This window comes from Haliea sp. (assembly GCF_041395985.1).
GTDB lineage: Bacteria > Pseudomonadota > Gammaproteobacteria > Pseudomonadales > Halieaceae > Haliea.
Genome location: NZ_JAWKZJ010000001.1, coordinates 510,963 through 626,041, shown reverse-complemented (window position 1 = coordinate 626,041; position 115,079 = coordinate 510,963). Strand labels below are relative to the sequence as shown.

Genomic DNA, 115,079 nt, shown 5'->3' with positions numbered 1-115,079 from the left:
GCCATCATCTGTTTCCTGTGCCCGCAAAAAACCGGCTACTGGTATAGCACCGGCGTGTGCAGACGCGGTAAAAGCGCCGAGTGTAGCACTTGTCTCGTTGAAAACCGTGAGTATATTACCGGTTTTGCGACCCGGTTAACGCATGCGGAGAACCGCCCGGGCTGCTACACTCGCACACGCTACTGCAGAAGCACGACAGAGGATTCAGGATGAGAAAGACAGGAGCCGCATTGCTGGCGCTGGCGCTCTTTGCGAGTACCGCTCCCGCCGGGGCGGAGTCCCTGCGCGATATTTACGAGCTGGCGCTGGCCAACGACGCGCAACTGAAGGCTGAAGAAGCACAGTACAAAGCCAATCTGGAAACGGAGAAGCTCGGCCTGTCGCGGCTCTTGCCGCAAGTGAATGCCAACTACAATTATACCGACGTCGACCGCAGCTCGACCGACGAGAGCTTCGCCGTGGACGGCGGGCTCGGCGGTGGCCTGGAAACGATACAGACCGTTACGGATATCGATACCACCCGCGACGGCTACGAAGTCAGCCTCAACCAGCCCCTGTTCGACCTGCCGGCCTGGTTCACCTTCCAGTCGGGCCGGGAGTTCACCAAGCAGGCGGAGGCCACCTTTGCCGCCAACCAGCAGAACTTGATTGTACGGGTGGCCGAGGCCTACCTGCTGGTACTGCGCGCCCAGGACAACCTCGCCGCATCGCGCGCCGCGGAGAAAGCCTTCGAGCGGCAGCTGGAGCAGACCCAGCAGCGCTTCGAAGTGGGCCTGATCGCCATCACCGATGTCTATGAGGCGCAGGCCGCACGCGACCTCGCCCAAGTGAACCGGATTGTCGATGAGAACAATGTCTCCGTAGCGCTGGAGCGTTTGTCGGTATTGACCGGCCGCGCACACGGCGAGCTCAACGTGCTCAAGGATGATTTCGCCGTGAAACCGCCCGAGCCCGCAGACCGCGCTGCCTGGGTGGAGTTCGCGCTGGAAAACAACTTCAGCCTGCAGGCGTCCCGCTATGCTGAAGAAGCCGCGCGCCAGCTGGCCAAGGCCAACCAGATGGAGCACGCACCCCGCATCAGCGGCAGTTACAGCTACTCCGACTACGACACCGAGGGCAACCTGACGCGGACACCCGCCACGGGCTTTGAAACCTCGCCGGACAGCGAACTGGACGAGAGCCTGTGGCAGATCCGCCTGGATGTCCCGCTCTACAGCGGCGGCGCCGTGAGTTCCAACCGGCGCAAGGCGGCCCAGGAGTTCAACGCGGCACGGGAAAACCGTATCAATCTGGCCCGTACGACGGTCACAGATGCCCGCTCCCTGCACATGACCGTGATCAGTGACGTATCCCGTGTTGCTGCTCGCGCGCAGGCCATCGTTTCGTCGAAAAGCGCCCTGGATGCCACCCAGGCTGGCTACGAAGTCGGCACGCGCAACGTGGTTGACGTGCTGAACGCCCAGAACACCCTCTTTGCCGCCGAGCGCGACTACGCGAACAGCCGCTACGACTATATCCTCAACACCATGCGTCTCAAGGCACAGGCCGGCCTGCTGAGCCCGGAGGATGTCTACCGCCTGGACGAGTCGCTGGAGCCGCCGCCCGCCCCGACCGCCAGCAGCACCCCCTGAGGATCTGGCGTCGCGGCCTCGCCGTGACGCCGCGCCAGCCATGCCAGCGCAACTGCCCGCCGACATCGACCAGATCAAAGGCTTCCTGCACCCGGACGAGGCGCAGGCGCTGTACCGCTGGGCGCAGTCCAGCAGTAGCGCCGGGCCACTCCTTGAGATCGGCAGTTATTGCGGCAAATCGACCCTGTACCTGGGGCTGGCGGCACAGGAAAACGGCAGCACCGTCTTTGCCCTGGACCACCATCGCGGGTCCGAGGAACACCAGCGTGGGGAAATGTTCCACGACCCGGCGCTGTACGACGCCGATATCGCACGGGTGGATACCTTCCGGGAATTCCGCCGCAACATCGAGCGCGCCGGCCTGGACGACACCGTAGTGCCGGTGGTTGCGGGGTCTGCCGCCGCCGCCCGCCACTGGCAAACACCGCTCGCCATGGTGTTCATTGACGGTGGGCACAGCCTCGATGCGGCACTCACCGACTACCGCTGCTGGGCAGGCCACATCCGGCGCGGCGGTATCCTGGCGATTCACGATGTGTACGCCGACGCAGCCAAAGGCGGCCAGGCCCCGCGGGCCGTCTACCGACTGGCCCTGCAATCCGGTTTATTTGTGCTGTGTGAACAGGTCGAGAGCCTGGCGGTACTGCGCCGCCTGTAAACCGCAACTACTGGTCGCGACGCGCCCGGGTCGCCACACCCTCCGCATCTGGCAGCAACTGCACGGATGTGAACAGCCTGGCGGCGGCGGTATGCCCGGTGAGGGCGTCCGCCGCCAGCAGAACCGCGGCGGCAGTCCAGGTCGGCTGTTCTTCAGGCCAGAGCAGGTCCTCCACGAACTGATAGCCTGTCCAGTAGGCACCGTCATCGGAGCGCCACTGGTGCAGCCAGCTATACAGCTCGACGGCGCGCGCATGATCGCCCGCCGCCAGCAGCGCCATCACCAGTTCACAGGACTCGGCCACGGTCACCCAGGGCTGATCCGACACGCAGCGGCAGCCCAGGCCCGGGTGCACAAACTCCTCCCAGCGCGCCGCCAGCCGCGCGCGCGCGGCGGACCCGCTGATGGCGCCGGACAACACGGGATAGAACCAGTCCATGGAAAAGCGGGCCTTGCTCTCCCAGCTGCGGTCGAAGCGTTCCGGCCGCTGGCGCAGCGCCGTGCCCAGCGCGGCGCGGGCGGCAACCCAGGCCGGTCGCGGCTCGCCCAGTGTCACGGCAATGTTGATTGCGCACTCCAGGCTTTTGTAGATTGAACTGCAGCCGGTGACCAGGGCATCGCGCAGCGGTTCCCCGGCGCTGTTGACCGCCCAGTCAATCTCGCCCTGGGGGCCCTGCAGTGCCAGCACAAAGCGCACGGCGCGCTCCACCGTGGGCCACATCTCCTGCAGGAAATCCCGATCTTCGGTAATCAGAAAATGATGCCAGACACCGGTCGCCACATACGCGACGAAATTGGTTTCCCGCCGGTGGTCATTGTCCACGACATCGCCGCGGTAAGACGCCCACCAGCTGCCATCCGCCAGCTGGCGCGCGGCGAGCCAGCGATAGGCGCTCACGGCCGCCCCGTATTCACCCCCAATCGACAGCCCCATGGCCGCTTCAACGTGATCCCAGGGATCCGTGTAGCCGCCATCGAACCAGGGGATTTCGCCGCTGGGCCGCTGGCTGTTCAGCAGGTACTCGACCGTGGGGCGTAGGAACTCCTGCGGAAACAGGCCTCGACTGAGGTACAGGCCGCTCATTGGCCGGCCTCTGCGCGGAAATACAACACGACACTCTTGCCCAGTAGCGGGTTCAACCAGCGCTCCAGTGTGCGGGTCAACCGCGGCGCCTGCAGCAGGTCCCAGACCAGCAGGCGGTGGTACTGGCGCACCAGCCACTGCTGTTCGCCCTCGCGCCAGAACAGGCAACGCAGCCACCAGTAGGGTGCGTGCAGCGCGTGGGCACCGTGGCGATGAAACCCGATGAAACCGCCACGCTCGATCTCCGCCCGCAGGGTGTCGGCGCGAAATATACGCAGGTGTCCGCCCGGGGTCTGGTGATAGCGCTTGCTCAGCAGCCAGCAGAGCCGCTCCGGCCAGCGCCGGGGCACACTCACGCACAGCAGCCCACCGGGCTTCAGCACCCGGCGGATTTCCACCAGAGCGGCACGGTAATCCGGGATATGCTCCAGCACCTCAGAGCAGATGACTTTATCGAAACTGGCATCGGGGAAGGGCAGGCAGAGCGCAGAGGCCTGAGCGAGGTCCAGCTGCTTACCAGACTCACCAGGCTGCAGGAATTCCGCGGCCCGGGCCTGTGCCGTACACAGGTCGCGATGGGACAGATCGACACCCACCGCCTGCACCGGCGCAGCCGCATACGCGGCAATCACGTGCCGACCCTCACCACAGCCCAGGTCGAGTACGCGATCGCCAGGCTGCAGGGGAAAATAGCGAAAATCAACGGTCTGCATCGGCGATCACTTTGCGGTAGTAGGCGTCCATGTCGCGGGCGCACACCTCCCAGCTGAACGCTTCGAGGATGCGCTGGCGCCCGGCGGCACCCAGCCTGGCCCGACGCTGCGGGTCCTGCAGCAGGCTGTCGATGGCCTCGGCGAGAGCCTCGGCATCCCGCACCGGTACCAGCACACCGGCATCGCCCACCACTTCCGGCAGTGCGCCACCGTTGGTGGAGATCACCGGCACGCCACAGGCCATGGCCTCGCCAGCGGGCAGGCCGAACCCCTCGTAGATAGAGGGCGCGACCGCGATGCTCGCCTCGGCGTAGTAGCGCACCATGTCGCTGGTACTGATACCGTTGACGAAGCGGATATGTGGACCGATTCCCAGGCGCTCGATCAGTCGCTCGGTGCGCCCACCGGGTTCGGGCTTGCTCACCAGCAGCAGTTCCAACTCGGGGTAGCGCGGCAGCAGGCGCGCACAGGCCAGCAGCAGGTAGCGCAGCCCCTTGAGGGGCGCATCAGCGGACGACGTCGCCATCAGCCGCAGCGGTCGGCGCTCGACCTCCGGCAGGGGGCGGAACTCCGCCGTGTCTATGCCGTTGTGCACCAGCGCAATGCCCGCGGGCTGCAAACCAAAATCCCGGGCAATGTCCTGCCGCGAGCAGTCCGACACCGTCACCACATGGTGCAGACGCGTGATGACTTTCTGCTGCATGCGCAGGAACGAGTGCCAGCGACGAATCAGCAGGCGCTGGTAGAGGCGCGGCGCGGCGGCCAGGGCAATGCGCAGGTCGCTGGTGATGGGGTGGTGCACCGTGGTCACCAGCGGCAGGCCCATGTCCTGCAGCTGCAGCATGCCGTAGCTGAGGCTCTGGTTGTCGTGAATCAGGTCGTAATCGCCACGATGCCGGCGCAGGTACTTCACGGCGCGGCGACCGAAGGTGTAGGGCTCGGCAAAGCCCCCCGTCAATTTGCTCAGCCACTCGATGATGTTGCTCAGCGAGCGCAGGTGTCGCGGGCGCAGCGACCCCAGCCCGTTCTCGAACAGGTCCAGGCTGGGCAGCTGAATCAGGCGGACGCGCGGGTCGAGCTCAGGGTAGGGTGGACCGGAAATCACATCGACCGTGTGGCCCATGTCGACCAGTGCCTTGCTCAGGTACTTGATGTAGACCCCCTGCCCACCGGCATGGGGCTTGCTGCGATAGCCGAGCAGCGCGATGCGCAGCGGACGCAGGGCTTTCCCCACGGGTGCTGGCGGGCAGGCGGTGTCGACGCTTGCGGCTGCAGCGGAATCGCTCACTACTGTATCAAGCTGCCTGATGACGGCGCCTCTTCCTGTACCGTTGGAGGTCGGGCCAGGGGCCCATCGCTGTCGCCGCAGACGTGGCTGGCGACGACCCGATTCTAGCAGTCTCGCGGGGCAGGAGGCCAGTCCCGGCGTTCGCGAACGGCTCTGATCGCCGCGCCTTATCGTCAATTGGCCGCCTTTTCCCGTATAATCGCGGCTTTTCAAAAGACCGGATCAGGTATGGCCGCTACTCAGTACAAGGGCATCATTCTTGCCGGCGGTTCGGGCACCCGCCTGCACCCCCTCACCAGCACGGTGAGCAAGCAATTGATGCCGGTGTATGACAAACCCATGATCTACTACCCGCTGGCAACACTGATGCTCGCCGGTATCCGGGATATCCTGGTGATCACCACACCCCGCGACCAGGCGGCATTCAGCGACCTGCTGGCGGACGGTCGGCAGTGGGGCATCAATATCCAGTACACCGTGCAGCCCAGTCCGGACGGGCTGGCCCAGGCCTTCCTGCTGGGTGCTGAATTCATCGGCGACAGCCCCTGTGCCCTGGTGCTGGGCGACAACATTTTCTACGGCGGCGGCTTCACCCAGAGCCTGCGCAACGCGGCCCAGAGCCAGTCCGGCGCCTCGGTGTTTGCCTACTACGTGCAGGACCCGGAACGGTACGGGGTGGTGAGCTTCAACGCCCAGGGCGTTGCCGTGGACATTGAGGAGAAGCCGGCGCGGCCCCGCTCCCACTACGCCGTGACCGGCCTCTACTTTTACGACAATGATGTCGTGGATATTGCCCGGGGGATCCGCCCGTCCGCCCGCGGCGAGCTCGAGATCACCGATGTCAACAAGGCGTATCTGGCGCGCGGCGACCTGCGGGTGGAGGTGATGAGCCGCGGTACTGCGTGGCTGGACACCGGCACACACAATTCGCTGCTGGACGCGGCCAACTTCATTCGCGTGGTCGAAGAGCGCCAGGGCCTGAAAATCGCCTGTCCCGAGGAAGTGGCCTACCGTATGGGCTACATCGATGCGGAGAAATTGCTCGCGCTGGCCGCGCCGCTGGAAAAAAGTGGCTACGGCCTGTATCTGCGACAGCTGCTGGACCAGGACGGGGTGCTGAGCAATGACCTTTGAGCCTACGCCGCTGGCCGGCCTGTGTGTGCTGCAACCGCGCGTGTTCGGCGATGAGCGTGGCTTCTTCCTCGAAAGCTGGAACGCGGCAACGTTTCGCGACGCCGGGCTCGACGTCAACTTCGTACAGGACAACCACAGTCGCTCTGCCAGGGGCATCCTGCGTGGCCTGCACTACCAGACCACTCAGCCGCAGGGAAAACTGGTCCGGGTGACCTCCGGCGCGGTGTTTGATGTGGCGGTAGACCTGCGCCGCAGCTCGCCGACGCTGGGCCAGTGGTTCGGCCTGGAGCTGAGTGCCAGCAACCACCGCATGCTGTGGGTACCCCCGGGCTTTGCACACGGTTTTTACGTGCTCTCCGAGTTCGCCGACTTCCAGTACAAATGCAGCGACTACTACCATCCCGCCAGCGAGGTTGCACTGGCCTGGGATGACCCACAACTCAACATTCAATGGCCGCTTGCCCCGGGCGAGCAGCCCACGCTGTCCGCCAAGGATGCCGCAGGCCAGCCCTGGGGCAGCGTCCCCTTGTTCGATTAGGCGCGGGAGAGGAGCGGGAGGCGATATGGCACAGGATTATTTTCAGCTGCAGGGCCAGACTGCCCTGGTTACCGGGGCGTCCAGCGGCCTGGGAGCGCATTTTGCGCGGGTATTGAGCGCGGCAGGCGCACGCGTGGTGCTGGCCGCCCGACGCCGCGACAAGCTGGCCGAGCAGGTCGACGCCCTGCGCGCGGCGGGTGCCGAGGCCGGCGCCATCACCCTCGACGTCACCAGCCCGGACAGCGTTGCGGCCGCCTTTGCCGAGCTCGAGCGGGACTGGGGGCAACTGGACATCCTGATCAACAACGCCGGGGTCGCCAGCGACCCGATCAAATTCCTCGATACCACCGAACCGGACTGGTATCACATCATCGAAACCAACCTGAACGGCGCCTGGCGCGTGGCACAGGCCGGAGCGAAGCACATGACGCGCAGCGGCAACGGGGGCAGCATCGTGAATATCGGCTCCATCTACGGGCTGCACACCGGCGTGCTGAAAGCCGCCTACAACGTCTCCAAGACCGGTGTTGTACAGCTGACAAAGTCGATGGCCATGGAGCTGTGCCGCCAGAACATCCGGGTCAATGCCCTGTGCCCCGGCTGGTTTCTCACCGACATCAACAGCGACTATTTCCGCACCGAAAGCGGCGAGCGCTACATCAGGACCATCCCGGCACGGCGTATGGGCGAACTCGAGGAACTCAGCGTTCCGCTGTTACTGCTGGCCAGCCGGGCGGCGGGGGGCTACATGAATGGTTCAGTGCTCACCGTGGACGGCGGCATGGTGGAAAGCCCGGTGTAAACGCCTCAGGCGGAGAGCAGCGGGCGCCACCAGGGCTCGTTGCCCAGATACCAGTCGATCGTGCGCGCAATACCGGTCTCAAAGGTCTCCTGCGGCACATAACCCAGCTCGGCGGTGATACGGCTGGCATCAATGGCATAGCGCCAGTCGTGGCCGGCGCGATCTGCGACAAAGTGGATCAGGCTGCGCGCGCTGGCGCCACGCGCTGCGGGCGCATCCGGAAAGCGCACAGCCAGCGTGGGATCGGCGGCAAAGCGCTGGTCGAGCTGGTCGCAGAGCAATTCCACAATGGCCAGGTTGTGCCATTCATTGTTGCCGCCGATGTTGTAGCTCTCACCCACCGCGCCCCCCCGCAGCACCAGCTCGATGCCACGGCAATGGTCTTCCACGTACAGCCAGTCGCGGATATTGCTGCCGTCACCGTACACCGGTAGCGGGCGACCGCGCAGCACATTGGTAAGACATAGCGGGATCAGCTTTTCCGGGAAATGCCAGGGACCGTAATTGTTCGAGCAGTTGCTGGTGGTCACCTGCAGGCCATAGGTGTGGTGGTAGGCGCGCACCAGATGATCGGACGCGGCCTTGCTCGCCGAATAGGGCGAATTCGGCTGGTACTGCTGCGCCTCGTGAAACCCCGGAGCGTCCGGGGCAAGCGATCCATACACTTCGTCGGTCGAGACGTGATGAAAACGGTGTTCCGCGACACCCGGGCCGCCCAGCCATACGGCGCGCGCGGCCTTCAGCAGGCTGTGGGTGCCAAGGACATTGGTTTCGATAAACGCGTCCGGGCCACTGATGGATCGGTCCACGTGGCTCTCGGCGGCGAAATGCACCAGCGTGTCCACCCGGTGCTCGCGCAGCAGCTTCTCCACCAACGGCTGGTCACAAATATTGCCGTGCACAAAATGAAACCGGGCCTGCCCCTCCAGTGCAGCGAGATTGGCCCGGTTGCCGGCGTAGGTCAGGGCGTCCAGCGCCAGCAGCGCGTCCTCGGGGTACTGGCGGCGCCAGTAGTGCAGGAAATTGGCACCGATAAAGCCGGCACCGCCGGTGACCAGCAGCGATCTAGGCATCGGCGGACTCCTTCAAAGCCTGCAGCATGCTGCGCAGCTGCACCCGCCAGTGCGGCGGTACACGCTGCAGCGCGGCCCAGCTGGACTGCTTGTCGAGCACGCTGCAGGCCGGGCGCTGCGCCGGCGTCGGGTAGTCGCTGGCTGGAATAGGCCGTACCTCCGGCAGGCGCTGTAACAACCCCAGGGATTGCGCTTCCTCAGCGATCGCGACGGCGAAGTCATACCAGCTGCAGACCCCCGCGTCACTCCAGTGGTAGATACCCTGCAGCAGCGGCTGCTCGACCGCTGCCCAGAGGGCTTCGGCCAGGCCTCGGGCCCAGGTCGGCGTGCCCACCTGGTCGCAGACCACCGACAGGGTGTCGCGCTCACGCATCAGGCGCAGCATGGTCTTCACGAAATTGCCGCCGAAACAGGAGTAGACCCAGCCCGTGCGCACAATCAGGGCGCGCGGATGAGCGCGTTGCACCGACCGCTCGCCGGCCAGCTTGCTGCGCCCGTAGGCGCCCAGCGGCCCCGTCGGGGCATCCGGCAGGTAGGGATGGCCGGAATCGCCGGCAAACACAAAGTCGGTGGACACGTGAATCAGCGCCGTGCCGGTACTGGCGCAGGCCGCGGCAAGGTGGCCAGGCCCGTCAGCGTTGACAGCCAGGGCCAGCGCCTCTTCTTCCTCGGCGCGATCCACCGCAGTATAGGCAGCCGCATTCAGCACCACATCGGGACGCTGCTCGGCAAACACGCGGCGCACTGCCTCGGGGTCGGTGATGTCCAGCCTGCCGCGGTCCAGCGCCACGATGCGCAGGCCCGGCGGTGCCGTCGCCTGCAGCTCGCGGCCCAGCTGACCCGCAGCGCCGGTGATCAGGGCCGTTGCTGTCACGCCCGGGCTTGCATCCAGGCGGCCAGCTCGGCAAATACCTGCTCCTGCTCCGGCTCGTTGAAGATTTCATGGTACAGGCCGGGATACAGGCGCAGCGTGACATCGCTGGACCCCACCCGGGCGCTGAAATCGCTGGAGCCGGCGGGCGCTGTCATAACGTCGGCCTCGCCGTGCATGATCAACAGCGGCAGGGTGATTTCAGCCGCGCGGGCATTGACCACCGCCATAGTCGCAAACAGTTCCCGCACCAGGCGAGCACTCACTTTGCCGTGGTGCACCAGAGGGTCTGCCTCGTAGGCCGCCACCACCTGCGGATCCCGGCTCACCTGGCTGGCATCGAGCTTGAGCATGCCCAGGCTGGGCCAGAGCCAGGCCAACAGACGGTTCAGCAGCAACAGTGGACCGGGCGGGGGCTCAGCCACGGCCAGTGCAGGCCCGGAGAGCGCCGCGCCGGCAAAGCGCGACTGTGCGTCAAGCAACAGTCGCGAGGCGATCAGGCCACCCAGGCTGTGCCCGAGCAGGAAACAGGGAAGACCCGTATACCAGTCATCAATGCGGCTGCGCAGGGTCAGGAGCGGCTGCAGGTAATCGGCGAATTGCTGCACATGCGCCCGGCGGCCCGGAGAGCGCCCATGGCCCACATGGTCCGGGGCGACCACCGCATAGCCGCTGCGGGTGAAGAAGGCCGCAAAGTGCTCGTAGCGCCCGCTGTGCTCGCCGAGGCCATGGGCCAGCAGAATAACGCCCCTTGCGGGACCGCTGGCGGGCCAGTGACGATAGAAAATGCCATCGTCCAGCTGGCCCTCGGTCACGGCGGGAGGCTGTGGCGTATGCTCCGGCACGGGTTCGCAGCCAGTCGCCTAGGCGACCGGCGTCAACCATTCGGGATGTTGCGGGCGGTTGCCGCGCACCGAGTCAAAATACATGGCCTGCAGCTTTTCGGTCACCGGGCCACGCACGCCGCTGCCGATCTTGCGCCCGTCGAGCATGCGGATAGGAACAACTTCCGCCGCCGTGCCCGTAAAAAAGGCCTCGTCCGCGATGTACACCTCATCGCGCGTGATGCGTCGCTCACGAATCTGGTAACCGAGCTCAGCGGCAAGGGCAAACACGGTGTTGCGCGTGATACCGTCGAGGCAGGAGGTGAGGTCCGGGGTAAAGATCTGGTTGTCGCGGACAACGAATACGTTCTCGCCGCTGCCTTCCGCCACGTAGCCTTCATTGTCGAGCATCAAGGCTTCTTCGGCGCCACTGTCCAGTGCTTCACGCAGCGCCAGCATCGAATTGATGTAGTTGCCGTTGGCCTTGGCCTTGCACATGGTGATATTGACGTGATGGCGTGTGAACGAGGAGGTCCGCACCTTGATGCCGCGATCACGGGCTTCCGGATCCATGTAGGAGGGCCACTCCCAGGCGGCCACCATGACATGCGTGCGCAGCTTGTCGGCGCGCAGACCCATGCCCTCCGAGCCCAGGAAGCACATGGGCCGCAGGTAGCCTTCGGTGAGCTTGTTTTCCCGCACCACGGTGCGCTGGGCTTCGTTCAGCGTAGCCTTGTCGTAGGGCATGTCCATGCCCAGGATGTGCGCCGAGCGGAACAGCCGGTTGGTGTGTTCTTCAAGCCGGAAGATGCAGGTGCCGCGGTCGGGGGTGTGGTAGGCACGCACACCCTCGAACACGCCAAGGCCGTAGTGAAAGGTATGGGTCAGCACGTGGACCTTGGCTTCACGCCACGGCACCAGTTCGCCGTCCATCCAGATGACCCCGTCGCGGTCTGCAAAATTGGGTACTGCGCTCATGTTCAGTCCTGCTGCTCGGTTGATCCTGACTGCGCCGGAAAAAGGCGCTGCCACACGGCTTCCACGCTGGCCCGCTGTTCGCGGTACTGCGCGCCATCGACCCGGCCGGGCAATTGTTGCAGGGCCAGCTGGTGGGCGGCAGACCGGAACGCCAGATACGCCTGCACCAGGGTGCTGCTCTCTTCCTCGCTGAGCAGGCCGGCACGTGCCAGGGTTTCCAGAATGCGAATGTTGTCCGACCAGCGCACCAGTTCAGGCACGCGGTGAGACCACGCCAGAACCGCATATTGCACCATAAATTCAATATCAACGATACCTCCGGCGCTCTGTTTCAGGTCGAAATCCTCGCCCTCGGGGAGCTGCGCGGGCAAAAGTTCGCGGCGCATGCGCGTGCGCATCGCCACCACTTCCGCCGCCAGCGCATGGGTGTCGCGCTCCCGCTCCAGGATCGCCCGGCGCACGGCATCCACCCCGGCGGCCACCGCCGGATCGCCCGCAACATGCCGTGCGCGCACCAGCGCCTGGTGTTCCCAGGTCCAGGCGCTGTCTTCCTGGTAGCTGCGGAAGCCTTTCAGGGACGTCGCCAGCAGGCCCGAAGCACCGGAGGGGCGCAGGCGCATATCCACTTCATAGAGTTGGCCCATGGCCATGCGTGTTTCCAGAATATGAATGACGCGCTGACCGAGACGGGTGTAGAAACGCACGTTATCAATGCTGCGCTCGCCGTTGGTGACGCCCTGCGAGTCGGCATCGAAGATGAAGACCAGATCGAGGTCGGAGCTGTAACTGAGTTCGATGCCACCCAGCTTGCCGTAGCCAAACACCGCGAAACCGGTGCCCGTGCTGTTGCGTGACGGCTCGCCAAACCGCGCAGTAAGGTCGCTCCAGGCTACCGCCAGCACCTGCTCCAGAATCACTTCCGCGATCCACGTCAGTTTGTCGCTCACCTGCATCAGCGGCAGGCGCCCAACCACCTCACTGGCCGCCACACGCAACACATGTGCGGCCTTGAAATAGCGCAGTGCGTCCATCTGCCCTTCGAGGTCATCCGGCTGCAGACGCGCAACCTGCTGGCGCAGGGCGTCCGCAAGGCGTGACTTGTCGGGTGCGGTATACAGGCTGGCCCTGTCCAGCAGTTCATCCAGCAATACCGGGTGCCGCTGCAACTGCTCGGCAATCCAGGGGCTGGCATCGCAGAGCAACACCAGGTCGGCAAGCGCAGGGGGATTCTCCAGCAGCAGCGCCAGATAGGCGCTGCGGCGCAGCACCGCATTGACCAGCGGCAAAATTCGCTGCAGGGCGCGATCCGGGTCTGCGGCCTCCGCACAGGCCAGCAAAAGGCGTGGCATGAACTGTTGCAGGCGCTCACGCCCCTCGGCCTGCAGCGTCGCGACGCGGCTGCTGGCGTGCAGTGCCTGCAGCTGTGCCAGACTGTCGGTCGCCGCGCGATACCCCAGCTCCGCCAGCATCTCAGCGGTCAGGTCCTCGCCCCAGGCTGGAAGGTCGTCGGCAGCGGCACCGGCCTCGTCCTCGGGGTCGGCAATCAGGTCGCGGAAGTGTTCCGCGACGCGGCTGCGGTGCGCCGCCAGCGCCGCGAGATAGGCCCCCCAGTCCGTGCAGCCCATTACCGTTGCCATGGCCTGCTGCTGCAGTGCGTCGGTCGGCAGGGCCTGCGTCTGCTGGTCCAGATACCCCTGGATAGCATGCTCGCTATCGCGCAGGAACAGGTAGGCAGCGCGCAGCTCGAACACCGCCTCAGCCGGCAGGCAACCCAGCGTACACAGTTCTTCCAGAATCAACAGCAGCTCGCGCTGCTGCAGCGCCAGGTCGCGGCCACCGCGAATCAGCTGGAAACACTGGGCGATGAACTCCACCTCACGAATGCCGCCGTGGCCCAGCTTGACGTCGTCCTGCAGGCCGCGGCGACGTACCTCGCTGTTGATCATCTGCTTCATGCCGCGCAGGCTTTCGATCACGCCGAAATCCACGTAGCGGCGGAACACGAAGGGTCGCAGCATATCCATCAGCTCCGCACCGCGCTGCGGGTCGCCGCTGATGGGGCGCGCCTTGATCAGGGCGTAGCGCTCCCAGTCGCGCCCCTGATCCTGGTAATACTCTTCCAGCGCCGCAAAATTCACTGCCAGGGAGCCGCTCTCACCGTAGGGCCGCAGGCGCATGTCGACACGGAACACGAAACCCTCTGCGGTGACCTGGTCAAGAGCGTTGATCAGGCCCTGGCCGAGTTTGGTAAAGAACTCCGCATTGCTGATGGATCGACGTTCGCCATCGGTCTCGCCCGCCTCCGGAAAAGCGAAAATGAGATCGATATCCGATGAAACGTTGAGCTCGCGGGCCCCCAGTTTGCCCATCGCAATCACAATAAGCTCCTGCGGCTCGCCATCGCGGGCGCTTCTGGGCGTGCCAAAGCGCGCCTGCAGCTGCGCCGCCAGGTGCTCCTGCGCCAGCACAATGCAGGACTCCGCCAGCGACGAGGTGTCACCGACGGTTTCCAGGGTGTCGGCGCTGCGACAGAAATCGCGCCAGACGATGCGCAGCATATGCCGCTGCCGGAAGCGCCGCAGTACGGGATTCAATTCCGCCCCGGGAGCCGCCAGCCACTGACGCAGCTCCGCCCGCAACTCGCCCGGGTGCAGGGTGCGCTGCAAGAGCCCGGACTCAATGAGCTCCGTCAGCACCGCTGGCCGGCGGCGCACGGTCTCCGCAACGAAGGGGCTGCAGGCCAGCACCCGGGCGAGGGGCGCCGCGAGCTCTGCCTGCCGCTCGGCAACCGCGGCCTGCAGGCGTGCCGCAGCCTCTTTGTCGGGGTGGTCCTGTATGCGCTGCCAGGCGGTTGTTGCCGCTGCTGCCAGTCCCGGGGTCAAGGCATGGGTATCGATCATCCGTAACAAGCTTCCGTTGGCGGTTCAGGCGTCGAACAGCGGGGCGACGCGCATCACTTCCTCAATCGTGGTCTGGCCCGAGGCCACCCGCGCGGCACCGGCCAGCCGCAGCGTACGCATGCCTTCGGACATGGCCACTTCACGCACCTTGCGGGCTTCCATGTCGGGGACAATACAGGCGGCCAGCGCGGGACTGTTGACCAGTAATTCGTAAATACCCTGGCGGCCGCTGTAGCCCGTCTCCCGGCAGGCGCGGCACCCTACGGGGCGCGCCACCTGCGCAGGCGGGGTCAGCGGGAACGGGTGCACCAACTGCTCCCAGGCGTCTTTATCCACCGGTTCGAGCACCTTGCACTCCGTGCAGAGCACGCGTACCAGACGCTGCGACATGATGCCGCGCAGCGTGGCTTTGATGAGATAGGCCGGCAACCCCAGCTCCATGAGGCGCGCTACAGAACCGGGGGAGTCGTTGGTATGCAGGGTGGACAGCACCAGGTGCCCGGTGAGCGCCGCCTGTACCGCCATGTGGGCGGTTTCCAGGTCGCGAATCTCGCCAACCATGATGATGTCCGGGTCCTGGCGCATGAGCGCGCGTACCCCGGTGGAAAAATCCAGTTTGATGCCGTGGTTCACCTGCATCTGGTTGAAGCTGTCCTCCACCATTTCGATGGGATCCTCAATGGTGCAGACGTTGACCTCCGAGGTGGCGAGGCGGCGCAGCGTGGAGTACAGCGTGGTGGTCTTGCCCGAACCGGTCGGCCCGGTGACCAGCACGATGCCATTTCCGTGTGAGGTCATCAGCTGCCAGCGCTGCAGATCCTCATCCTCCAGACCCAGCTGGGCAAAGCTCTTCTGCAGCAGCTCCGGATCGAATATCCGCATGACCAGCTTTTCGCCAAACGCGGTGGGCAAGGTCGACAGGCGCAGCTCCACCTCGCCGCCCGTCTGCGGCGAGCGGGTTTTCAGACGACCGTCCTGGGGACGGCGTTTCTCTGCCACATCCATGCGACCAAGAATCTTGATACGGCTGGTGACCGCTGCGCACACCTGCGCCGGCAACTCGTACACGTTGTGCAGCACACCGTCGATACGGAAGCGCACATGACCCACCTCGCGCCGGGGCTCGATGTGAATATCGGACGCCCGCTGTTCAAAAGCGTACTGCAGCAGCCAGTCGACAATGGTGACGACGTGCTGGTCGTTGGCGTCGAGCTCGTGCATGGCGCCCAGTTCCAGCATCTGCTCCAGATTGGTCACCCCCGGCGCGGCGCCGTGGGTCGCCCCGCTGTGCCGAGCGCCGCGCACCGAGCGCGCCATGCTATAGAACTCGGCGGTGTGCCGGGTAATGTCGCGGGGGTCTGCCAGCACGCGCCGAATGGGTTTGCGCAGGACGTGCTCGAGGTTGCGTTCCCAGCCACGGATCCAGGGCTCTGCGCTGGCAATCACCACATCGTCGGCGTTCACCTCCACCGCCAGAATCCGGTGGCGGCGCGCAAACTCACGGGACATCACCTCCGCCACGGCGCTGACATTGATTTTCAGGGGGTCGATGTCGTACACGGCCTGGCCGGTGCGCTGGCTCAGCCAGGACAGCAGCGCCGCCATATCCAGAATCTCTCCGGGGGACGCGGCGTCAACCAGTTTCTGCTCAGCGAGGTAGACCAGCGGGTGAATGCTGCCCACGTTGACCTTGAGCAGCCGGTCGCGATCCGCTGCCGAGACGCGGCCCGCAGTGAACAGTTCTCCGGCCAGAACATGCAGCTCGAGTGATCTTTCTGCGTATTCAGGGCTGACGTTGGCGGTCATGGTGCGGCAACTCTCTGCTGACGGTAGGCATCCTGCATGCATGCTAGCACAGGCGGTGAGCGCTGCGCGCCGGCCGGTGTGACAGGAGAGGCAGCCTCACCTATACTTCGCGCCTTCCACACAGGAGAGCACCCGATGCCCAGCTCGAACCCGCTCAGCAGCCTCTTTGGCCGGTCTCCGATCGGGCCGATCCAGGAGCATATGCAGGTAGCGAACGATGCCGCCCAGCTTCTCCCGGCATTTGTCGAAGCCGCACAGAATGACGACTGGAAACTGGCGGAGGATATTTTCAAGCGCATCGGGGAGGCCGAGGAGGCCGCCGACAAGCTCAAACGCTCCGTGCGCCGGCACCTGCCCAACAGCCTGTTCCTGCCGGTTCCGCGCACTGACCTGCTGGAACTGGTCACCATTCAGGACCACGTGGCAAATACGGCAAAAGACGTTGCCGGCCTGATGCTGGGGCGCGAAATGCGCTTTCCCGACAAACTGGAAAAACACCTGCTGGAATTCGTCCGCGCCTGCACGGCAACCTGCGAGCAGGCCCTGGTGGCGATTCGCGAGCTGGACGAACTGCTGGAAGTGGGCTTCACCGGCCGCGAAGTCGTGCGGGTAGAGGGCCTGATCAAGGAGCTGGACAAGCTTGAGGGGCGCACCGACAAGCAGTCCAAAGCGCTGCGCGGCAAGCTGTTCAAGCTGGAGAGAAAGCTCTACGCGGTGGATGTGATGTTCTATTACAAGGTGATCGAATTGCTCGCAGGTCTGGCCGACTCCGCCGAGCGGGTGGGTCACAGGCTGCAGATACTGATGGCGAAATAGGACAAGCGCATGGAAATCATCACGGAACACGGCACGCTGCTTCTGATACTGGCCTGCATGTTCGGGTTCTTCATGGCCTGGGGGGTCGGCGCCAACGACGTGGCCAACGCCATGGGCACCTCGGTGGGGTCAAAGGCCCTGACCATCAAGCAGGCCATTCTCGTCGCCATGGTGTTCGAATTTCTGGGCGCCTATCTGGCCGGAGGTGAGGTCACCGCCACCATTCGCCAGGGCATTATTGATGCCGAGTCGATGTCCGGCAGGCCGGAGTTGATGGTGTACGGCATGCTGTCAGCACTGCTTGCGGCCGGCACCTGGCTGATGATCGCCAGCATCAAGGGCTGGCCGGTCTCCACGACCCACTCGATTGTCGGCGCCATTGTCGGCTTCGCCGCGGTGGGTATCGGCATGGACGCCGTGCACTGGGAAAAGGTGGGCACCATCGCCGCCAGCTGGCTGGTGTCGCCGCTGCTCGCCGGCACGATATCCTTTGCCCTGTTCATGAGCGTGAAAATCCTCATTCTCGACACCGAAGATCCCTTTCAGCGCGCCAAGCGCTTCATCCCCATTTATATGTGGATGGTCGGCTTCATGATCTCCATGGTCACCCTGCTCAAGGGCCTGAAGCATATCGGCGTGGAAATGGACCTCGGGCTGGGCTCCAAGTTCGCCAACGCCGTCCCCCTGTCATTCCTGATCGGCCTGCTGGTCGCGGCGTTGGGCGGCTTCCTGGTCAGCCGGGTGAAGTACGTGCCCAACGAGCAGCATCGCTTCGCCAGCGTGGAGCGGGTATTCGGTATCCTGATGATCTTCACCGCCTGCGCGATGGCCTTCGCCCACGGCTCCAACGATGTCGCCAATGCCGTAGGGCCGCTGGCCGCCGTGGCGAATACCGTGCTGTCGGGCGGCATGATCGCCTCCCAGGCGCCGCTGCCCTGGTGGATCCTGCTGGTCGGCGCGCTGGGTATCGTGGTGGGCCTCGCAACCTACGGCTGGAAAGTGATCATGACCGTAGGGCGCAAAATCACCGAGCTCACGCCGAGTCGCGGGTTTGCCGCGGAACTGGGCGCGGCCTCCACCGTGGTACTGGCTTCCGGCACCGGGCTGCCGATCTCCACCACACACACCCTGGTGGGCGCCATCCTCGGGGTAGGCTTCGCGCGCGGCATTGCTGCGCTGAACCTGCGCACCATCGGCACCATCTTCATGTCCTGGATCATCACGCTGCCCGCGGGTGCCGGGTTATCCATCATCTTCTTCTTCACCTTCAAGGGCATCTTCGGCTGAGTCCTTTCCCCGGGCACTGATTGACTCCGTCAGTGCCCGCCGCTACCGTCAGCCGACCCTCTCCGGGCAACAGCAGGCAGCCGCGCCATGTCACAGCCAGACAAACAGATCATCAGCCAGCTGCGCGCGCTTGTCGGCACGCCCTCCGTCAGCTCAACCGATCCGTCCTGGGACCAGGGCAATCGGGCGGTCATCGAGTTGCTGGCCGGGTGGCTCGAAGCGCTGGGGTTTCGCACGGAAATCATGGATGTATCAGCCGATGGGCGTAAAGCCAACCTGATTGCCACACTTGGCAGCGGCCCGGGCGGCCTGGTCCTGGCCGGCCACACCGACACCGTACCCTTTGATGAGGGGCGCTGGCGCTCAGACCCGCTGCAGCTCACCGAACGCGACCAGCGTCTGTACGGCCTGGGCAGTACCGACATGAAAGGTTTTTTCCCCATCGCCATCGCCGCTGCCAGCGCGTTTGCGGGCAAGACACTGCAGCAGCCGCTGATCATACTCGCCACCGCCGACGAGGAAAGCTCGATGGACGGCGCCCGGGCCCTCGCCGCTGCAGGACGGCCGCGGGCCCGCGCCGCCATTATCGGCGAGCCCACCTCGCTGCAGCCGGTACGTTTGCACAAGGGCATCATGATGGAGGCCATCGAGATCACCGGTCTCGCGGGCCACTCCTCCAACCCCGCGCTGGGTCTCAACGCCATTGATGTGATGCATGAAATGGTGGGTGAACTCATGCAGTTCCGGCGGGAGCTGGCTGCGGAGCACGCCAACAGCGCCTTCGACGTGGCCTTTCCCACCCTCAATCTGGGCTGCATACACGGCGGCGACAGCCCGAACCGCATCTGCAGACGCTGTGAACTGCACTTCGACCTGCGCCTGACCCCCTCCGCGGCTGCCGCAGGGGTTCGCGAACAGCTACAGCAGCGCCTGCAGACCCTGGCACAGGCGCGCGGGGCCGGCATTGCGCTGCGCTCGCTGGTGGAGCCCGTACCGCCCTTTGAACAGGCCGCACACAGCGACCTCGTGAGGTTGGCGGAGAAGCTCACCGGCCACAGTGCGACCGCCGTGGGTTTCGCCACCGAGGCCCCCTTTTTGCAGTCCATGGGCATGGAGACCATCATCATGGGCCCGGGATCCATCGACCGGGCCCACCAGCCCGATGAATATCTGGAACTGAGCCAGATACGACCCTGCGTGGACCTGCTGCAGTCCTGCATCGCGCACTACTGCCTGTAACGGGCGGGGCGGCCCCACCGTGAAAATTTGCATTAGTCGCCACCGCCCGCATTGGGTACTCTTGACGCACGAACATTACTGATAAAACGGAAGCCGCCACGTGACCACCCCAGGCCGCAGCCATATTCGCTGGTTCAGGAATACGGCGCCCTACATCAACACCCACCGGAACCGGACCTTTGTCCTGATGCTGGGGGGTGATGCTGCACAGGACTCCAACTTTCCCACCATCCTCCACGACCTGGCGTTGCTGCACAGTCTCGGTGTGCGGCTGGTTCTGGTGCATGGCAATCGTCCGCAGATTGACAGCCGACTGGCCGCGGCGGGGATCGAGAGCCGCTTCCACGATGATATGCGCATCACCGACAGTGCCAGTATGCACCATGTGACAGATGCCGCGGCATCACTGCGGGCACAGATCGAGGCACTGCTCTCCATGGGCCTGCCCAATTCACCGATGCAGGGTGCGCGCATGCGCGTCTGTTCCGGCAATTTCGTCACCGCCCGGCCACTGGGTGTGGTGGATGGGGTCGACTACCAGCACACCGGACGGGTGCGGCGCATCGACAGCGCCGGCATCCAGCAGCAACTCGCCGCCGGCTCCATTGTGCTGCTGTCGCCCCTCGGCTATTCGCCGACCGGAGAAATTTTCAACCTCATGCTGGAGGACATTGCCGTGCACTGCGCCGCGGGGATCGGTGCCGACAAGCTGGTATTGTTCGGCAGTGCCGCCGGCATTGCCGGCAGCGACGGTGCCCTGCTGCGCCAGCTTACGGTCGCCAGCATAGCGGGTATCCAGGGGCAGGATGCCGAACAGGCAAAATTGCTGGCCACCGCTCGACGTGCCTGCATGGCCGGCGTGTCGCGCTGCCATATCATCAGTTACCGGGATGACTGTGCGCTACTGGAGGAGCTGTTCACCCACGACGGCAATGGCACGCTGGTCGCCAAGGACGATTACGAGCAGACACGCAGTGCCAGTATCGATGATGTCGGCGGCATCCTTGAGCTGATCGAACCGCTGGAACGCGAGGGCGTCCTGGTCAAGCGCTCGCGTGAACTGCTCGAAAACGAGATCCGCCAGTTCCGCATTATTGAACGCGACGGGCGCATTATTGCCTGCGCGGCGCTCTACCCGTTTCCCGAGGAAAACTGCGGAGAAGTGGCCTGCATCGTCTCCCATCCCGACTACCGGGGTGGACAACGTGGCCAGCGCCTGCTGCAGGAAATAGAACGCGAGGCGCGGTTGCTTGGGCTGGACCGGGTGTTTGTGCTCACAACACAGACCGCCCACTGGTTTCTGGAACAGGGGTTTGAAGAGCGTTCGCGGGATGCACTGCCGGCGCAGAAACAGGCGCTTTACAACCTGCAGCGCAATTCCAAGGTATTCTTCAAGTCACTCTAGCGCCGGCTTTGCGGCATCGCTGCCAATGTAGCCGCACTCCAGTACCGGCTGTACCCAGTAGCGCAGCCGGTCGCGACCTGCAACCGGGGCCAGCGCGGTCAGTAGCGACGGGCGCTGGGTCGGCGCGTGCAGGACTTCAAAGCGACTGATACGGCGCGAGCCCTCCACCTGTTCAGCCAGGCTCAGGCGACTGTGCTCGCGGCTGAAACCGCTCACCGCAGCGACCGTAAACCCGCTCACGTCCGGCAGCGACATCAAGACATCCACCATCTCATCGTGCAGCTCCCGCGGCACCATGATGACCAGCAGTTCATCCATGGACAAGCTTCTCCCTGTACTGATACAACACCGGCACAAGGAACAGCGTTGTCACGGTGGATGTGAGCAGGCCACCGACCACCACAATGGCCAGAGGGCGCTGCACCTCGGCGCCCGGGCCGGTGGCGAACACCAGCGGCAGGAGTCCGAAAATCGCTGTGGTTGCGGTCATCAATACCGGGCGCAGACGCTGGCTGGCACCCGCGCAGATGCGTGCCGGCAGGGCGCCCGGCAAATGCGCCTGCTGCTGGAAATGACTGACCATCACCACACCATTCAGCACCGCGACACCCAGCAGGGCAATGAGTCCCACCGAGGCAGGCACCGAGAGATACTCACCGCTGATGTACAACGAGATCACGCCGCCCATCAGGGCAAACGGAATATTACCGAGAATGATGCCGGCCAGCGCCATCGAACCGAAGGTGGCAAACAGGATCAACAGAATCAGTACCAGGGCCACCGGCACCACCAGCAACAGGTTGTGCGTGGCGCGCTGCTGGTTCTCGAACTCACCACCGTACTCCAGGCGGTAACCGGCAGGCAGGGAGACGTCGCTGGCCAACACCTCGCGCAGCTCCTCCACAAAACCCACCACATCGCGGCCTTCCACGTTGACCGTCACCACCCCAAAGCGGCTCCCGCGCTCCCGCTCTATCAACAGGGGGCCTTCGGCATAGCTGAGGCTGGCCACATCGCCCAGCGTGGCCAGACTGCCATCGGGCAGGGCCACGCTGCGCGCAGCCAGGTCCGCCACCGTGGCCGGCACCGCCACCGACTGTGAACCGGCCGCCAGCGTCACGGGAATACGCCGGTTACCCTGGCGTACTTCCGAGATCACGGCGCCCTCAATCTGGCTGCGCAGATAGCCGGACAGACCCTCCACGGTAAGCCCGTGGGCTGACGCCAGTTCCGGCTTCACCTCCAAATTCAGGAACTTGCCGCCTTCCGTCACCGAGGCCTGCACGTCAACCGCGCCCTGCACGCGGGGAATCACCCGGGCAATGTCGTGCATCAGGGCCGCAATGCGTACGAGGTCTTCACCGTAAACCTTGACGGTCACGTCACCGGTGCTGCCAGTCAACATTTCCGACACCCGCATCTGAATGGGCTGCGTGAAGCCGACGTTCATGCCGGGGAACCCCTCGAGCACCTCACGCACAGCGGCTTCCAGCACCGTTTTACTGGCAAAGCGCCACTCATCCGTCGGTGCCAGTTCCATGAACACGTCTGTTTCATTCAGGCCCATGGGATCCAGCCCCAGTTCATCGGAGCCGGTACGGGTCACAATCTGGCGAATTTCGGGCACACCTGCGAGTAACGCCGCACCCACCTGGCGGTCGAGCTCCACCGAGGCCTGCAGCGAAATGCTCGGGGATTTTTCCAGCTGCACAATCAAATCACCCTCATCGAGCACAGGCATGAAGGTCTTGCCCATCAGCAACAGGAACACCACGCTCACCGCCAGCAGGGCGCCAATGCCGAGCAGCAGGCCGCGCGGCCGCCGCAGAACCCGCTCCAGCGCCACGACGTAGGCCGCCTGCAAGCGCAGCATAAAGCGCGGCATTCCCGCCTTGTGCGTGCCGAGCATCAACGACGCCACGACCGGGATCAGTGTCAGCGACAGCACCAGCGCGGCCAGCATGGCGTACACAATGGTCAACGCCACCGGGGTGAACAGCTTCCCCTCGAGTCCACTCAGGGTCAGCAGCGGCGAAAACACAATGATCACGATGAGCGTGCCTGCGACCACCGGCAGCGCGACCTCCTGCGCCGCGCGGTACACCACATGCAGGCGCGGCAGGCCGGGGTTGTTGTCGAGGCGACTCAGGGTGTTCTCCACCACCACCACAGAGGAGTCCACCAGCATGCCGATGGCGATCACCAGTCCGCCCAGGCTCATGAGGTTGGCCGTCAGGCCGGTGCCAGACATCAGCAGGAACGTCGCCAGAGCCGCCAACGGCAGCGAGATCGATACCACCAGCGCGGCGCGCAGGTTGCCCAGAAATACGGTGAGCACCGCGACCACCAGCAGGATGGCCTGGAACAGGGCACTGGAAATGGTGCCAATAGCGGTGCTGATCAGTCGCGCGCGGTCATAGAACACGTTGATCTCGGTGCCGGCGGGCAGAGTCTTTTCCAGATCGGCCAAGCGCGCCTTGACGCCGTCCACGACCGCTCCGGTATTGCTGTCGCGCAGTGCAATCACCAGGCCCTGCACCGCTTCCTCGCCATTGCGCGTCACGGCGCCGTAACGCGCCAGATGACCGATTTCAACATCGGCCACGTCGCGCAGGCGGTACACACCGGCGGGCCCCGAATACACCACAATGTCCTGCAGCGCTTCCAGGGAGTGCACCTGTCCCTCAACCCGCACCACCAGCACATCATTGCCGAGCAGGATCCGGCCCACCCCGGCATTCAGGTTCTGCTCGACAATAGAGGCCTCCAGTGCGTCGATCCCCAGACCCAGCTCGGAGAGCACCACCGGGTGCGGGGTGACCTGGTAGGTCCTGGCGTAGCCGCCGAGCACGTTCACATCGGCCACGCCCGCCACCGTGCGCAGCGCCGGACGGATCTCCCACTCCAGCAGCTGGCGCTTGTCCTGCAGCGAGAGTCGGGGATTCTCGATGGTAAACATGAACATCTCGCTGAGCGGCGTGCTCATGGGTGCCAGGCCGCCCTCCACCGGGAAAGGCAGGCCATCAAGAATGCCCGCCAGGCGCTCATTCACCTGTTGCCGCGCCCAGTAGATATCCGTGCCATCGACGAAATCCAGCGTGATGTCGGTAATGGCATATTTGGTCGTGGAACGCAGCATCGACTGCCGGGGAATGCCCAGCAGCTCGGTTTCCAGTGGGTAGGTGACCCGCTGTTCAATTTCCTCCGCCGTCATGCCCGGCACCTTGAGGATAACCTTGACCTGCGTCGGCGCGATGTCGGGATAGGCATCAATGGGCAGCGCGAGCCAGGCTCGCAGGCCGAGGCCCGCCAGCGCAAGGGCTGCCACGCACACAAACAGGCGCTGGGTCAGGGAAAATCGCACCAACTGCTTCAGCATGTCACTCGCCACCCAGGCCCAGGAGAACACCCTGAACAGCGGACACCGAGCTGCTCAACACGGCGCGACCCGCCAGATCGATTTCGGAGGTCACCGCGTAATCCTCGCCGACCGGCTGCAGCAACACCACCGGCACCAGCTGCAAAGCCCCGTCGCCGCGCAGCAGGACGTGGGCCTGTTCTGCCCAGGTAAACACTGCTGAGCGCGGCACCCGATAAGCCTCGTGACGGTACAGCGGTGTTGCGCTCAGCACGCTGTTGAGCTGCAACCGACAGGCGCCCGTCACGGCCTCACTCCAGGCGACCAGCGAGAAGCCTCGGGCAACTCCCTCCAACTCCTCGACATCCAGCCGGCAACCCTCGAGCTGCACGCCGGTCAACCTGTCGGCATCCTGCACCGGAACCAGCAGCTGCGCGCGCAATTCCCCTGGCGCCAGGAAGGATGCCACTTCATCTCCTTCGATCAGCGCCATCTGACGGCTCTCGAATTCAATGTAGCCGGTAATGGGAGCGTGCAGCGTAATGGACTCAACGTCGTCCTGCGGGGGGTCAACCAGCTCCATGAAATGCCGCATATGCTCATACTCCAGCTGCAGCGCCAGATAGTTGTCAACGATGGCAACCCACTGCTCCTCGGCGAGCGCTTTCTGTTCGTAGGAAGCGCGGCTGCGCCTGTAGCGCGCCTCGGCGCTGCGGTAGCGCCTCTCCATGGCATCGAATTCAAGCAGAAAATGATGAATCTCCGGCCCTTCCAACACAACGAAAGGCTGCCCGGCGACCACTTGTCCGCCATTGCGTACCAGATAATGCGCCCGCCGCACATCACGCGGCAGCTGGATGCTGTACTGGCTGCCAGTGCGGTGGGTGACCTGCGCACGCACAGCGGGGCCCGGGACCTCCGCAATCTCCTGTACCGCCGTATAGTCAAGCTGCAAGTCACCCAGTGCCGCGAGGGGCACATCCGCCCCGAAGCTCACTGCCGGCAAACACCACGCCAGCAGCATCCACTGAAGTTGTTTCATAAGGGTAATCCCGCTGTCTGCCGCAGTCGTGCGGCGTTATACTCGATTTGTGCATCGATCAGCGACGCTTCGCTGCGCCGCTCAAGCACCTCCAGCAGGCGCCTGATCACCAGCTCCACCTCCACCTCACTGCCTGAGCGCAGCGCCAGCAGCTGCGCCTCGATGCGCTCGCCGACCCGCGCCGACTGCAGCAGCAGTTCGCGCCGCTCCCGCAAACGCTGTGCTTCGGTGGACAGCGCAATCCACTCCTGCCGGATGCCCGTGCGCAGCGTGTCACGCTGCCGCGTGAAATCGCGGCCCAGCGCCGCACGCTGCGCCTGGCCGGCGCGGTTATCCACCTCAAAGAACGCCAATGGCAACTCAACGGCAAGACCGTATTGATGTTCTGCAGGACCGGGCCCATCCAGGCTGCGCGCGGTCAGGGCAAGGTTCCAGTCCGCCGCTGCCGGGTCATTCAGCGCGATCAGGGCCCGCTGTTGCTCGCGATCCAACGCCAGCAGGGCCAGCTGCGGGTGCTGACTGTAATCGGGCTCCCGGGGGTGAGGCGTGGCTTCGATGATCCGGGCCGGCAATGCCGGCAGACCTGTAAGTGCCACAAAGCCGGCTTGGGCGGTGCGCTGCCGGGCCAGGCCGTCGGCCACGGCGAGCTCGGCATCGAGCCGCTCCTGGGTCAGCAACAAGGCTGCGTAGCCCGGTATGGTGCCAGCATCAGCCTGCAGCGCCGCGCGCTGCTCCAGTTCCAGGAGCAGTTCCGCACGCGCGCGCGACTGCTCAAGCTCCAGGGTGGCAAGGCGGTGTTCCCACACAGCATCGCGAATCAGGCCGGAAAAAAACCAGGCACGGTAGCGCTGCTGTGTTTCCTGCAGGCTGCCCTGCAGGGTGGCCAGATCCTCATCGAGGTCGCGACGCTGCAGCGACTTGAAGGGCAGGTTAAGGGACAGCTCGGTTTCGTCGGTGCCCGCGCGCTGGTCGCTCTGCAGCCGGCTGGCGGACAACGAGGGGACGGCAGCCAGCAGGCCGCCGCCCTCGCCGGACTCTGCTGCAGCCTCCGGTGTGTAGCCGTGATGCACGAGCGTCGCGGTCAAGACCTCATGCAGCGCCAGGTCGCTGGCGAGCTGCGCCTGAACCGGCGCCGCGCAACACAGCGCCGAGAAAACGATTGCGCAGAAATACTGCTGGCGCATACCTCCCTGCCTCACAAATTGATTACCCATGCTTTCATTACACCATGTCCCTTCTGCCCTGTCTTTGCGATACATCAGGGAAACGCCCGCCCACGGGCGTCTGACACGTTGTGTGGCCACGAATACGCGCCGCGGACGCAATCGTCAATGCCCATCACAGCGGATTTTTTGCTATTCTTACGCGCTTGCCATCGCTGCTTCGGCGGCACGTCATCTGACTGAATCCACCGAGGCCCACATGCCTGATTACCGCTCGAAGACTTCCACCCACGGCCGCAATATGGCGGGCGCTCGCGCATTGTGGCGCGCCACCGGCATGCAGGATGGCGACTTCGGCAAACCGATCATAGCCGTAGTGAACTCCTTCACCCAGTTCGTACCCGGTCACGTTCACCTGAAGGACCTGGGGCAGCTGGTCGCGCGCGAAATCGAGGCGGCCGGCGGTGTCGCCAAGGAGTTCAATACCATCGCCGTGGACGACGGTATCGCGATGGGACATGACGGCATGCTGTACAGCCTGCCCAGCCGCGACATCATCTCCGACTCGGTCGAGTACATGGTCAACGCACACTGCGCGGATGCCATGGTGTGCATCTCCAACTGCGACAAGATTACCCCCGGCATGCTGAACGCCGCCATGCGACTCAACATTCCAGTGGTGTTCGTCTCCGGCGGCCCGATGGAAGCCGGCAAGACGAAACTGTCCGAGCACAAACTGGACCTCGTTGACGCCATGGTGATCGCCGCCGACAGCGACGCCAGCGATGAACAGGTGGCGGAATACGAGCGCTCGGCCTGTCCCACCTGTGGCTCCTGTTCCGGCATGTTCACGGCAAATTCCATGAACTGCCTGACCGAGGCCCTGGGGCTCAGCCTGCCCGGCAACGGCTCCACCCTGGCCACACACGCCGACCGCGAGCAGCTGTTCCGCCGCGCCGGCCGCCTGGTGGTGGAGCTGTGCCAGCGCTACTACCAGCAGGAGGACTCCAGCGTTTTGCCGCGCAACATCGCCAGCTTCAAGGCCTTCGAGAATGCGATGAGCCTCGATATCGCCATGGGCGGCTCCACCAATACCATTCTGCACCTGCTCGCAGCAGCGGAAGAGGCCGAACTCGACTTCACCCTGCAGGACATCGATCGACTGTCGCGCCGTGTGCCCCAGCTGTGCAAGGTGGCGCCGAACACCCCCCTGTACCACATGGAAGACGTACACCGCGCCGGCGGCATCATGGCGATTCTCGGCGAACTGGATCGCGCCGGACTGCTGCACCGGGACTGCCCCACCGTGCATAGTCCGACGCTGGGCGCGGCACTGGATACCTGGGATATCGTGCGTACCAACGATGCGGCAGTACACCAGTTCTACAAAGCGGGCCCTGCTGGCATACCCACCCAGGTGGCCTTCAGCCAGGACACCCGCTGGCCCAGCCTGGATCTCGACCGGGAGAACGGCTGTATTCGCAATATCGACCACGCCTTCTCCCTTGAGGGCGGCCTTGCCGTTCTGTTCGGGAACATTGCTGCAAGCGGCTGTGTGGTGAAAACCTCCGGCGTCGATGACAGCATTCTGGTGTTCTCCGGGCCCGCCTACATCTGCGAGAGCCAGGAAGGCGCCGTCGCCGACATCCTGGAGGGCAAGGTGCAGGCCGGGGATGTCGTCATCATCCGCTATGAGGGTCCGCGGGGCGGGCCGGGCATGCAGGAAATGCTCTACCCCACCAGTTATCTCAAGTCGAGGGGGCTGGGTAAGGCCTGCGCACTGTTGACGGATGGGCGCTTTTCCGGGGGCACCTCGGGCCTGTCCATCGGCCACGTGTCACCCGAGGCGGCCTCGGGTGGCGCCATCGCCCTCGTTGAGCACGGTGATATCATCGATATCAATATTCCCGAGCGCAGCATCAATGTGCGGCTGAGCGATGAACAGCTGGCCGCCCGGCGCGCGGCCATGGACGCCCGGGGCAAAGACGGCTGGAAGCCCGCAGAGAGTCGACCACGCAAGGTGAGCGCGGCGCTGAAAGTGTATGCAAGCATGGTGACCAGCGCCGACCGCGGTGCGGTGCGCGACCTGTCGCTGCTCGACTGATGCACAGCGAACGCCTGAGAGGACGTGAACAGGCATGAACCCTTTCAAGATACTCAGCGCCATCAGCTCCGGCAGCTTCAAGGGTCACTTCGGCCAGTATGGTGAAGACGTGATCGTGCGCAAGCTGGTGAAACCGAACCGTGCGCCGGGTCGCTACCTGGATCTCGGCGCGTTCCACCCCTTCCGTTTTTCCAACACGGCCTACCTCTGGATGTGTGGCTGGCAGGGCGTGAATGTGGACGCCAATGCCAACAGCATCCGTCTGTTCGATCGGGTACGGCGGGGTGACCGCAATATCTGCGCCGCCGTGGTCAGCGAGGCAGAAATCAGCGACGGCCTGACCGAGGTGAACCTGATGCTGCCGCAGGTGACCAAGACACGCGATGGTATCAGCGCACTGGGGTCGATCAGCAGTGACAGGGCGGAACTCAAGGAACTGGTGCGGGCGGTGCCGGTCCCGACACTCAGCGTAAACCGTATTCTCGCCGACAATCAGGGCGAGGGGATCCGTTACATTAATATTGATATCGAGGGCTACGACGAAAAAATCGCCTGCGATATCGATCTGCACCGCTTTCGGCCGGAAGTCATTTCCGTGGAGGAGTATGGCCCCAACCTGGCCGCACTGGCCAGCGGCACGGTATGCACCCACCTGCAGGCACACGGCTACCACCTGTTCGCGCGCGCCGGCTATACCTCCATTTACGTGCGCGAGGAGTGACGGCGCAGCCCACGTGTCAGTCACGCGGCTCCTCGGAAAAGACTTTCCGGCCAGAGAACATCGCGGAAATCAGACCGTTGCGCTCGCGCAACTCAGTGATCACCACGGCGGCGATGTGCAGGGGAATGGCCAACACCAGGCCCCAGAAACCGAGTTCGTGCAGCTCAATAAACGGCTTGCGAAAGGCGCGCATGGCCGCGTAAGCGTCGGCATCCAGCAGCGGGGTCTGCGCGGGCTTCAGGCCGACCAGCTGCTCTGCACTGGCACCCGGCACCGCCACCCAGTCCAGGAACAGGTGCCCGAAGGGCGGCAGATACAGGTCGGTACCCGCAAGCACCAGGCCCGTGACACACTGGTTCACTAGCAACAACAGCAGCAGGGCCACCATCAATCGTCCGAGGGGATTGTGTCCACGGTAGGGCGGCGGTTTGCCCGCGCGCAACCCACGCAGGTAGCCGACAAGGGCCTGCCCATAGCCGCGTCCTCCCGGCAATGCGGCTGACCAGCGCGCGTAACGGTTCCCGACAAATCCCCAGACTATGCGCCAGAGCAGGTTGATGGCGAACACGTAACCTATCCACACATGCAGCGTTTTCAGTGCCACCTTGCCTTCGCCGCTGATGCCCAGTGTGCCCGCGTTGAGGATAACGAGGCCGACACCGAGAAGGCCCAGCACACAGAGCACGTTGATCCAGTGGAACCAGCGGGTCGTGGCATCCCACACCGGGTGTGATCGCAAAGCTGACGATTGACGCATGGACATCCCTCCTGAGGATTGTGCCTGACGTTAGTGTACACGCCTTTTCTGAAGCCATGCTTAATGCAACCGGATCCCCGTATTACTCCGGCAGGAGTCGTGTTTCCGTGCGAGCGTGTGCCCTGGCCTGCTCCGGGCTGAACCACCATGGCCTGCGCTCACCCGCCGCCCAGAGATGCGCCTGGTCGTTCTGGTGGCGCTGCAGATGCCGCTCGACAACCCCGCCAGCGAGGATCGCTTCGACCTTGTCCGGGTCGGCAAAATCCACCACCAGCTTCAGCGAGGCGAAAAAACCCGCCGCAAAGGGTTTCTCGAAATCGTAGATGCCGCGGTTCAGCGTTTCGCCGCTGCCACCGCGCGGCACCGCAAAACTGCCGGCGAGGCCGCTGCCCAATCCGCTGGGGCGCAGCGGGCTGACAAAATGCAGGCTGTGTGCCTCGCCCCAGTGCCAGGCCGAGGGGTCTTTGCCCTGCAGGCCCTCAAGCAGTGTCCGGGCCCGGGGTGCCGCGGCCCGAATGACATCCGCCAGTGTCTCGCGGTGGGGTGTTGCGGTGTCGTCGAACCACGCGGCGTCGGGGGTCGCCAGCAGCGCCTCGAAACGCTGCTGCCAGAAGTACCAGGTGGACAGCATCTCGGCCGCCAGCGCCTCACCCAACTCATCGGTAAAGGTGCCCAGGGCAATTTCCCGATACAGCGCCTGGTAGATCAGCGGTGCAGGACTGTCTGCACGGTCAACGCCATCCCAGGTTGCCAGCAGGGCATGCAGGTCCCCCTGCGTGGGCTCGGTGGCCAGCGCATCGAGGATCTGCGGCAACAGCGTATCGCTCTGCAGGTTGCGGTTGTCTGCCATCAGCGCCCAGTGATCCGCCACGGTCATTGCCCTGGCCTGGTTGAGCACCTGGCCCATACGCAGATAGCGATAGTCCGGCGAGAGGTAATTGGTGTAATACCAGGGAAAACCTGCCGGCCGGGTATCGTGGTTGGCCGTGCCGACCCAGCCTCGGGACGGGTTGTACGCTGCGGGCATCTGCGCCTTGGGTATCCAGCCTGTCCAGTCATCGCTGCCATCGGCGGGCACCGGCCGCGGCACGCTGCCATCACCACCCGCGCGCAGGGGCAGGGCCCCAGAAGCGCGATGCCCGATGTTGCCCTGGTCGTCTGCGTAGACAAAATTGAACATCATCAGGTCGATATCCTGCACCCGGGCGTCAAACTCCCGGGCGTTCGCGGCGTCGAGCAGTCCTTCGATCCCCAGCTGCGGCGCATGTTTTTCCCAGGCTGTGGTGCGCAGTACCAGCACTCTGTCTCCCCTGGGGCCCGCGTGGTCGCTGATCACCGGCCCGCGCCGGGTGTAACGCACCACCAGCGGCTGCTCACGCATCCCCCCCGGCGCCTTGCTGTCCTTGATCTGTACCACCTCCTCGCGACGCGCGAAGGGCAGGCTGCGCCCGCCCTCCAGGTAGTGCTGTGGATTCGCAGGATCGAGTGTTTCGACGTACACGTCCTGGACGTCGCCGTAGGCATTGGTAACGCCGAAGGCCACGTGCTGCGTGCGTCCCACCAACAGGCCGGGCAGCCCGGGCAGGGTGGCACCCACGGCCTGGATACCCGGCGCAAACAGACCCACGGGATGAAACATACCGGGGAGAATGCGGTTGTCGAGATGCGGATCGTTGGCCAGCATGGCCCGACCGGAGGCGCTGCGCGCCGCGCTGACCGCCCAGTTATTCGAGCCGATACCGCCGTGCCGCGGCGCGCCGGGGGCAAACAGCAGCCGGGCCCCGCCGAGGCCAGCGGCGGCGCCCGCTTCAGGCGCGCTCGCGGCCGCGCTCGCGGCAAGGTCGGGCTGTGCTGCATCACGATCCAGGTTGCGCAACAGCGGCATCAGTTGCTGTGCTCGCTGCAGGCCCAGCTGATCAATGAGCTTTTGTGCCAGCAGCTCTGCCTGGTAATTGGTGGCGTGGGTGTAGTGCACGAAATGAATCAGCGCGACCAGGTCGGCCAGTTCCCAGGTGCGTGCCTCAAGGCCCACCAACCCCAGCTCCAGCGGGTGGTCTCCGGCGTGTGCAGTCACATAGGCATTGACCCCGTCGACGTAGGGCTGCAGCCAGTTCCGGCTGGCCGCACCCAACTGCGCCGCATGTCGGCGACTGTTGTGCTCGATCCCCAGCACACGCATGCGGATATCACTGGCGAGACCTGCTTCGCCGATACTGGCTGCCAGACGGCCCTGCCAGGTTGCGCGGAAAAACTCCATCTGGAACAGGCGGTGCTGTGCCGTCACAAAACCCTGGGCGCGCAGCAGGTCCGCAGTGCTCTCGGCAAATATGTAGGGAATACCCAGGTCGTCCCGCAACACCGTCACCGGCGCGCCAAGACCGGGCAAGGCCAGCGCCGTATCCTGGTCGGGTACCGCAGCAGACTTCAGCTGTACCCATACCGCGGTACCCGCCACCAGGGTGGCGAGCAACAGCGCCCATAGTATGCGTCGCAGTAACATCGCGGCCTCCTCAGGCTTCGTCGGCAGAGGTCGCGAGACGCGCGCCTTCCGGCAGCCCCTGCTCCACCAGGGCCACCAGGTCGTCCTGCAATTTGCCAAGCTCCCGGCGCAGGTGCGCATCCTGTCGTTCGGTACGGCTGTTCAGCACATCGACCACTGCGCGCTGGATCACCTCGGTGTTGGCCTCCCAGGTCACGCGGTATTCCGGAGACACGCTGTCGCGACGCTGGGCGATCGCCTGGCGCAGGCTGGCCTGCCAATCCGGCTCACGCTGCAGTATCGCATCGAGCCGGTCCAGCCAGACCGCGCGCTCGGCCAGCCAGACACTGTCCGAACGGCGCAGGCTGGCACAGCCCACCGCCAGGCGCGTTTTCTGCTCAGTCTGCAGTCGGCCAAGGTAGCGTCTCGCATTGTCCTGCAGGCGCTCGCAGGCATCGTCGCGATAATCTGCATCGTCACGTTCAAGGTATTTTTCTTCGTACTCGGCCTGCTGCTCGCGCAATTCGTCCATGAACTCATCAAGCTGATCCTGACGCAGCGCATCAGCCAGCACCAGCATCCAGTCCAGGGCCCGGTCCTGCAAACGGTCCAGGGCCTGTTCGGCATCAGCGGTGAGCGCGACCAGCTGTTCACGGGTCAGCGGTTCATCGAGACTGCGCTCCGCCCGCTGCAGCAGTTCAATGTAGCGCGGCAGCTCATCCTGCCTGTGCCAGGCGAGGAACCGCTGCAGCTCGCTCTGCAACAGCACATCCTGGCTGCGATCGAGGCTGACATAATCACCCAGATACCAGGGGACGAAGAAATCCAGCCGGTTGTAGAAGAACCGCGTGCTGCTGCACGCTGTCAGGCAGAGGAGCAGGAACCCGACCACCGCGGTGCGCGCGACGGCGCGTTGCAGCGACGCAACACTCACGGGTAATCCAGCCCGTCGCTGGCAAACAGCATGTCGATATTGCGAAAGGCCTTGAACTCAAGGTAGTTCCCCGCCGGGTCGCAGACGAAACAGGTTTTCTGCTCGCCGCGCCGCGCGGCGAAGCGTACCGTGGGCGCAATCGCAAACTCGACGCCGGATGCCGTGAGTCTGGCAATCAGCTGCTCGAGTTCATCCCAGGGCAGCACGACACCAAAATGCGAGGCCGGAATGTCCTCGCCGTCTACCGGGTTGCGGGCCAGTGACGGCATGGCCCCCGCAGGCACCAGGTGTGTGACCAGCTGGTGGCCCCAGAAATCATAGTCTATCCAGCGCTCCGAGCGCCGTCCTCGTGGGCAACACAGCAGCTCGGCATAGAATCGGTCGGCGGCCTGCAGGTCGTCGACCGGCAGTGCGAGATGAAAGGGGGGAGAGGGCATGCCGGTCACCAGGGCAGGTTGTCGAGGTCGAGGTTGCCGCCACTGATCACAGCGACCACGCGGCGCCCGCGAAACCGTTCCGGATGCGCCAGCAGGGCGGCGAAGCTGACGGCACCGGAGGGCTCCACCACGGTTTTCAGGCGGCTCCACTGCAGTCGCATGGCCTGCACAATCTCCGCATCGGATACCGTCAGGATGGTATCCGCATGGCGCTGGATAATGCCGAAGTTGATGGCTCCGAGGCCCGCCAGCAGACCATCGGCGATGGTGCGCGGGGCCACGGAAGGCTGCAGGACGCCGAGGCCGAAAGAGCGGAACGCATCATCGGCGCCCTCCGGCTCTGCAGCAACCACCTCCACATCCGGTCGCAGGTGCTTGATCGCCAGGGCGACACCGGACAGCAGGCCACCCCCACCGACCGGCAGCACGATCACCTCGAGGTCGGGCACCTGCTCCAACACCTCCAGCGCCAGCGTGCCCTGGCCGGCAATGACCCGTGGGTCGGCGTAGGGATGCACCACATGCGCGCCCGTTGCCGCCACCACCCGCTCCAGGGTTTGCTCGCGCGCCGCGAGGGTGGGCTCGCACTCAATAATCAGCCCACCGTAAGCCGCAACGGCCGCCTTCTTGACCGCCGGCGCGTTGGCGGGCATGACAATGTGCGCTGCTACGCCGCGCGCAGCCGCCGCCTGGGCCAGTGCCGCACCGTGATTCCCCGAAGAATGCGTGGCCACCCCGCCACCCGCCTCGGCGTCGGTCAAGCCGAACACCGCATTGCTGGCACCGCGGGCCTTGAAAGCGCCCACTTTCTGCAGGTTCTCGCACTTGAAATGCAGGTCGGCGCCGGTGTGTGTGTTAAGCAGGACGCTGCTCATGACGGGCGTGCGGTGCACGTGATCGCGAATGCGGGCGTGCGCCGCGGTGATTGCCGAGAAATCCGGAATGGCATCCATCATGCCACGCCCTCCGCGGCTAGCGCGGGACAACAAACTGCAGCCGCCAGCCGGCGCGTCGCCACAGCAGGTAGCCAAGCAGAAAGTTGGTTTGCAACAGCAGGCTTAACGTCCATTCAAAAGCATCCTCGACCGAGTCGTACAATACACCATCCCAGGCCTGCAGCACGACCGTCAGCAACCCCAGAGCCAGCAACAGGCAGCAGAGAGCCTGCATGGCGATGGCGAGACGCGGGGCGCCCGGCACATGGGCAGCTCGAGCGTGGAGCTGGGCGGCAAACAGTAACTGCGCGAGAAAGGTGAAGGAAAAGAACAGTACCGTGCCAGCGCGCCGCTGAAAGCGCCAGGCGTCGCCCGCCTCACCCAGTACGGTGACATACAGAATCAGCCCTACGCTCGCCAGCAGGCCCAGCCACAGCATCCAGCGCAGCGCCCGCACGGAGGCATTGCCACCGTGAAGGGACCGCAGCCACGCATAGTTGATCCACCAGTACAGGGCGAGGATCACAGCGGCGGGCAACATGGTGGCGCGAAACAGATAGCTGGCCGGAGGCTGCCGTCCGGTGGCACTGATTGAGGTGCAGCTGTCGAGGTAGGGATTGCACCAGTCAACATGGCCGTAACTGGCCGCCAGCAACCAGGTGAGATGTACCGCGGCGAAGGGCAGCACCGCAGCCAGCAGGGCGATGATACGCAGATTCATGTCCCGGAGTTTAGCACCACCCTGTGCTATTCTGCCGCCTTTTGCCAAGCGGAGGTGCAGCGCCGATGGACTCACTGCAACAGCTCGCGGCCAGCTTTGCCAACGCGGTCTGGGGCACACCACTGGTGGTGCTGCTGCTGGGCGGGGGACTGTTTTTCGCCCTGTACTCACGCTTTTTGCCCTATCGCCACTTCGGCCATGCCATCGGCATCATGCTGGGACGACACGATACCCCCGGTGAACCGGGCGAGCTGAGCCACGCGCAGGCGCTGGCGGCAGCACTGTCCGGCACCATGGGCATGGGAAACATTTCCGGCGTGGCGCTGGCCATCGCGGCCGGTGGCCCGGGCGCCGTATTCTGGATGTGGATGTCGGCGCTGGTCGGGATTTCGACCAAGTTTTTCACCTGCACGCTGGGGGTGATGTATCGCGGCAAGGACAGCGCAGGACAGCTGCAGGGCGGGCCCATGTACATCATTCGCGAAGCCCTGCCGCGCGCTTTTTTCCCGCTGGCAATTCTCTTCTCCCTCGCCGGCCTGATCGGCACCCTGCCCATTTTCCAGGCCAACCAGCTCACCGCGCTCATCCGCGACAACCTGTTTGCCGGGCACGCCCCGGGCAGTGCGAATCTGCTGATTGGTTGCGTCATGGCCGCCGTGGTGGGCGCGGTAGTCTTCGGTGGGCTGCAGCGCGTGGCCAGGGTTGCGGTCACCCTCCTGCCGCTGATGATGGTGACTTATATGGCCATGACGCTGTACCTGCTCCTGCTGCACAGTGAGCAGGTCCCCGACTTGCTGGCCAGCATCGTCACCGATGCCTTCAATCCCCAGGCGGTGGGCGGCGGCCTGGTCGGTGTGATCCTCATCGGTGTCAGCCGCGGCGTGTTTTCCAACGAGGCCGGGGTGGGCACCGAGGTCATGGCGCACGGTGCCGCACGCACCAACGAGCCGGTGAGGGAGGGGCTCGTGGCGATGCTCGGCCCGGTAGCGGACACGCTGATTGTCTGCACCTGCACCGCCCTGGTCATTCTGCTTGCGGGCACCTGGCAGGACCCGGGAGACCTGTCCGGCATCACGCTGACCGCCAACGCCTTCCGCCAGGACCTCGGCAGCCTGGGCAGCGGCCTGCTGCTTTTTGTCACGCTTATTCTTGCCAGCACCACCATGTTCACCATGTGGTACTACGGGGCCAAGTGCTTTGGCTTTCTGTTTGGCGCGCGGCTGCAGAACTACTACCGCTGGTTTTTTGTGCTGGCGGTCGTTTTCGGCGCCACGGTCAGCATTGATATCGTGTTCAACCTGATTTCCGGCTCCTACGGCCTGATGGCCATCCCCACCATGGTGTCCACCCTGTTGTTGGCGGGCAAGGTGCGGATGGCGGCGCGGGAGTATTTCCAACGACATCCCTACTGAGAGGTACGGCACATGGCGGCTGATCATCCGACGGGCAAAGTGGCGGGCATCATGGGTGGGATGGGGCCGGAGGCCACCGTGGACTTTATGGCGCGGGTACTTGCTGCGACACCGGCCAGCACGGATCAGGAGCATATCCACATGCTGGTGGACCACAACCCGCGTATACCCAACCGGCATGCCTCCATCGCCGGCAGCGGCCCCGATGCCGGACCCGCCCTTGCCGTCATGGCCCAGCGGCTGGAACGTGCCGGTGCGGACTTCCTGGTCATGGTCTGCAACACGGCTCACGCCTACACGGGGGAGATTCGCGCGGCGGTGGGCATTCCCTTTGTCAGTATCATCGATGTGGTGATGGACACAGTATCTGCGCACCCGGCTCGACGCGTAGGCGTGATGGCTGCGGACGGCTGCCTGCAGGCGGGCTTGTACCAACAGGCACTGTGCGCAGCCGGGCGCGAGCCACTGCTCTGGAACCGCAGTGAGCAGGCGCGCTTCATGGATCTGCTTTACCGCATCAAGGCCGGGGAGCGCAGCGCGGAGCTGCGCAACGGGCTGCAGTCCCTCGCCGCCAGCCTCGCGTTCGGCGGTGCTGAACTGCTGATCGCGGGGTGCACCGAAATCCCCTTGCTGTTGCAGGCCGGTGACGTGGGCGTAGAACTACTGTCCTCGACTGACCTGCTGGTCGCTAGAACCGTGGCGCTGGCCCGCGGTGACTACGCCGCCGCGGTCTGACCCTGGCGCGCCGCGCGATTGATGGCGCCGAGAATACCCTCCAGCGACGCCTGGATGATGTCGGAGCTACGACCGACGCCGCAGTAGCGCTCGCCGTCGATGTTCAGCTGGATATAGCACACCGCTTCGGCATCGGCGCTCTGGCTAAGGGCGTGCTCGCTGTACTCGACCAACACAATCTGGCGACCGGTGAAGCGCTGCATGGCATCGACAAACGACGCGACAACCCCGTTGCCGGTGCCGGTCAAGGCGCTGCGCGCCGCACCGTCGAAAATCTCCGCCTGCAGTTGATCAATGCTGTCGGCGCGACTCACCTGGTAATCGCCGAGGCGCCAGCGGCCTGCATCGCTCAGGTAGGTTTGCTGGAACAGATCGTGGATCGCCTCGGGCGTCACTTCAGATTCCTGCTTCTCGGCGAACGCCTGCACGGCAGCGCTGAAGTCTATCTGCAGCCAACGCGGCAGTTCGTAGCCGTAATTGCGCTCCAGCACATAGGCAATACCGCCCTTGCCCGACTGGCTGTTGATGCGAATCACCTCCTGGTAGGAGCGGCCGATATCTGCCGGGTCGATCGGCAGGTAGGCGACCTGCCAGGGCGCCTGCGCCTCGCGCCGGGACAGACACTTCTTGATGGCGTCCTGGTGGCTGCCGGAGAACGCCGTGAACACCAGCTCCCCGGCGTAGGGGTGGCGGGGATGCACGGGTAACTGGGTGCACTCTTTCACCGTCTGGATGATTTCGTCCATGTGTGCGAGCTGCAGCTGTGGATCGACGCCCTGGCTGTAGAGGTTCATGGCCATGGTGACGATGTCCATGTTGCCGGTGCGCTCGCCATTACCCATCAGCGTGCCCTCGACGCGGTCGGCGCCGGCCAGTACACCGAGCTCGGCGGCGGCTACCGCACAGCCCCGGTCGTTGTGCGTATGCAGCGAGATCAGCAGAGCCTCGCGGTTCCTGACGTGGTCGCAGAACCACTCGATCTGGTCTGCATAAACGTTGGGCGTGCTCATCTCCACCGTTGCCGGCAAGTTGATGATCACCGGATGCTCAGGCGTCGGCTGCCACACCGCCGTCACCGCGTCGACCACCTCCACGGCAAAATCCAGCTCGGTGCCGGTGAAGCTTTCCGGCGAGTATTCAAACACCCATTCCGTGTCCGGATAGCGGGCCGCCACATCGCGCACCAGCTCGGCACCCTTGACCGCGATATCGATGATGCCTGCGCGATCGAGGCCAAACACCTGCTCGCGCTGCACCGTTGAGGTGGAGTTGTACACGTGCACAATGGCGCGGCGGGCCCCGCGCAGTGCCTCGAAGGTCTTCTCGATCAGCTCCGGGCGCGCCTGGGTGAGTACTTGAATGGTGACGTCGTCAGGGATGCGGTTGTTCTCGATCAGCTCCCGGCAGAAGTTGTAGTCGTGGCTGGAGGCGGAGGGAAAGCCCACCTCGATTTCCTTGAAGCCGATTTTCACCAGCTGATCCCACAGGCGGGATTTCTGCCGCGCCGTCATCGGCTCGATCAGGGCCTGGTTGCCATCGCGCAGGTCGACGCTACACCAGCGCGGTGCCTGGGTAATCTGCCTGTCTGGCCAGCGGCGCGCCGTCATGCGTACGGGCGCGAACGGCGGGTATTTGCGATGATCAAATTGGCTCATGGCCCTGTCCTCTGTCAGTTCTGCCCGGACGGCGAATACATGCGGCTGTACATCTGGGGGTCGCGCAGGGTTGTGTCCTGCCTGACCAGCTCTTGTGGAGCCCCGCCACCCTGCATATCCACCCGTGTCAGACAGATGGCACAGCGGCACCAGATGCTGCATCAGCCGAATGCACAGTATAACCCCTGCGCGCCGGAGGATTACTGCAAAAACCCGCCAGTGTTGGGTCATAATTAGTTTTTATATTTATTTTTTTCTATTTTTTTAGTGATTAAGCCTATGTTAACCTCGATTCTCGCATTCTGAACCAACGCGGCAAACGAGCCCGGAGGAGGGCATAGCATGGCCTGCTGGCTTCTGAAAACCGAGCCGGATACCTTCAGCCTGGAGGATCTGGCGGCGCGGCCCACGCAGACCGAGCCCTGGGACGGCGTGCGCAACTACCAGGCGCGCAACTTCCTGCGCGATGGCATGCAACCCGGCGATGAGGTCTTCATCTACCATTCGAGTTGCGCCGTGCCGGCAATTGTCGGGCTGGCCGAAGTGGTGGGCCCGGTGCGGCCCGACCCCAGCCAGTTCGACCCGAACTCACCCTATTACGACCCGCGCAGCGACCGCGACAACCCGCGCTGGGTACTGCGTGATATCCGCTACCGCAGCCATCTGCCGCGCCCGCTGCCGCTCGCCGAACTCAAACGTCACGCCGCGCAACTTGAGGGCTTTGCGCTGCTGCAGCGCAGCCGCCTGTCCGTGATGCCGGTGGCGCCCAGGCACCGCAGTGTCATCCTGCAACTGGCAGCCGGCGCATGAAGCTGGACCGCATCGATCGCCGCATTCTGGACATCCTGCAACGGGACGGCCGCATCAGCAATCTGGACCTCGCGGACCGGGTGGGTCTCTCCGCCACGCCCTGTGCGCGCCGTGTGAAGCGGCTCGAGGACTCAGGGCTGATCCGCGGCACCGCCACGCTGCTGGATCAGGCGCGCCTCGGCCTGAAGCTCACCGCCTATATAGGCATCAGCATGGATCGGCACACCCCCGACCGCTTCGACGCCTTCGAGGAACAGGTACGGGCCTTTCCCGAGGTGATGGAATGCTCGGTGGTCACCGGCCAGAGCGCTGACTACCTGCTGAAGGCCGTCATACCGGATATGCAGCACTATGAACGCTTCCTGCTCGGCAAGCTCACACGCATTCCCGGCGTGACCGGCGTGCACTCCAGCTTCGAGCTGCGGCGGGTAGTGCAGAAAACCGCCCTGCCCCTGGATCATGTGGATAACGACACCGAGGTCTGAAACATGACGGCGGCAGGCCGGCACTGCCCACGGGGCCTGTGGCCAACATGGTGCTTGCCCGAAGTTCACCATTGGACGCATGATGGACGTACAGAACGGGAGTCATGTCATGCTTGATATGCAGAACAAAGTGGCCCTGGTTACCGGGGGCGCCAGCGGCATGGGGCGCATCATCGCGCTGCGGCTGGCCTCACGCGGCGCCAGGGTGGTGATTTTCGACGTCAACGAGGCCGGCCTCGAGGCAACCTGCGCCGAGGACGACCGCATTCGCGCGCTGCGCTGCGACATCGGCGACCTGGCCGATGTGGAGCGGCAGGTCGCGCGGGTAGAGCAGGAAACCGGCCCCATAGACCTGCTGGTACACGCCGCGGCACTGATGCCCAGCCACAAACTGGTTGACCACACCCATGACGGTATGGAGCGCCTGTTCCGCATCAACTATTTCGGCACCACCTACATGATCCGCAGCGTGCTGCCGTCGATGCTCAGCCGACGCAGCGGCCGCATCATCGCCTTTGGCTCGGTGGCGGGGTACGCACTGGTCACACATATGGGCGGCTACTGTGCCACCAAGTCCGCTGTGAATACCTATGTGGAAATACTGCAGAATGAGTTGCGGGACTCCGGGGTGCAGGTGCACCTGGTGTGCCCACCGCCCGTCAACACACCACTGATTGACCAGACGCTGGCGACAGACAGCCCCGCCAGCCTGATTGAGGCAAAAAAGTCCGGTCGTCTTTCCGACCCGGAGAAAATTGTCACCGCGATAGAGAAAGGCGTCGCCAAAAACCGGGATATCATCTATCCGGGCGAGGCTCGCCTGCTCATGCTCTGGCACGCGCTGCTGCCACGACTGTGGTGGAAAACGGTGCTGAAGTTCGAGAAACAGTGACCGGGTGGCCGAAGCGCGTGATAGCATCGGCCACCCATGAGTTCACGACACCTCAACGCTGATTCCCCCTGGCTGTTGGTCCTGCTGGCGACGCTGGTTGCGCTGGGTCCGCTCAGTGTGGATATGTACCTGCCGGCCATGCCCGCCATGCGGCTTGCACTGGACACCGACGTAGGCAGCATACAGCTGACCCTCAGTGCCTACCTCGCCGGCTTCGCCGTGTTTCACCTGTTCTGCGGGCCCCTGGCAGACCGTTACGGGCGCAAGCCGGTCATCACCGCAGGCACCTTGCTGTTCATCGCCGCCTGCGTCGGCTGCAGCCTGGCCACCACGATCGACGAACTGCTCGCCTACCGCTTTCTGCAGGGGATCGGCGCCTGTGTCGGGCCGACGCTGGCACGCACGATCACCCGCGACCTGTTCGGGCCGCGCCGGGCTGCGCGGGCCCTGTCTTTGATCGCCATGCTGATGGCGCTGGCTCCTGCTGTGGCGCCCAGTCTGGGCAGCCTGCTGACCCTGTTTTTCCCCTGGCGCAGTATCTTCGTGTTTCTCGGGCTGTACGGTGCGCTGGTCCTGATTGTACTCAACCGCCACCTGGGAGAATCGCTGCCGGTACGGCAGAGCCTTCACCCCGCCACCATCCTGCGCAATTACGCCGTGCTGGTGCGCAGCGGACGCTTCATGGCGGTCGTGGTCAGCAGCTCGGTGGTCTACGCCGGCATGATGGTCTATCTCGCGTCATCCGGCTTTGTCTACATCGAAATGCTGCAGCTGCCGGTGAAGTATTTCGGCCCGATATTCCTCACCACCGTGGCGGGCTATATCGCCGGCAGCGCAGTCAGTGCGCGGCTCGCCACGCGTCTGGACTCCACCCGCGTACTGCTCATCGGCGCTGTGGTGGTTGCCGTCGCCAGCCTGGGCATGGCGATCGCAGGAACCGTGTTCGATACCAGTGTCGCGGCACTGGCGGTTCCGATGATGCTGTATACCGCGGGTATGGGGCTGACGCTGCCGCATGCCATGGGCCTCGCACTTCAGCCCTATCCCCATATGGCCGGCACCGCGTCCGCACTGCTCGGCTTTATCCAGATGGCGGTGTCGGCGGTGGCGGGAGGCCTGATCGGTCTGTTCCTGCACGACTCACCACAACCCATGCTGGCGGGGATTCTGCTGCTCGGCCTGGCAGGGCTTGCGCTGGCACTGCTGGCCCGCAGGCTGCACAGCCGCACCACCGACGACATGCCGGCGCACTGAAGCCGCTCGGTGACGAGCAGGGAAACTGACCCGTCGCGCGGGCTGTGGCATACTGCCGCTTCGCTTCTACCGGAGAATTGCGCCGTGGCCAGCGCTGCAGACGTTACCCAGCTTATCGGCAACACGCCGCTGTTGTACCTGCGCCAGGTGTCTGAGCGCACGGGCTGTCGTATTCTGGGCAAGGCGGAATTCATGAACCCCGGCGGCTCCGTGAAGGATCGCACTGCGCTCGGCATTATCCGCGCCGCAGAGGCCAGCGGCGAGCTGCGCCCGGGTGGCAGAATCGTCGAAGGGACCGCGGGCAACACGGGCATCGGGCTGACACTACTGGCCAATGCCCTGGGCTACACCAGCACCGTCGTCATGCCGATCAGCCAGAGCCGCGAGAAGATCGACACCCTGGAGCTGCTCGGCGCCGACCTGCACCTGGTGCCGGCCACGTCTTACAGCGAGCCGGGCCACTATGTGCACACCGCGCGGAGGCTGGCAGAGAAGTTTGCCGCCACCGAGGCTGCGGGCGCCATCTGGGCGCGGCAGTTTGACAATCTCGCCAACATGAACACTCACCGCGACACCACGGGCGAGGAGATCTGGCGGCAGACCGAGGGCGAGATTGACGGGTTCATCTGTGCCGTGGGTACCGGGGGCACCCTGGCGGGCGTTTCACAGGCGCTCAAGGCACACAGGGAGAACATCGTCATTGGCCTGGCCGACCCCCAGGGCGCCTCGTTGAGCCACTATTTCAACTGCGGCGAACTCGCGCCGAGTGCGGGCAGTTCGATCATGGAAGGGATCGGCATCAACCATGTTACGGGCAATGTGGCGCAGGCCAGAGTCGACACCGCGTTTACCGTGACGGATGCAGAGGCTCTTCCGCTGCTGTTCGATCTGCTGCAGTATGAGGGCCTTTGCCTGGGCGGCTCTGCCGGAGTCAATATCGCCGGCGCCGTGAAACTTGCGGAACACCTGGGGCCCGGGCACACCATCGTCACGATCCTCTGCGACTACGGCAATCGCTACCAGAGCAAGCTGTTCAACCCCGCTTTCCTGCAGAACAAGGGCCTGCCGGTACCACCCTGGCTGGACATCTGACTTCCCCCATTTGCAACACGGAGACACCCCATGAAACTGGGCATCATCAGCGGCAGTCATCGCCCCGATTCACAGAGCGGCAAGGTTGGCCGCTATATCAGGCACACCCTGCTGGAGCGCAAGCTCTGCGACGATGTCTGGTTTCTCGACCTCGGCAAAGACCCATTGCCCCTGTGGGAGGAGGGCGTATGGGATGCAGACGACGCGCGGTGGCAGGCGATTCTCGATCCGCTGCGCACCGCATTACACAGCTGTGACGGCTTCATCCTGATTGCGCCGGAGTGGCACGGCATGGCGCCCGCCGCCCTGAAGAACTTCCTCCTGCTGTGGACCGCCGGTGGCGAGCTCGCGCACAAACCCGGGTTGATTGTTACCGTATCGGGTTCCATCGGGGGCTCCTACCCGGTGGCGGAGTTACGCATGAGCGGGTACAAGAACAACCGTCTGTGCTTCATACCGGAGCACCTGATCGTGCGCAATGTAAACGGGGTGTTCAACGAGGATGAAAGCGACAACGACCAGGACCCGCATACCTATCACCGCGATCGCCTGATCTACTGCCTGGAACTGCTCCGGGAATATGCCCTGGCATTGCGTCAGGTGCGAGCCAGCGGCAAAGGCGCGCTGGACGTGTATCCCAGCGGCATGTGAGCGCAGCGGCTGGTCAGCTCGCTGGGGCGAAGACTTCCACGCGGTCGCGGCCGGCGTCCTTGGCCCGGTACAGCGCCTCGTCGGCGCGGCTGAGCAGCAGGTCAATGGTGTCGCCCGGTCGAGCCTCGGTGATGCCGGCACTGAAGGTCACCTTCACAGGCTGCTTATCGGCGTGCAGGGCGGTATCCGCGACCGCCAACCGCGCGCGATCAAGCAACACACGCGCCTCCTGCGGCGCTGTATCCGGCAGCAGCAGCACAAACTCCTCGCCGCCGTAGCGCGCCAGCACATCGGTTTCACGCAGCTGCCGCTGCCAGACCTCGGCGACGTGCTGCAGGGCCCGGTCACCGAAACTGTGCCCGTGGTTGTCGTTAAGCCGCTTGAAATGGTCCAGGTCGATCATTGCCAGGCACAGTGAGTGCCCCTGGCGCAGGGCCCGGGCCAGATCGCGCTCGGCCACCGTGCGAAACGCGCGGCGATTGAGCAGGTTGGTGAGATCATCGCGGGTTGCTAGGTGCTCAGCCCGCAGCTGGTGCCTGCGCCCCACGGCCAGAATGCGCTGCATGGTCATCAGCGTCACGCCGACGAAGCCCATGACCAGAGCCGGGATACCGAAATTATAGGGCAGGAGGTAGCTGTAGGAATTGAGGGGCAACACGTAGGGCTCGTCCTGCAACCAGTCGGAGTAGCCATGAAAACCCCGCAACAACACCACGCCGCTGTAGATCAGCAAGCTCACGCCCACCAGCAGCTGGGCGGGACGCGTGGCGGGATCCTCGCGACTCTTGAACAGCAGCCAGATCGCCTGTACCGGCAGCAAACCCGCGATCGTGGAGTACACACCCATGAGGAAATCCGAGTTGCCGTCGTCCACCCAGTAATGGATGTTGAAGGCGACCATGACTCCGACGCTGGCGGGCACTGTCCACCAGGGCAGGGGACGCCCCATGAAGTGAAAGATGCCGATCAGAAACAGGGCTTCACCGGTCAGCTGACCCGCATTGCCCAGCACATTGAGCACCGGGCTGCCGGTGGCGATAAAGCCGAAAAACAGGACGATACCGGCAATCAGCGTCCAGCTGCCGGCCATCCAGAACACCGGGCCAGCGTAGGGACGTGAGACATACCAGAGTGCGGTGGAGGAAATGGCAACCGCCAATAGCAGGCAAACGCCCAGCAGCATTGGCGAGTAGTAAATGGCCTCCACGGCGCGCCCTGTCAGCCCTCCACGATCAGGAGGCGGCAGCGGTCTGCGCGGCAGCGCGCTCTTTTTCGATGAGGAAATCCGCCAGCTTCAGCATGTTTGCCTGGCTGCCAGCCTTACGGATGCTGATGCGGTACTTGCCGTTTACCATCATTTCCGGCGTGCCGGTAATCTTTGCAGCGCGGGCACGGCTGTTGGCCTGACGCACCTGACTGCTGACCCCAAACGAGGAAAACGCCTTGTCGAAGTCTTCACCGCTGACACCGTTGGCTGTAAACAGCTGGCGAATTTCCGCCTCCGAACCCAGCCGCTTGCCATCCACGTTCATGGCCTGAAACATCACTGTATGCAGGGCGTCCAGCACCCCAAGCACGTCGGCGGTGTAGAACATGGCGGCATGCAGCTCCATGGGCTTGTTCCACACGGCGGGCGAGCCCTTGAAGTCGACATCATCAGCCAGGGTTTCCTTCCAGCGGCTGATCAGGGGATCGAAGGTGTAACAGTGCCCACAGCCGTACCAGAAAAACTCCACCACCTCGATCTTGTCCGGGTCGGCCGTGCGCAGGGCCGGCACGATCAGGTCGTAGTGGGTGCCCTCCTCCCAGTCAGGGGTATCGGTGTCCTGAGCCACGACCGTGAGGGGAGCCAGCACCATCAGGGTAAGGGCGAGAAAACGCTTGAACATGAGATTCTCCATTGTCAGATTACCGTTATCAGACCACGATTCCGGCGTACCGTTCTACCCCGGATAAAAAAGGTGGCTCAATGGCCACCTTTTCAGATAGTGCTGGAGCGGCTTATTTCAAACCGGCGGCGTAGCTGGCAACGGCTTCGATTTCCATGTCGCTAAGGCCAAACGCGTTAGCGCGCATGATCTTGGTGTCGCCGTCATTGGTGCGACCGGTCGGGTCTTCATAGCCCTTGCGGTAGGCACGCAACTGCGCCGCAATGTACTCGGGGTGCTGGCCGTGCAGGGCGGGGTAACCCGCCAGCGCGTTGCCCCTGCCGTTGGGTGAGTGACAGCCACTGCAGGCGGCAACCTTGCGCTCCGCAACGCCGGCGCGGTAGACCTTCTCGCCCAGCGCTACGAGCTCCGGATCTGCCTGGCTCCCGGTGACCTGCTTGCTGGCGTAAAAGGCCGCAATATCCGCCAGCTGCTGGTCGGTCATGTTATCAACCTGGCCGGCCATGGTAGGGATGGGACGTGCGCCATCGCGGATATCCATGAGCTGCTTGAGCAGATAGCGCTGCCCCTGGCCCGCCAGCTTGGGGAAGTTGGGCGCCGGGCTGTTGCCGTCGGCACCGTGGCAGGCACTGCAGACCATGGTGAGTGACTCACCGGCTGCGGGATCGCCTTGCAGGAACGGCGTCGCCGCACCTGCGGTGTGTGCAAAACCCACCAGGGCTGCGCAAAGAACAAGGGCTTTCTTCATGACACTTCCAGACTGGAACCTAGAGTTACGACGCCTTACTGCGCCGGCGTGGACATGTACGTGATCAGGGCTGCGTAGTCCTCATCGGTGCAATCAAAGCACATGCCCTTGGGTGGCATGGCATTGAGGCCGCTCTTGACCGACGCGACCAGCGCGTCCATACCCTTCTCCAGTTTCGGAGCCCAGGCGGCGGCATCACCGGTTTTGGGGGCCCCTGCAACGCCTGCGTTGTGGCACACAGCACAACTCTTGTTGTACTTGTCCATGGGCGGCTCCGCCATCGCACCGGCGGCAAACACCATGGCGCCAACTGCCAACAATTTTTTCATGCTACACCTCTGCTGCTTGTTGCGGGGTAATACGGGACGCGGACTTTTCCCTCGGTCCCGGGAAAGCTGTGGCATTATATACGAGATACCCCCTGCAAAAAAGGCAAGCGCATCTCATGCAAGCACCCGCTCCGGAACGGCCCGACTACCGCAGTGCCAGTTTCCAGACCAGCGCCAGCCGGCTTTCACAGTGCCCCGGGGACACCGGCTGGGAGGTGGCCTTCGCCGGCCGGTCAAATGCGGGAAAATCCTCTGCAATCAATAGCTTGACGGGGAACCCAAAGCTCGCGCGCACCTCCCGCACACCGGGCCGGACGCAATTGATCAACTTCTTCAGCCTCAGTGAAACCCAGCGACTGGTCGACCTGCCGGGCTACGGATTTGCCAAAGTGCCCCTCGCGGTGAAGCAGGAGTGGACCAAACAGCTGGAAAATTACCTGCAAAAACGCCAGAGCCTGCGCGGCCTGATTCTGCTGATGGATATTCGCCATCCGCTGCAGCCCTTCGACCAGCAGATGCTCACCTGGGCAGTGACCGCCGGCATGCCGGTCCACATTCTGCTGACCAAGGCCGACAAGCTGAAGAACGGTCCGGCGCGGGCCACGCTGCTGCAGGTACAGCGGCAGTTGCAGGCGCACGGTGACACGGTCAGCGTGCAGCTGTTTTCCGCCCTCAAGCACAGCGGCCACAAGGAGCTGATAGCGGTGCTGAACGCCTGGCTGACCGATATCAGCGTGTACGAGGACGACACTACAGGGGAAACGGAGGCATAAAAAAACCCGGCTACCCGTAGGGGGACAGGCAGCCGGGACAGCTTGGGTCTCTGGGGAAGAGACTTGTTCCGCGAGCGGCTCATGGGGGGGAGCCGGCGGAACAGTAGCAGCATGCTACGGACTCTATGACTGGGCAGATTCCGGAAAGTTCCGCGCCTCAGTGCGCTTCATCCCAATTTTTTCCAGAGCCCGCTTCCACCAGCAGCGGCACCGCCAGTTCCGCGGCTTCGCTCATCAGGCTGCAGAGCGTGTCACACACCTGTTCGACCGCATCTTCCGCGACTTCCAGCACCAGTTCGTCGTGTACCTGCATGATGGTACGGGCGTCGACATCCGACGCCTGCAGCCAGTGGTCCACCTGCAGCATGGCGCGCTTGATGATATCGGCTGCCGTGCCCTGCATGGGCGCGTTGATGGCGGTGCGTTCGGCGGCCTGAGCGCGCATTTTGTTGCGCGCGTTGATTTCCGGCAGGTACAGGCGGCGCCCGAACAGGGTTTCCACGTAACCCTGCTCGCGAGCGCTGGCCCGGGTGCGATCCATATAATCCTGCACGCCCGGATAGCGCTCGAAGTAGCGATCGATATAGTCCTGAGCTTCGCTGCGGCCAAGGTGGAGCTGACGCGCCAGCCCGAACGCCGACATGCCGTAAATCAGGCCGAAGTTGATCGCCTTGGCCTTGCGCCGCTGCTCGGCGGATACGGCGTCCAGGGCCACCCCGAAGACCTCGGCCGCCGTGGCGCGGTGCACATCCAGCCCCTCGCGAAAGGCATGCAGGAGACCAGCATCGGAGGACAGGTGCGCCATAATCCGCAGCTCGATCTGCGAATAGTCCGCCGCCACAATGCGGTACCCCGGCGGCGCAATGAACGCCTGGCGAATGCGCCGCCCCTCCTCGGTGCGTATGGGAATATTCTGCAGGTTCGGGTCGGACGACGACAGGCGTCCGGTCGCCGTCACCGCCTGGTGGTAGGAGGTGTGGATACGCCCGGTGTGCGGATTCAGCAGATCAGGCAGTTTGTCCGTATAGGTGGATTTCAGTTTGCTAAGACCGCGGTATTCCAGCAGTACGCGCGGCAGCGGATAATCCAGGGCGAGCTCGGCCAGCACCTCCTCGGCGGTGGAGGGCGCGCCGGTCGGGGTCTTGCGCAGTACGGGCAGTTCCAGCCGCTTGAACAGGATGTCGCCCAACTGCTTGGGGGAGCCCAGGTTGAAGGCCTCGCCGGCAAGGTCGTGGGCTTCGGCCTCCAGCTGCTGCAGGCGCTCACCCAGCTCACGACTCTGCTGCTGCAACAGCTCCCGCGAGACCAGCGCTCCCGTGCGCTCGATACGTGACAGCACGGGCACCAGCGGCAACTCGATATCGGTGTAGACCGAGGCCGGCCCGGGCAGCGCCGACAGCTGCGGCCACAGCGCCTCGTGCAGGCGCAGCGTGATATCGGCATCCTCCGCCGCGTAGGGACCCGCATCCTCCACCTTGATCTGGTTGAAGGTCAGCTGCCTGGCGCCCTTGCCGGCAATATCTTCGAAGTGGATGGTCTTGTAGCCGAGGTACTTCAGCGCGAGGCTGTTCATGTCGTGTCGGGTAGCCGTGGAATCCAGCAGGTAGGACTCCAGCATGGTGTCGTGACGGATGCCGCGCAGGGTAATGCCGTGATTGGCCAGGACGCTGGCGTCGTACTTCAGGTTCTGCCCCACCTTTGCCCGCGCCGGGTCTTCCAGCAGTGGTCGCAGACGGGCGAGTACCTCGGTGCGGTCCAGCTGTGCCGGCGCACCCAGGTAGTCGTGCGCCAGTGGCACGTAGGCGGCCTCCCCGGGGCGCACCGCGAACGAGACACCGACAACCTGTGCCTCCATGTAATTGAGGCTGGTCGTTTCCGTGTCGAAGGCGAACAGCTCAGCCGTCTCCAAACGTGCCAGCCAGCGCTCCAGCGCGGGCGCCTCCGTCAGCACCTCCCAGTGGGTTTCGATAGTGTTCGCGGGGCTGTCGCCCTCCACGGCACCGGGTTCAACGCCCTGCAGCAGTTCGTCCAGCCAGCTGCGGAATTCCAGCCGTGTATACCATTCGCGCAGCGCTTCGGTATCGGGCTCTTCATTGCGCAGCTCTTCTACCGACTCCTGCAGCGGCACGTCGAGCTTGATCGTGGCCAGCTGGTAGGACAGGTAGGCGCGCTCGCGCTCGGCTTCCAGCTTTGCCGCCATGCTCTTCGCACCGCGAAAGTCCAGGCTGGCCACCCGGTCCAGCCCGGCATAGATATCATCCAGGCCCCCCAGTCCCTGCAACAGCGCCAGCGCGGTTTTTTCCCCCACACCGGGCACGCCGGGTATGTTGTCGACCTTGTCACCCATCAGTGCAAGGAAGTCGATTATCCGGGACGGCGGGATACCGAATTTGTCTTTGACACCGGCCTCATCCAGCCGCGTATCAGTCATCGTGTTGACCAGTGTGGTGTGCTCGTTCACCAACTGCGCCATATCCTTGTCGCCGGTGGAGATGACCACCGGGCGGCCGCGCTCGGTAGCCTGGCGCGCCAAGGTGCCGATCACGTCATCCGCCTCGACACCGGGCTCGCAGATCAGCGGCAGACCCATGGCGCGGACAATGGCGTGTATCGGTTCCACCTGGGCGCGCAGCTCGTCCGGCATGGGGGGACGCTGGGCCTTGTACTCGGCAAACAGGTCATCGCGGAAGGTCTTGCCCTTGGCATCAAAAACCACCGCCACCGGACTTTCCGGATAGTCCTTGAGCAGGCGGCGCAGCATGCTGATCACACCCTTCACGGCACCGGTGGGTTCGCCTTTCGAGGTGTTCAGGGGCGGCAGTGCATGGAAAGCCCGGTACAGGTACGAGGAACCGTCCACCAGGACGACAGGCGCGACGCTATCAGCCATGAGGGCCTCCCGTGATGCGGATCAATGGTCCCAGAGAACCCGGATTGACCGGTAGGTCAGCTTCATTTTTGCCAGATCCAGCGGTGCCTTGAAGAACGCGTGGTAGTCGCCGCGGGGGTTGATCAGTACCACGTTGGCGCTGTGGTCGACGAGGTAATTCTCATCCTGCCCCGGCACCTTGCGGAAGGGCGTGTTCAGGGCGGTGGCAAACCGGTGAATGTCGAGGAACTCACCGGTCACGCCGAGAAACTCGGGGTTGAAGAAGGGCACGTAGCTGGCCAATTGCTCCACGGAATCGCGCGCCGGGTCGACGGAGACCATCACCACCCGGGTGTCTTCCACTTCAGTCCCCTCCAGGGCTTGCACAAACTGGTCGAGGAACGCCATGGTCGTGGGGCAGATGTCGGGGCAATAGGTGAAACCGAAGAAAATCAGCGTCCACTGGCCCTCGAGGCTGGCCGGCACAAAAGGCTGGCCGCGGTGGTCTATCAGCTCAAAGTCACCCATGTCGCGCGGGGTTTGCAGCAGGAATGCCCCGTTCGCCTGCATGTCGGCAGCCGTCATCACGCGCGGCTGGTTGATGCGGTTCACGAAACCGGCAACGATCACCAGAATGAACACCAGAACCCCGATAACGGTCCAGCGAATGCCGCGGCTCTGGCTGGGTGTCTTGCTGTCGCTCATGGTGGCTTGGTCCTCAGGCTGCAGTCATCGGGAAAACATAGTGATCGATTAACATGATCACGAACAAGGCCATCAGGTAGATGATCGAATACTTGAACGTCTCCATCGGCGCGGCGGGATTGCGGTTGCGCATGAGCTCTATGGCCCAATAGAGAAAGCCGCCGCCCAGCACGACGGCACCCAGCAGGTATAGCGGGCCGCTCATACGGGTGACGAAGGGCAGCAGTGTGATCAGGAACATGAGCACGGTGTAGAGCAGAATATGCAGGCGCGTGAAGGCATCACCGTGGGTCACGGGGAGCATGGGAATGTCCACCGCCGCGTACTCCTCCTTGCGATGAATCGCCAGCGCCCAGAAATGGGGCGGTGTCCAGGCAAAGATGATCAACACCAGCAGTAGCGCGTGGCCGTGAATCTCGCCAGTCACGGCGGTCCAGCCCAGCAGCGGCGGTGCGGCACCGGCAAGGCCACCGATGACAATATTCTGTGGCGTGGCACGCTTCAGAAACAGGGTATAGATGAAGGCGTAGCCCACCAGGGAGGCAAAGGTCAGCCAGGCGGTGAGCGCATTGATCCAGATGAGCAGGATGGCCATGCCCGCACCTCCCAGCACCGCGGCGAAAACCGCCGCCTGCAGCGTACCGACGCGACCCTGGGCAATGGGCCGCTTGCTGGTGCGGGCCATGCGCTGGTCTACACGCTGGTCAACCAGGTGGTTTACCGCTGCCGCAGCGCCCGCACACAGCGCAATACCGAGGTTGCCGAGGATCAGGGCGTCCAGCGGCACCATGCCGGGTACGGCCATGAACATGCCGATCACCGACGTCAGGATCATCAACAGCACGACATTGGGCTTGGTCAGCTCCTTGTAGTCGCGCCACGTGGCTTTGGCTGTTGCGGCCATATCAGTCATTGGGCTTGTTCAGTCCCCGGAGTTCTTCAGCAGGAATTTGAGATCAGAGATCACGTCTTTATAACTGTCGGCGCTATCATACGTCATCATGACCCAGCCAGCAGGGTCTACCAGGTACCAGACGTCTTCCGAAGTCAGCGTTTCCGGAAACAACGCCGGCCAGGCCGCGACGTCCATGCGTGCCACCGCCACACTGCCGTGCTCCGACGCCAGCAACGCGGAAAAGTCCGCGGGGGCCGGCTTGCCGTCGGACAGCTCGGCCACCGACATGCCGGTATCTGACGGCGCACGGTCGCTGATCAGCATCCGCCGCACCCGGGGAAATTCCTTGCCCAGCGCCAGATGAATCTGCCGTGTCAGGTAGAGCTTCTGCTCACAGGGCGCGCCACAGCGGTCCCCCTGGTGGGTGACCAGCAGCGTCCACTGGTGGTCGACGTTGCTCCAGGGCAGGGCCGCACCGGTGGGTGAAAGCAGCCCTGCTTCCGCCAGCGGGCGCGGCGGGTCCAGCAAGTCACCGCGATTGGCTGTACCGAGGATTTCTACCAGGTCGAGGTCACCACGGATGACAAACCACCAGAGCCAGGTTGCGGCGAGCACCATGATGACTGGAATACCGGCGATGAGCAGGATGACCAGACGGCTGTTATTCACTCCCGGCGCGGGCTCCTGCATGAATCAATCCTCTCTTCGCGTGATAAGCCGCCACAGGTTCGAGCTGCGCAGCAGGAAAAAGATCAACAAAACGGCGGCCATGGTAAACCACTGCAGGGCATAACCCTGGTGCTTTTCCGGGCTGGCATTCACCACCGGCCAGTCGGCGACGAGGGCCGCCGGAGTATTGGGGTCGATGCGCACCATCCAAGGAAACAACCCGGCGTCGCCAAGCTCCGCCACCAGGGGTTGCAGCGCCTGCATATCGACCGCCTGTATGCGCACCGGCCAAGGCGGTGACAACTGCTGCTCCGCCAGCAGGTAGGGCGTACCGGGTGACACGTAGAGGTGCCCCGTCACGCGGGTGACGCCACGCGGTTCGGGCACTTCGGGCAGGCTCAGGCGCGCCGGATCACTGGGCACCCAGCCACGGTTGACCAATGCCAGCTGCCGGGTGTCGGCGAGGCGAAACAGGCCCAGGACCTCATTGCCGAAACGACCCCGATGCATCCGGTTGTCCAGCAGCAGATAGTGGTCGGGGAGAAACTCGCCGCGCAGCAACACCCGTCGGTAGGCCAGTGTTTCCACAGGCTCCGCGGCAAGTTGCTGGAGCTCGACCGGTGCTTCACTCTGGCGCTGCGCCCAGCGGGACTCCAGCGCGCGCTTCTCTTCAGCGCGCTCCAGCTGCCAGAAGCCCAGCATCACCAGGGCGGGAAACAGCAGCGCCGTGAACAGCGTGATGCGCCACTCGAGGTCCAGTTTCAATGCAGCCATGCCTCAACCCCGTTCAGTTAATGTAGCGCTGTATTCACCAGCTGTACCGGCCGCTGGTTTATACTGCTGCGTTTCCGGAAAGGAGCAGGACATTGTTGAAGTTGATGATCATCGGATTGATGCTGGCGCTGCTGGCCAGCCTGGGCAGCGGGTTCTACTTCCTGATGGTCGATCAGGGCGACAAAAACAGCCGCCGGACCTTCCATTCCCTGGGTGTGCGCCTGACGCTTGCACTGACCCTTGCAGGCCTCGTAATCTTTGGCGTTGCCACCGGCAAGCTGGGACACCGCAACCCCTGGGATGCCGGACCTCGTCCGGCCGCCCAGGCGGAGGAGCGCAGGGAGTAGAAACCCTACAGGATGTACACGAACAGGAACAGGAATACCCAGACCACGTCCACAAAGTGCCAGTACCAACTGGATGCCTCGAAGCCAAAGTGATCATCGGCGGTGAAATGACCGCCCCGTACTGAGCGCAGCCACTGAATCAGCAGCATGGTCATGCCCATGATGACGTGGAAACCGTGGAAGCCGGTCAGCATGAAGAACGTGGAGCCGTAAATCCCGGAATTCAGGGTCAGGCCGAAATGCGCATAGGCCTCGTAGTACTCAAGTGCCTGCAGGGCGACGAACAGCATGCCCAGGGCGACCGTGATACCCAGCCAGATATTGAACTTGCGCTTGTTGCCGTCAAGCAGCCCCATGTGCGCAATGTGCACTGTGAAGCTGGAAGACAACAGGACGATGGTGTTCCACAGCGGCAGCCAGAGATACCACGCGGCCGCTTCGCCAAACGCCATGCTCTTCTCGTAGCTTTCGAAGGTTCCCATATTGGCGATCGGCTGGTTGGCGACACCGCCCACCGCTTCCTGCGGGGTCAGCGGCATGGGCCACTGGTACTCAAAGCCTTCCCAGAGCAGGTGATTCATACGGCCGCCTTCGCCCTCACCAGCCAGCCAGGGGCCGACCAGGGTGCGCACGTAGAACAGCGCGCCGAAAAAGGCGAGGAAGAACATCACCTCGGAAAAGATGAACCAAAACATGCCCAGCACGTAGGACTTTTTCAGCTGCGCGCTGTTCAGGCCGGCCAGATTTTCCTTGATCGCCATACGGAACCAGCCGAACAGCGTTGCTGAGAAGAAGAACAGGCCAAACCAGAATATGCCCCAGGAGCCGGTCGTGGCGCCGTCGCCAAAGGTCATATCGTTCATCACACTGGCGGCCCCGAACGTGCTGAGGATCAGGCCGATCGTTGCGCACACCGCCAGTTTGCTTTTTTCCGGTACGTAATACTTCTCGTACTCTGTAGAACTCTGGGTTGTCATTGTCTTTCTCCGTTGTAATCACGCGGCCCCCCCGGACCGCGTGTCAGCGTGCAGCAATAGAGCCGCCCACCATGTCTGTGACGTCAAAAATCGTGTAGGACAGCGTGATCGTGTGGATGTCGCTGGGCAGGTCGCGGTCGATGATGAACTGCAGCGGCATTTCCGCCGAGCTGTCGCCATCCAGCGGTTGCTGGTTAAAGCAGAAGCACTCGGTTTTGTGGAAATACGCCGCGGCCCGGGACGGCGACACGCTGGGGATAGCCTGGGCCACCATGGCCTTGGGCAGCGGATTGCGCGCGTGGAACACGGTATCGTTGCTGGCGCCTGGATGCACCTTCATCATCGTGACCGACGGGCCGAAGTCCCAGGGCATGCCCTCGTTGTTGGTGGCCACAAACTGGATGGTCACCGTGCGGGACTCGTCCACGCCGGCCTGCACGGATGTGTAGGCTTCACCGCTGGTCTTGCCGTTGATGCCCAGGGCATCGCAAAGCACGTTGTACAGCGGCACCATGACCACGAATACAAAGGCAAACATGATCACAGCGGTCGACGCCAACTTGACGACGGTGTCGACAACCGGGTTACTACTCACTCTCAACATGCTCCGCTCCTCAATCCAAGCAACACACGATGGCGTTTAGCGTACCTGTGGCGGCGTTTCAAAGGTGTGGTAGGGCGCCGGTGTGGCAACCGTCCACTCCAGGCCTTCGGCACCTTCCCAGGTTTTCGCTTCACTGGTGGGTTTACCGGCCACAATCGTCGCAATCACGTTGTACAGGAACAGGATCTGCGAGGCGCCGTAAATGAAGGCACCGATGCTGGACATCATGTTGAAGTCAGCAAACTGCAGCGCATAGTCCGGAATCCGCCGCGGCATGCCCGCCAGGCCGACGAAATGCTGCGGGAAGAACGTGATGTTGAAGCCCACGAATGAAATCCAGAAGTGGGTCTTGCCCATGGTTTCGTTGTACATGCGGCCACACCACTTGGGCAGCCAGTAGTACACCGCAGCGCTCATCGAGAACACGGCACCAGCCACCATCACATAGTGGAAGTGGGCGACCACAAAGTAGCTGTCGTGATACTGGAAGTCAGCCGGTGCGATGGACAGCATCAGGCCGGTGAAACCGCCGATGGTAAACAGCACCAGGAAGCCCATGCAGAACAGCATCGGGGTCTCGAAGGTCATGGCGCCGCGCCACATGGTCGTCACCCAGTTGAACACCTTCACCCCGGTGGGCACGGCGATCAGCATGGTGGCGTACATGAAGAACAGCTCGCCGGCGACCGGCATACCCACTGTGTACATGTGGTGCGCCCACACGATGAACGACAGGAAGGCGATGGCAGCCGTGGCGTAGACCATGGAGTCGTAGCCGAACAGCGGCTTGCGCGAGAAGGTGGGGATGATCTGGGAGACCACACCGAACGCGGGCAGGATGATGATGTACACCTCCGGGTGCCCGAAGAACCAGAAAATGTGCTGGAACAGCACCGGGTCACCGCCACCGGCGGCAGAGAAGAAGCTGGTGCCGAAGTGGATGTCCATCAGCATCATGGTGACCGCGCCCGCGAGCACCGGCATTACTGCGACCAGCAGGAACGCCGTGATCAGCCAGGTCCACACGAACAGCGGCATCTTCATGTAGGTCATGCCGGGGGCGCGCATGTTCATCACGGTAGCGATAATGTTGATCGAGCCCATGATGGACGAGAGCCCAAGCACGTGAATGGAGAAAATGAAGTAGGTGACGGACGGCGGCGCGTAGGTGGTCGACAGCGGCGCGTAGAAGGTCCAGCCGAAGTTGGGCGCACCGCCTTCCATGAACAGCGTGGACGCTAGAATCAGGAACGCCGGCGGCAGGATCCAGAAACTCCAGTTGTTCATCCGCGGCAACGCCATGTCCGGCGCACCGATCATCATCGGTATCATCCAGTTGGCGAGGCCAACGAAGGACGGCATGATGGCGCCAAACACCATCACCAGACCGTGCAGCGTGGTCATCTGGTTGAAGAACGCGGGGTTGACCAGTTGCATGCCGGGCTGGAACAGCTCGGCGCGAATGACCATGGCGAATGCGCCACCCAGAATGAACATGGAAAACGAGAACCACAGGTACATGGTTCCGATGTCTTTGTGGTTGGTGGTGAACAGCCACCGGCTAAGGCCCTTGGCAGGACCGTGATGATGATCGCCCATCGTTAACTCCTCCAATTAGCCTTTTTTGTGGTTGTACACATCAATGGGCTGAACCAGGTCACCCATATTGTTGCCAAAAGCATTGCGCTGATACGTGATCACCGCCGCCATTTCCACATCGTTGATCTGGCCGCCGAAGGCCTGCATGGCAGAACCCGGCACACCGTTGATACCAATTTCCAGGTGCCCACTGACATCGCCCGTGGCGATAGCGCTGCCCGCGATGGCGGTGCCCACACCGCCCTCACCATTGGCGCCGTGGCAGGCGAGGCAATTGCGCTCGTAGACCGCCTTGCCCCGGGTCATCAACTCGTCCAGGGTGAAGGTTTGCGCCATCAGATCGCGAATTTCAGCGGCCTCGGCCTTCTTCGTCTCCAGCCAGCCGGCGTACTCGTCCTTGCTGACCACATTCACCACCACCGGCATAAAGCCGTGGTCCTTGCCACACAACTCGGCACATTGCCCGCGGTAGATGCCTTCCACGCTGGCTTTGGTCCAGGTTTCGTTGATGAAACCGGGAATGGCGTCTTTCTTCACAGCCAGCTCCGGCACCCACCAGGAGTGGATAACGTCGTTGGCAGTGACCAGGAAACGTACCTTGGTATCCACGGGGATCACCAGTGGCTCGTCCACCTCGAGGAGGTAGTGTTCGCCCTTTTCCACCGTGTTGTAGATTTCGCCCTGCGGGGTGCGCAGGTTGCTGAAGAAGGAGACATTCTCGCCGTTCTCGTCGAGGTACTCGTACTTCCACTTCCACTGGTATCCGGTGATCAGGACGTCCATCTCAGCATCGTCAAAATCGTAGATGTCCAGCAGGGTCGACGTGGCGGGCACCGCCATACCGATAAGGATGAGGAACGGAACCACTGTCCAGGCAATCTCCACCTTGGTGCTTTCATGGAAGGTGGATGGCGTCACGCCGCGCGATTTGCGGTGGTAATAGATGGAGTAGAACATTACCCCGAAAACCAACGCGCCAATAATGACGCAGATCCAGAAGATCAGCATGTGCAGGTCGTAAATGCTCTGGCCGATTTCGGTGGCGCCGGGTGCCATATTCACCTGGTTAACCTTGTCACCCGCCGCTGCAGCACCGGCACTGGCCAGGCTAAGCAGCATGAGCACAGGACCAAGCGCCAGCTCACGCAGTCTGTTCGCCTTCAACAACATTTCCCGTGTCTCCCTCATTGTCACAAACTCTCCCCCAGCCGGTGGAGCACTACACTGTTCCTGGGAGCACTCTTCAGAGCGCGCCTTTCCCGCGGCCACGGGCGCTTTGCACCGGGGGCCGCAGCCCTTCATCAGGGGAAGGGAGGAATGAGATAGATGCTTGTTCCAGCCAATTTTCAAGCCCCTGCGACCAAGTGTCGCATCACGAGCCGCGGCGATTATAGCGAAACTCTTGAGCAAAAAATACTAAGATGCTGATTTTGTGAGGGTTTGGCCGCCGTCGGTTCAGGCCGCGCTACCGGGCGTCAGAGCGCTAGATATGGTTACTGCAACATCACTGGACCACAAAATATGGCGAATCGCCTGGCCCGCGATTTTGTCCAACATTTCCATTCCACTCCTCGGCCTGGTCGACGCAGGCATACTGGGCCACCTGGAGGATACGCGCTATCTCGGCGCCGTCGCCATCGGCAGCGCCCTGCTGTCATTTCTCTACTGGGGTTTCAGCTTTCTGCGCATGGGCACAACCGGGCGCGTCGCGCGCGCGCTCGGGGCCGGCAGCGCGTCACGGGCCAGCCTGGAGCTCTACCGGGCCGGCGTGCTGGCGCTGGTGCTGGCGAGCCTGGTCTGGCTCCTGCATCCCCTGTGGTTACAGGCCGGACTGGCGCTGATGGCGCCCGACGCCGCATTGCTGACGCTGGCGGACAGTTACGCGCGCATTCGCATCATCAGCGCACCGGCGGTGCTGCTGACCTACGCCATTATCGGGTGGTTTATCGGGCACGGCGACACGCGCTGGCCGATGTGGGTACTGATCGCGACCAATCTGGCCAATATCCTGCTGGACATCGTGTTGGTGGTAGGGCTCGGCCTGGCCAGCGACGGCGCCGCAACGGCTACCGTGATCGCTGAATACCTCGGGCTCGGACTGGCCGTTGCCGGCGTGGCTCGGCGCGCCGCGCCGCGCCCCGCCAACCTGGCTGAGCTGCTGCAACCTCGGGCCTACCTCACGCTGATGCGCAGCAACAGCCACCTGTTCGTGCGCACGATTACGCTGCTCGCAGCCTTCGCCTTTTTCACCAGCATGGGAGAGAAACTGGGTGCGGCAACCCTGGCCGCCAACGCCCTGCTGATGCAATTGCTGCTGCTGACGGCCTACGCGCTGGATGGCTTTGCCTACGCCGTCGAAAGCCTCGCAGGGAACCGGGCTGGCGCCGGAGACGCCCCCGGCTTCTACCGCGTGGTGCGCCGCTGCGGCCTGTGGTGCGCGGCCTCTGCGGTGCTGCTCAGCGCCGCCTTCCTGCTCCTGCAACTGCCGCTTTTCAGGATTCTGACCAGCCTGCCGGAGGTGCTGGCCGTGCTGGATCGGCACCGTTTCTGGCTGGTCCTGCTGCCGCTTGTCGCCGCGCCGACCTACCTGCTGGACGGTGTGTTCATCGGCACCGGGGAAACCCGGGACATGATGCTGACCATGCTCGCCAGTGCCTTGTTCGTCTACCTGCCGGTCTGGTACCTCAGCCAGCCCTGGGGCAACCACGGACTGTGGCTGGCCTTTACCCTGTTCAACGCGGCCAGGGGCCTGACCCTCTACCGCTGCTTTCGGCGCCTGTCCGCGCGCGGGGGCTGGTTTCGTCCGCCGGAAAAGGTCACCCGCTAGGGCGAGGGCTGCCCTGGCGTCAACCCTGTGCTAGTCTCGGGGATCCCATCCAGCCCCTGTGAGCCACCATGACTGCCCGCCCCTTCACCAGCCGCCTGCTGCACCTCGATAACTTCGTTCAGGGCACGCCACGAGAGGCGATTGAGACCCTGCGGCGCGATCACCGCGTGGTCTGGCAGGAAGACGACTATGCCGCGGGAGGCCACTGGCTGGTGCTGCACAAGGCCGACATCGACGCCGTGCTGCGCGACCCGGCCACGTTCTCCAGCAGCTTCGGGCCCCTGCTGGAGGATTTTCCCGAGGAGCTGCTGGCACTGCAGCGGCAGGCGATGACCTTCCTCGATCCGCCCGAGCACCGGTCGCGCCGGGCGCTGGTCGATTATGCCTTTCGGCCGGCAGCGCTGGAGGCGCGCCGCGACATGATGCAGGCGAAAGTGAGCGCCATCATCGACAACATCATTGATCGCGGCAGCTGCGAGTTCGTCAGCGACGTCGCCATGCACTTGCCCGTGCACGTGATGTTTACCCTGCTCGGGGTGCCGGACGACGACTACGCCTACCTGGTGCCGGCCATCAACGCGGTAACCCTGGCCAATGACCCGGATTATGCCGGCAGCCGCGAGGAAGGCTGGGCGGCATCGGCACAGATGGTCGCGTGGGCAGCGGCCTTCGCCGGCAAACGCCGCGAACAACCGGGAAACGACATGACCAGCGAGCTGCTGGCAGCGGAGATCGATGGCCGGAAGCTGAACGATCAGGAGTACGGCGTCATCTTCCAGGGCCTCATGATCGGTGGCACGGAAACCACGCGCAACACGCTCTCATGGCTGATCCACGAGCTCATCCGCCATCCACAGCAGCTCGCGCTGTTGCGGTCGAATCCGGCACTGATACCTTCGGCGGTTGAGGAAATCCTGCGTTATCGCAACACCGTGGTCTATACCCGGCGCACGGCCATGCGCGATGTCGAGCTTGCCGGACAGCGGATTGCCCGGGGGAGCAAAGTGGTCTGCCTGCTGGCCTCAGTCAACCGGGACCCGGCCCTCTTTGACAACCCCGACCGCTTCGACATCACCCGCGACCCGGCGCAGACGCGTCGCGCCATGCGCACCTTCGGCTTCGGCGTCCACGTGTGCCCCGGTCAGCATCAGGCGCGACTGAACCTTGACATGATGACCCGGGAGATACTGTCACGCATGGGCGACCTGCGCTTGCTGGAGGCACCGACGCATTTTCGCTCCAACTTCATGGACGGTTTCAAGCGCATGCCCCTCGGTTTCAGCAAGCTGGGCTGATGGCGCATCACCGATAGCTGGCGAAACCGAAAGCCGCTCGGTAACCGAACAGCGCCTGACTGCCGCCGGTGTGCAGGAATACCACGTTGTCGTCCGGGTGGTAGCGCCCCTGGCGCACCTGATCGATCAGCCCGGCCATCCCCTTGCCGGTGTACACCGGGTCCAACAGGATGCCCTCCAGCTCGGCGAGCAGCGCGATGGCCTCCAGCGTACCCTGGGTGGGAATACCGTAGCCCTCGCCCACGTAGCTGCAATTTACCTGTACATCCTGCGCAGTGGCGATTGGCCCCAACCCCATCAGTGCGGTTGTCTCGTTGGCGAGCGCCAGCACGTTGCGGTGCTGCACCGCATCCGGCGCCCGCACGCCAATGCCCAGTACCGGAATGCCACTGTGTGTGGCGACCAGTCCCGCTACCAGTCCGGCCTGGGTGCCCGCGCTGCCGGTAGCATGCACCAGCTCACGGACCAGCAAACCGCGGTCGTTGGCCTGTGCCAGCAGTTCCAGGGCGGCATTGGCGTAACCCAGGGCACCCACCGCGTTGGAGCCTCCGCCCGGTATCACGTAAGGGCGCGCTCCCTGCGCCTGCAGACGCTGCGCCTCGGCGGCCATGGCGGCATTCATGTCGGTGCCTCCCGGGTGCAGGGACAACCTCGCGCCAAACAATTCGTTCAACAGCACGTTACCGTTGTAGTTGTAGTCGGGATCTTCGCTGGCCGTGCGATCCTCGAGCAGCAGGTGGCAGGCCATGCCCAGCCGGGCAGCGATCGCCGCCGTCTGGCGCGCATGATTGGACTGGGTCGCGCCCTGTGTAATGACTGTGTCCGCGCCCTGAGCGCGGGCGTCCGCCAGCAGGAACTCCAGCTTGCGCGTCTTGTTGCCACCGCCGGCGAGCCCTGTGCAGTCATCGCGTTTGATCCACAGGCGAGGTCCTCCCAGGTGAGCACTCAGGCGCTCCAGCGGCTCCAGGGGGGTGGGGAGGTGAGCGAAATGCAGGCGCGGAAAACGGGACAGGTGCATGGGGACGATATCCTTGCGTCAAACGGGGGACGATCATAACCAACCTGTCGCGCGCCCGCCATGCCGCAGAACTATCTGTACCAATGACCATTCCTCCGGCGCACACACGGTGACAATCCGCGGCTTTCTGCTACGCTTGAACGCGAACAAAACCGCGACAGACCCTTATTTATGAATAACAGGATATTCCATATGTCAAAGCCCATACTGCAATCACGCCTGACACTTGCCGCGCTGCTCGTGCTGTCGGTCAACGCCGCCGCCCAGGGCAACGCGGGCATGCTCGAGGAGGTCGTGGTGACCGCGCAAAAGCGCACCGAGAGCCTCACCGATGTGCCCATCTCGATTGCCGTAATGGGCAGCGAGGCACTGCAGAAAACCGGGGTTCGACAGGTGCGCGAGCTGGCCGAATTCATCCCCAATATGAGCATCTCCGGCGGCAACGACAGCTCTACCGCTGTGCGCATCCGCGGCGTCGGTGCAAACACGCGCAACATCGGCTTCGACACGCGTGCCGGAGTCTATGTCGATGGCGTGTACATGGGCCAGTCTCCCGCCCAGAACATCGATATCCTCGACCTGGAGCGGGTGGAAGTGGCCCGTGGACCACAGGGCACACTGTTCGGCAAAAACACGGTGGCAGGGGCCATCAGCATGATCACCAAGAAGCCGACGCAGGAACAGGAACTGCTGGTGACCGGGGAAATGGGCAACTACGACTCCTACCGCGTGTCCGCGATCGCCAACCTGCCGCTGGGTGAGAATGCGGCGGCGCGGTTCTCGGTGGTTGACCACAACCGCGATGGCTTCATCAATAACGTTACCACGGGCACCCGCCACAACGAGCGCGACGGCACTGCCGTGCGCGGCCAGTTCGCCTTCGGCGGCGAGCACTACGACGTCAATATTGCCGGCGACTACCTGGAGTCGGAGCGCGTTTCGTTCTGGGGTACGGCCATCTCCGACTGGTCCGGCAGCGTTCCCAACACGGCATCGCCTGGCGCGTTCAATATCGACAATAATGTCGACAATCATGAGGAGCGGGAGATCTGGGGGGTCTCCGCCACCGTCAACGTCGATCTCGGCAGCGACTATCGGCTGACGTCCATTACCGCCTACCGGGACACCTGGGTCGACCGCGGGCAGGACACCGACCACTCCTTCCTCAACCTGCTGCGGGTGGAATACCCGGACGCCTATGAGCAAACCACCCAGGAGTTCCAGATCTTCTCCCCCGACAGCGGTCGCCTGAAGTACGTTGCCGGTCTGTATCTTTACGATGAACAGGCCAGCTCTTCACGCCGCGCTATTATCGGCGATGAAATCGGTATCGTTTTCCAGGGTCTGGCGCCGCCGCTGGCACCATTCGGCGCGCAGTTTGATGGCGCCGGTGTGGGCACCTTCGCCGACGTGGACACGCGCAGCTATGCGGCCTACCTGAACGGCACTTACGATCTCACGGAGCGCCTGACCCTGGGCTTCGGCCTGCGCTACACGGAAGAGACCCGGGAGGTCGACTTCGACCTGATCGGCGACATCGTGGACCTCGGCTTCCTGCAGGTTCCCGGCGCCGCCATCTTCGGCGTTGCGGTGGGTCCCGTGGTCGGCAACCAGACCGTCGCCAACTTCACCGACGAAAACGACTACGACGACCTGTCGCCGATGATCAGCCTGAGCTATGCGCTCGGTGAGGATTCCAACCTCTATGTGAAATATTCCGAAGCGTTCAAGAGCGGCGGCTACAACGTCGACTTTGTCACCACCAGCGCCCTCACCGACGGCATCGATTTTGACCAGGAAACCGTCGAAGCCTGGGAGATCGGCCTGAAGGGCACCGCGCTGGAAAACCGCCTGCGCTACAACCTGGTGGCCTTCCAGATGGACTTCGAGGACTACCAGTTGAACCAGTTCGTGCAGCTGGACAACAATACTTCGGCGATCACCATTCGCAACGCCGCGGAAGTGCGCTCACGGGGTGTGGAAGCGGAGCTCACCTACTTCCCCGGCAACAGCCTCATGTTGCAGGGTGCCCTCGGCTACAACGACGCCGAGTTCGAGTCTTTCCCGGGCGGTGCCAGCGTGCGCAACCCCGCGGGCCTGGGCACGGACCTCGCGGGCAACAAGCTGCCGGACGCGCCGGAGCTGACCGCGGCCTTCGCCATTCAGCACAACCTGCCCCTGCCTGATCTGGGCGCCGAGTTTGTGACCCGCGTTGACTGGACCTACACCGACAGTTTCTATGCTACCGAGGACAACGTGTCGTTCGCGCGCCCGGGCAGCAGCCTGGTATGGGGAGAAATCGACAGTTACTCACTGCTGAACGGCCGCATCGGTATCGAGGCGGAGACCTGGTCGGTGTTCCTGTGGAGCCGCAATATGCTGGACGAAGGGTATGAGGAAACCTGGACCTCCGATTTCCTGGGTACGGTAGGGCGCTTCCCGGGCGACCCGCGCACGGTCGGTGTTGAGGTCTCCTACCGCTTCCTGTAAGCGCCGCGGGGCGGGGTCACTCCTGCCCCTTGCCACCCCCTGAGGGGTCCAGTATCCGTACCACCGCCGCCGGTGTTTCCACCCGCCGCGCGGCGGGTCGGCTGACCCGGGTGGGCGGCTCGGCAACCAGCCCGTCTTTGGGCCGCGGGTCGCTGAATCCACAGGCAACACATTCCCGCAGATCGCTCTCACGGTCCACAACAATGGTGTCCATGGCGCTACACCGCGGGCACACGGCTCCGGCGATAAAGCGCCTGTTCTGGGCTGGTGTCGACATACACACTTCCGGGCCAGCATCGGCTGGCAGGCTGCTGAAACAGCCGCTATTGTAGCAGGATCAAACAAGGAGTCTGTTATGCGCCACTACACCGCGACCAGCCTGCGCAGCTTCGGCGGCCACACCCCTTCCCTGGGGCAGCGCGTGCTGATCGACCCCAGCGCCGTGGTTCTGGGAGACGTCGAACTGGGTGACGACGTCTCCGTCTGGCCGCAGGCGGTAATCCGTGGCGACATGCATCGCATTCGTATCGGCGCGCGCACCAGCGTGCAGGACGGCAGCGTGCTGCATATCACCCATGCCGGGCCCTACAACCCCGACGGCTGGCCGCTGTTGATCGGCAGCGACGTGACCATAGGGCACAACGCCACATTGCACGGCTGCACCGTGGGCAACCGGGTGCTGGTGGGGATGGGTGCCACTATCATGGATGGCGCCGTGGTTGAGGACGCGGTCGTCATCGGCGCCTGCGCGCTGGTTACGCCGGGCAAGACCCTGCGCAGCGGCTACCTGTACGCGGGCAGCCCGGCGCGCGAGATGCGGCCCCTGAGCGAGAAGGAGCTCGACTACTTCAGCTACAGCGCCGCCAACTACGTGCGCCTCAAGGACCAGCATCTGGCCGAGCTGGAGCGGTGATGACCGCGCTTCACGCGCTGCGAGGTCAGGCCGCTGCCAGCAGATGCCTCATCCGCGCAATCACCGGCTGCGTCGCCGGGCGCACCTGGCGCCAGCGATAAAACGATTCTGCCGCCTGCTCCACCAGCATGCCCAGCCCGTCCGCGACGGCCCAGGCGGTGTTTTGTGCCGCCCAGCGCATGAACGGTGTGGGTTCGGCGCCGTACAGCATGTCGTAGCAGCAGCTGCGCACCGTGAGCTGAATCTCCGGCAGGGCGGGCATCTCCCCGGACAGGCCCGCGCTGGTCGCATTGATCAGCACATCCACCTCCAGCCCCTCCAGCAGCTCAAGGCCGCCACCGCGCACCGGGCCGAGGGACGCAAAGGCCTCCGCCAGCTCCTCCGCCCGCGCTGCGGTGCGGTTGGCGATGAGCAGGGCGGCGGGACGTTCACTCAACAGCGGCTCCAGCACACCGCGCACCGCGCCGCCGGCACCGATGATGGCCACGCGGCGCCCCTGCAGTTGCCAGCCCAGATTCGCCACCATGTCACGCACCAGGCCAATGCCATCGGTGGTGTCACCGGCAATGGTGCCATCCGCGCCAAGGCTCAGCGTGTTTACTGCACCCGCTCGCCGCGCCCGTGCGGTGAGGGTATCTGCAAACGCGCAGGCTTCCTGCTTGAACGGTACCGTGACATTCAGACCCTTGCCGCCGCTGGCGAAAAAACAGCGGGCGGAACGGGCAAAGTCGTCCAGCTCCACACGCACGGCACGGTAATGCAGGTGTTGCCCGCACTGCTCCGCAAACGCCGCATGGATTGCCGGCGACTTGCTGTGCTTGATGGGATTGCCAAAAACGGCGTATTTATCTGGCTGCGCAGTCATGAGAGGTCTGTCCAACGCGATGTCGGGTGAGCCGGCCGAGCGCTATACATCAAGCCAGTCCCGGTGCTGCAGGTAATAATCCGTCAGCTCCGCCTCTGCAGAGTCGGGCTCGGGCTGATAGTTGTACTCCCAGCGCACCAGCGGTGGCAGCGACATCAGAATCGCCTCGGTGCGCCCATCCGACTGCAGGCCAAACAGCGTGCCGCGGTCGAACACCAGGTTGAATTCCACGTAACGGCCACGCCGATAAAGCTGGAACTGGCGCTCACGTTCACCCCAGGGCTGGTTCTTGCGGCGCTGCACGATCGGCAGGTAAGCGGGCAGGTAGGAATCTCCCACGGCGCGCATGAAGCCAAAACAGCGCTCGAAACCTCCTTCATTGAGGTCGTCGTAGAACAGCCCCCCCACGCCTCGGGGCTCACGTCGGTGTTTCAGGTAGAAGTACTCATCACACCAGCGCTTGTAACGGGGGTAGACCTCTTCGCCAAAGGGGGCGCAGGCGTCTGCCGCGACCTGATGCCAGTGCCGGCAGTCTTCGCGATTGCCGTAATAGGGTGTCAGGTCATAGCCGCCGCCGAACCACCAGACCGGCTCCGCGCCGTCCTTCTCTGCCACGAACATGCGGACGTTGGCGTGGGACGTAGGCACATAGGGGTTTCTGGGGTGGATCACCAGGGAAACGCCCATCGCCTGGTAGCTGCGTCCGGCGAGCTCCGGCCGGGCCGCTGTCGCCGACGGCGGCAGGTGTTCACCCATCACGTGGGAAAAGTTGACACCGGCTTTTTCGAACACGTCGCCATCCGCCAGCACGCGACTGCGACCACCACCCCCTTCGGCGCGCTGCCACTCATCGACGATGAAGTCTTTGCCGCCGTCCTCCAGCGACAGCGCTTCACAAATGCGCTGCTGCAGTGCCAGCAGGTAGGTTTTGACGTCTTCGGCGTGCATGGCGGTGGAGTCCTCACATTCAGCGCCGGCCATTATACGCATGCCGCCGGCAGGCTTGCACCGGCGGGGGCCCGAATCAGGAGCGCAAGACCCTGTCGGTTTGCAGGTCGCGAATCACCGAGGGCCGCAATGCGCCACCGAGGGGACCGGGCAGAATCCCATCCAGCATACCGCGGAAATAGCGGTGCACCTGGAACAGCGACTGCGCCGGCCGACTGCCGCCCGGGTTGGCCGACGTCGACACCAGCGGCCCTCCCCAGGCGGAACACAGGGCGACCATGCCGGGATGGGCGGTAACCCTGACCGCCACCGTATCACGGCCCCCGTGCACCCAGGCTGGTACCCGTCCATGATGCGGAATCAGCCAGGTTGTGGGTCCCGGCCAGGACAGCGCCAGCTTCTGCCGCTGCGCCTCACTCAGCTCCGCCAGCAACGCGGCTATCTGCCGGGTATTTGCGGCAACCAGAATCAGCCCCTTTTCCACCGGGCGCTCCTTGATCTGCAACAGCCGGGCGACCGCCTGCGGGTCGCCGGGATCACAACTCAGGCCCCAGACTGCCTCCGTGGGACAGGCAATCACCCCGCCGTCAGCCAGGGCGCGCACGGCGGCTTTCAGTTGCAGGGCAGATGGCATGCGGTGCTACTCCTCGTGAGACTGGGCGCGGGCAGATCCGGCCGCTCGACTGCAGCGACCTGGGCGCAGCAGCGGCCGATGGCATACAGCGGAGCGGGGAATTTAACCACTCTCCCGGGGCGTGGCAAGCCCGGCCTCCGTGCACAGGTAGCGGCCCGCTTCGCGCAGCACGAGACCCCGGGCTTCCAGCAGTGACAAGGCAGACAACACCTCAGGCAGCGGGCGGCCCGAGGCCGCGACCAGGGCATCGACATCAACGGCCGTACCGCCCATCAAGGTCAGTAGCCAGTGCGCCTGCGCCGTCTCCGCGGATGGCGCTGGGGCGCGCTGCGGCCGCCGCCCGTTAAACAGAGGTCCCAGGTTGTCGAGAACATCTTCGATTGCTTCCACCAGCACCGCACCGTCCCGCAAGAGCTGCAGGCAGCCACGGCCGCCAACATGACCGGGGAACCAGGGCAGGGCGAAGACCTCCCGCCCCTGTTCCAGTGCGGTGCCGGCCGTGATGAGGGAGCCACTGGGCAGTGCCGCCTCTACCACCAGCACCCCGAGGGACAGGCCACTGATGATGCGATTGCGGGCCGGGAAGTGGCCGGGAAGCGGCGGGGTCAAGGGCGGGAACTCGGTCACCAGGCAACCTGCATCGAGCAGCTCGGTGGCCAGTGCGGCGTGGCGTCGCGGGTAAACCGACTCGACACCCGTGGCCATAACCGCAACCGATGCGCCCCCGGCGAGCAGTGCGCCGCGGTGCGCCGCGGCGTCAATGCCCAGTGCAAGGCCGCTGGTCACCACCAGACCGGCGTCGACGGCCGCAGCGGCCAACTCAGTGGCGGCACGCAAGCCGATGGCGCTGGCCTTGCGGCTGCCAACCACGGCGAGCTGGGGCGCGCACAGCGCCGCCACGTGGCCGCGGGCGTAGAGGAAGGGGGGTGGATCGCTGGTCATCGCCAGCAGTGGCGGATAATCCGGCTGACCCAGCACCAGAACCTGTGCGCCAGCGGCACGCAGCTGATCGAGCTGGGCCGTTATGTCGACGGCAGCCTGCGGGTGACGACCATGGCGCCGGGCAAGCGCAAGATCCTGCACCGCGGCCGCTGTGGCGCCCGCTGCCAGCAGATCCTCGGGTGCGGCCTGCAACAGCGCCGCAGGCGTATTGAAATGCACGAGGAGGTGCCTGAGCTGGCGATTTTTAAGCCGTGGAAGGCTGTGCAGCAGCAGGCACAGCCGTGCGTGATCGGTATCCATACATCATCCTTGACGTAATCTCCGTTAAACCGGGAACTGCCTGGCGGCGGCCATTCCGTGGCCGCCGTGCTTACTTCAGGGGTTTTTCACCTTGTCGAGGACCTTCAGCGGCCGGTTGGCGCGCAGCACCAGCGCGTAGCTCGCTTTCTCGAACACTTCGAAGACCATCAACAATCCGGCGCGGGTGTCGGGCAGGGCAACGTTCTGCCGTGCCACCTCGTCAAACACCAGGCCACCGGCCTGGTAGATCGCCAGCACGTGTCCAACCTCAAGACCCTCGCGTTCACCGCGGTTCAGCACCACGATATCGCCCTGGCCAATCTGGCTGACGCCACCATCCACCGCAATCATGAAGCCGTCATCGACCTGCACACCCGGAGCGCGCGGCTGGAACGTGGCATCGAGCACGCGCTCGCGCTGCGGCAGCAGCCGGTCGGCGATACGCACTTCTTCCGTAACGCGGGTGACCGTGAGTTCGGTCACCTCGTCGAGGTTGCTGCTGACCAGGCGGGCATTGCCGATATCCACCGCCTGGTAACCCAGCAACTCACCCGTCACCGGGTCGCTGTAGGTGTCACCGGCGCGGAAAATGCCATAGGTGCGCTCACCGTCGGGGAAGGGGCCGCGGCCGTAGACCCGGTCGCCGGGCGCCGCAATCAGGCGACCCTGGTCGCCGGCCACAACATAGGCAGAGTTGTTCAGGGCATCCGCATCGAGAATGAGGTGGCGCTTCAGGAACGCACCGATTTCATCCAGGGGAATCACAGGAATGGCCAGATCCAGGGGACTGACGCGCATGCCCGGATCCAGCTTCACATCGCGGCCACGGCGCAACTGCAGGCGCGGTTCGCCATTCACCCAGGTCAGGTAGAGTTCGTCACCGGGGTAGATCAGGTGCGGGTTGTCGATCTGCGGATTGACGTCCCACAGCTCCGGCCAGCGCCAAGGCTGGCGCAGGTACATCCCCGAGATGCCCCACAGTGTGTCACCGCGCTTGACCACATACACATCGGGCACATCCTCATTCAGCTCGACCGCAGCGCCTGCCAGGGCGCCAAAGAACAGGCTCCCGAGCAATACGAGGCACACTGTAAAAGACTTCGCTCTCATGATTTGTCCAGCCCGTCCCTGTTATCATCTGCCTGCCGTAGCCTCAGGCAGGTTCTCCCCATGTCCCCCTGCCAGCGTGCGACGCGCCCCTACACGGCACTGGGCACCGCCTTGCCAGCAGCGATATACTAGGCACAGTTTGCGGCGGGCATGGGTCCGTGGCAAGCCCAAATGTGACTAATTCACCATTGCTCGGTTGAGCTCCGAAGGCAGCTAACTCCATGGCAGTACTCGACATTCTCGAATTTCCGGACCCGCGGCTGCGCACCCGGGCGGAGCCCGTGGCGGCGGTCACCGACGCCACGCGCACACTGGTTGATGACCTTTTTGAGACCATGTACGCCGCACCGGGCATCGGTCTGGCGGCGACACAGGTGAATGTCCATCAGCGCGTGCTGGTCATTGATGTCAGCCAGGATCGCAGCGAACCCCTGGTGTTCATCAACCCGGAAGTGACCGTGCTGAATCCCGAACTGGGCGAATACGATGAGGGCTGCCTGTCGGTGCCAGGATTCTATGAGACGGTGCAGCGCCCCCGGCGCATTTCGGTGACGGCTCTGGATCGCAACGGCGACGCCTTTTCACGGGAGCTGGACGGGCTGCTTGCCGTGTGCCTGCAACACGAGATCGACCACCTCGACGGCAAACTGTTTGTTGATTACATCTCGCCGGTGAAGCGCCAGCGCATTCGCAAGAAACTGCAGAAAGAACAGCGGCGCCAGGCCTGACATGGCCAACGCACCCTTGCGGGTCCTCTTCGCCGGCACACCGGATTTCGCCGCCCACCACCTGCAGGCGCTGCTGGACAGTCCCCACCAGGTGGTCGGCGTATACACACAACCCGATCGGCCGGCAGGCCGCGGCAAGAAGCTGCAGGCCAGTCCGGTGAAGCAACTGGCACTGCAGGCCGGGCTGCCGCTGCGCCAGCCGGTCAGCCTGCGCACGCCTGAAACGCAGGCCGAGCTGGCCGCTTTTGCCGCCGACATCATGGTGGTGGTGGCCTACGGCCTGATCCTGCCGCAGGCGATACTCGATACGCCCCGCTGGGGCTGCCTCAACGTGCACGCGTCGCTGCTGCCGCGCTGGCGCGGCGCAGCACCCATCCAGCGGGCGATCCAGGCCGGCGACACCGAGAGCGGCGTCACCATCATGCAGATGGATGCCGGGCTGGATACCGGTGCCATGCTGGCGACCGCGCGCTGCCCCATCGACAGTGTCACCAGCGCTGCCGTTCTGCATGACAGGCTCGCCGAACTCGGCCCTCCTCTGCTGCTGCAGGTGCTCAACGATCTGCCGGGTTATCTGCAGGCGGGTGTCGCCCAGGACGACAGCCTCGCCACCTACGCACACAAAATTGAAAAGGCCGAGGGCGCACTCGATTGGCGGCGATCCGCAACCGAGCTGGCGCGCCAGGTCGCAGCCTTCAACCCCTTTCCCGTATGCTTCGCGGTGCTCAACGGCGAGCGGGTGCGCGTCTGGACGGCCAGTGCCGTCTCCGAGGCCACCCACGCCGCCCCCGGTACGATACTCAGTGCCGATCGTGAAGGTGTTCGGGTGGCCTGCGGCAACGGCAGCCTGCGGCTCCATACCCTGCAACTGCCCGGCGGCCGTGCGCTGCCTGCGGCTGACCTGCTGAACGCACAGAGCGCGCAGTTTGCACCCGGGGCCTGTTTCCAGCCGATAGCGGAAGCGGCGACCTCCTGATGACCACAGATACCCGGGCCGCGGCGGCGCAGGCCATCGCCGGCGTACTGCAGGGCGGGTCGCTGAATACGCTGCTCCCCGCCGCACTGGAGACGGTAAGCAGCCGCGACCGGGGACTGCTGCAACAACTCTGCTACGGCACTCTGAGACTGTACCCGCGGCTGTACCCGCAGCTGCAGGCACTGCTGGACAAGCCCCTGCGCAGCAAGGACAGCGACATCGAGGCACTGCTGCTGCTCGGGCTGTACCAACTGGAAGATACGCGAATCCCCGACCACGCTGCCGTTGCCGCCAGTGTCGGCGCAACACGGGCGCTGAAAAAGGACTGGGCGCGCGGCCTCTGCAACGCTGTGCTGCGACGCTTCCTGCGGGAACGCGCCGGCCTTGCCGAAACACTGGGTCCGGCAGCGCGCTGCGCGCACCCCCAATGGCTGTACGACGCCTTGCAGACTGACTGGCCCGAAGACGCCGAGGCCCTGTTGCAGGCCAATAACGCACAGCCGCCGATGGTGCTGCGGGTGAACGCACAGCGCGCCTCCCGCGAACAGTACCTGCAACGCCTGGCCGATGCGGGCATGCCGGCGCAGGCCGGGGCCCTGGCTCCGGAGGCCATCTACCTCGAGACCCCCACAGACGTCGGTCTCCTGCCGGGCTTCGCGGAGGGCCTGGCCAGCGTGCAGGATGAGGCCGCACAGGTGGCGGCCCTGCTGCTTGCGCCGGGTCCGGGCGCGCGCGTGCTGGATGCCTGTGCGGCACCCGGCGGCAAGGCCTGCCACCTGCTGGAGCGGCACCCTGACATCGCGCTCACCGCCATGGATGTCGACGAAACACGGTTGCAGCGCGTGCGCGAGAATCTGCAGCGGCTGCAGCTGCACGCCACGGTGGTCTGCGGCGACGCGGCCCGCCCCCCGGCCTTGCTGCCCGCAGGACATTTTCACCACATCCTGGTCGACGCGCCCTGTTCTGCCAGCGGCGTGATCCGTCGCCATCCCGATGTCAAGCTGCTGCGCCGCCCCGAGGACATTCCTGCACTGGCCGCACAGCAGGGCGCGATCCTCGATGGTCTATGGCCCCTGCTGGCACCCGGCGGCACGCTGCTCTACGTCACCTGCTCAGTGCTGGAGGCGGAGAACAGTGGCGTCATCGCCGCCTTCCTCGCACGCACAGAAGACGCCGAACCACTGCCACTGAAGGTCGGCACGCCCAGGGCGGCGGGCAACCAGATCCTGCCTCGTCCCGGCGGCCCGGACGGCCTGTTTTTCAGCCTGCTGCAGCGGCGCGCGAAAAGCCCGGCCTAGAGTGCAGTATTACAACCCCTGCACCCTTACATTTTGCGGGCCTTTTCATTAAGGTGGCGGGAATTTCAGGGGGGTCGCCCCAACCATGAAGATCATCATACTGGGTGCGGGTCAGGTAGGCGGAACACTCGCTGAGCACCTGGCAAACGAGCAGAACGATATCACCGTCGTCGACACCGACGCAGACCGCCTGCGCGAACTGCAGGACCGGCTGGACATCGGCACGGTCAGCGGCAGCGCCTCACACCCGGACACCCTGTACCAGGCGGGTGCCGATGACGCCGACATGCTGATCGCCGTGACCAACAGCGACGAAATCAACATGATGGCCTGCCAGATTGCCCACACCCTGTTCAACACGCCCACCAAGATATCCCGGGTGCGCGCACCCAACTATCTCGCACACCAGGAAAAACTGTTCACACCCGACAATATTCCGGTGGACGTCATCATCGGGCCGGAACAACTGGTTACCAAGAACATTGTCGAACTGATCGCCAACCCGGGCGCCCTGCAGGTACTCGATTTCGCCGATGGCCGCATCCAGCTGGTAGCCGTGCGCGCCTTTCACGGCGGCCCCATCGTCGGCCATGAGCTGCAGGACATTCGCACGCATATGCCCAAGGTGGATACCCGGGTCGCCGCCATATTCCGCCGCGACCGGGCCATTATCCCGGAGGGCGATACGGTGGTTGAGGTGGACGATGAAGTGTTTTTCATCGCTGCCCGCAAGGACATCCGCAAGGTCATGTCCGAGCTGCGCAAGATCGACAAGCCCTACCAGCGGGTGATGATCGCGGGCGGCGGCAACATCGGGGCAACGCTGGCGCAAAGTATCGAGCGAGACTACCAGGTGAAGGTCATCGAACAGTCGTACCCGCGCTGCCGGGTGCTCTCGGAGTCTTTGAAGCATGCCATTGTGCTGCACGGCAGCGCTTCCGAACCCGGGTTGCTGACCAGCGAAAACATCGAGTCCACCGATGTGTTCTGCGCGCTCACCAACAACGATGAATCAAATATCATGATGTCCATGCTCGCCAAGCGCATGGGGGCGAAGAAAGTCATCACGCTGATCACCAATCCCGCCTACGCCGACCTCGTCGGCGACGAGATCGATATCGCGATTTCACCGCAGCAGATCACCATTGGCAGCCTGCTGACCCACGTGCGCCGCGGCGACATTTCCAATGTGCATTCCCTGCGCCGCGGCGCGGCCGAGGCCATTGAAGTCACGGCACGTGGCGACGCCTATTCATCCCGGGTCGTCGGGCGCCGCCTGGAAGAGATCAACCTGCCGGAGGGCGTGACCATTGGCGCCATTGTGCGCGGCGACGAAGTGTTGATTGCTCACCGGCACGTGCTTGTGGAAACCGATGACCACGTCGTGCTGTTCCTCACCGATCGCAGCCGCATCTCCGCCGTGGAGAAGCTGTTCGCGGTCGGTTTCGGCTTCTTTTCCTAGGTCTGTCGCGTGCACCTGAGCGTAACGCTGCGCATTCTGGGCCTGTTGCTGATGCTGTTCAGCAGCACCCTGCTGGTCCCCATGGGCGTCGCCCTGCTGGATGACGACCACACCGTCACCAGCTTTGCCAGCGCGCTGGCGCTGACCTTTACCGCAGGCCTGCTGAGCTGGCTGCCGGTACAGCATGTGCGCCATGAGCTGCGTATTCGCGACGGTTTTCTTGTCACCTCGCTGTTCTGGACCGTGCTGGGCCTGGCCGGCTCGCTGCCCTTTATGTTGACCGCGGGGCTGGAGCTGAGCGCCATGGACGCGATTTTCGAATCGATTTCCGGGCTGACCACAACCGGTGCGACCGTGATCACCGGCCTGGATGTACTGCCACGCTCCATACTCATCTACCGCCAGCTGCTGCAGTGGCTGGGTGGGATCGGGATCATCGTGATCGCCGTGGCGGTACTGCCCATGCTCGGCATCGGCGGCATGCAGCTGTACCGCGCCGAGATTCCGGGGCCGACCAAAGACCGCAAGCTGACACCGCGCATCGCGGAAACCGCCAAGGCGCTGTTTTTCGTCTACCTGGGTCTGACCGCTGTCTGCGCGCTGGCGTTCTGGGCGGCGGGAATGACCGGTTTTGACGCCGTTGCACACGCGTTTTCAACCGTGGCCATTGGCGGTTTTTCCACGCACGATGCCAGTATGGGCTACTTCGAGAGCAACACGATTCTGCTGATCTGCAGCCTGTTCATGGTGATTTCTGCGATGAATTTCGGCCTGCACTTCCTCTCCTGGCGTCGGCGCAGCCTGGCCGGCTACCGGCAGGACTCCGAGTCCCGCTTCTTCCTCGGCGTGTTGCTGATCGGCATCGCGGTCACCTGCAGCTACCTCATCCTGACCGATACCCTGCCGCTCAGCGAAAGCCTGGTGCACGGCCTGTTCCAGACCATTTCCATCACCACCACCACAGGCTTTGCCACGCAGGACTTCGCTGGCTGGCCGACGTTCCTGCCGGTCATGCTCATCATGTTCTCCTTCATGGGTGGCTGCGTGGGCTCCACCGCCGGTGGTATCAAGGCCGTGCGCCTGATGCTGATCGCGAAACAGGGTGTGCGTGAACTGAAACAGCTGGTCCATCCGAAGGCGATCATCCCGCTGAAAATCGGCAAGCACCGGGTCGAGGCTTCCGTGGTCAGCGCGGTGTGGAGCTTCTTCGCGGTGTACATGTTTGTCTTTGTCACGATCATGCTCGCGCTGCTGGGCACCGGCATGGACTTTCTGACCGCGTTTTCTGCGGTGGCGGCAGCAATCAACAACCTCGGGCCGGGCCTGGGGGACGTCTCCGCGAACTACGCGAGCATCAGCCCGTTTGCGAAGGGGCTGCTCTGCCTCGCCATGCTCCTCGGCCGCCTGGAAATTTTCACCCTGCTGGTGCTGTTCACACCGATGTTCTGGCGCCTGTGATGCTGCGCAGGTACCGCGCCCGGGCCGCCTGGCTCAACCGAGGAAATTGAGCAGACGCCGCAACAGGGCCAGGGCCAGGTAAAAGAAACCCAGCGGCAGCAGAATCGATTTCAGCACCAGGGACATCAGCAGGTTGATGAGGCTGGCGGCGAAATCACTGACCTGGTCACCCAGCGCCGCTATCCGTTGCCGGATATCCAGCGCGGACGTGCCGCGGGCAGAGCCGTCGGCCAGCGTACTGGCCTCGTTCAGCTCACCGTGGAAACCCTGCACCGCCTGATACTGCACGGCCTCGTTGTCCTTGAGAAACACCGCATCCACCCAGCTGTTGGCCAGCACCACCAGCGCCAGGGCGAAACGCAGCACCACCATCACCAGAAACAGCCGCGCAGCAATCGCCGCCTGACGCCGCGTACCCCACACGGCGGCCAGCATGCCCAGGACGCCCAGCGCCGTGAGGAGTATGTTGAAACTGACGTGGGACACCACAACCAGCAGGATTTTCTGCAAGGCGAGAGCACCCAATGCAACCATCATCACCGCCGAGAAACGTTCTACAAGATCGTTTACCGGGTCCAGCAGTTCACCGACGGTAAAAGTGAGCAGAAACGCATTGACCTCCGTTCCCTGCAGCACCGATACCAGCGCATTGATTCCCCGGGCCGTGGCGTAGACCGCTCCGGAGCCGAGCAGTGCGGCGTCGAGATACTCGGTGGATAGACGATCGAGGACGCCGCTCCAGCCCACAGCGCAGAGGACTGGTACCGCGAGTATCAGCAACCACTGCAGGCGGGTCATGCGGTGGGCTCCCCGGGTGTCGGTACCGAGGCGGCGCTGACCTGTTGTGCTGCTGCGATCGAGCGCGCACGTGCGTGATCCTCACCTGTGGGCTTCACGCCGTCCTGGTCAGCACCGCGAACCGGCGCCAGCACCAATTCGGTAAATAACGCAAAGTGATCAGAGCCGAAGGGCGGCAGGCGACGCAAGCTGCGCAAGGTGAAATCATCACTGTGGAACAGGTGGTCCAGCGGCCAGCGCAGGAACGGGTAGCGGGCGTGGAAGGTATTGAACATGCCGCGCCCTACGCGCGGGTCCAGCAGGCCACTGATGGCCCGGAACAGGCGAGTGGTCGGGGACCAGGCCACATCGTTGAGGTCTCCGGTGACCACTACGGGCAGGGGGCTGCCGGCAACGCTGCGCGCGACGATAACCAGCTCGGCGTCGCGTTCAGCCGAGTGCGGGTTTTCCGTGGGACTGGGTGGCGCGGGGTGCAGGAAGTGCACCCGCACGCGGTCACCCGAGGGCAGCGTAAGCACCGCATGCATCGACGGCACGCCGTCCTCCACCAGGAATTCAATACTGGCCTCATCCAGCGGCAGGCGCGAATAGACGTGCATGCCGTAGAAATTGTCCAGCGGGCACTTCAGGGCGTGGGGCATGGCGGGCTGCAGTGCGTCCAGCTGATCCTGCCACCACTGGTCCGACTCCAGTGTGACCAGCACATCCGGCGCGCAGTCCTGCACCAGCTTGAGGAAGGTGTGAGCATTGCGGTTGGTGGTGAGCACATTGGCGGTGAGGATGGACAGCCGGTGTTCCTCTGGCGCATCGCTGCGTGCCGCTTTCACTTCCCGTTTCCAGAGCGGCGTGTAGGGCAGGATCCACCGCAGCTGCCACAGCAGGCAGGCGCCCGTCACCGGGAGCAGCACCCAGCTCAGCGCCTGGTCTGGCCGCAGTAGCAGGCTCTGTGCCAGAAGCAGCAACAGGGCTGCGGCAGCCAGCAGCAGACGCGGGAACTCCAGGCCGCGCACCAGCCAATGGGGGTGACGCCACAGCGGGAGCAGCGTGACCAGGAGCAGCAGCAGGGTGGCGAGGACAATCATCATGGACAGGGTGGCGATCTCTGGCCGCTCAGCGTAGCACAATGGCCTGTGCAGCGCCGCGCGCGGGCGGAAGCTGCTACTTGCGCGCCCGGGTGATCAGCTCGTAGGCCGCGGTGATTTCCTGCGACTTTTCAGTGGCGACTTTCAGCATGTCCTCCGGCACGCCCTGAGCGATCAACTTGTCCGGGTGATGCTCACTCATCAGCTTGCGGTAGGCCCGTTTCAGCTCGCGGTCGTTCACCTCGGGGCTCACACCCAGCGCGGCGTAGGCTGCCTGCAGGCGGTCCGGGCCGGTCTGCTGTGCGCCACCGTGATGGAACTGCCCCTGGGCCTGGGCCATACGCAGCAGCTGTTCCACGTGCGACGGCTGAAAGCCCAGCAGACCCGCCAGGTTGTCGAGCACACGCCGCTCGGCGGCCTCGATGCCGTGGTCCACCACGGCCAGAGACACCAGGAACATGAGCAAGGTCTGGCGCAGGGCTATCTGGCGACCGCAGACTGTCTGAAAGTCAGCGACGCAGCTGGCGACATCAAACCCGGGCGCCGCGCCGCGCTTGAACAACTCGATCGCGCGCTGCCGCTGGGCGCTGGTGAGCCCCATCTGGCGAATGATCATCTCGGTATGATCGACCTCGCCCTGGGAAATACGACCATCCGCCTTGGCGAGGTGCCCCAGCAGCAGGAAGATCGTTTCGAAGAATCGTTCCTTGATACGGGCGACGTTCTCCGGCGAATGCGCCTCCATCGTGCGCCGCAGTCCGCGGTCAAACTGATGGCCGAGAAACAGGCCAATCACCAGGCCGATGGGACCACCCAGCACGAGACCCAGCAGGCCCGCGACCACTTTGCCGTAAAACATACTGCTCCTGCTGCCGACTCGTGCGGCCGGCCGGCGTGATGAGAAGAAGGAACCCCGCATACAATGCAGGCTGAAGTGGCTGTATACTACCCAGCTTTTTTGCGAACCGCGAACAGGTGTTGCCGTGTCCCCAGCTCCATTGTCCTTTCAGGACCTGATTCTTACCCTGCAGCAATTCTGGGCTGAGCAGGGTTGTGTGATCCTGCAGCCGCTGGATATGGAGGTGGGTGCGGGGACTTTCCACCCGGCCACCTTCCTGCGCGCGATCGGCCCTGAAAGCTGGAATGCCGCCTACGTTCAGCCCAGCCGACGGCCCACGGACGGCCGCTACGGAGAGAACCCCAACCGCCTGCAACACTACTACCAGTTCCAGGTGATCATGAAGCCCTCGCCGGCCGCCTTCCAGGACCTCTACCTGCAATCGCTGCAGGCACTGGGGATCGACAGCGCAGTGCACGATATCCGCTTCGTCGAGGATAACTGGGAGTCGCCCACGCTGGGCGCCTGGGGGCTGGGCTGGGAGGTCTGGCTGAACGGCATGGAGGTCACCCAGTTCACCTATTTCCAGCAGGCCGGTGGCCTGGAGTGCTACCCGGTGAGTGGTGAAATCACCTACGGCCTGGAACGTATCGCCATGTACCTGCAGGGCGTGGACAGCCTCTACGACCTGGTGTGGACCCGGGGTCCCTCCGGCACAGTGACCTACGGCGACGTGTTCCACCAGAATGAAGTGGAAATGTCGCGCTACAACTTCGAGGAAGCCGACACCGACTGGCTGTTTGGCCAGTTCGACCACTGTGAAGGCGAAGCCCAGCGCCTGATCGAGCGCAACCTGCCCCTGCCGGCCTATGAAATGGTGATGAAGGCCTCACACACCTTCAACCTGCTCGACGCCCGTCACGCCATTTCGGTCACCGAACGCCAGCGCTACATCCTGCGCGTACGCACGCTGGCGCGGGGCGTGGCACAGGCCTACTTTGACACGCGTGCCGCACTGGGCTTCCCCCTCGCCGAGCCGGCGCTGCGCGAGGAAGTGCTCGGTACGATGCGCCAGGAGGCACAGGCATGAAGCAGACTGAAACGCTGCTCGTTGAACTGGGCACCGAAGAGCTGCCTCCCAAGGCGCTGAAGACGCTGGGTACCGCGTTCCGCGACGGCATCGTCACCGGGCTGGCGCAGCGCGGCCTGACCCATGGCGCCGTGCGCTGGTTCGCCGCACCACGCCGGCTGGCAGTACTGATTCAGGACGTCGCCCTGCAGGCGCCGGACCGGGAACAGGAGATACAGGGGCCGCCCGCCGACCGTGCGCGCGACGAACAGGGCAACTGGACGCCGGCGGCGGTGGGCTTTGCGCGCAAGCAGGGGCTTGAGCCCGAAGCGCTGACCGTGGTCGACACGCCCAAGGGTCCGCGCCTGTGCCTGCGCACCACGCTGGCCGGCGCGCAGTTGCGCAGCAGCTTCAACGACATCATTCACGAGAGCATCCGCGAGTTGCCCATTCCCAAGCGCATGCGCTGGGGCGCGAGCCGTATCGAGTTTGTGCGCCCTGTGCACTGGGTGGTGGCCATGCTCGGCGGCGAGAGCGATTTCGGCTCCGTGCTCGGCCTGCCCACGGGCAATACCACGCGCGGCCACCGCTTCCACAGCAGCGGCGAGATCCGCCTGGAGCGACCGGAAGACTACGCAGAGACCCTCGCCGGGGCGAAAGTCATCGCAGATTTCGAGGAGCGTCGCGCCATGATTCGCGAGCAGGTTGAGGTCGAGGCCAGCGCACTGAATGCGCAGGCGGTCATCGACACCGACCTGCTGGATGAGGTAACCGGGCTGGTCGAATGGCCGGTTGCGCTGACGGGCAACTTCGAACCGCGCTTCCTCAGTGTACCTGCAGAAGCCCTGGTATCCTCCATGAAGGAGCACCAGAAGTACTTCCACCTGGTGGATGCCGATGGCGCTCTGCTGCCCCACTTCATCACCCTGTGCAACATAGAGAGCAAGGACCCGGCGCAGGTGATTGCCGGCAACGAACGGGTTATCCGCCCGCGGCTCAGCGACGCCGCCTTCTTTTTCGAAACCGACAAACAGCACAGCCTGTTTTCGCGGCTTGAGGGCCTGCGCAACATTGTCTTCCAGCAGAAGCTGGGCTCGCTCTACGACAAGTCACAGCGGGTGTCCAGGCTAGCCGGGGAACTGGCGGCACAGCTCGGTGGCAACGTGGCTGACGCAGAGCGCGCCGGCCTGCTGTGCAAGGCGGATCTGGGCACGCAGATGGTGCTGGAGTTTGCCGACATGCAGGGTATTGCCGGGGCCTATTACGCACGGCACGACGGTGAGTCACCCGAGGTGGCGGCGGCGGTTGAGGAACACTACTGGCCACGCTACGCCGGCGACCGTCTGCCGCAGGGCCTGACCGCCGCCGCCATGGGGGTAGCGGACCGACTCGATACGCTGGTAGGCATCTTCGGTATCGGCCAACCCCCTACCGGCTCACGGGATCCCTTTGCCCTGCGCCGGGCGTCGCTGGCGGTACTGCGAATTCTGGTCGAGAAGGAACTGGATCTCGATTTGCGCGAGTGCCTCGCACTGGCGGTGCAGGGTTACAGCGCCGATGCCCTTGCGGAAGGCACCGCAGAGCAGGTGCTCGACTACATGCTGGAACGCTTCCGCGCCTGGTATGAGGAACTGGACATCCCGGCGGAAGTGTTCAAAGCAGTAAGCGCCAACAAACCCGGAAGGCCACTGGATGTCCAGCGCAGGGTGCTCGCGGTGCATGCGTTCAGCCAGCTGCCGGAAGCCGCCGCGCTGGCCGCGGCCAATAAGCGCGTGAGCAATATCCTGGACAAACTCGAGGACGGCTTCCGCTTTGGCGACGTGCGCAGCGACCTGCTGCAGGACCCTGCGGAACATACGCTCGCGGAGCGCCTTGCGGTGCTTGGCAGCGAAAGCGAGGGCCACCTCGCCGAAGGCGCCTACAGCGAAGCGCTGTCCTGCCTGGCGGCCCTGCAAGCGCCGGTTGACGCCTTCTTTGACGAGGTCATGGTCAACACCGAGGACCCCGTGCTGCGCGGCAACCGGTTGAGCCTGCTACACAGCCTGCGCGAGCGGTTCCTGCGGGTAGCGGATATCTCGCAGCTGGCCGTGCCGCGCAACAACTAGCGGCACGTGCCCATCAGCGTCCTGCAAAGTCCCTGGTTCCTGCCCACACTGGGGATTCTGGCCGGGCTTACCGTCGGGCTGATAGCGGCACTGATCTGGCGCCTGCGCCTGCATCAGCAACAGGCGGCGACCCAGGCGCGGGCGCTGCAACAGCTCACCGACCGCTACCAGAGTCTGCGCAGTGAGTACGATCGCCTGCTGGCCCGGCAGCGCGAGCAGGCACGCCAGCACGCTGACCAGTTGCAGCTGCTGAACGAAAACCGTGCGCAGCTGAAGCTTGAGTTTGAGCATCTTGCTCAGCGCATTTTTGAGGCCCGCGGGCGCCAGTTCACGGACAACAGCAAGGAGGCCCTCGGTCAACTGCTGCAGCCGTTTCGCGAACAGATCAGCAGCTTCCAGCAGCGCATCGATCGCGTTCACTCGGAATCCCTGCAGGGCCAGGCAGCACTGGGGGCAGAGCTGCGCAAGGTGCTGGAGATCGGCCTCGCCATGAGTGAACAGGCGAGCAATCTCGCCGCTGCCCTGAAGGGCGACAAGAAAACCACCGGGAACTGGGGTGAGGCGCAGCTCGAACGCACGCTGGAACAGGCGGGGCTGCTGCCCGGGGAGCATTATGTGACGCAGGCGGCGTTGCGGGACGAGCAGGGCCGCCGGCGCCTGCCCGACGCGCTGATCCTGCTGCCCGACAAGCGCCACCTCGTGATCGACAGTAAAGTGTCTCTGGTGGACTACGAAGCTGCGCTGTCTGCAGACAACGAGGCGCAGCGCGACGCCCGGCTCGAGGCCCACGGACGGGCGATTCGACAGCATATCGACGATCTGGCGGGCAAGGAGTACGCCAATCTGCCGGGGCTGGGCAGCCCCGACTTCGTCCTGATGTTCATGCCCATTGAGCCGGCCTGGATCGAAGCAATGCGCCAGGACCGCGATCTGTTTGCCTATGGATACCAGCGCGGTGTGGTGCTGGTATCACACAGTACACTGATGCCTGTGCTGCGTACCGTCGCCAACCTCTGGATCGTGGAGCGCAGCAACCGCGAAGCGCAGGAAATCAGCCGCAGCGCCGGCGATGTCTACAATCAGGTGTGCACCGTGGCCGAACGCCTGCAGCGGCTCGGCAATACTCTGCAGACGGCGGCCAACCAGTACAACAGTACCGTGCTTGGACTCAGCGGGCGACAAGGTCTCGCAGGCAAGGTCGATCGATTCCAGCACCTGTCGACGGCAACCAGCAAGCAGATGCCCACCCTGGACCCCCTGCATCTGGATATCGATGTCGACCGGCTCAGCGCGGTTGACCGCAGCCCCGAGCGTGCCGAGACACCCGCAGCCGACACCGGCGACGACGAGCGCGCGCCGTAATCAGGCAGCGTCGTCGGCCGGGCGTCGTTCACCATCCCGGGCCACCATGCGGATGGTCCGCTGGCAGGTTTCCAGCCACGTTGTTGCGGGTTCCGTCTTCAAAACCCGGACACAGCCCCGTTCGGTGACACAGGCAATACTGGTTTTGTTCGGTGTCCAGTCGCCCTCTGACAAACGCGGCTTGCGCTTGCTGTAGAACCAGAGCCCGCGTCGGTCCTGCATGACGTAACGTGCTTCCTCAGGCAGAAACACTTTGCGGCCGTCGATTACGGCAAAAACTTCAAGGTCATCCCGCTGGCTGGACCCCAGCGTGGCCGTGGGTGTAATGGTAAACATGGCTGCCCCCTGGTATTCACAGAAATCCTTTCCGACGCTGCAGGTTCAACCAACCGTCTCCCCGAGCCTGACTGGCCGAGCCTGTCCGACAGCGCCGCTGCACACTGGCAGCGCGCTCAGTTATAGGCAGGCAGCCGCTGTCTGACAATGCCGGGAAAAGCATTATTGGGTATCAATTGGAAAAAAGTGTCTTTTTTCGCCCATATTTTTACGTTTAAAGCGATTTTGAGGGGGCCTATTCAGCTATTATGCGCCATATTTTTACACGCGACGGTGCACCCGTCGATGCCCACCCGCGGCTGCAGGGCCCGATCAGGGCGTCAGGGAGAGGCCGGACTCAGCGGCGAGCAGGTCAGGTATCAGGCATTGCCTGCCCGCTATCCGCGCCGGGATACCGCCTGCCGCGGGCACCGCATCGTCCGCAATATCGTCTGCCGCCAGCGGGCGGTAGACCACCGGTTCCGAGGCCAGCGGCAGTGCCCAGAAAGGGACGTTGATACCCAGCAGCACAGCGAAAGTCCGGGCCGCCGGTGTGGGGTGCAGCACGGGAATCCGGGCTTCCCGCCAGGCCAACGTGCCGCTTACCGCCTCACGCACCACCACGATTTCCGCGAGGCCGTTCAGCGGCACCAGCCAGGTGGCGCCATCGGCGCAGGGAAGCAGTACAGCGGGGACGGCGTTTGCCACCTGCGTCTCCATATCAGGACAGGCGCAGGGGGTAGCCGGTCAACTCGGCAATCTGCTCAACCAGCAGCGGGAAGTTGAACGGTTTGCCCATGTAACCGCTGCAACCGGCCTGTTCGGCGAGCGCACGGTGCTTGGGCCCCGTGCGCGAGGTGACCATGATGACCGGAATAGACTGCAGGCGCGGGGATCGGCGAATCTCGCGCAGGGTCTGGATCCCGTCTTTCAGCGGCATTTCAATGTCCAGCAAAATCACATCGGGAAGACGGTGTATGCCCGCCAGAAGCTCTATAGCAGCAAGCCCGTTTTCCGCAGTGACCGTCTCTACCCCGAGACTTTGCAGCTGGCTGGTCGCCACCATGCGCTGGGTGCGCGAATCGTCCACCACCATAACCAGCAGGTTGACGTCCGCCACGGGCTCCAGTGAGAGGTCGGGGACAGGCTCAAGTGCCTGTCGGCTGACCAGCAGGTTCAGGTTGAGCGCGACAATGGCACGTCCATCCGAGCTGGTGGTCCCCCCCACGACCCAGGGCAGATTGGCGAACTGGCTGCCGAGCGAGCGGATGACCAGCTCGAGGGCCTCTTCCACGCGGTCCACGGCAATCGCCATATGGTGCTGGCCGGATCCGGCCACGATAACGGGCACGGTAGCGCCCCAGTTGTCGCGGTCGGGCAGAGGCACACCGGAACACAGGGCCGCCAGGTAGGAGGGCTGACAACGGCGGCCCAGCAAAGGCAGGTCCGTCTGGTCCTGTACCGCCTGCAGAAATTCGTCCGCCGGCACATGCTCAACGCCGATCAGACCGTCAAAGGGTATCGCGTACGCGGTATCCGCGACGGTCACGAGCAGGGCACCGTTGACGCTGATGTTGGAGGGTATGCGAATGCGGAAGGTCGTACCGCGACCGAGGTTGGACTCGATCTCGATATCACCCCCGATGCGTTGCAACTCTCCCATCACGATGTCCATACCGACCCCGCGGCCGGAAATTTCGCTGATCCGCTCGGCGGTGGAGAATCCGCGGTGGAACACCAGGCGCTGGGCCTCGCGGTCGGTGAGACTATCCACATCGACGTCCAGCCCCTTCTTGCGCGCCTGTTCCCGCATGCGCTGGGGATCAATGCCGCGGCCATCGTCACTGAGCGACACCACATAATCCGTGCCCTGTTTGCGCACATCGATGCTGATCACACCCGTGTCCGACTTGCCGGCCGCAATGCGCTCCGCGGGGGCTTCGATACCGTGATCCAGTGCGTTGCGCACCATGTGCTCAAGGATGATCTGGCAGCAGGCGTGGCTGTCGCGGTCGAGCTTGCCGGCTTCGCTGATCACCCGGAACATCACCGCCTTGCCCAGTTCCGCGCTGACCGTGCGCACGATGCGGCGCAGCCCGGGCATCAACCGTGAAACCGGAACCACACGCGCCGCGCGGATCGACGATCCGAGGGAGGCAACCATACCGGCCTGCTGCTTCAGCAGCGCTTCGGCCGCGGACGTGTGCCGTCCCGCCAGCCGCGCCAGCTCATCGAGGTCATCCACCGCTTCACGCAGAATGCTCGCCGCCTCGTGAATATCCGAGTACTGGTCCATTTCCAGAGCGTCAAGCTCCGTATCCGGACCGCTACGCCGGGTTGTCGCGCTGAGCAGTGCACGGTCGGAAATGCGCCCGATGTGCGTGCGCAGAGAGCCGATCCGGCTCAACAGCTCGCCCGTCGCGCGCTTACTCTGCAGGGTGCTCTGGGACGCGCGAACGCCGAGCTTCTGCACCTCGTTGCCCAGGTTGAGCAGGTAATCGAGGGCATCGGGGCTGATGCGGATCGTCTGCTGGGCACCCAGCGCCTGGGCACCGGCGTCGGCGATCTTGCGATCTTCCTGGCGCTGGCCCGGTGCCAGCGGTTGCAGCTGCGGCGCGCCACCCGCCGTCGTGCTGTCGTCACCGGTGGCGGGCGGAGGTGCATCCTGTTGCAGCGGAAGCTCACTGGCGACATCGTTCCGCGTCTGCTGAATATGCTCATAGCCGCGCACCGTTGCATCCAGCCAGGCATTGATGATGCGAAAATAGTGCGCTTCGCCGCCGGCCTCGCAGGGCAGGCGGTCGAGCAGGGTTTCGAAATTGTGAATAAGGGTGCCGTAACGCTGCAGGCCAACACCCTTGGCTATTCCCTTCAGGGTATGCAGCACCCGTGAGACCTGTTTCGAAGCCTCGCCACCCGACGCGGCGGCGCCCGACGCAACGGCGCCCGACGCAGCGGCGCCCGCAGCCTCTCGCTCCCAGGCACCGAGGCTGTCCTCGAGCTTCTCAAGCTCCGTACCGGCCTCCTCGATAAAGGCGTCGAGAAAATCCTGGAACAGCTCGCTGCCGCCCCGGGTACTGAAGTTAAAGGTGATATCCCGCGGCACGCACCAGGACAGCTCGTCTGCGCTCGCCTCAGCCAGCTCGGCGGCGGTGGGCGATGCGGCGGTGGCAGCTGCGGCGACGGCTGGGGCCGATGGCGGCTCCGCCGGGATCGGCGCTAGGCTGGGTGTCGGCGCCGGCGCAGGCGTGTCCGTAGTTTCCGTAGTGACCGGGATGACCGGGGTCTCGGCTGGCGACACCTCAGGTGCGACGGACACCACGGGCGCCTGCGGCGCTTCATCCACTGCTGTCTCGGGGACGTCTGGAAGCGTGGCCCCAGTTACCTCAGGCGCGGTATCGGCCGCCTGCTCCACGGGGGCAGCGGAAGCCTCCAGCGCAACGGAGAGGTCGGCCTCGTCGCGCTCGAGGGTGCTGGGCAGGGCCGGTGGCGGACCGAGATTGAGTACATCGGCGCCAGCGAGGTGCGCGAGTGCTTCACGGGTGCTGCGGTCAGCAGCGCCGCGCGCGTGGCGCACGGCGATAAACTCGTGCCGTGGCGCATCCATGCGTCCGGATCCGGCCTCCCCCGCACGCCCACCGTATATGCCGCTGGAATCGCTGACCGAGGTCAGCACGATCTCTTCCTCGATAAAGTCAGACAGGTCATCGGCGACCGCGCCACCCATCATATGACGCGCCCCAAGCCGCGCTTCCTGGTCACTAAGGTCCGCCGCGGGACGGCGCAGGCGATCGCCCGCTACGGCAAACAGTTTCTCCTCAGGCTCATCGAGACGACGACTCAACAGCCAGCGCAGCGCATGCTCTCCCCACTCCTCGAGCAGTGGCTGCGCCCAGGGTTCCCTGAGCAGCTCCTCGACGGTGAGCTCCTTCTGATTACCGTCCATCAGCGATCTCCCGGCCAAGGCTCATACAGCGGTTGCGCAGCTCCAGCACCCGGGCAGCATCAAATTCTCCGGCGCCGCCGCAGGTGGCGACCAATTCCGGCAGTGCCGCCAGCACATCCTGCAACAACAGGGGCAGGGTCGCGTCCAACGGCTGCTGGCTCTCCAGAACCCGGTCCAGCAGGTCCTGCACATCGCGACCGAGGTCGCCCAGCGAGAACAGGCCCACCGCGTTGCCGTTGCCCTTGAAGGTATGGAAGTGCCGGCGTATTTCCCGCAGACGCTCGTCGCGCGCCGGCGCTGCAACCCAGGTTGGCAGCTCGCTCTGCAGGCGGGCGATGATCTCCTGCGATTCCTCCAGGAACACCTCCCGGAACGCCGCGGGAATGGTTTCAGCCCGCTCGGTCGCCGGCGCACCTTGTGCCTGTTCCGCAGAGTCCGCGGCCGGCACACCCGCGGTCTCATCCGCAGGCGCCGGCTGCAGAAACATCGCGGCCTGTTCCGCTGCCCAGAGCACATCATCCCCGGCAGAAGCGGGGTCGAGGCTCAACCGCTCCATGTGCAGTGACAGCCAGGCCAGAGCCTGGGCAAAGTGCATGGCAACGGGTTCATCCGAGATCAACCGTTCGCGAGCCTCGCCAAGCCAGCGCCCGAGCTGCCCGGCGACCGCAGCCTCGCGCAGCAGGCCCTGCAGCGACAGCGCGCCCTCCATGGCCAGCAGGTCGGCCGCAACAGCGCGCCGCAGTTCATCGTCAGCACCTTGCTGCAATTGTTCCTGCAAGTGGTTCAAGCGTTCAACGGTGGCCAACAGCAGGGGCGCCAGCACGGCAAATGACCGCTCTGACGCAGGCTGCTCACCGCGCAGCAACACACGGTTGGCGATGGCAAGTTGCGTATCCACCAGAGTTTGCGCGAGGGACAGCACCGCCTGACGACAGCGCTCAGGTTGCTCGGCGAAACGTCCGGCAAACAGCTGCTCCAGCATGGCGTCGGCACCCCGCAGATCTTCCGCAAGGACCTCCTCCCCCGCAGCAATCAGCCGCAAGCGAATGGCCTGCAACTCGGCCATGCTGTCCTCGGGCTGCGGCGCGCGCCCGGTGGCAACCGCTTCCAGGTCAGCCTGCTCCAGGGTCTCGACCAGGCTGGAAAGGCGCGCAGATGCACCGCGCAATGCGGCCAGCAGGGCATCGTTATGTATCAGGCCGCGCTGCGCATCACGCAGGGTGTCTTCGGTGATGCCGAACACCTGCCACACGTGGGCCACGTACAGCGGCTGCACCGGGCAGGCTGCCATGTAGAACAGCAGCTGCTGCACGTACGCCGGATAGTCCATCTCAGGGTCAACAGCGTTGCCGTGCTCACGCGCGTGTTTGACCATGAAAGCGCCCGCTTTGAAGATCTGCGCAATGCACTCATCTGGCTCCGCCAGCTCCGCCGCGAGCGCTTCACAGAGCGCCATGAGCAACAACCAGAAGGGCTCCTGCACCGTCCCGACGAGAAAGCCGTGCATCTTCTGCGCAATGCGCGCCAGGGTGCGCGCGCTCTCCGCCCCGGGCCGCGAGCCCAGCACACCCTTGGCGCCCTGCAGGTAAGGCGCCAGCAACACATCAGCGCCACGTCGGATTGCCTCCTCCGCCGGGCGCTCGGCGCCCTGGGTCACTCCACAGTCGGCTGCCACGGGATAGTGGAAAAACAGCGCCGCCGGGCGCGGCACTTCACCGGCCCAGCGGCGCAGGTCATTGACACAGGGCTCAAGGCCGCGGCCGCTGTCGAGGCGCAGCTGCTCGACATGATCCAGATAGGCAGGCAGCGTCTTGATCGCCCGCATCAAGCCACCCATGACGAGATTGCGTCGCTCTGCCACTACATCACCACGCAGCAGGCGCAGGAAACCGCGCTCCATTTCCAGGGCCAGCATTTCCGCCTTGTGCAGCCGCAGGCTGCCCAGCGCGGCGGTAATGTGGTGCACCGACCAGAGACAGTGGAGCAGCGGCTCGCGGCGCTGTATGTCGCGGCTGTAGTCGATCAGTGCCGCCTCGGCGGCGTCCAGGGACCCTTGCAGCGGTGACCGCAGGCGTCTCAGGTCTATCAGATCGATGCCCTGGCGCGGGCTCGCGTGTGGCTGCAACTCAGACATTCAGCGCACTGCCTGTCTGGTCGACGCGCAGCCGGGCGAGGTTCCGGCCCAGCTTGGAGAGCGTTTGCTGTAAAGCGTTAATGCCCTGCTGGGTCGCTTCCGCACCTTCCCGCAGTGCGCGATTCTGCTCGCGCACTTCACCCAGCAGTCCATTCAGCCGACGCACGGTTTCGGCCGATTGCTGCGTGGTATTACCCAGGGAATCCACCTGGTCAAGGAGGTGTGCAGCGCCATGGTTGATATCTTCCAGCGCCGCGTCGATGCGCTCGACAAAATCCAGAATGGTGACCACAGCGCCCACCGTGTGCTCAAGGCTGTTCAGGTTTTCCGCAGACAGGTTCTGCAACATGCGTACCTCTGAGGTGATCTTGCGGCCTTCCTCCTCGGCTTCACGCAACAGATCGCCAATCGCCTCGGCGATACCGAGGAACGGGCGGCCATGCTCGCCGGCGCGCTCCGCTTCGATACGCGTATTGATTGCCACCACCGAGATGCGCGTGTTCAGCGACTGGATGTATTCCGCGGCCGTGGTCACTGACTGTATCAGTTCGCCCTGTCGCTTGGCGGATTTCGAGGTTTCCTGCATGGACTCACGCACATCCGATGAGGCGCGCGCCATGTCCGTGGCAAGGGTCTGGCCGCGGCTCACCAGCTGCCGATGGCGGCCCATGGCCTCCCGCGCCTGCTTGCTGATACTGCCCATGTCTTCCGCTGCCTGCATTTCACGCACCAGTGCGGATTTGACTTCTTCCAGCTGGCGTCCCATGCCAGCACTGGTTTCACTGTGTCCATGACTATTCCTGGCCAGCCTGTGCAGCTCTGTCGTCAGGCCTTCGAACGGCGCACGCAGGTCGGACACCAGCTCCCGCTGCCGCGCCAGGGCGGCATTCAGTTGCTCGGCGATCGCCGCAGTTGCGGGCCCGGTGCTCTCTGCACTGGCTGTGAGATCGCCGTCGGCCATGCGTCGCAGGGCCTGGAGAACGCCGCTGTCGGAATCGGTCGCTGCGCCGCCGTCACGGCGGGCCTTCCACAACAGGAAACCGGTCACACCCTGAGCGACAAGCAGGGCGAGAACAATGACAAGTAGAACGGTCTGGCTCATGGTACGGCGTCCTCAATAGGGTCAGCGGGCTGAGCGCTGGTATCGCCCAGCACGCCACTGGCCATCAACAGCCCGCTATCCAGCAGGCCCAGGAATTCTTCGCCACGCCGGAATCCACCGTCGCAGCACGCTGCCAACAGGCCCTGCAGTGGCATGTCGGCGCTGCGCTGGGACAGGGGCAACGTCACATTACCCCCCACCTGGCTCAGGGTCAGGCCCACATGCAGCCCGGGCTGGCAGATCACCAGGCAGTACTCCCGCCTGCGTCCGGGCGACAGCCGCTGGCCAAACAGCGTATCCCCACAAAACACCGGCAGCAGGTCACCCTGGTAGGCGGCCACACCCAGTACCCGGTTGCCCGTACCCGGAATACGGGTGAGCGGGGGCAGGGCGGTGATGGTTTCGACATCGCGATGCGCGATCACCAGCGGCACACCGGCGATGCCAATCGCCGCGCCCGACCAGACAGGCTCCCCTGCAGGCGGCGACGGCAACGTCGGGCCGCCGCGGGCATGGCGCTCGTGCAACGCTCGCAGGGCGGTAAAGGCCCCTCCCATGTCAGGCTGCCTCGTGGGCCCGGGTGTGTTCGTGGATCAACTGTCGCAAAACCGGGTCGGGGGGGATCTTGCTGACGTGCGCGTTGGCGCCCCGTGCCTGGCCGCGGGCAATGTCGAATATCCCGTCGGACGACGACAGCAGCACCACCGGCAGATCGCGGGTATCCTCCGCGTGCCGGATCAGGCTGCAGGTCTGGTAGCCATCCAGTTCCGGCATGGTGATATCCAGAAAGACGATATCGGGCTTGAAACGCCGCAACAGGGCAAGCCCCTGATAACCATCTTCCGCCGTCTCCACCTCACAACCCATCTGCTTCAGGGTATGAGACATCATCATACGGATGGTCTTGGCGTCATCGATGATGGCCACGCGGACCCCACTGACGTCCTGGGCCTCGTTGTGATCAGGCATAAGGTTTCTCGCTTGTGACTCTGCGTAACAGTATTTTAGTAGTGGCTCTGCGACTGCAAGCACTAATTTGCCTTTTTTCGGTAAATGGCGCAGCTCGCGGACGTTTCAGGAGGTTTCCGGGAAAAGCACGCTGCGGAACGGCTCCATGTGGCCGGCCTGGAAGTCTTCCCACTCGTAGATGTTGAACTGCTGCATCAACTTGAGGCAGCGCTGGAAGACCAGATCCGCATCATAACTGGACGGCGGGATGGCGTACTGCTCGGTGAGCAGCGCGAAGATGCGGGAGGCGATGTCACGGCGCCCGCGATCCTCGCGATAGAGCAGGTGTTCGACCGGCGATGTGATCGTGGGAGCCCCGTAGATCAGGAACGCCTCCCACCGCAGAACATCGTGCTCCAACCCCAGCTGCGCCACCAGCAAGGTCACGAGGTGGCGCAACACGTCACGGGGCGGCAGCTGGTCCTGTTGTAACCAGCGGCGCACATCGAGCTCCTTCCAGCCAGGATTGATGGCCAGCACCCCCAACACGCGACCTTCGATACGTGTTGGCACCACCGCCGTCAAGTCCAATAATAGATTGAGTCGGGCCGAGAATCCCAGAGGCGGCGGTACCGGCGTTTCCGCAAGCGCGGCGTAGCGTGCGGCCAGCGCCGCCGGTGTGGGACGGTCATTAGCCGCAGGCGGCGGTCCGCCGTCGCCGGGTAGCGCGGCGCCGCGCTGTTTCCTAGCCACTGGCAGCCGCCTCCGGCAGCGTACCCAGCGCCAGCAATCGACGGGTGTAGGTGGGGCGCGATACTCCCAGCAGCTGCGCGCGCTGGGCCACGGTGGTCTGTTCACGACGCGCCTCGAGCAGTTCGAGCAGCAGCGCTTCTGCCTGCGCAAGCGGCCCGCTGCCACTCTGGCCAAGCCCGCGCACCCAATCCGTAACCAACCGCGCAGGCTCAACCCACTCGGAGCAGGCGCCGCGTGCCGCGCGACGGTGCTCAATGCCCGGCAGCCAGCGCGCCAGATTGCGGCGCGGCACCTGCAGGAAGCGTGCAGCAGGGCGCGCATCACTTGCATAGCGCACGAGCGCGGCCAGCACCACCTCGTCCTGCAACCAGCCGCCGAGCGGCAGCAGGTGCCGGCCTTCGATGCAGTGCTGCAGGACATCGGCAAGTGCCTGCCGCAGTTCCTCCAGCGCGCTTGGCGCATAGCCCGGGGCCTCCCTGTCGCTGCGGCGCAAGGGTGACAACAGGCCGGCACTGCGCGCGCGGCTGCCGAGAGCCAGCTGCAACTCCACCGGCGTCAGCCAGGCGCCGGCGGGGCGGCGCTCCAGCGCGTTTACCACGCGCTGGCGAATCTCGCTGATATTGCCGTGCCAGGGATGTTCGCGCAGTGCCTGTTCGGCTTCGGGTGTGAACCCTTTCACCACCACGTTGCGCAAGGCGCACTCCTGATCGAGGATCTTGTGCGCCCAACGCAGAATCGCCTGTTGCCGATGGCGCATCGGCGGCACCCGAATCGGATACGCGGCGAATACGCTGGCCAGCCGTGGCTGTAGCTCGCCAGCGGCCACCAGCCTCGCCAGCGTATCGGGGAACAGCGCAACAAAGCGCATCGGTGGCAGGTAGGTAGCGGGTTCCACATCGACAAACTGGCGCGTGGCAATCTGTCGGGCAAGCCGCAGCTGGGCATCGGCGCTCATCAGCTGGGGCGATTTGAACACCAGGGTTTTGCCGGCACCCATCTCCAGGGCGTGGCGAATGCGACGGTTGGCATCGTCACGATTGCGGAATTCGCGGCAGTCGATAGCCACCAGCGTATCGGGGCCACAGCCGGCACGGCTGTGGAAAATGCGGGCGATATACATTTTGCCCGTGCCACGGGCGCCGACGATGGCTACAGGCGTGTCGGTTCGCGCGAGGAAGGCAGCCTGATCGACCGCGCCCTCCATATTGTCGAGGACGTAGCCATCAAGGTTGTCGCCCCGCGCCGGCAAATGCCGTTACCCGCACTTGGAATCGGCACAGTTCAGGCAGGTCATACAGCCATCCATAAGCACAACCGCCTTGGTGTTGCACTTGTAGCAGAGGCTTGCGCCGGGAGGAAAGCCGGTGGCTTCCGTTGATGCCGATTCATCCGTTGCCGTGTTGGCACTTTCGCCCATCAGCTCCCGGCGCTTCTCTTCGATAAACTTCTGCTGGTGCTCATCCAGTTTGCTGTCGATCAGCCCTATATGCTTCATATGGTCTTCGATGGCGTAGCCAATCTCCGCGACGATCGACGGCATGAACACGCCACCTTTCTTGAAGTAGCCCCCGCGCGGATCGAATACCGCCTTCAGCTCCTCGACCAGGAATGTGGCATCACCGCCCTTGCGAAACACCGCCGAAATCAGCCGGGTAAGGGCGACCACCCACTGGAAGTGCTCCATGTTCTTGGAGTTGATGAACACTTCGAAAGGGCGCCGCAGTTCGTGTTCGGTGCCCTCATTGAGGATGACATCGTTCACCGTGATGTACAGCGCGTGTTCCGACATCGGGGTTTTCACCTTGTAGGTTGACCCCACCAGGCGTTCCGGACGCTGGAACGACTCGTGCATGTGCACCACGTTGCTGGCCGGCACGGCATCGCGCTCGCCCGCTACCGGCTCCGGCGTCGCGCCCTTCGGTACCACTTTGTAACTGACTATTTTGCTGCCAATCTTGACCGTCATTGCTGTCTCCCGGCTCAGAACTTGCCGTAGTAACCTTCTTTCAGGGCGTCGAACAGGTTGGCAGCGGTGTGCATCTCGCCATCGTACTCCACCTGCTCGTTGCCTTTAAGTTCTATAGTAGAACCATCTTCCAGGGTGAACTGGTAGAGGGTGTTCTCCAGGTCCTGCTCTTTCACCAGAACACCCTGGAACGCCTCGGGGTTGAAGCGGAACGTGGTGCACCCCTTGAGGCCCTGGGCGTGGGCGTAGAGGTAGATGTCCTTGAAGTCCTCGAAGGGGTAGTCCGTGGGCACGTTGGCGGTTTTGGAAATGGAGGAATCCACCCACTTTTGCGCTGCGGCCTGGATGTCCACGTGCTGCTTGGGGGTCACGCTGTCGGCAACGACAAAGTAATCGGGCAGTTTTTCCTCTTCCCGCTCGCTGTAGGGCATGGCCCGTGGATTGACCAGGCTGCGATAGGCCAGCAGTTCGAAGGAAAACACATCCACCTTTTCCTTGCTCTTGCGCCCCGTACGGATCACGTTGCGCGCGTAATGGTGGGCGAAGCTCGGCTCGATCCCGTTGCTGGCGTTGTTCGCCAACGACAGGGAGATGGTGCCCGTTGGCGCAATGGACGAGTGGTGGGTAAAGCGCGCGCCGCGCTCTGCTATGCGCTCCACCAGCTCTGGCGCCGCCTCGGCAACCCGCTGCATGTAGCGGCTGTAGCGCGCGTGCAACACCCGCCCCGGCAGGCGATCACCGACGGCGATGCCATCGCGCCGCATCTCCGGGCGGGCCGCCAGCATTTCCGGCGTCACCTCGAACAGGTCATCCATGATCGGTGCCGGGCCCTTTTCTTCCGCCAGCTGTACCGCCTGCTCCCAGCCGACCAGTGCCATTTCGCGGGCAACCTCTTCGGTGAAAACGAGGGAATCCTCGTCGCCGTAAGACATACCGAGCATGGTGATGGTCGATCCCAGGCCGAGGAAACCCATGCCGTGACGCCGCTTGTAGGCAATCTCATGCCGCTGCTGCGGCAGCGGCAGGCCGTTGATCTCGACCACGTTGTCCAGCATACGCGTGAATACGGCAACCACATCGCGATACCGTTCCCAATCGAAACGCGCTTTGTCGGTGAAGGGATCCAGCACCAGACGGGTCAGGTTGATGGAGCCCAGCAGACAGCTGCCGTAGGGGGGGAGGGGTTGTTCACCGCAGGGGTTCGTCGCGCGGATATCTTCCAGCCACCAGTTGTTGTTCATCTGATTGACGCGGTCAATCAGAATGAAGCCGGGTTCGGCAAAATCGTAGGTGGAGGCCATGATCATGTCCCACAGGCGGCGCGCGGGCACCGTCTTGTAGATGCGGCAGGCGACCTCGCCCCGGTCATTGCTGACGTAACCCCCGGTCACCGGGAAATGGCGCCACACGATGCTGCTGTCATTGTCCAGGTCGAGGCCCGCTTCCTCCACTTCCTTGACCGTCATCGGGAAACTCAGCGCCCAGTCCGCCTCGGCCTTGACTGCCTCGATAAACTCGTCGGTAATCAGCAGGCTCAGGTTGAACTGGCGCAGGCGGCCGTCTTCGCGCTTGGCGCGGATAAAGTCCATCACATCGGGGTGGTGGATATCGAAAGTGCCCATCTGCGCCCCGCGCCGACCACCAGCCGACGACACGGTGAAGCACATGCGATCGTAGATATCCATAAAGGACAGCGGGCCGGAGGTGTAGGCACCCGCCCCGCTGACGTAGGCCCCGCGGGGACGCAGGGTGGAAAACTCGTAGCCGATGCCACAGCCAGCCTTCAGCGTCATGCCGGCTTCATGGTTCTTTTGCAGGATGTCGTCCATGGAGTCGGTGATGCTGCCGGACACGGTGCAGTTGATGGTCGAGGTGGCAGGTTTGTAGGCCCCGGCACCCGCATTGGAAATGATCCGCCCGGCGGGCAGTGCGCCGTTCTGCAGGGCCCACAGGAAGCGCTGGTACCAGTGTTTGCGCGCCGCGTCTGTCTCCTCGACGTCGGCGAGTGCCCGGGCTATGCGTTTCAGGGTGTCGGCAATATCCTTGTCGACCGGTTTGCCGTTGCGATCCTGCAGACGGTATTTCTTGTCCCAGATATCCAGTGAGGCGTCCTGAAGCCCGATATCCACAACCGTGTGCAATGCCTTGACCACTTCTCCCATGACCCCTTCCCCGTATCGACTGGCAGCCGCCCTAGTGTGCGCGAAGCTGGCGGGTGAGGGCAAGACAATAGCCCCATATACAGGGCACTTTTTTGGGGCGGGCACCAGATATAGTGTTGCAATCCCTCGACGCGGCGGCTGCAAGGTGCCGGTTTGCGCGGGAGAGTCCACAAGATCGCACCGCGACGCCATGCGTGAGGTCAATGAAATGGCCACCGTGCTCCGCGTTGCGATTTTCCTCGCACGCGGTTTATTTCGCCAATCCGGGCTGCGGTTTCGGCGCCGGATTCTGGCCACAACACTTGGGCGCGGAGCGGTTCTGTCCCATCATCCCCGACGCACGCAAACGGCATGAAGAGGGGTATACCCGTGAGCTTGACAGGCAAGGCAGCGATTGTGGGCTGCGCCCAGTACCGGCCGGAAAAATACGCGACGGCACCACAGATGTTCCACCTTGAGCAGATTGCCGACCTGGCGCGGCTGGCGCTGATTGACGCCGGTCTTACCCTGCGTGACATCGACGGGCTGGCCGTGAACGGGGCCCATTTCAACGAGGCGACCGCCTTTGTGCCCGCGGTAGTGGCGGAGTACCTGGGACTGCAGGTGGGCTTCGCCGAAACCGTGGACCTCGGTGGTACCAGCGCGGTGGCCATGGCGTGGCGAGCAGCCGCGGCAATACAGCTGGGATTGTGCCGCGCCGTGCTCTGCGTGCTACCCGGCCGTCTCGCACCGCCAGACCCGGACGCAGACCCGGCGGCTGTCGCAGCGGCCATGCAGCTCGGCGCACACAGCGGCTGCTTTGGCGCCCCGGAAGCCGAGTTCGACCTGCCCTACGGTCATGTCGGCCAGAATACCGGGTACGCCATGATCGCCCAGCAGTACGCGCACCGCTACGGCTACGACGCCGCTGCCATGGCGGGCATTGCCGTGGCGCAGCGGAGCAACGCACAAGCCAACCCCGAAGCGCTGTTCTATGGGCAGCCGATCAGCGTGGAAGACGTGCTGAACAGCAAGATGGTGGCGGACCCCCTGCACATCCTCGAGATTGTGATGCCGGTGGCGGGTGGCGCCGCGTTTATCGTCGCCGCCGACGACCTGGCGCGCGAATGCCGCCATCGACCGGTCCTGATACGCGGCTGCGGGGAACAGCTGGACTTCAAGTCCCCCAGCTACGCCCGCGACATGACCGTTACCCCCATTGCGCGCGCAGCACAGCGCGCCTTCCTGATGGCGGGTATGCAGCCCGCCGATATGGATATGGCGCAAATCTATGACTGCTACACCATCACCGTCCTGCTCAGCCTGGAGGATGCCGGGTTTTGCGCCAAGGGCGAGGGTATGGCCTTTGTGCGCGACCACGACCTGACCTGGCGCGGCGACTTCCCACTGAACACCCACGGCGGACAACTGTCCTTTGGCCAGGCAGGCACAGCCGGCGGCATGTCACAGCTTATCGAGGCGGTGACCCAGATACGCGGCACCGCTGGCGAACGGCAGCTGCGCCGCCACGATACCGCGTTTGTCTCCGGCACCGGAGGCGTGATGAGTGAGCAGGGCGCGCTGATCCTGACGGGAGCCTGAGCATGAACGCATTGATTCCACGACCCACCGACATCACCCGGCCCTTCTGGGAAGGTCTGCGCGAGCGTCGCATCATGATCCCGCGCTGCCAGGCCTGCGGCGGCTGGGTGTTCTATCCCCGGCGGCACTGCACCCACTGCGCCGCGCAGGATCTGGCATGGACCGAGGTCTCCGGCAGAGCAACCCTGTGCACCTTCACCATCGCCCGAGTGCCCACGCTGCCCGGGTTTGCGGGCGCCGAACCGCAGAACCTCGCTGTTGTCACCTTCAACGAGGGGTTCAACATGAACACCGCGCTCACGGGTGTCGCGCCGGATGCCATGCGCATTGGCATGTCCCTGCGGCCCGTCTTTGACGTGCTCGACGCAGCGGGGCATACACGCCTGCTGTTTACTGCGGACTGACTGACCCCGGCAACCCTTCGCCCTGTACCAGCAGCGCAGCTGACGCCAGCCACAGCAGGCGCAGGGCCAGCACCGTCAGTACGATATTGAGCAACCGGGTGAAGCGTTGGTCACTGACGGTGCCCAGCAGACGCACACCACACCAGGTACCCACAAATCCCGCGCCAATCATGGCGACAGCGAAGCCGAGCCAGTCGCGAAACACAAACCCGGCGGCGCCGAACACCAGCAGCTTGGGAGCGTGTTGCAGCACCATGGCGAAGGCGAAGGTGGCCACGGTGCGAAAACGGTCTGTCTGGGTCTGCTTGATAAAGGCAGCCACCAGCGGCCCGGTCGCACCGACGAACAGGCTGGCGAAACTGCTGAGCGTTGCCGCAATAAACAGGCCCGCACTTCCCAAAGCCGCTCGTGGCAGGGGCGGCCCCCAGCAGAGGTAAAGCACGAAAAGGCCAATGGCCAGCTGCCAGACTGCGGCGGGCAACGTGACCAGCAGCAGGGCGCCTGCGACAACGCCGAGAACGACACCGGGGGCAAAGGCGCGCATCAGCCGCCAGTCGATATGGCGCCAGGTCAGGGCCGCGCGCCCGCCGTTCGAGCCCAGCTGGATCAGGCCGTGGACGGGAATAATCACCGCTGGCGGCAAAAAGAGCGCGAGCAGCAACAGCAGCAGCACGCCGCCGCCGGCGCCCAGGCTTGCGGTGAACAGTGAAGTGAGTGCGGAGCAGGCCAACAGGCCGAGGGTCGTCGCTAGGTCCAGCCCTGGCGGTATGATCACGTCAGCTGCAGTGCGCCCTGCAGGGGCCCGGGCACAAGCAGTCCGCGCAGGCCCACTGTGAGCTCGCCATCGCTGAGCACCCGGCAACAGACGCCGCCGCGCCAGTCCGGTGCCAATGCCGCCTGCAGGCCCTGATAAGCGGCATCCATGCGCCGGCAGGGATCCGTTTCGCGGGTGACCTCCAGGGTCAGGCTGCCAAGCTGCAGATGTTGCCCTACCGAGTCCGGCCCGAATTCGACGCCGCTCACCAGCAGATTGGCGCGACGCTGGGTCCAGCACAAGTTCACCCCGAGCTCCGCGCAGGCGGCGTTCCAGCTTTCAAGGCTGAGTACCGTCACCTGGCGTTTGCCGGGACGACCGCGCGCATCACCTTCGACACCGGCCCCACGTGTCACCCTCGCGGCGGACAGCTTCTGCATGGGCGCAGCGGAGCGCTCGCGGATGGCGATGCCGCAGAGTTCGATGGGGGTCGCAGCCGCAGGGGAGGACATGGCCCGGCTACACGTCGAGGTTAGCCACCGACAGCGCGTTCTGCTCGATGAACTCGCGACGGGGTTCCACGTGATCACCCATCAGCGTGGTGAAGATCTGGTCTGCGGCGATGGCGTCCTCAATCGTCACCTGCAGCATACGCCGGGCCTCCGGATCCATGGTGGTTTCCCAGAGCTGCTCCGGGTTCATTTCGCCCAGGCCTTTGTAGCGCTGGATATTGTAGCCCTTGCGCGCCTCCGCCATCAGCCAGCTGAGGCCCTCCTCGAAGCTGCGGGTGGGGAAGGTCTTATCTCCGCGCTTGAAATAGCCGTCTTCGTCGATGAGCGTGTTCAGGGTTTCGCCCAGGGCAATCAGGCTGCGGTACTCGCCCGATGAAAAGAATTCGTGGCGGTACTCGGTTTCTGTTTCAACGCCGTGCGCCAGCAGCTTGACCACCGGGTAGTGGGTCTGCCGTTCCTGATCGCGGCGCACGCTCACGGTATACACGGCACCCTTGGGCGCCACGGTTTGTAAGCGCTCACTAAGCTGCTCCGCGAAGGCGATCACAGCGGCTTCGTCACGCATGTCCTCAGGCAACAGGCTGCTGCCGTACACCATCTGCCAGAGCACCGGTGGCGCGTACAGCCTGCCGAGGCGTTCTATGGTTGCCGCCACCTTGCGGAAGCTCTCCACCAGCTCCTCGAGACCCGCACCGGAGATCGGCGGTGCCTCGGGATTGACGATAATCGCGGCACCTTCCAGTGCGGCCTGGGTCAGATAGCGGTTCAGCGCTTCATCATCCTTCAGGTACTGCCCCTGTTTGCCGCGGGATATCTTGTACAGCGGCGGTTGCGCAATAAAGATGTGTCCGCGCTCGATCAGCTCGCGCATCTGGCGGAAAAAGAAAGTCAGCAACAGCGTGCGAATGTGCGAGCCATCGACATCCGCGTCGGTCATGATGATGATGCTGTGGTAACGCAACTTTTCCGGATTAAACTCGTCCTTGCCAATGCCGCAACCCAGCGCGGTGACGATGGTGCCCACCTCGGCCGAACCCAGCATCTTGTCAAAGCGGGCTTTCTCCACATTGAGAATCTTGCCCTTCAGGGGCAGGATCGCCTGGAACTTGCGGTTTCTGCCCTGCTTGGCAGAGCCGCCAGCAGAGTCTCCCTCAACCAGGTAAATTTCCGACAGCGCAGGATCTTTCTCCTGGCAGTCGGCCAGTTTGCCCGGCAGGCCGGCGATATCCAGAGCCCCCTTGCGCCGGGTCATTTCGCGGGCCTTGCGAGCTGCTTCGCGGGCCCGGGCGGCATCCAGCATCTTGCCGACAACGGCCTTCGCTTCACCGGGGTTTTCCAGTAGATAGTCGTTGAAGTGGGCATTCATCGCCTGTTCAACTGCGGTCTTCACTTCGGAAGAAACCAGCTTGTCTTTGGTCTGCGAAGAAAACTTCGGATCCGGCACTTTGACCGAGATAATGGCCGTCAAGCCTTCCCGCGCGTCGTCGCCGGTGGTGGACACCTTGGCCTTCTTCGCCATACCCTCGCGTTCGATATAGGTGTTCAGGCTGCGGGTCAGCGCCGCACGGAAGCCCGCGAGGTGGGTGCCGCCGTCTCTCTGGGGAATGTTGTTGGTGTAACAGAAGATGTTTTCCGAAAAGGAGTCATTCCACTGCAGTGCCACTTCAACACCGATACCGTCCTCCAGATCCACCTGGAAGTGGAAGGGCTTGTTTACCGGGGTTTTATTGTTGTTCAGGTAGTCGACAAAAGCGCGGAGGCCACCGTCGTAGCAGTAATTTTCCTCACGGCCCGAGCGCTCGTCCTTTAATCGAATGTTCACACCGGAGTTCAGGAACGCGAGTTCGCGCAGACGCTTGGCCAGCTGGTCAAAATGGAACTGGATATTGGTGAACGTATCCGGGGAGGGGTGGAAGCGCACAGAGGTGCCGGTGCCTTCGGTTTCACCGATCACCGCCAGGGGTGCCTGTGGCACCCCATGATGATAGACCTGTTCGTAGCGTTTTCCTTCTCGCCGGATGGTCAGCACCAGCTCCCGCGACAGGGCGTTGACTACGGAGACCCCAACACCGTGCAAGCCGCCGGACACCTTGTAGGTGTTGTCATCGAATTTGCCGCCAGCGTGCAGCACGGTCATGATGACTTCCGCCGCAGATACCCCTTCCTCGTGCATTTCCGTGGGAATTCCGCGCCCGTCATCACTGACTGTGACCGATTCATCGGGGTGTATCACGATATCGACCCGGCTACAGTGCCCGGCAAGCGCCTCATCAATCGAGTTATCCACGAGCTCAAACACCATATGGTGCAAGCCCGTGCCGTCGTCAGTGTCACCAATGTACATGCCGGGGCGTTTACGGACCGCATCAAGGCCCTTCAGGACCTTGATGCTCGAGGAATCGTAGCTTTGCTCGTTGTCACTCATGGATAACTCTCTTTTTCTCTCTACTACCGGCCCGCCGTTGCGGTGCCAGCTTATAGCGTCTCGATATCGGGCTCAGCCAGACATCGCTCACGTACAGCCCGATGGGGGCTGCTCCTGGGTCGGATCCGTAGCCGACCTCTCTACCACACGACCGTGTTCCACGTGGAACATCATGGGGTTCACGCCCTCTGGCCACATTCCCTCGAGATCCTTGGCGTCTACACAGGTGATAAACACCTGTGCCTGCAGCGCCGTCAACGCCTCACAGACTTGTCGGCAGTGCTGAACGTCAAGCTCCGACGGCAGGTCATCCACCAGATAGACGCAACCCCGGGGCTGAGACTCAGCCATTATCTGCCCCTGCGCCAACTTCAGGCCGCACACCACCAGTTTTTGCTGTCCTCGCGAAAGCGTCTCCGCCGCAGAGTATCCGGACACCGTCACACGAAGATCCGCACGCTGGGGGCCGACGTGGGTATAACCCTGCTCACTGTCGGCGACCTCACTGGACGCCAACGCATCCCCATAGGCCAGGGACTTGTCCCAACCCTTTCTATAGCGCAGCTCCAGCCCGGTAAGCCCTGGCGAGAGCTCCGCCATTATGGCGCGAAACCGAGGGGCCAGCACTTCAAAGTAGGCCTGACGGTAATGGTGGATCTGTTCTCCTGAAGCCGCCAGCTCCCGCGTCCATACTGACAACTCGGAATGCTCCAGTTTACCACGCCGCAGGAGCTTATTGCGCTGTTTTACGCACCGCTGGAATCGCTGCCACTCACTGAAGAAACGTTGTTCCACGTGGAACACACCCCAGTTGAGGAACTGGCGCCGCGCCGCCGGGCTGCCAGTCAATAAATCAAAAGATGCCGCATTCAGGACCTGCAGGGGCAGATGGGCTACCAGTTCGGCCACCGAGCGCAGCTTCTCGCCCGCGAGTTTGATCTGCAGCTCACCGCTGAGCTCACGCTGAACGGCCACCGAGGCCCGCTGCCCCGCGGTCGCAAACTCAGTCACACCGTATACGGTACAACGCTGTTCACCGTGGGTAACCAGGGTTCGAGGAGTCCCCGCACGGAAGCTGCGCGACATGCCCAGCATGTGTACCGACTCGAGGATGCTGGTTTTGCCGCTGCCATTGGGACCGTAGAAAATATTCACCTGTCCCAGCTCGCGCAGCGCGACCTGGGACAGATTACGGAGGTGGTGGATCTGTAATTGAGTTAGCAAAAACGGCTGTTACAACCGCATCGGCATGACAACGTAAAGGGAATCGCCATCTTCCGATTCTTCCAGCAAGGCACTGCTGTTGGGGTCAGACAGGGAGAGTTTGACCTGCTCGCCGCTCAGCACACCAAGAACATCCAGCAGATAGCTGACATTGAAGCCGATCTCGACCGGGTCGCCCTGGTAATCAACAGGTACCTGCTCTTCAGCCTGTTCCTGTTCGGGGTTGTTTGCCACGATTTCGATAACGTCGGTCGCCACCTTCAGGCGCACGCCCCGGTACTTTTCATTGGAAAGAATCGCCGTGCGAGTGAAGGCCTGACGCAGCTCCAGGCGGGAGCCCAACACAATTTTGTCAGCCGCACGGGGCAGCACACGCTCGTAATCGGGGAATTTGCCATCCACCAGCTTGGAGGTGAAGGTAAAACCCTCCGTCGTGGCGCGAAGATGGTTGCTACCCAGCACCACCACGATGTCCTCGTCTTCTTCCAGCAGCAATCGAGACAGTTCAAGTACACCTTTGCGCGGCAGAATCACCTGGGTGTCCTCATCGACAGGCAACGGCGAGGGCAGGGTACACATGGCCAGACGGTGACCATCGGTGGCGACCACCCGCAGGCGACCCGCCTTGAGTTCCAGCAACATTCCGTTCAGATAGTAACGGACATCCTGCTGTGCCATGGCAAAAGCCGTGCGATCAAACAGCCGGCGTAACTGGCCCTGCTTGACCGTAAAGCGATGCGTACCCACCCCCTCTTCAACAGCGGGAAACTCGCGAGCAGGCAGCGTCGAAAGCGTGAAACGGCTGCGCCCGGAGCGCACCGTGACTTTGCCGTCCTCCACGGTGAACTGGATATCACTGCCTTCCGGCAGCGACTTGCAGATATCCACCAGTTTGCGCGCCGGAACTGTCACCTCGCCGGGCGCAGACGCCGGGGCGGGTAGCGCCACGCGCCCGACCAACTCAACCTCCAGGTCAGTGCCAGTTAATGAGAGTTGATCGCCTTCCAGCACGAGTAACACGTTGGACAGAATGGGCAAGGTCTGCCTGCGCTCGACGACGCCGGCAACCAGATTAAGGGGCTTGAGCAACGCATCCCGTGAAATCGAGAACTTCATAAATCCAGGTTCCTTCCGAACGCGCCTACGTTGTGAGTGAGCGCAGCAAGTTTTTGTAATCTTCCCGAATATCAGAGTTGGTTTCGCGAAGTTCTTTTATTTTACGGCATGCGTGCAACACTGTCGTGTGGTCTCTGCCGCCAAAGCTGTCGCCAATTTCCGGCAGGCTGTGGTTCGTCAACTCCTTGGCCAGGGCCATCGCCACCTGGCGCGGCCTCGCAACCGAGCGACTGCGACGGCGCGACATCAGGTCGGCGATCTTGATCTTGTAGTACTCGGCGACGGTGCGCTGGATATTGTCCAGGCTGACCTGCTTGTCCTGCAGTGCGAGCAGATCCTTGAGACTCTCTTTGACCAGATCCACATCGACGGGTTTTCCAGTGAAGTTAGCGCTCGCTATCACTCTTTTCAGCGCACCCTCCAGCTCTCTCACATTGGAGCGAATGCGCTGGGCGATAAAAAACGCGGCGTCCGGTGGCAGGGTGATACGCGACTGCGCCGCCTTGTTCATCAGGATGGCCACCCGGGTTTCCAGCTCAGGAGGCTCAACCGCCACCGTCAGCCCCCAGCCAAAGCGGGATTTCAGACGCTCTTCCAGGCCATCAATTTCCTTCGGGTAGCGATCGCAGGTGAGAATCATCTGCTGCCCCCCTTCAAGCAGGGCGTTAAAGGTGTGGAAAAATTCTTCCTGCGAACGGTCTTTCTTGGCGAAAAACTGAATGTCGTCAATCAGCAGCGCATCCACCGAACGGTAATAGCGCTTGAAGTCACTGATCGCGTTGAGTTGCAGCGCCTTTACCATATCGGCCACAAACCGCTCTGAGTGCAGGTAGACCACCTTGGCTTCGGGGTTCTGCTGCTTGAGGGCGTTACCCACGGCGTGCATCAGGTGGGTTTTGCCCAGGCCGACGCCGCCATAGAGAAACAGCGGGTTGTAAGCTTCACCCGGGTTCTCGGCAACCTGGCGGGCCGCCGCGAGGGCCAGCTGGTTCGACTTGCCCTCCACAAAGTTGTCGAAGGTATAGGAATCCACAAGATTGGGTTGCTGGGCATCTTCACTGGGCGACCTGCTCCGCAGGGCGGCTGCCGCCGGCCCGAACTCCTGCTGCGGCGCTGCGACTGCCTGGATTCTGGGTGCCGCGACACTGCGCAGCGCAGCGCCACCGCCGTTGACCGCGTAACCCGATACGGCCGGTGGACTGTACTCCTCACGGCTGTGCACCACGCCCAGAAGCTCCCGAACCGGCTCAACAGGCTCAAGCTCTCGCGCCTGACCAATCTCCAGGGCCAGTTGCGGTGCCTCGGCAGGCGCGAGCTGCTGCAACAGCTCGCGTATGCGGGGCGCAAACTTGTCGCTGACGAAGTCCTTGATAAACCGGTTGGGTGCAAACAGCGTTAACTGTCGCCCTTGCTGGCGACTCTGCAGCGGACGAATCCAGGTGTTGAACTGCTGGCTTGGCAACTCGTCCTGCAGACGATTGACACACTGCTGCCATATGACGTCTGGCAAAATTCTCCCCTTTGAAGGCCCTGATCCCACCTTCACAACAACGATTACGCCCATCACGTAGTGTGAGTTCGCGCTGTAAAAACTTCCGGGCTTTTCGATCCCGGTGCGCCGATGATACCCGTGAACCCGCGAGTTATCCACACCTCGGCGGGTTTTTTTTAAAACTTATTTTTTTATACTTTTCATACACTTGGGTTTATTTTGGGTGTTTTTTGAGCGGCCCTGCATCGATCCACCTGTGAACACATGATCTGTGTATAACCTGTGTATATGTTCGGGGCAAGATGTGCGCTGATTGCCGAAAGGCGCGCCGCAACTGGCATTCCCGGCACAGGGGAGCGGAGCGCGGCGCGTGCGCTGCCAGTGCCGGCACTCGCGCAGAAAGAAAGCGCGAAGCTGTCATTGAATTCGGCGCAGGGTTTCTCTAGAATACCCAACCTTTTTGCGGCCCGGTACTCCACCGAGCGCCCCGTGCTGTACCGATCACGGGGCGGGTGAAGCGTCAGCCTTCTATTTATTACCTCCTATTTGGAACAGTGTCATGAAAAGAACATTTCAGCCCAGCGTCCTGAAGCGCAAGCGCACCCATGGCTTCCGCTCTCGTATGGCCACCAAGAACGGCCGCCTGGTCCTCAGCCGCCGTCGTGCGAAGGGTCGCAAGCGCCTGTCTGCCTGATGCGGGAGAGCCTTCGTGGGCGCAGCCGCTGAGTGCGAACCGAGTGCTGGCGCTTTCGGCAAATGCAGGCGCCTGTTGAATGCGGCCCAATATCGGGCCGTTTTCGATGGAGCCTCCCTAAAGGCCTCGCACCGTCATCTGCTGATGCTGGCGCGACCTGCCGACGGTCTGCACAGCCGGCTGGGGCTGGTTATCGCCAAGAAGAACGTACGCAAGGCGGTACAGCGCAATCGCATCAAACGCATAGTCAGGGAATCGTTCAGGCAACTGCCTGATACCGGCGCCCCGCTGGACATCGTATTTCTGGCGCGCCGCGGCCTGGACGATATGGACAACGCTTCACTGTTCGCCACGCTGGGAGAACAATGGCAAAAGCTGTCACGACACAAGGCGACACACACGGGCGCGCGAGACCGCTGATGCGCCGTCTCTTTATCGCCCTGATTGCTGTGTACCGCTACGCCATCAGCCCATTTCTGGGCAATCACTGCCGATTTTACCCGAGCTGCTCACACTACGCTCAGGAAGCCATCGATTTGCACGGCGTTATCCGAGGCTCATACCTCACTCTGCGCCGGCTTGGCAAATGCCATCCCTGGCATGAGGGTGGGCTCGACCCGGTGCCCCCCTGCAAGCACACTCACTGACAAAGCTGATACCCGCTATGGATTTCCAACGTACTCTGCTGATCGGCGCCATCGCCCTTCTCTCATTCATGCTGCTGACTGAGTGGGTCGCCTTCAAGGACGCCAAAACCACGGCGGAGCAACCCGTCGCCAGCCGCCTGATCACTGCCGAGCCGGATAGCCTGCCGGAACCGGCCGCGGCATTACCTGCTACCACCGCCGCAGACTCGGGCAACGAGGACCTGCCACAAGCACCCGAATCCATTGCCGACACGCAGACCGCATCGACGCCGGAAGTGATCAGCAACAGTGGCGACATCATCACCGTGCACACCGATGTGCTCCAGGTTGCCATTGACCTGCGCGGCGGCGACATCGTGGAGCTGGCACTGCCGGAACACCTTGAGGATATCGACAAGCCCAACCAGCCCTTCGTGCTGCTGGAGCAGAACGAGCGCCGCATCTACGTCGCACAGAGTGGCCTGATTGGGTCGAATGGTATCGACAGTGAATCCCGCGCTCACTTCAGCGCCGCACAATCACGCTATGAGCTGGCACCCAACGCGGATGAACTGACCGTCGACCTGCTGTGGCAGAACGCGGAGGGACTGAGCGTGACCAAGCGCTTTACCCTGCGCCGCGGTGACTACCTGATGACCGTGAGCTATATCGTCGACAACAAAACCAGTGAACGCTGGCAGGGCAACCTGTTCGGCCAGATCAAGCGGGACAGCAGTAAGCCCTCGACGGTTGACTCCAGCGGCATGGGCCTGCAGCCCTTTCTGGGCGCTGCCATCACCCAGCCCGACGAACGCTTCACCAAGTTCAGCTTCAAGGACATGCGGGAAGAACCTTTCCGCGCGCAGCTTCCGGGTGGCTGGATCGCCATGATTCAGCACTACTTCCTCAGCGCCTGGATTCCGGCAGCAGACCAGAGCCATACCTACAGCACACGGGTAACCTCATCCGGCTTTAATATTGCGGGCTTTACCAGCCCTGCGCTGGTGGTGGATCCCGGCCAGCAGGGCAGTGTCAGCGCCGGCTTCTACGCGGGACCCAAGGACCAGTACCGGCTTGCAGAAATTTCCCCCTACCTAGACCTCAGCGTGGATTACGGCTGGCTGTGGTGGATTGCGCAGCCGCTGTTCTGGCTGCTGATCAAAATCCACGCCTTCGTCGGCAACTGGGGTGTCGCCATCATCCTGCTGACCGTTTTGATCAAGGCCGTCTTCTTCAAGCTGTCAGCCACAAGTTATCGCTCAATGGCCAATATGCGCCGTGTAGCGCCAAAAATGCAGGACATCCGGGAGCAATACGCCGAGGACAAGGCCAAGCAAAGCCAGGCGATGATGGAGCTGTATCGCAAGGAGAAGATCAACCCGATGGGCGGCTGCCTGCCGGTGCTGGTGCAGATGCCGGTGTTCATCTCACTCTACTGGGTGCTGATGGAGAGCGTTGAACTGCGCCATTCACCTTTCTTCCTGTGGATTGAAGACCTGTCGGTCATGGACCCCTACTTTGTGCTGCCGCTGCTGATGGGTGCCAGCATGTGGTTCATGCAGAAGCTGAACCCGCCGCCACCAGACCCGATGCAGGCCAAGATCATGCAGTGGTTGCCCGTGATCTTCACCTTCTTCTTTCTCTGGTTTCCGGCGGGCCTCGTACTCTACTGGGTGGTCAACAACCTGCTCTCCATGGCCCAGCAGTACGTCATCACCCGACAGATCGAAAAGTCGGACGCCAAAGCGAAAGCCTAGTAGCGCCCCCTGCGGGGCGCTGCGCGGCTGGCGTATACTGCCGGTGTGACAACTACTCCCTACCACGCAGACACGATTGCCGCCATAGCCACTGCGCCCGGACGCGGTGGTATCGGCATTGTGCGCCTGTCCGGTCCTTCCGCTGCACCCATTGCCGAGCGTCTTACAGGCAGACAGCTCACCCCGAGACACGCGCATTTCTGCCTGTTTGCGGATGCCCGGGGAGAGACACTGGACAGCGGTATCGCCCTCTATTTTCCTGCACCCCATTCCTTTACGGGGGAAGACGTTGTCGAACTGCAGGGACATGGCGGGCCGGTCGTACTGGACCTGCTGGTCGCCGCCTGCCTTGCGCTGGGTGCGCGACAGGCACGGGCAGGGGAGTTCTCAGAGCGCGCCTACCTCAACGACAAACTTGACCTGGCGCAGGCGGAAGCCATCGCCGACCTGATCAACAGCACCACCGAGCAGGCGGCACGCAATGCACACCGCTCCCTGCAGGGCGCCTTCTCGCAGGAAATCGACCGGCTGGTCGCAGAGGTCACCCGCCTGCGTGTGTACGTGGAGGCCGCGATCGACTTCCCCGAAGAGGAAATCGACTTTCTGGCCGATGGACACGTGGCAGATTCACTACAGACCCTGGCCGCACAACTGGGCGTGGTTATGACAGCGGCACAGCAGGGAAGCCTGTTGCGCGAGGGCATGAAGGTCGTCATTGCCGGGCGCCCCAACGCCGGCAAATCCAGCCTGCTGAACGCTCTGGCAGGCCAGGAAAGTGCCATCGTCACGGACATTGCGGGAACCACACGGGACATCCTGCGAGAGCATATCCAGATTGATGGAATGCCGCTGCACATTGTGGATACCGCGGGACTTCGCGCCAGTGACGACGCCGTGGAGCAGGAAGGCATCCGCCGCGCACAACGCGAAATCGCCAGCGCAGATCGCATACTGCTGGTGGTCGACATGAATGACGACAGCCCGTTACCCGACGACCTATGGCCCGGTTATCCCGCAAGCGCTGTGCCGGTGACGCTTATCCAGAACAAATGTGACCTGGCCGGTGAGGCGCCGGGGGTGAGTCAGGAGGGCGACTCCGTCACCGTGCGGCTTTGCGCCCGTTCGGGCGCCGGGGTGCCGCTGCTGCGTGAACACCTGAAACAGTGTATCGGTTACACCGGCGCTGCCAGTGATACCTTCAGTGCACGGCGCCGGCACTTGCAGGCGCTCTCGATCGCGGCTGAACACCTGGAAAACGGGCGTCGACAGTTGGAGGAGGCGGGCGCAGGAGAGCTGCTGGCAGAGGACCTGCGTCTGTGCCACGACACCCTGGGCGAAATCACTGGAAAAATGTCCAGTGACGCGCTGCTGGGCGAGATATTCTCCAGTTTCTGCATCGGTAAATAGATCGCGTCCCTGGCCACAGTTTGTACACAGCTTGTACCGCTGTTTTGTCACCAGTGTCCGGCAACGGATAACCCTGTGGACAACCGGACGTGCAACGCGGTAGTGAACTGGGGGCAAACGGCTACCTGCCTGTAGCGCTGTAGTCACCAGCGGTTTCGATCCCCAGTGCATACACAGCCAAACCACGCCAGGAACAGCGCTTCATCGCCTGCTTATCATTGCAGCAAGTCTTTGAAATATCTGCGTAAAGACCGCTTGTTCACCGAAAGAGGCTCGCTATTCAATAACAATATCAGTTCTATTCTTTCATCTTTCAAAGCGTATTTATTTAATGCATTACTCAGCGGATGCGTCACAACAAAACATGCACCGAGGCGTGAGAAAACACAGAACATCTTTTGAACAACTGACCTCCCGGACGTATAATCGCCGGCCCGGTAATGACCCACCGGGCCAGGAGGCGCAGCAGCGTGGAATACACACAGAGCTTTGATGTGATTGTGATCGGCGGCGGCCACGCTGGCACCGAAGCCTGCCTGGCGGCTGCGCGTATGGGCTGTCGCACCCTGCTCCTGACCCACAGTGTCGACACCCTGGGCCAGATGTCATGCAACCCGGCTATCGGCGGCATCGGCAAAAGCCATCTGGTGCGTGAAGTGGATGCCCTTGGCGGCGCCATGGCACGCGCCACAGACCGTGCGGGTATCCAGTTCCGCGTGTTGAATGCACGCAAGGGGCCAGCGGTGCGCGCGACGCGTGCGCAGGCGGACCGTGTGCTCTACCGCAATGCCATTCGTGAGATTATTGAAGCACAGCCCGGTTTATCGATCTTCCAGCAACCGGTAGATGACCTGCTGGTGGAACAGGGTCGCGTTGCAGGTGCGGTCACCCAGATGGGATTGATTTTCCGCGCCCCCACCGTCGTGCTGACAACCGGCACCTTCCTCGGTGGCAAGATTCACATCGGTCTGCAAAACAGTGCCGGCGGGCGCGCCGGTGATCCGCCCTCCATCGCCCTGGCACAGCGACTGCGCGAAATGCCCTTCCGTGTCGACCGGCTGAAAACCGGCACACCGCCGCGTATCGATGCGCGCAGTGTGGATTTCAGCACACTGGAAGAGCAGTGGGGCGATGCAGACGCCCCCGCCATGTCGTTTTTGGGCAGCGTTGCCGAGCGTCCGCAGCAGCGCTGCTGCTGGATAACGCACACCAACGAACGCACCCACGAGATTATCCGTGGCGGCCTCGACCGCTCACCGATGTACTCGGGGGTCATCGAGGGTGTCGGGCCCCGCTACTGCCCAAGCATTGAAGATAAAATTCACCGCTTTGCCGACAAGGCATCGCACCAGGTGTTCATCGAGCCCGAGGGCCTGACCACCAGCGAACTGTACCCCAATGGTATTTCCACCAGCCTGCCCTTCGATGTGCAGCTTGCCCTGGTCCGCTCCATCAAAGGGTTTGAAAACGCGCACATCACGCGGCCCGGGTACGCCATCGAGTATGATTACTTCGACCCCCGCGACCTGCAGTATTCGCTGGAGACCCGTGCCTTGCCCGGCCTGTACTTCGCTGGGCAGATCAACGGCACCACGGGTTACGAAGAGGCAGCGGCACAGGGCCTGCTGGCCGGTCTCAACGCAGCGCTGGCGGTGCAGGGCAAGGAACCCTGGTGTCCAAGGCGCGACGAAGCCTATATCGGCGTGCTGGTGGATGACCTGATAACCCTGGGTACCCTCGAGCCCTATCGCATGTTTACCTCCCGCGCGGAGTATCGCCTGCTGCTGCGTGAGGACAACGCCGACCTGCGTCTCACGGAAACCGCTCACCGCCTGGGGTTGATCGACGACGTGCGCTGGGTCCGGTTCGCGCGCAAACGCGATGCCATTGCCTCGGAAACGCAACGCCTGGCGACCACCTGGATACACCCGGGAACGGCTGCAGCGGCAACGCTGGAGCCCAAGCTGAAGGGACCCCTCACCCGGGAGTACAGCCTCGCCGACCTGCTGAAGCGACCTGGCATTGGTTATGCCGACGTGGCCGCGTTGAAAGGTGAATCGCTGGCCGATGAACAGGCCGCTGAGCAGGTGGAAATCCAGGCCAAGTACGCCGGCTATATCGACCGGCAGCAGGAAGAGATTGCCCGCCTGCGCCGCTATGAGCAGACCCCGCTCCCTGACTCACTGGATTACAGCACCGTAGACGGTCTGTCCCACGAGGTGCGCCAGAAACTGAGTGAGGCGCGTCCGTCGACCCTGGCGCGTGCTGGCAGAATTCCCGGGGTAACGCCCGCAGCGGTGTCCCTGCTGCTGATTTATCTCAAGAAGCGCGGCGCTCTCGAGCGTGGCAGCGAACGCATAAGCGCCTGAGTTGGACGCGGCACTTGCGCGGCAGCTGGGCGCCGGGCTCAACGCCCTGGGCGTTGCGACCAACGCTGTGCAACAACAGCTGCTGCTCGATTACCTCGCGTTGTTGGTGAAGTGGAACCGCGCCTATAACCTGACAGCCGTTCGCGACCCCGCCGCCATGGTGACCCGGCACCTGCTGGACAGCCTGGCGGTAGCGCCGTGGCTCACCGGCAGCCGCTGCATTGATGTGGGCACCGGCGCCGGATTGCCCGGTATTCCACTGGCGATCCTGTTTCCCGAGCGCGAGTTTCATCTGCTGGACAGTAATGGCAAGAAGACCCGCTTCCTGTTCCAGGCCAGAACTGCGCTGGGTCTGGACAACGTGACGGTGCACCACAGTCGGGCAGAAACCTTCATACCAGAACAGGGCTTCGATGTAGTGCTCTCCCGGGCCTTTGCCTCACTCCAGGATATGCTGGCCGTAACCCGACATTTACTGGCGCCGGGTGGTGTTTTGCTTGCCATGAAGGGCGCACGCCCCGATGATGAACTGCAGGCAATCACGCAACACTGTGCTGTGCGCCACATCAGGCCCCTGCAGGTGCCGGGGCTTGACGAGCAGCGTCACTTGGTAGAACTTGCCCTGTTGCCGACCATCGATAATCAGCATCGGCCCTAGCCAACATTACGGGAGTGCGCCTTGGCACGAGTTCTTGCAATTGCAAACCAGAAAGGCGGTGTGGGCAAAACCACTACATCTGTCAACCTGGCGGCATCCCTTGCAGCGATGAAACAGCGCCTGTTGCTGGTCGATCTGGATCCCCAGGGCAACGCGACGATGGGCAGCGGGGTGGACAAACACAGCGTCGAGCGCAGCATCTATGATGTGCTGGTGCACCGCGCGCCGGTGAACCTGATCACCCGGCGGGTACCGGAGGGGGGCTACGATGTGCTCCCCGCCAACGACGACCTCACAGCCGCCGAGGTGGAGCTGATCGGGGTTGAGCAGCGTGAACGCCGACTGAATACCGCA

At 63.6% G+C, this 115,079-nt stretch carries 104 protein-coding genes (2 of these 104 cut by a window edge); 43 read left to right on the top strand and 61 right to left on the bottom strand.

Going from position 1 to position 115,079, the window contains the following annotated elements; all coding sequences use genetic code 11:
* Positions 1-8, bottom strand: partial view of a DUF1249 domain-containing protein gene (locus R3E49_RS02845; protein ID WP_371293657.1) — the 5' portion only. 454 nt of this gene lie to the left of the window's left edge; only the first 8 of its 462 coding nucleotides appear in the window; its start codon is at positions 6-8; the stop codon falls past the left edge of the window.
* A 201-nt stretch (positions 9-209) separates the two neighbouring features.
* Here R3E49_RS02845 and R3E49_RS02840 point away from each other — a divergent pair, with 201 nt between their 5' ends.
* On the top strand, positions 210-1,631 hold the full coding sequence (locus tag R3E49_RS02840) for a TolC family outer membrane protein (RefSeq protein ID WP_371293656.1): 1,422 nt from the start codon (positions 210-212) through the stop codon (positions 1,629-1,631).
* A 40-nt stretch (positions 1,632-1,671) separates the two neighbouring features.
* Entirely contained in the window at positions 1,672-2,289 is a 618-nt protein-coding gene (locus tag R3E49_RS02835) for a class I SAM-dependent methyltransferase (RefSeq protein ID WP_290741135.1), read from the top strand.
* Between the two features lie 7 nt (positions 2,290-2,296).
* On the opposite strand, the gene R3E49_RS02830 is transcribed toward R3E49_RS02835, so the two are convergent.
* From R3E49_RS02830 to R3E49_RS02820, 3 genes are read right to left on the bottom strand one after another with little or no spacing between them, the layout of a single operon-like run.
* A complete protein-coding gene (locus R3E49_RS02830; protein WP_371293654.1) occupies positions 2,297-3,373 on the bottom strand; it encodes a prenyltransferase in 1,077 nt (358 codons plus the stop codon).
* Complete coding sequence (locus tag R3E49_RS02825; RefSeq protein ID WP_371293653.1) at positions 3,370-4,086, bottom strand: methyltransferase domain-containing protein; 717 nt, start codon at positions 4,084-4,086, stop codon at positions 3,370-3,372. The genes R3E49_RS02830 and R3E49_RS02825 overlap by 4 nt, the downstream gene beginning before the upstream one ends.
* Positions 4,073-5,374: a glycosyltransferase family 4 protein gene (locus R3E49_RS02820; protein WP_371293652.1), complete on the bottom strand. Its 1,302-nt coding sequence runs from the start codon at positions 5,372-5,374 to the stop codon at positions 4,073-4,075. The genes R3E49_RS02825 and R3E49_RS02820 overlap by 14 nt, the downstream gene beginning before the upstream one ends.
* Positions 5,375-5,602: 228 nt before the next feature.
* Between R3E49_RS02820 and rfbA the strand changes: the two genes are divergently transcribed.
* The 3 genes from rfbA to R3E49_RS02805 are packed head-to-tail and all read left to right on the top strand — an operon-like array spanning position 5,603 to position 7,848.
* The gene (gene rfbA, locus R3E49_RS02815) at positions 5,603-6,508 is read left to right on the top strand and encodes a glucose-1-phosphate thymidylyltransferase RfbA (protein ID WP_371293650.1); all 906 of its coding nucleotides are present in this window, start codon (positions 5,603-5,605) and stop codon (positions 6,506-6,508) included.
* On the top strand, positions 6,498-7,046 hold the full coding sequence (gene rfbC / locus R3E49_RS02810; protein ID WP_371293649.1) for a dTDP-4-dehydrorhamnose 3,5-epimerase: 549 nt from the start codon (positions 6,498-6,500) through the stop codon (positions 7,044-7,046). Before rfbA ends, rfbC begins: the two co-directional genes overlap by 11 nt.
* Before the next feature lie 25 nt (positions 7,047-7,071).
* On the top strand, positions 7,072-7,848 hold the full coding sequence (locus tag R3E49_RS02805; RefSeq protein ID WP_371293648.1) for an SDR family NAD(P)-dependent oxidoreductase: 777 nt from the start codon (positions 7,072-7,074) through the stop codon (positions 7,846-7,848).
* 5 nt (positions 7,849-7,853) lie between these two features.
* Here the strand turns inward: R3E49_RS02805 and rfbB are convergent, their stop codons facing one another.
* Genes rfbB through R3E49_RS02775 form a run of 6 tightly spaced genes read right to left on the bottom strand, consistent with a single transcriptional unit; the run spans position 7,854 to position 16,300 of the window.
* Complete coding sequence (gene rfbB, locus R3E49_RS02800) at positions 7,854-8,921, bottom strand: dTDP-glucose 4,6-dehydratase (protein WP_371293647.1); 1,068 nt, start codon at positions 8,919-8,921, stop codon at positions 7,854-7,856.
* The gene (gene rfbD, locus R3E49_RS02795; protein WP_371293646.1) at positions 8,914-9,795 is read right to left on the bottom strand and encodes a dTDP-4-dehydrorhamnose reductase; all 882 of its coding nucleotides are present in this window, start codon (positions 9,793-9,795) and stop codon (positions 8,914-8,916) included. The genes rfbB and rfbD overlap by 8 nt, the downstream gene beginning before the upstream one ends.
* Entirely contained in the window at positions 9,792-10,637 is an 846-nt protein-coding gene (locus R3E49_RS02790; protein ID WP_371293645.1) for a lysophospholipase, read from the bottom strand. Before R3E49_RS02790 ends, rfbD begins: the two co-directional genes overlap by 4 nt.
* Before the next feature lie 18 nt (positions 10,638-10,655).
* Entirely contained in the window at positions 10,656-11,594 is a 939-nt protein-coding gene (locus tag R3E49_RS02785) for a branched-chain amino acid transaminase (protein ID WP_290741106.1), read from the bottom strand.
* A 2-nt stretch (positions 11,595-11,596) separates the two neighbouring features.
* Positions 11,597-14,494 (bottom strand): bifunctional [glutamate--ammonia ligase]-adenylyl-L-tyrosine phosphorylase/[glutamate--ammonia-ligase] adenylyltransferase, encoded by a 2,898-nt coding sequence (glnE, locus tag R3E49_RS02780; RefSeq protein WP_371293644.1) that lies wholly within the window; start codon positions 14,492-14,494, stop codon positions 11,597-11,599.
* 24 nt (positions 14,495-14,518) lie between these two features.
* Positions 14,519-16,300, bottom strand: coding sequence for a GspE/PulE family protein (locus R3E49_RS02775; RefSeq protein WP_371293643.1), 1,782 nt, complete (start codon positions 16,298-16,300; stop codon positions 14,519-14,521).
* Positions 16,301-16,435: 135 nt separating this feature from the next.
* Between R3E49_RS02775 and R3E49_RS02770 the strand changes: the two genes are divergently transcribed.
* From R3E49_RS02770 to argA, 4 genes are all read left to right on the top strand, one after another.
* The gene (locus tag R3E49_RS02770; protein ID WP_371293642.1) at positions 16,436-17,116 is read left to right on the top strand and encodes a TIGR00153 family protein; all 681 of its coding nucleotides are present in this window, start codon (positions 16,436-16,438) and stop codon (positions 17,114-17,116) included.
* Positions 17,117-17,125: 9 nt separating this feature from the next.
* Positions 17,126-18,403 (top strand): inorganic phosphate transporter, encoded by a 1,278-nt coding sequence (locus R3E49_RS02765; RefSeq protein WP_371293641.1) that lies wholly within the window; start codon positions 17,126-17,128, stop codon positions 18,401-18,403.
* 87 nt (positions 18,404-18,490) lie between these two features.
* The gene (gene argE, locus R3E49_RS02760; protein ID WP_371293640.1) at positions 18,491-19,642 is read left to right on the top strand and encodes an acetylornithine deacetylase; all 1,152 of its coding nucleotides are present in this window, start codon (positions 18,491-18,493) and stop codon (positions 19,640-19,642) included.
* A gap of 100 nt (positions 19,643-19,742) precedes the next feature.
* The gene (argA, locus tag R3E49_RS02755) at positions 19,743-21,047 is read left to right on the top strand and encodes an amino-acid N-acetyltransferase (protein ID WP_371293639.1); all 1,305 of its coding nucleotides are present in this window, start codon (positions 19,743-19,745) and stop codon (positions 21,045-21,047) included.
* Here the strand turns inward: argA and R3E49_RS02750 are convergent.
* Genes R3E49_RS02750 through R3E49_RS02735 form a run of 4 tightly spaced genes read right to left on the bottom strand, consistent with a single transcriptional unit; the run spans position 21,039 to position 26,631 of the window.
* Entirely contained in the window at positions 21,039-21,365 is a 327-nt protein-coding gene (locus R3E49_RS02750; protein ID WP_371293638.1) for a DUF3240 family protein, read from the bottom strand. The two genes, argA and R3E49_RS02750, sit on opposite strands and share 9 nt — an antisense overlap.
* Positions 21,358-24,426 carry an efflux RND transporter permease subunit gene (locus R3E49_RS02745; protein WP_371293637.1) on the bottom strand — a complete coding sequence of 1,023 codons (3,069 nt, stop codon included), beginning with the start codon at positions 24,424-24,426 and terminating at the stop codon, positions 21,358-21,360. Before R3E49_RS02745 ends, R3E49_RS02750 begins: the two co-directional genes overlap by 8 nt.
* Position 24,427: 1 nt before the next feature.
* On the bottom strand, positions 24,428-25,447 hold the full coding sequence (locus R3E49_RS02740) for a hypothetical protein (RefSeq protein ID WP_371293635.1): 1,020 nt from the start codon (positions 25,445-25,447) through the stop codon (positions 24,428-24,430).
* Complete coding sequence (locus tag R3E49_RS02735; protein ID WP_371293634.1) at positions 25,444-26,631, bottom strand: hypothetical protein; 1,188 nt, start codon at positions 26,629-26,631, stop codon at positions 25,444-25,446. The genes R3E49_RS02740 and R3E49_RS02735 overlap by 4 nt, the downstream gene beginning before the upstream one ends.
* A gap of 238 nt (positions 26,632-26,869) precedes the next feature.
* Here R3E49_RS02735 and ilvD point away from each other — a divergent pair, with 238 nt between their 5' ends.
* The gene (gene ilvD, locus R3E49_RS02730) at positions 26,870-28,714 is read left to right on the top strand and encodes a dihydroxy-acid dehydratase (protein ID WP_371293633.1); all 1,845 of its coding nucleotides are present in this window, start codon (positions 26,870-26,872) and stop codon (positions 28,712-28,714) included.
* Positions 28,715-28,748: 34 nt separating this feature from the next.
* Positions 28,749-29,435 carry an FkbM family methyltransferase gene (locus R3E49_RS02725; RefSeq protein WP_371293632.1) on the top strand — a complete coding sequence of 229 codons (687 nt, stop codon included), beginning with the start codon at positions 28,749-28,751 and terminating at the stop codon, positions 29,433-29,435.
* A gap of 16 nt (positions 29,436-29,451) precedes the next feature.
* Here the strand turns inward: R3E49_RS02725 and R3E49_RS02720 are convergent, their stop codons facing one another.
* The 6 genes from R3E49_RS02720 to R3E49_RS02695 all read right to left on the bottom strand — a co-directional run bounded on the left by R3E49_RS02720 (position 29,452) and on the right by R3E49_RS02695 (position 35,698).
* Complete coding sequence (locus R3E49_RS02720) at positions 29,452-30,192, bottom strand: cytochrome b/b6 domain-containing protein (protein WP_371293631.1); 741 nt, start codon at positions 30,190-30,192, stop codon at positions 29,452-29,454.
* An 82-nt stretch (positions 30,193-30,274) separates the two neighbouring features.
* A complete protein-coding gene (locus R3E49_RS02715) occupies positions 30,275-32,692 on the bottom strand; it encodes a penicillin acylase family protein (protein ID WP_371293630.1) in 2,418 nt (805 codons plus the stop codon).
* 10 nt (positions 32,693-32,702) lie between these two features.
* The gene (locus R3E49_RS02710) at positions 32,703-33,605 is read right to left on the bottom strand and encodes a DUF6279 family lipoprotein (RefSeq protein WP_371293629.1); all 903 of its coding nucleotides are present in this window, start codon (positions 33,603-33,605) and stop codon (positions 32,703-32,705) included.
* Entirely contained in the window at positions 33,602-34,042 is a 441-nt protein-coding gene (locus tag R3E49_RS02705; RefSeq protein WP_371293628.1) for a VOC family protein, read from the bottom strand. The genes R3E49_RS02710 and R3E49_RS02705 overlap by 4 nt, the downstream gene beginning before the upstream one ends.
* A 5-nt stretch (positions 34,043-34,047) precedes the next feature.
* Positions 34,048-34,998: a pyridoxal-phosphate dependent enzyme gene (locus tag R3E49_RS02700; RefSeq protein WP_371293627.1), complete on the bottom strand. Its 951-nt coding sequence runs from the start codon at positions 34,996-34,998 to the stop codon at positions 34,048-34,050.
* A gap of 16 nt (positions 34,999-35,014) precedes the next feature.
* A complete protein-coding gene (locus R3E49_RS02695; protein ID WP_371293626.1) occupies positions 35,015-35,698 on the bottom strand; it encodes a hypothetical protein in 684 nt (227 codons plus the stop codon).
* Between the two features lie 65 nt (positions 35,699-35,763).
* On the opposite strand from R3E49_RS02695, the gene R3E49_RS02690 reads away from it, so the two are divergent.
* A complete protein-coding gene (locus R3E49_RS02690) occupies positions 35,764-37,110 on the top strand; it encodes an alanine/glycine:cation symporter family protein (protein ID WP_371293625.1) in 1,347 nt (448 codons plus the stop codon).
* A 12-nt stretch (positions 37,111-37,122) separates the two neighbouring features.
* On the top strand, positions 37,123-37,845 hold the full coding sequence (locus tag R3E49_RS02685; protein WP_371293624.1) for an aspartate/glutamate racemase family protein: 723 nt from the start codon (positions 37,123-37,125) through the stop codon (positions 37,843-37,845).
* On the opposite strand, the gene leuA is transcribed toward R3E49_RS02685, so the two are convergent.
* Positions 37,827-39,452 (bottom strand): 2-isopropylmalate synthase, encoded by a 1,626-nt coding sequence (leuA, locus tag R3E49_RS02680; RefSeq protein ID WP_371293623.1) that lies wholly within the window; start codon positions 39,450-39,452, stop codon positions 37,827-37,829. The two genes, R3E49_RS02685 and leuA, sit on opposite strands and share 19 nt — an antisense overlap.
* A 390-nt stretch (positions 39,453-39,842) precedes the next feature.
* On the opposite strand from leuA, the gene R3E49_RS02675 reads away from it, so the two are divergent.
* From R3E49_RS02675 to R3E49_RS02650, 6 genes are all read left to right on the top strand, one after another.
* Positions 39,843-40,310 (top strand): EVE domain-containing protein, encoded by a 468-nt coding sequence (locus R3E49_RS02675; protein ID WP_371293622.1) that lies wholly within the window; start codon positions 39,843-39,845, stop codon positions 40,308-40,310.
* The gene (locus tag R3E49_RS02670; protein WP_371293621.1) at positions 40,307-40,795 is read left to right on the top strand and encodes an Lrp/AsnC family transcriptional regulator; all 489 of its coding nucleotides are present in this window, start codon (positions 40,307-40,309) and stop codon (positions 40,793-40,795) included. Before R3E49_RS02675 ends, R3E49_RS02670 begins: the two co-directional genes overlap by 4 nt.
* Before the next feature lie 109 nt (positions 40,796-40,904).
* Positions 40,905-41,687, top strand: coding sequence for an SDR family NAD(P)-dependent oxidoreductase (locus R3E49_RS02665; protein ID WP_371293620.1), 783 nt, complete (start codon positions 40,905-40,907; stop codon positions 41,685-41,687).
* Positions 41,688-41,723: 36 nt separating this feature from the next.
* Positions 41,724-42,941 carry a multidrug effflux MFS transporter gene (locus R3E49_RS02660; protein ID WP_371293619.1) on the top strand — a complete coding sequence of 406 codons (1,218 nt, stop codon included), beginning with the start codon at positions 41,724-41,726 and terminating at the stop codon, positions 42,939-42,941.
* Positions 42,942-43,025: 84 nt separating this feature from the next.
* Positions 43,026-44,033 (top strand): cysteine synthase A, encoded by a 1,008-nt coding sequence (locus R3E49_RS02655; protein ID WP_371293618.1) that lies wholly within the window; start codon positions 43,026-43,028, stop codon positions 44,031-44,033.
* A gap of 30 nt (positions 44,034-44,063) precedes the next feature.
* Positions 44,064-44,684, top strand: coding sequence for an NADPH-dependent FMN reductase (locus R3E49_RS02650; protein WP_371293617.1), 621 nt, complete (start codon positions 44,064-44,066; stop codon positions 44,682-44,684).
* A 13-nt stretch (positions 44,685-44,697) separates the two neighbouring features.
* On the opposite strand, the gene R3E49_RS02645 is transcribed toward R3E49_RS02650, so the two are convergent.
* The 4 genes from R3E49_RS02645 to R3E49_RS02630 all read right to left on the bottom strand — a co-directional run bounded on the left by R3E49_RS02645 (position 44,698) and on the right by R3E49_RS02630 (position 47,650).
* Complete coding sequence (locus tag R3E49_RS02645) at positions 44,698-45,891, bottom strand: GGDEF domain-containing protein (protein WP_371293616.1); 1,194 nt, start codon at positions 45,889-45,891, stop codon at positions 44,698-44,700.
* Between the two features lie 25 nt (positions 45,892-45,916).
* Complete coding sequence (locus R3E49_RS02640; protein ID WP_371293615.1) at positions 45,917-46,573, bottom strand: thiol:disulfide interchange protein DsbA/DsbL; 657 nt, start codon at positions 46,571-46,573, stop codon at positions 45,917-45,919.
* Positions 46,574-46,685: 112 nt separating this feature from the next.
* A complete protein-coding gene (locus R3E49_RS02635; protein WP_290741016.1) occupies positions 46,686-47,321 on the bottom strand; it encodes a cytochrome c in 636 nt (211 codons plus the stop codon).
* A gap of 35 nt (positions 47,322-47,356) precedes the next feature.
* Positions 47,357-47,650, bottom strand: coding sequence for a cytochrome c5 family protein (locus R3E49_RS02630; RefSeq protein WP_371293613.1), 294 nt, complete (start codon positions 47,648-47,650; stop codon positions 47,357-47,359).
* A 116-nt stretch (positions 47,651-47,766) separates the two neighbouring features.
* Here R3E49_RS02630 and yihA point away from each other — a divergent pair, with 116 nt between their 5' ends.
* A complete protein-coding gene (gene yihA, locus R3E49_RS02625) occupies positions 47,767-48,423 on the top strand; it encodes a ribosome biogenesis GTP-binding protein YihA/YsxC (protein WP_371293612.1) in 657 nt (218 codons plus the stop codon).
* A gap of 157 nt (positions 48,424-48,580) precedes the next feature.
* Here yihA and polA read toward each other — a convergent pair whose 3' ends face one another.
* The 5 genes from polA to R3E49_RS02600 are packed head-to-tail and all read right to left on the bottom strand — an operon-like array spanning position 48,581 to position 54,335.
* Positions 48,581-51,313 carry a DNA polymerase I gene (polA, locus tag R3E49_RS02620; protein WP_371293611.1) on the bottom strand — a complete coding sequence of 911 codons (2,733 nt, stop codon included), beginning with the start codon at positions 51,311-51,313 and terminating at the stop codon, positions 48,581-48,583.
* Between the two features lie 21 nt (positions 51,314-51,334).
* Entirely contained in the window at positions 51,335-51,997 is a 663-nt protein-coding gene (locus R3E49_RS02615) for an SCO family protein (protein ID WP_290741004.1), read from the bottom strand.
* A 13-nt stretch (positions 51,998-52,010) separates the two neighbouring features.
* The gene (gene cyoE, locus R3E49_RS02610; protein ID WP_371293610.1) at positions 52,011-52,910 is read right to left on the bottom strand and encodes a heme o synthase; all 900 of its coding nucleotides are present in this window, start codon (positions 52,908-52,910) and stop codon (positions 52,011-52,013) included.
* A gap of 9 nt (positions 52,911-52,919) precedes the next feature.
* Positions 52,920-53,582: a hypothetical protein gene (locus R3E49_RS02605; RefSeq protein ID WP_371293609.1), complete on the bottom strand. Its 663-nt coding sequence runs from the start codon at positions 53,580-53,582 to the stop codon at positions 52,920-52,922.
* 3 nt (positions 53,583-53,585) lie between these two features.
* A complete protein-coding gene (locus R3E49_RS02600; RefSeq protein WP_371293608.1) occupies positions 53,586-54,335 on the bottom strand; it encodes an SURF1 family protein in 750 nt (249 codons plus the stop codon).
* 92 nt (positions 54,336-54,427) lie between these two features.
* On the opposite strand from R3E49_RS02600, the gene R3E49_RS02595 reads away from it, so the two are divergent.
* The gene (locus tag R3E49_RS02595; RefSeq protein ID WP_371293607.1) at positions 54,428-54,682 is read left to right on the top strand and encodes a DUF2909 domain-containing protein; all 255 of its coding nucleotides are present in this window, start codon (positions 54,428-54,430) and stop codon (positions 54,680-54,682) included.
* Positions 54,683-54,687: 5 nt separating this feature from the next.
* Here R3E49_RS02595 and R3E49_RS02590 read toward each other — a convergent pair whose 3' ends face one another.
* From R3E49_RS02590 to coxB, 4 genes are read right to left on the bottom strand one after another with little or no spacing between them, the layout of a single operon-like run.
* On the bottom strand, positions 54,688-55,659 hold the full coding sequence (locus R3E49_RS02590; RefSeq protein WP_371293606.1) for a cytochrome c oxidase subunit 3: 972 nt from the start codon (positions 55,657-55,659) through the stop codon (positions 54,688-54,690).
* A 43-nt stretch (positions 55,660-55,702) separates the two neighbouring features.
* Positions 55,703-56,263 (bottom strand): cytochrome c oxidase assembly protein, encoded by a 561-nt coding sequence (locus tag R3E49_RS02585; RefSeq protein WP_371293605.1) that lies wholly within the window; start codon positions 56,261-56,263, stop codon positions 55,703-55,705.
* Positions 56,264-56,299: 36 nt separating this feature from the next.
* Complete coding sequence (ctaD, locus tag R3E49_RS02580) at positions 56,300-57,862, bottom strand: cytochrome c oxidase subunit I (protein ID WP_371293604.1); 1,563 nt, start codon at positions 57,860-57,862, stop codon at positions 56,300-56,302.
* A 15-nt stretch (positions 57,863-57,877) separates the two neighbouring features.
* Positions 57,878-58,981, bottom strand: a complete 1,104-nt coding sequence (gene coxB / locus R3E49_RS02575) for a cytochrome c oxidase subunit II (RefSeq protein ID WP_371293784.1) — start codon at positions 58,979-58,981, stop codon at positions 57,878-57,880.
* Positions 58,982-59,351: 370 nt separating this feature from the next.
* On the opposite strand from coxB, the gene R3E49_RS02570 reads away from it, so the two are divergent.
* Both R3E49_RS02570 and R3E49_RS02565 read left to right on the top strand, forming a co-directional pair.
* Positions 59,352-60,689: an MATE family efflux transporter gene (locus R3E49_RS02570; RefSeq protein ID WP_371293603.1), complete on the top strand. Its 1,338-nt coding sequence runs from the start codon at positions 59,352-59,354 to the stop codon at positions 60,687-60,689.
* Positions 60,690-60,757: 68 nt separating this feature from the next.
* Complete coding sequence (locus R3E49_RS02565; RefSeq protein ID WP_371293602.1) at positions 60,758-61,984, top strand: cytochrome P450; 1,227 nt, start codon at positions 60,758-60,760, stop codon at positions 61,982-61,984.
* Between the two features lie 7 nt (positions 61,985-61,991).
* Here the strand turns inward: R3E49_RS02565 and R3E49_RS02560 are convergent, their stop codons facing one another.
* The gene (locus tag R3E49_RS02560; RefSeq protein WP_371293601.1) at positions 61,992-63,002 is read right to left on the bottom strand and encodes a D-cysteine desulfhydrase; all 1,011 of its coding nucleotides are present in this window, start codon (positions 63,000-63,002) and stop codon (positions 61,992-61,994) included.
* Positions 63,003-63,194: 192 nt separating this feature from the next.
* Between R3E49_RS02560 and R3E49_RS02555 the strand changes: the two genes are divergently transcribed.
* On the top strand, positions 63,195-65,492 hold the full coding sequence (locus tag R3E49_RS02555; protein WP_371293600.1) for a TonB-dependent receptor: 2,298 nt from the start codon (positions 63,195-63,197) through the stop codon (positions 65,490-65,492).
* A gap of 16 nt (positions 65,493-65,508) precedes the next feature.
* On the opposite strand, the gene R3E49_RS02550 is transcribed toward R3E49_RS02555, so the two are convergent.
* Positions 65,509-65,769 carry a YheV family putative zinc ribbon protein gene (locus tag R3E49_RS02550; RefSeq protein WP_371293599.1) on the bottom strand — a complete coding sequence of 87 codons (261 nt, stop codon included), beginning with the start codon at positions 65,767-65,769 and terminating at the stop codon, positions 65,509-65,511.
* Between the two features lie 78 nt (positions 65,770-65,847).
* On the opposite strand from R3E49_RS02550, the gene R3E49_RS02545 reads away from it, so the two are divergent.
* Positions 65,848-66,405, top strand: coding sequence for a gamma carbonic anhydrase family protein (locus R3E49_RS02545; RefSeq protein ID WP_290740970.1), 558 nt, complete (start codon positions 65,848-65,850; stop codon positions 66,403-66,405).
* 25 nt (positions 66,406-66,430) lie between these two features.
* Here R3E49_RS02545 and aroE read toward each other — a convergent pair whose 3' ends face one another.
* The 5 genes from aroE to R3E49_RS02520 all read right to left on the bottom strand — a co-directional run bounded on the left by aroE (position 66,431) and on the right by R3E49_RS02520 (position 71,204).
* Complete coding sequence (gene aroE / locus R3E49_RS02540; RefSeq protein ID WP_371293598.1) at positions 66,431-67,270, bottom strand: shikimate dehydrogenase; 840 nt, start codon at positions 67,268-67,270, stop codon at positions 66,431-66,433.
* A gap of 42 nt (positions 67,271-67,312) precedes the next feature.
* Positions 67,313-68,218 (bottom strand): oxygen-dependent coproporphyrinogen oxidase, encoded by a 906-nt coding sequence (gene hemF / locus R3E49_RS02535; RefSeq protein ID WP_371293597.1) that lies wholly within the window; start codon positions 68,216-68,218, stop codon positions 67,313-67,315.
* A 76-nt stretch (positions 68,219-68,294) separates the two neighbouring features.
* Positions 68,295-68,852 carry an L-threonylcarbamoyladenylate synthase gene (locus R3E49_RS02530; protein WP_371293596.1) on the bottom strand — a complete coding sequence of 186 codons (558 nt, stop codon included), beginning with the start codon at positions 68,850-68,852 and terminating at the stop codon, positions 68,295-68,297.
* Between the two features lie 102 nt (positions 68,853-68,954).
* A complete protein-coding gene (gene dprA, locus R3E49_RS02525) occupies positions 68,955-70,094 on the bottom strand; it encodes a DNA-processing protein DprA (protein ID WP_371293595.1) in 1,140 nt (379 codons plus the stop codon).
* A gap of 75 nt (positions 70,095-70,169) precedes the next feature.
* A complete protein-coding gene (locus R3E49_RS02520) occupies positions 70,170-71,204 on the bottom strand; it encodes a LysM peptidoglycan-binding domain-containing protein (RefSeq protein ID WP_290740960.1) in 1,035 nt (344 codons plus the stop codon).
* A 221-nt stretch (positions 71,205-71,425) separates the two neighbouring features.
* On the opposite strand from R3E49_RS02520, the gene def reads away from it, so the two are divergent.
* The 5 genes from def (at position 71,426) to R3E49_RS02495 (ending at position 77,126) form a co-directional block, all read left to right on the top strand.
* The gene (gene def / locus R3E49_RS02515) at positions 71,426-71,932 is read left to right on the top strand and encodes a peptide deformylase (protein WP_371293594.1); all 507 of its coding nucleotides are present in this window, start codon (positions 71,426-71,428) and stop codon (positions 71,930-71,932) included.
* Position 71,933: 1 nt separating this feature from the next.
* Positions 71,934-72,908, top strand: coding sequence for a methionyl-tRNA formyltransferase (fmt, locus tag R3E49_RS02510; protein ID WP_371293593.1), 975 nt, complete (start codon positions 71,934-71,936; stop codon positions 72,906-72,908).
* Positions 72,908-74,206, top strand: coding sequence for a 16S rRNA (cytosine(967)-C(5))-methyltransferase RsmB (rsmB, locus tag R3E49_RS02505; RefSeq protein ID WP_371293592.1), 1,299 nt, complete (start codon positions 72,908-72,910; stop codon positions 74,204-74,206). The genes fmt and rsmB overlap by 1 nt, the downstream gene beginning before the upstream one ends.
* Before the next feature lie 85 nt (positions 74,207-74,291).
* On the top strand, positions 74,292-75,668 hold the full coding sequence (trkA, locus tag R3E49_RS02500) for a Trk system potassium transporter TrkA (protein ID WP_371293591.1): 1,377 nt from the start codon (positions 74,292-74,294) through the stop codon (positions 75,666-75,668).
* Between the two features lie 9 nt (positions 75,669-75,677).
* Positions 75,678-77,126, top strand: coding sequence for a TrkH family potassium uptake protein (locus tag R3E49_RS02495; protein ID WP_371293590.1), 1,449 nt, complete (start codon positions 75,678-75,680; stop codon positions 77,124-77,126).
* A 33-nt stretch (positions 77,127-77,159) separates the two neighbouring features.
* Here the strand turns inward: R3E49_RS02495 and R3E49_RS02490 are convergent, their stop codons facing one another.
* Genes R3E49_RS02490 through djlA form a run of 3 tightly spaced genes read right to left on the bottom strand, consistent with a single transcriptional unit; the run spans position 77,160 to position 79,865 of the window.
* The gene (locus R3E49_RS02490) at positions 77,160-77,924 is read right to left on the bottom strand and encodes a hypothetical protein (RefSeq protein WP_371293589.1); all 765 of its coding nucleotides are present in this window, start codon (positions 77,922-77,924) and stop codon (positions 77,160-77,162) included.
* Positions 77,921-79,048, bottom strand: coding sequence for an endonuclease/exonuclease/phosphatase family protein (locus R3E49_RS02485; RefSeq protein WP_371293588.1), 1,128 nt, complete (start codon positions 79,046-79,048; stop codon positions 77,921-77,923). The genes R3E49_RS02490 and R3E49_RS02485 overlap by 4 nt, the downstream gene beginning before the upstream one ends.
* A gap of 34 nt (positions 79,049-79,082) precedes the next feature.
* The gene (gene djlA, locus R3E49_RS02480) at positions 79,083-79,865 is read right to left on the bottom strand and encodes a co-chaperone DjlA (protein ID WP_371293587.1); all 783 of its coding nucleotides are present in this window, start codon (positions 79,863-79,865) and stop codon (positions 79,083-79,085) included.
* A 124-nt stretch (positions 79,866-79,989) separates the two neighbouring features.
* Here djlA and glyQ point away from each other — a divergent pair, with 124 nt between their 5' ends.
* The 3 genes from glyQ to R3E49_RS02465 are packed head-to-tail and all read left to right on the top strand — an operon-like array spanning position 79,990 to position 84,380.
* Entirely contained in the window at positions 79,990-80,934 is a 945-nt protein-coding gene (gene glyQ / locus R3E49_RS02475) for a glycine--tRNA ligase subunit alpha (RefSeq protein ID WP_371293586.1), read from the top strand.
* The gene (gene glyS, locus R3E49_RS02470) at positions 80,931-83,018 is read left to right on the top strand and encodes a glycine--tRNA ligase subunit beta (protein WP_371293585.1); all 2,088 of its coding nucleotides are present in this window, start codon (positions 80,931-80,933) and stop codon (positions 83,016-83,018) included. The genes glyQ and glyS overlap by 4 nt, the downstream gene beginning before the upstream one ends.
* Before the next feature lie 6 nt (positions 83,019-83,024).
* Positions 83,025-84,380, top strand: a complete 1,356-nt coding sequence (locus tag R3E49_RS02465; protein ID WP_371293584.1) for a DNA recombination protein RmuC — start codon at positions 83,025-83,027, stop codon at positions 84,378-84,380.
* Here the strand turns inward: R3E49_RS02465 and R3E49_RS02460 are convergent, their stop codons facing one another.
* From R3E49_RS02460 to R3E49_RS02410, 11 genes are all read right to left on the bottom strand, one after another.
* Positions 84,381-84,716, bottom strand: a complete 336-nt coding sequence (locus R3E49_RS02460) for a hypothetical protein (RefSeq protein WP_290740936.1) — start codon at positions 84,714-84,716, stop codon at positions 84,381-84,383.
* Between the two features lie 312 nt (positions 84,717-85,028).
* A complete protein-coding gene (locus R3E49_RS02455) occupies positions 85,029-85,403 on the bottom strand; it encodes a hypothetical protein (RefSeq protein WP_371293583.1) in 375 nt (124 codons plus the stop codon).
* A 13-nt stretch (positions 85,404-85,416) separates the two neighbouring features.
* Positions 85,417-88,641 carry a response regulator gene (locus tag R3E49_RS02450; protein ID WP_371293582.1) on the bottom strand — a complete coding sequence of 1,075 codons (3,225 nt, stop codon included), beginning with the start codon at positions 88,639-88,641 and terminating at the stop codon, positions 85,417-85,419.
* Complete coding sequence (locus R3E49_RS02445; RefSeq protein ID WP_371293581.1) at positions 88,631-90,775, bottom strand: Hpt domain-containing protein; 2,145 nt, start codon at positions 90,773-90,775, stop codon at positions 88,631-88,633. The genes R3E49_RS02450 and R3E49_RS02445 overlap by 11 nt, the downstream gene beginning before the upstream one ends.
* Entirely contained in the window at positions 90,768-91,877 is a 1,110-nt protein-coding gene (locus R3E49_RS02440) for a methyl-accepting chemotaxis protein (RefSeq protein ID WP_371293580.1), read from the bottom strand. Before R3E49_RS02440 ends, R3E49_RS02445 begins: the two co-directional genes overlap by 8 nt.
* Positions 91,874-92,434, bottom strand: a complete 561-nt coding sequence (locus R3E49_RS02435) for a chemotaxis protein CheW (RefSeq protein WP_371293579.1) — start codon at positions 92,432-92,434, stop codon at positions 91,874-91,876. The genes R3E49_RS02440 and R3E49_RS02435 overlap by 4 nt, the downstream gene beginning before the upstream one ends.
* Before the next feature lies 1 nt (position 92,435).
* On the bottom strand, positions 92,436-92,846 hold the full coding sequence (locus R3E49_RS02430; RefSeq protein WP_290740918.1) for a response regulator: 411 nt from the start codon (positions 92,844-92,846) through the stop codon (positions 92,436-92,438).
* Between the two features lie 105 nt (positions 92,847-92,951).
* The gene (locus R3E49_RS02425; protein ID WP_371293578.1) at positions 92,952-93,578 is read right to left on the bottom strand and encodes a hypothetical protein; all 627 of its coding nucleotides are present in this window, start codon (positions 93,576-93,578) and stop codon (positions 92,952-92,954) included.
* Positions 93,571-94,827, bottom strand: coding sequence for a sigma 54-interacting transcriptional regulator (locus tag R3E49_RS02420; RefSeq protein ID WP_371293577.1), 1,257 nt, complete (start codon positions 94,825-94,827; stop codon positions 93,571-93,573). Before R3E49_RS02420 ends, R3E49_RS02425 begins: the two co-directional genes overlap by 8 nt.
* A gap of 6 nt (positions 94,828-94,833) precedes the next feature.
* Positions 94,834-95,544 carry an NrdJb gene (locus R3E49_RS02415; RefSeq protein WP_371293576.1) on the bottom strand — a complete coding sequence of 237 codons (711 nt, stop codon included), beginning with the start codon at positions 95,542-95,544 and terminating at the stop codon, positions 94,834-94,836.
* Positions 95,545-95,558: 14 nt separating this feature from the next.
* Positions 95,559-97,706, bottom strand: a complete 2,148-nt coding sequence (locus R3E49_RS02410; protein WP_371293575.1) for an adenosylcobalamin-dependent ribonucleoside-diphosphate reductase — start codon at positions 97,704-97,706, stop codon at positions 95,559-95,561.
* Between the two features lie 369 nt (positions 97,707-98,075).
* On the opposite strand from R3E49_RS02410, the gene R3E49_RS02405 reads away from it, so the two are divergent.
* Both R3E49_RS02405 and R3E49_RS02400 read left to right on the top strand, forming a co-directional pair.
* A complete protein-coding gene (locus tag R3E49_RS02405) occupies positions 98,076-99,287 on the top strand; it encodes a thiolase family protein (protein ID WP_371293574.1) in 1,212 nt (403 codons plus the stop codon).
* Between the two features lie 2 nt (positions 99,288-99,289).
* A complete protein-coding gene (locus R3E49_RS02400; RefSeq protein WP_371293573.1) occupies positions 99,290-99,691 on the top strand; it encodes a Zn-ribbon domain-containing OB-fold protein in 402 nt (133 codons plus the stop codon).
* On the opposite strand, the gene R3E49_RS02395 is transcribed toward R3E49_RS02400, so the two are convergent.
* The 6 genes from R3E49_RS02395 to dnaA form a co-directional block, all read right to left on the bottom strand.
* The gene (locus R3E49_RS02395; RefSeq protein WP_371293572.1) at positions 99,678-100,466 is read right to left on the bottom strand and encodes a sulfite exporter TauE/SafE family protein; all 789 of its coding nucleotides are present in this window, start codon (positions 100,464-100,466) and stop codon (positions 99,678-99,680) included. The genes R3E49_RS02400 and R3E49_RS02395 overlap by 14 nt on opposite strands.
* The gene (locus tag R3E49_RS02390; RefSeq protein ID WP_371293571.1) at positions 100,463-100,957 is read right to left on the bottom strand and encodes an MOSC domain-containing protein; all 495 of its coding nucleotides are present in this window, start codon (positions 100,955-100,957) and stop codon (positions 100,463-100,465) included. Before R3E49_RS02390 ends, R3E49_RS02395 begins: the two co-directional genes overlap by 4 nt.
* Before the next feature lie 7 nt (positions 100,958-100,964).
* Entirely contained in the window at positions 100,965-103,382 is a 2,418-nt protein-coding gene (gene gyrB / locus R3E49_RS02385; protein WP_290740889.1) for a DNA topoisomerase (ATP-hydrolyzing) subunit B, read from the bottom strand.
* An 87-nt stretch (positions 103,383-103,469) separates the two neighbouring features.
* Positions 103,470-104,606, bottom strand: coding sequence for a DNA replication/repair protein RecF (gene recF, locus R3E49_RS02380; RefSeq protein ID WP_371293570.1), 1,137 nt, complete (start codon positions 104,604-104,606; stop codon positions 103,470-103,472).
* A gap of 9 nt (positions 104,607-104,615) precedes the next feature.
* On the bottom strand, positions 104,616-105,722 hold the full coding sequence (gene dnaN / locus R3E49_RS02375; RefSeq protein ID WP_371293569.1) for a DNA polymerase III subunit beta: 1,107 nt from the start codon (positions 105,720-105,722) through the stop codon (positions 104,616-104,618).
* 25 nt (positions 105,723-105,747) lie between these two features.
* A complete protein-coding gene (gene dnaA, locus R3E49_RS02370; protein ID WP_371293568.1) occupies positions 105,748-107,232 on the bottom strand; it encodes a chromosomal replication initiator protein DnaA in 1,485 nt (494 codons plus the stop codon).
* A gap of 541 nt (positions 107,233-107,773) precedes the next feature.
* Between dnaA and rpmH the strand changes: the two genes are divergently transcribed.
* The 8 genes from rpmH to R3E49_RS02330 all read left to right on the top strand — a co-directional run.
* Positions 107,774-107,908 carry a 50S ribosomal protein L34 gene (rpmH, locus tag R3E49_RS02365; protein WP_027949988.1) on the top strand — a complete coding sequence of 45 codons (135 nt, stop codon included), beginning with the start codon at positions 107,774-107,776 and terminating at the stop codon, positions 107,906-107,908.
* Positions 107,909-107,923: 15 nt separating this feature from the next.
* Complete coding sequence (gene rnpA, locus R3E49_RS02360) at positions 107,924-108,328, top strand: ribonuclease P protein component (RefSeq protein ID WP_371293567.1); 405 nt, start codon at positions 107,924-107,926, stop codon at positions 108,326-108,328.
* Positions 108,274-108,555 carry a membrane protein insertion efficiency factor YidD gene (gene yidD / locus R3E49_RS02355; RefSeq protein WP_371293565.1) on the top strand — a complete coding sequence of 94 codons (282 nt, stop codon included), beginning with the start codon at positions 108,274-108,276 and terminating at the stop codon, positions 108,553-108,555. Before rnpA ends, yidD begins: the two co-directional genes overlap by 55 nt.
* Before the next feature lie 17 nt (positions 108,556-108,572).
* Positions 108,573-110,291 (top strand): membrane protein insertase YidC, encoded by a 1,719-nt coding sequence (gene yidC, locus R3E49_RS02350; RefSeq protein WP_371293564.1) that lies wholly within the window; start codon positions 108,573-108,575, stop codon positions 110,289-110,291.
* A 45-nt stretch (positions 110,292-110,336) separates the two neighbouring features.
* Positions 110,337-111,698, top strand: coding sequence for a tRNA uridine-5-carboxymethylaminomethyl(34) synthesis GTPase MnmE (gene mnmE / locus R3E49_RS02345; protein ID WP_371293562.1), 1,362 nt, complete (start codon positions 110,337-110,339; stop codon positions 111,696-111,698).
* A gap of 440 nt (positions 111,699-112,138) precedes the next feature.
* Complete coding sequence (mnmG, locus tag R3E49_RS02340; RefSeq protein ID WP_371293561.1) at positions 112,139-114,067, top strand: tRNA uridine-5-carboxymethylaminomethyl(34) synthesis enzyme MnmG; 1,929 nt, start codon at positions 112,139-112,141, stop codon at positions 114,065-114,067.
* Between the two features lies 1 nt (position 114,068).
* Complete coding sequence (rsmG, locus tag R3E49_RS02335) at positions 114,069-114,725, top strand: 16S rRNA (guanine(527)-N(7))-methyltransferase RsmG (RefSeq protein WP_371293560.1); 657 nt, start codon at positions 114,069-114,071, stop codon at positions 114,723-114,725.
* 21 nt (positions 114,726-114,746) lie between these two features.
* Positions 114,747-115,079, top strand: partial view of a ParA family protein gene (locus tag R3E49_RS02330; protein ID WP_371293559.1) — the 5' portion only. The gene runs 471 nt beyond the window's last position; 333 of the gene's 804 nt are visible here — the first part of the coding sequence; it begins with the start codon at positions 114,747-114,749; its stop codon lies beyond the right edge, outside the window.

Excerpts from the sequence above, each read along its gene's own strand:
- R3E49_RS02840 (WP_371293656.1), top strand. The coding sequence starts at position 210 with ATGAGAAAGACAGGAGCCGCATTGCTGGCGCTGGCGCTCTTTGCGAGT.
- R3E49_RS02835 (WP_290741135.1), top strand. The coding sequence starts at position 1,672 with ATGCCAGCGCAACTGCCCGCCGACATCGACCAGATCAAAGGCTTCCTG.
- R3E49_RS02830 (WP_371293654.1), bottom strand. The coding sequence starts at position 3,373 with ATGAGCGGCCTGTACCTCAGTCGAGGCCTGTTTCCGCAGGAGTTCCTA.
- R3E49_RS02825 (WP_371293653.1), bottom strand. The coding sequence starts at position 4,086 with ATGCAGACCGTTGATTTTCGCTATTTTCCCCTGCAGCCTGGCGATCGC.
- rfbA (WP_371293650.1), top strand. The coding sequence starts at position 5,603 with ATGGCCGCTACTCAGTACAAGGGCATCATTCTTGCCGGCGGTTCGGGC.
- rfbC (WP_371293649.1), top strand. The coding sequence starts at position 6,498 with ATGACCTTTGAGCCTACGCCGCTGGCCGGCCTGTGTGTGCTGCAACCG.
- R3E49_RS02805 (WP_371293648.1), top strand. The coding sequence starts at position 7,072 with ATGGCACAGGATTATTTTCAGCTGCAGGGCCAGACTGCCCTGGTTACC.
- rfbB (WP_371293647.1), bottom strand. The coding sequence starts at position 8,921 with ATGCCTAGATCGCTGCTGGTCACCGGCGGTGCCGGCTTTATCGGTGCC.
- R3E49_RS02785 (WP_290741106.1), bottom strand. The coding sequence starts at position 11,594 with ATGAGCGCAGTACCCAATTTTGCAGACCGCGACGGGGTCATCTGGATG.
- glnE (WP_371293644.1), bottom strand. The coding sequence starts at position 14,494 with ATGATCGATACCCATGCCTTGACCCCGGGACTGGCAGCAGCGGCAACA.
- R3E49_RS02775 (WP_371293643.1), bottom strand. The coding sequence starts at position 16,300 with ATGACCGCCAACGTCAGCCCTGAATACGCAGAAAGATCACTCGAGCTG.
- R3E49_RS02770 (WP_371293642.1), top strand. The coding sequence starts at position 16,436 with ATGCCCAGCTCGAACCCGCTCAGCAGCCTCTTTGGCCGGTCTCCGATC.
- R3E49_RS02765 (WP_371293641.1), top strand. The coding sequence starts at position 17,126 with ATGGAAATCATCACGGAACACGGCACGCTGCTTCTGATACTGGCCTGC.
- argE (WP_371293640.1), top strand. The coding sequence starts at position 18,491 with ATGTCACAGCCAGACAAACAGATCATCAGCCAGCTGCGCGCGCTTGTC.
- R3E49_RS02750 (WP_371293638.1), bottom strand. The coding sequence starts at position 21,365 with ATGGATGAACTGCTGGTCATCATGGTGCCGCGGGAGCTGCACGATGAG.
- R3E49_RS02745 (WP_371293637.1), bottom strand. The coding sequence starts at position 24,426 with ATGCTGAAGCAGTTGGTGCGATTTTCCCTGACCCAGCGCCTGTTTGTG.
- R3E49_RS02740 (WP_371293635.1), bottom strand. The coding sequence starts at position 25,447 with ATGAAACAACTTCAGTGGATGCTGCTGGCGTGGTGTTTGCCGGCAGTG.
- R3E49_RS02735 (WP_371293634.1), bottom strand. The coding sequence starts at position 26,631 with ATGCGCCAGCAGTATTTCTGCGCAATCGTTTTCTCGGCGCTGTGTTGC.
- ilvD (WP_371293633.1), top strand. The coding sequence starts at position 26,870 with ATGCCTGATTACCGCTCGAAGACTTCCACCCACGGCCGCAATATGGCG.
- R3E49_RS02725 (WP_371293632.1), top strand. The coding sequence starts at position 28,749 with ATGAACCCTTTCAAGATACTCAGCGCCATCAGCTCCGGCAGCTTCAAG.
- R3E49_RS02720 (WP_371293631.1), bottom strand. The coding sequence starts at position 30,192 with ATGCGTCAATCGTCAGCTTTGCGATCACACCCGGTGTGGGATGCCACG.
- R3E49_RS02715 (WP_371293630.1), bottom strand. The coding sequence starts at position 32,692 with ATGTTACTGCGACGCATACTATGGGCGCTGTTGCTCGCCACCCTGGTG.
- R3E49_RS02705 (WP_371293628.1), bottom strand. The coding sequence starts at position 34,042 with ATGCCCTCTCCCCCCTTTCATCTCGCACTGCCGGTCGACGACCTGCAG.
- R3E49_RS02700 (WP_371293627.1), bottom strand. The coding sequence starts at position 34,998 with ATGATGGATGCCATTCCGGATTTCTCGGCAATCACCGCGGCGCACGCC.
- R3E49_RS02695 (WP_371293626.1), bottom strand. The coding sequence starts at position 35,698 with ATGAATCTGCGTATCATCGCCCTGCTGGCTGCGGTGCTGCCCTTCGCC.
- R3E49_RS02690 (WP_371293625.1), top strand. The coding sequence starts at position 35,764 with ATGGACTCACTGCAACAGCTCGCGGCCAGCTTTGCCAACGCGGTCTGG.
- R3E49_RS02685 (WP_371293624.1), top strand. The coding sequence starts at position 37,123 with ATGGCGGCTGATCATCCGACGGGCAAAGTGGCGGGCATCATGGGTGGG.
- leuA (WP_371293623.1), bottom strand. The coding sequence starts at position 39,452 with ATGACGGCGCGCCGCTGGCCAGACAGGCAGATTACCCAGGCACCGCGC.
- R3E49_RS02675 (WP_371293622.1), top strand. The coding sequence starts at position 39,843 with ATGGCCTGCTGGCTTCTGAAAACCGAGCCGGATACCTTCAGCCTGGAG.
- R3E49_RS02670 (WP_371293621.1), top strand. The coding sequence starts at position 40,307 with ATGAAGCTGGACCGCATCGATCGCCGCATTCTGGACATCCTGCAACGG.
- R3E49_RS02665 (WP_371293620.1), top strand. The coding sequence starts at position 40,905 with ATGCTTGATATGCAGAACAAAGTGGCCCTGGTTACCGGGGGCGCCAGC.
- R3E49_RS02660 (WP_371293619.1), top strand. The coding sequence starts at position 41,724 with ATGAGTTCACGACACCTCAACGCTGATTCCCCCTGGCTGTTGGTCCTG.
- R3E49_RS02650 (WP_371293617.1), top strand. The coding sequence starts at position 44,064 with ATGAAACTGGGCATCATCAGCGGCAGTCATCGCCCCGATTCACAGAGC.
- R3E49_RS02640 (WP_371293615.1), bottom strand. The coding sequence starts at position 46,573 with ATGTTCAAGCGTTTTCTCGCCCTTACCCTGATGGTGCTGGCTCCCCTC.
- R3E49_RS02635 (WP_290741016.1), bottom strand. The coding sequence starts at position 47,321 with ATGAAGAAAGCCCTTGTTCTTTGCGCAGCCCTGGTGGGTTTTGCACAC.
- R3E49_RS02630 (WP_371293613.1), bottom strand. The coding sequence starts at position 47,650 with ATGAAAAAATTGTTGGCAGTTGGCGCCATGGTGTTTGCCGCCGGTGCG.
- yihA (WP_371293612.1), top strand. The coding sequence starts at position 47,767 with ATGCAAGCACCCGCTCCGGAACGGCCCGACTACCGCAGTGCCAGTTTC.
- polA (WP_371293611.1), bottom strand. The coding sequence starts at position 51,313 with ATGGCTGATAGCGTCGCGCCTGTCGTCCTGGTGGACGGTTCCTCGTAC.
- R3E49_RS02615 (WP_290741004.1), bottom strand. The coding sequence starts at position 51,997 with ATGAGCGACAGCAAGACACCCAGCCAGAGCCGCGGCATTCGCTGGACC.
- cyoE (WP_371293610.1), bottom strand. The coding sequence starts at position 52,910 with ATGACTGATATGGCCGCAACAGCCAAAGCCACGTGGCGCGACTACAAG.
- R3E49_RS02605 (WP_371293609.1), bottom strand. The coding sequence starts at position 53,582 with ATGCAGGAGCCCGCGCCGGGAGTGAATAACAGCCGTCTGGTCATCCTG.
- R3E49_RS02600 (WP_371293608.1), bottom strand. The coding sequence starts at position 54,335 with ATGGCTGCATTGAAACTGGACCTCGAGTGGCGCATCACGCTGTTCACG.
- R3E49_RS02590 (WP_371293606.1), bottom strand. The coding sequence starts at position 55,659 with ATGACAACCCAGAGTTCTACAGAGTACGAGAAGTATTACGTACCGGAA.
- R3E49_RS02585 (WP_371293605.1), bottom strand. The coding sequence starts at position 56,263 with ATGTTGAGAGTGAGTAGTAACCCGGTTGTCGACACCGTCGTCAAGTTG.
- ctaD (WP_371293604.1), bottom strand. The coding sequence starts at position 57,862 with ATGGGCGATCATCATCACGGTCCTGCCAAGGGCCTTAGCCGGTGGCTG.
- coxB (WP_371293784.1), bottom strand. The coding sequence starts at position 58,981 with ATGCTGCTTAGCCTGGCCAGTGCCGGTGCTGCAGCGGCGGGTGACAAG.
- R3E49_RS02570 (WP_371293603.1), top strand. The coding sequence starts at position 59,352 with ATGGTTACTGCAACATCACTGGACCACAAAATATGGCGAATCGCCTGG.
- R3E49_RS02565 (WP_371293602.1), top strand. The coding sequence starts at position 60,758 with ATGACTGCCCGCCCCTTCACCAGCCGCCTGCTGCACCTCGATAACTTC.
- R3E49_RS02560 (WP_371293601.1), bottom strand. The coding sequence starts at position 63,002 with ATGCACCTGTCCCGTTTTCCGCGCCTGCATTTCGCTCACCTCCCCACC.
- R3E49_RS02555 (WP_371293600.1), top strand. The coding sequence starts at position 63,195 with ATGTCAAAGCCCATACTGCAATCACGCCTGACACTTGCCGCGCTGCTC.
- R3E49_RS02550 (WP_371293599.1), bottom strand. The coding sequence starts at position 65,769 with ATGTCGACACCAGCCCAGAACAGGCGCTTTATCGCCGGAGCCGTGTGC.
- R3E49_RS02545 (WP_290740970.1), top strand. The coding sequence starts at position 65,848 with ATGCGCCACTACACCGCGACCAGCCTGCGCAGCTTCGGCGGCCACACC.
- aroE (WP_371293598.1), bottom strand. The coding sequence starts at position 67,270 with ATGACTGCGCAGCCAGATAAATACGCCGTTTTTGGCAATCCCATCAAG.
- hemF (WP_371293597.1), bottom strand. The coding sequence starts at position 68,218 with ATGCACGCCGAAGACGTCAAAACCTACCTGCTGGCACTGCAGCAGCGC.
- R3E49_RS02530 (WP_371293596.1), bottom strand. The coding sequence starts at position 68,852 with ATGCCATCTGCCCTGCAACTGAAAGCCGCCGTGCGCGCCCTGGCTGAC.
- dprA (WP_371293595.1), bottom strand. The coding sequence starts at position 70,094 with ATGGATACCGATCACGCACGGCTGTGCCTGCTGCTGCACAGCCTTCCA.
- R3E49_RS02520 (WP_290740960.1), bottom strand. The coding sequence starts at position 71,204 with ATGAGAGCGAAGTCTTTTACAGTGTGCCTCGTATTGCTCGGGAGCCTG.
- def (WP_371293594.1), top strand. The coding sequence starts at position 71,426 with ATGGCAGTACTCGACATTCTCGAATTTCCGGACCCGCGGCTGCGCACC.
- fmt (WP_371293593.1), top strand. The coding sequence starts at position 71,934 with ATGGCCAACGCACCCTTGCGGGTCCTCTTCGCCGGCACACCGGATTTC.
- rsmB (WP_371293592.1), top strand. The coding sequence starts at position 72,908 with ATGACCACAGATACCCGGGCCGCGGCGGCGCAGGCCATCGCCGGCGTA.
- trkA (WP_371293591.1), top strand. The coding sequence starts at position 74,292 with ATGAAGATCATCATACTGGGTGCGGGTCAGGTAGGCGGAACACTCGCT.
- R3E49_RS02490 (WP_371293589.1), bottom strand. The coding sequence starts at position 77,924 with ATGACCCGCCTGCAGTGGTTGCTGATACTCGCGGTACCAGTCCTCTGC.
- djlA (WP_371293587.1), bottom strand. The coding sequence starts at position 79,865 with ATGTTTTACGGCAAAGTGGTCGCGGGCCTGCTGGGTCTCGTGCTGGGT.
- glyS (WP_371293585.1), top strand. The coding sequence starts at position 80,931 with ATGAAGCAGACTGAAACGCTGCTCGTTGAACTGGGCACCGAAGAGCTG.
- R3E49_RS02460 (WP_290740936.1), bottom strand. The coding sequence starts at position 84,716 with ATGTTTACCATTACACCCACGGCCACGCTGGGGTCCAGCCAGCGGGAT.
- R3E49_RS02450 (WP_371293582.1), bottom strand. The coding sequence starts at position 88,641 with ATGGACGGTAATCAGAAGGAGCTCACCGTCGAGGAGCTGCTCAGGGAA.
- R3E49_RS02445 (WP_371293581.1), bottom strand. The coding sequence starts at position 90,775 with ATGTCTGAGTTGCAGCCACACGCGAGCCCGCGCCAGGGCATCGATCTG.
- R3E49_RS02440 (WP_371293580.1), bottom strand. The coding sequence starts at position 91,877 with ATGAGCCAGACCGTTCTACTTGTCATTGTTCTCGCCCTGCTTGTCGCT.
- R3E49_RS02435 (WP_371293579.1), bottom strand. The coding sequence starts at position 92,434 with ATGGGAGGGGCCTTTACCGCCCTGCGAGCGTTGCACGAGCGCCATGCC.
- R3E49_RS02430 (WP_290740918.1), bottom strand. The coding sequence starts at position 92,846 with ATGCCTGATCACAACGAGGCCCAGGACGTCAGTGGGGTCCGCGTGGCC.
- R3E49_RS02415 (WP_371293576.1), bottom strand. The coding sequence starts at position 95,544 with ATGACGGTCAAGATTGGCAGCAAAATAGTCAGTTACAAAGTGGTACCG.
- R3E49_RS02410 (WP_371293575.1), bottom strand. The coding sequence starts at position 97,706 with ATGGGAGAAGTGGTCAAGGCATTGCACACGGTTGTGGATATCGGGCTT.
- R3E49_RS02400 (WP_371293573.1), top strand. The coding sequence starts at position 99,290 with ATGAACGCATTGATTCCACGACCCACCGACATCACCCGGCCCTTCTGG.
- R3E49_RS02390 (WP_371293571.1), bottom strand. The coding sequence starts at position 100,957 with ATGTCCTCCCCTGCGGCTGCGACCCCCATCGAACTCTGCGGCATCGCC.
- gyrB (WP_290740889.1), bottom strand. The coding sequence starts at position 103,382 with ATGAGTGACAACGAGCAAAGCTACGATTCCTCGAGCATCAAGGTCCTG.
- dnaN (WP_371293569.1), bottom strand. The coding sequence starts at position 105,722 with ATGAAGTTCTCGATTTCACGGGATGCGTTGCTCAAGCCCCTTAATCTG.
- rpmH (WP_027949988.1), top strand. The coding sequence starts at position 107,774 with ATGAAAAGAACATTTCAGCCCAGCGTCCTGAAGCGCAAGCGCACCCAT.
- yidD (WP_371293565.1), top strand. The coding sequence starts at position 108,274 with ATGGCAAAAGCTGTCACGACACAAGGCGACACACACGGGCGCGCGAGA.
- yidC (WP_371293564.1), top strand. The coding sequence starts at position 108,573 with ATGGATTTCCAACGTACTCTGCTGATCGGCGCCATCGCCCTTCTCTCA.
- mnmG (WP_371293561.1), top strand. The coding sequence starts at position 112,139 with ATGACCCACCGGGCCAGGAGGCGCAGCAGCGTGGAATACACACAGAGC.